Annotated in this window: 97 protein-coding genes, 1 tRNA gene and 2 pseudogenes (2 of these 100 running past the window's edge); 59 read left to right on the top strand and 41 right to left on the bottom strand. The window is 63.6% G+C overall.

The genetic code is table 11. The annotated features are described in order from the left end of the window. On the bottom strand, positions 1–1212 hold the 5' portion of the coding sequence (locus XpruCFBP8353_RS03790) for a penicillin-binding protein 1A (RefSeq protein WP_162300932.1). The gene continues 1218 nt to the left of window position 1, outside the view; only the first 1212 of its 2430 coding nucleotides appear in the window; it begins with the start codon at positions 1210–1212; its stop codon lies off the left edge, out of view. Between the two features lie 214 nt (positions 1213–1426). On the opposite strand from XpruCFBP8353_RS03790, the gene XpruCFBP8353_RS03785 reads away from it, so the two are divergent. The 13 genes from XpruCFBP8353_RS03785 (at position 1427) to tkt (ending at position 18042) form a co-directional block, all read left to right on the top strand. Then, a complete protein-coding gene (locus XpruCFBP8353_RS03785) occupies positions 1427–2485 on the top strand; it encodes a pilus assembly protein PilM (RefSeq protein ID WP_101361970.1) in 1059 nt (352 codons plus the stop codon). Next, positions 2485–3267, top strand: a complete 783-nt coding sequence (locus XpruCFBP8353_RS03780; RefSeq protein ID WP_101361969.1) for a PilN domain-containing protein — start codon at positions 2485–2487, stop codon at positions 3265–3267. Before XpruCFBP8353_RS03785 ends, XpruCFBP8353_RS03780 begins: the two co-directional genes overlap by 1 nt. Next, positions 3264–3929 carry a type IV pilus inner membrane component PilO gene (locus XpruCFBP8353_RS03775; protein ID WP_101361968.1) on the top strand — a complete coding sequence of 222 codons (666 nt, stop codon included), beginning with the start codon at positions 3264–3266 and terminating at the stop codon, positions 3927–3929. Before XpruCFBP8353_RS03780 ends, XpruCFBP8353_RS03775 begins: the two co-directional genes overlap by 4 nt. Further along, positions 3926–4459, top strand: coding sequence for a pilus assembly protein PilP (locus XpruCFBP8353_RS03770; protein ID WP_007974439.1), 534 nt, complete (start codon positions 3926–3928; stop codon positions 4457–4459). The genes XpruCFBP8353_RS03775 and XpruCFBP8353_RS03770 overlap by 4 nt, the downstream gene beginning before the upstream one ends. Before the next feature lie 19 nt (positions 4460–4478). Beyond that, positions 4479–6443 carry a type IV pilus secretin PilQ gene (locus XpruCFBP8353_RS03765; RefSeq protein WP_101361967.1) on the top strand — a complete coding sequence of 655 codons (1965 nt, stop codon included), beginning with the start codon at positions 4479–4481 and terminating at the stop codon, positions 6441–6443. 429 nt (positions 6444–6872) lie between these two features. Beyond that, complete coding sequence (locus XpruCFBP8353_RS03760; RefSeq protein WP_101361966.1) at positions 6873–7892, top strand: AAA family ATPase; 1020 nt, start codon at positions 6873–6875, stop codon at positions 7890–7892. 20 nt (positions 7893–7912) lie between these two features. After that, complete coding sequence (locus XpruCFBP8353_RS03755; protein WP_101361965.1) at positions 7913–8875, top strand: DUF58 domain-containing protein; 963 nt, start codon at positions 7913–7915, stop codon at positions 8873–8875. A gap of 2 nt (positions 8876–8877) precedes the next feature. Continuing rightward, the gene (locus XpruCFBP8353_RS03750) at positions 8878–9339 is read left to right on the top strand and encodes a DUF4381 domain-containing protein (protein WP_101361964.1); all 462 of its coding nucleotides are present in this window, start codon (positions 8878–8880) and stop codon (positions 9337–9339) included. Continuing rightward, on the top strand, positions 9336–10346 hold the full coding sequence (locus tag XpruCFBP8353_RS03745; RefSeq protein WP_101361963.1) for a vWA domain-containing protein: 1011 nt from the start codon (positions 9336–9338) through the stop codon (positions 10344–10346). The genes XpruCFBP8353_RS03750 and XpruCFBP8353_RS03745 overlap by 4 nt, the downstream gene beginning before the upstream one ends. Beyond that, positions 10343–12175 carry a VWA domain-containing protein gene (locus tag XpruCFBP8353_RS03740; protein WP_101361962.1) on the top strand — a complete coding sequence of 611 codons (1833 nt, stop codon included), beginning with the start codon at positions 10343–10345 and terminating at the stop codon, positions 12173–12175. Before XpruCFBP8353_RS03745 ends, XpruCFBP8353_RS03740 begins: the two co-directional genes overlap by 4 nt. Continuing rightward, positions 12172–13920, top strand: coding sequence for a BatD family protein (locus tag XpruCFBP8353_RS03735; RefSeq protein WP_101361961.1), 1749 nt, complete (start codon positions 12172–12174; stop codon positions 13918–13920). The genes XpruCFBP8353_RS03740 and XpruCFBP8353_RS03735 overlap by 4 nt, the downstream gene beginning before the upstream one ends. A 618-nt stretch (positions 13921–14538) precedes the next feature. Continuing rightward, positions 14539–15819 carry a dicarboxylate/amino acid:cation symporter gene (locus XpruCFBP8353_RS03730; RefSeq protein ID WP_207759567.1) on the top strand — a complete coding sequence of 427 codons (1281 nt, stop codon included), beginning with the start codon at positions 14539–14541 and terminating at the stop codon, positions 15817–15819. Positions 15820–16041: 222 nt separating this feature from the next. After that, positions 16042–18042, top strand: a complete 2001-nt coding sequence (gene tkt / locus XpruCFBP8353_RS03725) for a transketolase (protein WP_101361959.1) — start codon at positions 16042–16044, stop codon at positions 18040–18042. Positions 18043–18148: 106 nt separating this feature from the next. Here tkt and XpruCFBP8353_RS03720 read toward each other — a convergent pair whose 3' ends face one another. After that, the gene (locus tag XpruCFBP8353_RS03720) at positions 18149–19141 is read right to left on the bottom strand and encodes an alpha/beta fold hydrolase (protein ID WP_101361958.1); all 993 of its coding nucleotides are present in this window, start codon (positions 19139–19141) and stop codon (positions 18149–18151) included. A gap of 391 nt (positions 19142–19532) precedes the next feature. On the opposite strand from XpruCFBP8353_RS03720, the gene fhuE reads away from it, so the two are divergent. Then, on the top strand, positions 19533–21716 hold the full coding sequence (fhuE, locus tag XpruCFBP8353_RS03715; protein WP_101361957.1) for a ferric-rhodotorulic acid/ferric-coprogen receptor FhuE: 2184 nt from the start codon (positions 19533–19535) through the stop codon (positions 21714–21716). A 337-nt stretch (positions 21717–22053) separates the two neighbouring features. Here the strand turns inward: fhuE and XpruCFBP8353_RS03710 are convergent, their stop codons facing one another. Further along, the gene (locus XpruCFBP8353_RS03710; RefSeq protein WP_162300964.1) at positions 22054–23031 is read right to left on the bottom strand and encodes a LysR family transcriptional regulator; all 978 of its coding nucleotides are present in this window, start codon (positions 23029–23031) and stop codon (positions 22054–22056) included. Positions 23032–23065: 34 nt separating this feature from the next. Between XpruCFBP8353_RS03710 and XpruCFBP8353_RS03705 the strand changes: the two genes are divergently transcribed. Beyond that, on the top strand, positions 23066–23830 hold the full coding sequence (locus tag XpruCFBP8353_RS03705; protein ID WP_101362469.1) for an SDR family NAD(P)-dependent oxidoreductase: 765 nt from the start codon (positions 23066–23068) through the stop codon (positions 23828–23830). A 113-nt stretch (positions 23831–23943) separates the two neighbouring features. Here the strand turns inward: XpruCFBP8353_RS03705 and XpruCFBP8353_RS03700 are convergent, their stop codons facing one another. From XpruCFBP8353_RS03700 to XpruCFBP8353_RS03680, 5 genes are all read right to left on the bottom strand, one after another. Beyond that, positions 23944–24663 carry a M23 family metallopeptidase gene (locus XpruCFBP8353_RS03700; RefSeq protein WP_101361955.1) on the bottom strand — a complete coding sequence of 240 codons (720 nt, stop codon included), beginning with the start codon at positions 24661–24663 and terminating at the stop codon, positions 23944–23946. Between the two features lie 2 nt (positions 24664–24665). Continuing rightward, positions 24666–25595, bottom strand: coding sequence for a L,D-transpeptidase family protein (locus XpruCFBP8353_RS03695; protein WP_207759592.1), 930 nt, complete (start codon positions 25593–25595; stop codon positions 24666–24668). A gap of 372 nt (positions 25596–25967) precedes the next feature. Beyond that, positions 25968–28682, bottom strand: coding sequence for a TonB-dependent receptor (locus XpruCFBP8353_RS03690; protein ID WP_101361953.1), 2715 nt, complete (start codon positions 28680–28682; stop codon positions 25968–25970). 132 nt (positions 28683–28814) lie between these two features. Further along, positions 28815–29990 carry a phosphatidylinositol-specific phospholipase C1-like protein gene (locus tag XpruCFBP8353_RS03685; protein WP_101361952.1) on the bottom strand — a complete coding sequence of 392 codons (1176 nt, stop codon included), beginning with the start codon at positions 29988–29990 and terminating at the stop codon, positions 28815–28817. A gap of 132 nt (positions 29991–30122) precedes the next feature. Next, positions 30123–32081, bottom strand: a complete 1959-nt coding sequence (locus XpruCFBP8353_RS03680) for an acetyl-CoA hydrolase/transferase C-terminal domain-containing protein (RefSeq protein WP_101361951.1) — start codon at positions 32079–32081, stop codon at positions 30123–30125. 175 nt (positions 32082–32256) lie between these two features. On the opposite strand from XpruCFBP8353_RS03680, the gene XpruCFBP8353_RS03675 reads away from it, so the two are divergent. The 10 genes from XpruCFBP8353_RS03675 to XpruCFBP8353_RS03630 all read left to right on the top strand — a co-directional run bounded on the left by XpruCFBP8353_RS03675 (position 32257) and on the right by XpruCFBP8353_RS03630 (position 40993). Further along, positions 32257–32904, top strand: coding sequence for a thermostable hemolysin (locus XpruCFBP8353_RS03675; RefSeq protein ID WP_101362468.1), 648 nt, complete (start codon positions 32257–32259; stop codon positions 32902–32904). Continuing rightward, positions 32901–34400, top strand: coding sequence for an AMP-binding protein (locus XpruCFBP8353_RS03670; protein WP_101361950.1), 1500 nt, complete (start codon positions 32901–32903; stop codon positions 34398–34400). The genes XpruCFBP8353_RS03675 and XpruCFBP8353_RS03670 overlap by 4 nt, the downstream gene beginning before the upstream one ends. Continuing rightward, positions 34397–35071, top strand: coding sequence for a TenA family transcriptional regulator (locus tag XpruCFBP8353_RS03665; protein ID WP_101361949.1), 675 nt, complete (start codon positions 34397–34399; stop codon positions 35069–35071). The genes XpruCFBP8353_RS03670 and XpruCFBP8353_RS03665 overlap by 4 nt, the downstream gene beginning before the upstream one ends. Next, positions 35071–35910 (top strand): SDR family oxidoreductase, encoded by an 840-nt coding sequence (locus XpruCFBP8353_RS03660; RefSeq protein WP_101361948.1) that lies wholly within the window; start codon positions 35071–35073, stop codon positions 35908–35910. The genes XpruCFBP8353_RS03665 and XpruCFBP8353_RS03660 overlap by 1 nt, the downstream gene beginning before the upstream one ends. Beyond that, a complete protein-coding gene (locus XpruCFBP8353_RS03655; RefSeq protein ID WP_101361947.1) occupies positions 35891–36553 on the top strand; it encodes a tetratricopeptide repeat protein in 663 nt (220 codons plus the stop codon). Before XpruCFBP8353_RS03660 ends, XpruCFBP8353_RS03655 begins: the two co-directional genes overlap by 20 nt. Positions 36554–36575: 22 nt before the next feature. Further along, positions 36576–37274, top strand: coding sequence for a response regulator (locus XpruCFBP8353_RS03650; protein ID WP_101361946.1), 699 nt, complete (start codon positions 36576–36578; stop codon positions 37272–37274). A gap of 17 nt (positions 37275–37291) precedes the next feature. Then, a complete protein-coding gene (locus XpruCFBP8353_RS03645; protein WP_101362467.1) occupies positions 37292–38653 on the top strand; it encodes an ATP-binding protein in 1362 nt (453 codons plus the stop codon). A 99-nt stretch (positions 38654–38752) separates the two neighbouring features. Further along, positions 38753–39118: a BlaI/MecI/CopY family transcriptional regulator gene (locus XpruCFBP8353_RS03640; protein WP_101361945.1), complete on the top strand. Its 366-nt coding sequence runs from the start codon at positions 38753–38755 to the stop codon at positions 39116–39118. Continuing rightward, a complete protein-coding gene (locus XpruCFBP8353_RS03635; RefSeq protein WP_101361944.1) occupies positions 39108–40406 on the top strand; it encodes a TonB family protein in 1299 nt (432 codons plus the stop codon). Before XpruCFBP8353_RS03640 ends, XpruCFBP8353_RS03635 begins: the two co-directional genes overlap by 11 nt. After that, on the top strand, positions 40403–40993 hold the full coding sequence (locus XpruCFBP8353_RS03630; protein WP_101362466.1) for a hypothetical protein: 591 nt from the start codon (positions 40403–40405) through the stop codon (positions 40991–40993). The genes XpruCFBP8353_RS03635 and XpruCFBP8353_RS03630 overlap by 4 nt, the downstream gene beginning before the upstream one ends. Before the next feature lie 200 nt (positions 40994–41193). On the opposite strand, the gene modC is transcribed toward XpruCFBP8353_RS03630, so the two are convergent. From modC to XpruCFBP8353_RS03595, 7 genes are all read right to left on the bottom strand, one after another. After that, the gene (modC, locus tag XpruCFBP8353_RS03625) at positions 41194–41808 is read right to left on the bottom strand and encodes a molybdenum ABC transporter ATP-binding protein (protein ID WP_101361943.1); all 615 of its coding nucleotides are present in this window, start codon (positions 41806–41808) and stop codon (positions 41194–41196) included. Beyond that, entirely contained in the window at positions 41808–42494 is a 687-nt protein-coding gene (gene modB, locus XpruCFBP8353_RS03620; RefSeq protein ID WP_207759591.1) for a molybdate ABC transporter permease subunit, read from the bottom strand. The genes modC and modB overlap by 1 nt, the downstream gene beginning before the upstream one ends. A gap of 16 nt (positions 42495–42510) precedes the next feature. Next, the gene (modA, locus tag XpruCFBP8353_RS03615) at positions 42511–43287 is read right to left on the bottom strand and encodes a molybdate ABC transporter substrate-binding protein (protein WP_101361941.1); all 777 of its coding nucleotides are present in this window, start codon (positions 43285–43287) and stop codon (positions 42511–42513) included. Between the two features lie 74 nt (positions 43288–43361). Next, positions 43362–44186, bottom strand: coding sequence for an MBL fold metallo-hydrolase (locus XpruCFBP8353_RS03610; protein ID WP_101362464.1), 825 nt, complete (start codon positions 44184–44186; stop codon positions 43362–43364). Between the two features lie 13 nt (positions 44187–44199). Beyond that, positions 44200–44973: a S1/P1 nuclease gene (locus XpruCFBP8353_RS03605; protein WP_101362465.1), complete on the bottom strand. Its 774-nt coding sequence runs from the start codon at positions 44971–44973 to the stop codon at positions 44200–44202. Between the two features lie 272 nt (positions 44974–45245). Next, on the bottom strand, positions 45246–45860 hold the full coding sequence (locus XpruCFBP8353_RS03600) for an OmpW/AlkL family protein (RefSeq protein ID WP_101361940.1): 615 nt from the start codon (positions 45858–45860) through the stop codon (positions 45246–45248). Between the two features lie 119 nt (positions 45861–45979). Then, positions 45980–46603 (bottom strand): OmpW/AlkL family protein, encoded by a 624-nt coding sequence (locus XpruCFBP8353_RS03595; protein ID WP_101361939.1) that lies wholly within the window; start codon positions 46601–46603, stop codon positions 45980–45982. Here XpruCFBP8353_RS03595 and XpruCFBP8353_RS23675 point away from each other — a divergent pair. Next, complete coding sequence (locus XpruCFBP8353_RS23675; RefSeq protein WP_133126076.1) at positions 46586–46768, top strand: hypothetical protein; 183 nt, start codon at positions 46586–46588, stop codon at positions 46766–46768. The genes XpruCFBP8353_RS03595 and XpruCFBP8353_RS23675 overlap by 18 nt on opposite strands. 644 nt (positions 46769–47412) lie before the next feature. After that, positions 47413–48414, top strand: coding sequence for a type I glyceraldehyde-3-phosphate dehydrogenase (gap, locus tag XpruCFBP8353_RS03590; protein ID WP_101361938.1), 1002 nt, complete (start codon positions 47413–47415; stop codon positions 48412–48414). A 92-nt stretch (positions 48415–48506) separates the two neighbouring features. Here gap and XpruCFBP8353_RS03585 read toward each other — a convergent pair whose 3' ends face one another. Further along, on the bottom strand, positions 48507–48980 hold the full coding sequence (locus XpruCFBP8353_RS03585; protein ID WP_243391037.1) for a hypothetical protein: 474 nt from the start codon (positions 48978–48980) through the stop codon (positions 48507–48509). A 49-nt stretch (positions 48981–49029) separates the two neighbouring features. Next, positions 49030–49515, bottom strand: coding sequence for a hypothetical protein (locus XpruCFBP8353_RS03580; RefSeq protein WP_101362462.1), 486 nt, complete (start codon positions 49513–49515; stop codon positions 49030–49032). A 786-nt stretch (positions 49516–50301) separates the two neighbouring features. Here XpruCFBP8353_RS03580 and XpruCFBP8353_RS03575 point away from each other — a divergent pair. From XpruCFBP8353_RS03575 to XpruCFBP8353_RS03535, 7 genes are all read left to right on the top strand, one after another. After that, positions 50302–50718: a hypothetical protein gene (locus XpruCFBP8353_RS03575; protein ID WP_207759590.1), complete on the top strand. Its 417-nt coding sequence runs from the start codon at positions 50302–50304 to the stop codon at positions 50716–50718. A gap of 178 nt (positions 50719–50896) precedes the next feature. Continuing rightward, positions 50897–53722, top strand: a complete 2826-nt coding sequence (locus XpruCFBP8353_RS03570) for a DUF2339 domain-containing protein (protein ID WP_101361936.1) — start codon at positions 50897–50899, stop codon at positions 53720–53722. Beyond that, a complete protein-coding gene (locus XpruCFBP8353_RS03565) occupies positions 53719–55077 on the top strand; it encodes a DUF3999 domain-containing protein (RefSeq protein ID WP_101361935.1) in 1359 nt (452 codons plus the stop codon). The genes XpruCFBP8353_RS03570 and XpruCFBP8353_RS03565 overlap by 4 nt, the downstream gene beginning before the upstream one ends. Before the next feature lie 333 nt (positions 55078–55410). Continuing rightward, complete coding sequence (locus XpruCFBP8353_RS03555; protein ID WP_101361934.1) at positions 55411–56586, top strand: phosphoglycerate kinase; 1176 nt, start codon at positions 55411–55413, stop codon at positions 56584–56586. Next, positions 56583–57227 (top strand): HAD family hydrolase, encoded by a 645-nt coding sequence (locus tag XpruCFBP8353_RS03550; RefSeq protein WP_101361933.1) that lies wholly within the window; start codon positions 56583–56585, stop codon positions 57225–57227. The genes XpruCFBP8353_RS03555 and XpruCFBP8353_RS03550 overlap by 4 nt, the downstream gene beginning before the upstream one ends. A 257-nt stretch (positions 57228–57484) precedes the next feature. Continuing rightward, positions 57485–58951 carry a pyruvate kinase gene (gene pyk, locus XpruCFBP8353_RS03545; RefSeq protein WP_101361932.1) on the top strand — a complete coding sequence of 489 codons (1467 nt, stop codon included), beginning with the start codon at positions 57485–57487 and terminating at the stop codon, positions 58949–58951. Positions 58952–59519: 568 nt separating this feature from the next. Further along, positions 59520–60524: a class I fructose-bisphosphate aldolase gene (locus XpruCFBP8353_RS03535; protein WP_101361931.1), complete on the top strand. Its 1005-nt coding sequence runs from the start codon at positions 59520–59522 to the stop codon at positions 60522–60524. Positions 60525–60722: 198 nt separating this feature from the next. On the opposite strand, the gene XpruCFBP8353_RS03530 is transcribed toward XpruCFBP8353_RS03535, so the two are convergent. The 4 genes from XpruCFBP8353_RS03530 to cobA all read right to left on the bottom strand — a co-directional run bounded on the left by XpruCFBP8353_RS03530 (position 60723) and on the right by cobA (position 64417). After that, positions 60723–61262, bottom strand: coding sequence for an O-acetyl-ADP-ribose deacetylase (locus tag XpruCFBP8353_RS03530; protein WP_101361930.1), 540 nt, complete (start codon positions 61260–61262; stop codon positions 60723–60725). Positions 61263–61457: 195 nt separating this feature from the next. Continuing rightward, on the bottom strand, positions 61458–61964 hold the full coding sequence (locus XpruCFBP8353_RS03525) for a methyltransferase family protein (protein ID WP_101361929.1): 507 nt from the start codon (positions 61962–61964) through the stop codon (positions 61458–61460). Between the two features lie 283 nt (positions 61965–62247). Beyond that, positions 62248–63207 (bottom strand): cysteine synthase A, encoded by a 960-nt coding sequence (gene cysK / locus XpruCFBP8353_RS03520; protein ID WP_101361928.1) that lies wholly within the window; start codon positions 63205–63207, stop codon positions 62248–62250. Between the two features lie 16 nt (positions 63208–63223). After that, a complete protein-coding gene (gene cobA, locus XpruCFBP8353_RS03515; RefSeq protein ID WP_101361927.1) occupies positions 63224–64417 on the bottom strand; it encodes a uroporphyrinogen-III C-methyltransferase in 1194 nt (397 codons plus the stop codon). A gap of 164 nt (positions 64418–64581) precedes the next feature. Here cobA and XpruCFBP8353_RS03510 point away from each other — a divergent pair, with 164 nt between their 5' ends. Together XpruCFBP8353_RS03510 and XpruCFBP8353_RS03505 are read left to right on the top strand one after the other, a co-directional pair. Then, a complete protein-coding gene (locus XpruCFBP8353_RS03510; protein ID WP_101361926.1) occupies positions 64582–65565 on the top strand; it encodes a LysR family transcriptional regulator in 984 nt (327 codons plus the stop codon). Between the two features lie 10 nt (positions 65566–65575). Continuing rightward, the gene (locus XpruCFBP8353_RS03505) at positions 65576–65857 is read left to right on the top strand and encodes a hypothetical protein (RefSeq protein WP_101361925.1); all 282 of its coding nucleotides are present in this window, start codon (positions 65576–65578) and stop codon (positions 65855–65857) included. A gap of 1057 nt (positions 65858–66914) precedes the next feature. Here XpruCFBP8353_RS03505 and XpruCFBP8353_RS03490 read toward each other — a convergent pair. Continuing rightward, positions 66915–68111, bottom strand: coding sequence for a sensor histidine kinase (locus XpruCFBP8353_RS03490; RefSeq protein WP_101361923.1), 1197 nt, complete (start codon positions 68109–68111; stop codon positions 66915–66917). A gap of 297 nt (positions 68112–68408) precedes the next feature. Here XpruCFBP8353_RS03490 and XpruCFBP8353_RS03485 point away from each other — a divergent pair, with 297 nt between their 5' ends. From XpruCFBP8353_RS03485 to XpruCFBP8353_RS03475, 3 genes are all read left to right on the top strand, one after another. Further along, positions 68409–68846, top strand: a complete 438-nt coding sequence (locus XpruCFBP8353_RS03485) for a DUF2946 family protein (protein WP_101361922.1) — start codon at positions 68409–68411, stop codon at positions 68844–68846. A 195-nt stretch (positions 68847–69041) separates the two neighbouring features. Beyond that, positions 69042–71045, top strand: coding sequence for a TonB-dependent receptor (locus XpruCFBP8353_RS03480; RefSeq protein WP_162300963.1), 2004 nt, complete (start codon positions 69042–69044; stop codon positions 71043–71045). Further along, positions 71045–72655, top strand: a complete 1611-nt coding sequence (locus tag XpruCFBP8353_RS03475) for a PepSY-associated TM helix domain-containing protein (RefSeq protein WP_101361920.1) — start codon at positions 71045–71047, stop codon at positions 72653–72655. Before XpruCFBP8353_RS03480 ends, XpruCFBP8353_RS03475 begins: the two co-directional genes overlap by 1 nt. Before the next feature lie 134 nt (positions 72656–72789). Here XpruCFBP8353_RS03475 and XpruCFBP8353_RS03470 read toward each other — a convergent pair whose 3' ends face one another. The 3 genes from XpruCFBP8353_RS03470 to XpruCFBP8353_RS03460 all read right to left on the bottom strand — a co-directional run bounded on the left by XpruCFBP8353_RS03470 (position 72790) and on the right by XpruCFBP8353_RS03460 (position 77189). Beyond that, positions 72790–73515, bottom strand: coding sequence for a phosphoadenylyl-sulfate reductase (locus XpruCFBP8353_RS03470; protein ID WP_101361919.1), 726 nt, complete (start codon positions 73513–73515; stop codon positions 72790–72792). Beyond that, on the bottom strand, positions 73512–75218 hold the full coding sequence (gene cysI / locus XpruCFBP8353_RS03465) for an assimilatory sulfite reductase (NADPH) hemoprotein subunit (protein WP_101361918.1): 1707 nt from the start codon (positions 75216–75218) through the stop codon (positions 73512–73514). The genes XpruCFBP8353_RS03470 and cysI overlap by 4 nt, the downstream gene beginning before the upstream one ends. A 123-nt stretch (positions 75219–75341) precedes the next feature. Further along, positions 75342–77189, bottom strand: coding sequence for an assimilatory sulfite reductase (NADPH) flavoprotein subunit (locus XpruCFBP8353_RS03460; protein WP_101361917.1), 1848 nt, complete (start codon positions 77187–77189; stop codon positions 75342–75344). Between the two features lie 178 nt (positions 77190–77367). Between XpruCFBP8353_RS03460 and cysD the strand changes: the two genes are divergently transcribed. The 10 genes from cysD (at position 77368) to XpruCFBP8353_RS03415 (ending at position 92051) form a co-directional block, all read left to right on the top strand. Next, the gene (gene cysD / locus XpruCFBP8353_RS03455) at positions 77368–78276 is read left to right on the top strand and encodes a sulfate adenylyltransferase subunit CysD (RefSeq protein ID WP_101361916.1); all 909 of its coding nucleotides are present in this window, start codon (positions 77368–77370) and stop codon (positions 78274–78276) included. After that, positions 78276–80252 (top strand): sulfate adenylyltransferase subunit CysN, encoded by a 1977-nt coding sequence (gene cysN, locus XpruCFBP8353_RS03450; protein ID WP_101361915.1) that lies wholly within the window; start codon positions 78276–78278, stop codon positions 80250–80252. The genes cysD and cysN overlap by 1 nt, the downstream gene beginning before the upstream one ends. A 261-nt stretch (positions 80253–80513) precedes the next feature. After that, entirely contained in the window at positions 80514–81584 is a 1071-nt protein-coding gene (locus tag XpruCFBP8353_RS03445; protein WP_101361914.1) for an efflux RND transporter periplasmic adaptor subunit, read from the top strand. Then, on the top strand, positions 81581–84706 hold the full coding sequence (locus XpruCFBP8353_RS03440; RefSeq protein ID WP_101361913.1) for an efflux RND transporter permease subunit: 3126 nt from the start codon (positions 81581–81583) through the stop codon (positions 84704–84706). Before XpruCFBP8353_RS03445 ends, XpruCFBP8353_RS03440 begins: the two co-directional genes overlap by 4 nt. 590 nt (positions 84707–85296) lie before the next feature. Next, positions 85297–85584 (top strand): hypothetical protein, encoded by a 288-nt coding sequence (locus XpruCFBP8353_RS23320; protein WP_101378131.1) that lies wholly within the window; start codon positions 85297–85299, stop codon positions 85582–85584. Further along, the gene (locus XpruCFBP8353_RS24220; RefSeq protein WP_243391036.1) at positions 85581–85886 is read left to right on the top strand and encodes a hypothetical protein; all 306 of its coding nucleotides are present in this window, start codon (positions 85581–85583) and stop codon (positions 85884–85886) included. Before XpruCFBP8353_RS23320 ends, XpruCFBP8353_RS24220 begins: the two co-directional genes overlap by 4 nt. A 133-nt stretch (positions 85887–86019) precedes the next feature. After that, entirely contained in the window at positions 86020–88695 is a 2676-nt protein-coding gene (locus tag XpruCFBP8353_RS03430) for a M1 family metallopeptidase (protein WP_101361912.1), read from the top strand. Positions 88696–88762: 67 nt separating this feature from the next. Continuing rightward, complete coding sequence (locus XpruCFBP8353_RS03425; RefSeq protein WP_101362460.1) at positions 88763–89305, top strand: GNAT family N-acetyltransferase; 543 nt, start codon at positions 88763–88765, stop codon at positions 89303–89305. 320 nt (positions 89306–89625) lie between these two features. Next, positions 89626–90546: a TrmH family RNA methyltransferase gene (locus tag XpruCFBP8353_RS03420; protein WP_101361911.1), complete on the top strand. Its 921-nt coding sequence runs from the start codon at positions 89626–89628 to the stop codon at positions 90544–90546. Further along, positions 90546–92051, top strand: a complete 1506-nt coding sequence (locus XpruCFBP8353_RS03415) for a carboxylesterase/lipase family protein (RefSeq protein ID WP_101361910.1) — start codon at positions 90546–90548, stop codon at positions 92049–92051. The genes XpruCFBP8353_RS03420 and XpruCFBP8353_RS03415 overlap by 1 nt, the downstream gene beginning before the upstream one ends. A 140-nt stretch (positions 92052–92191) precedes the next feature. On the opposite strand, the pseudogene XpruCFBP8353_RS03410 reads toward XpruCFBP8353_RS03415, so the two are convergent. After that, positions 92192–92605: pseudogene (locus tag XpruCFBP8353_RS03410) on the bottom strand (glycoside hydrolase family 97 C-terminal domain-containing protein); the annotation flags it as partial. Here XpruCFBP8353_RS03410 and XpruCFBP8353_RS03405 point away from each other — a divergent pair. Next, positions 92602–92964, top strand: a pseudogene (locus XpruCFBP8353_RS03405) (TonB-dependent receptor domain-containing protein); the annotation flags it as partial. The pseudogenes XpruCFBP8353_RS03410 and XpruCFBP8353_RS03405 overlap by 4 nt on opposite strands. Before the next feature lie 139 nt (positions 92965–93103). Here XpruCFBP8353_RS03405 and XpruCFBP8353_RS03400 read toward each other — a convergent pair. The 5 genes from XpruCFBP8353_RS03400 to XpruCFBP8353_RS03380 all read right to left on the bottom strand — a co-directional run bounded on the left by XpruCFBP8353_RS03400 (position 93104) and on the right by XpruCFBP8353_RS03380 (position 97957). Next, on the bottom strand, positions 93104–94156 hold the full coding sequence (locus tag XpruCFBP8353_RS03400; RefSeq protein ID WP_101361909.1) for a LacI family DNA-binding transcriptional regulator: 1053 nt from the start codon (positions 94154–94156) through the stop codon (positions 93104–93106). Between the two features lie 352 nt (positions 94157–94508). Next, positions 94509–95927, bottom strand: a complete 1419-nt coding sequence (locus tag XpruCFBP8353_RS03395; RefSeq protein WP_101362459.1) for a M28 family peptidase — start codon at positions 95925–95927, stop codon at positions 94509–94511. Positions 95928–96050: 123 nt separating this feature from the next. Next, the gene (gene mscL / locus XpruCFBP8353_RS03390; RefSeq protein WP_101361908.1) at positions 96051–96482 is read right to left on the bottom strand and encodes a large-conductance mechanosensitive channel protein MscL; all 432 of its coding nucleotides are present in this window, start codon (positions 96480–96482) and stop codon (positions 96051–96053) included. Positions 96483–96542: 60 nt separating this feature from the next. Further along, positions 96543–97256 (bottom strand): fumarylacetoacetate hydrolase family protein, encoded by a 714-nt coding sequence (locus tag XpruCFBP8353_RS03385; protein WP_014090906.1) that lies wholly within the window; start codon positions 97254–97256, stop codon positions 96543–96545. 425 nt (positions 97257–97681) lie between these two features. Beyond that, entirely contained in the window at positions 97682–97957 is a 276-nt protein-coding gene (locus XpruCFBP8353_RS03380) for a hypothetical protein (protein ID WP_101361907.1), read from the bottom strand. 259 nt (positions 97958–98216) lie between these two features. Here XpruCFBP8353_RS03380 and XpruCFBP8353_RS03375 point away from each other — a divergent pair, with 259 nt between their 5' ends. Further along, on the top strand, positions 98217–98558 hold the full coding sequence (locus XpruCFBP8353_RS03375) for a Rieske (2Fe-2S) protein (RefSeq protein WP_101361906.1): 342 nt from the start codon (positions 98217–98219) through the stop codon (positions 98556–98558). A 69-nt stretch (positions 98559–98627) separates the two neighbouring features. Here the strand turns inward: XpruCFBP8353_RS03375 and XpruCFBP8353_RS03370 are convergent, their stop codons facing one another. From XpruCFBP8353_RS03370 to thiS, 4 genes are all read right to left on the bottom strand, one after another. Continuing rightward, the gene (locus XpruCFBP8353_RS03370) at positions 98628–100490 is read right to left on the bottom strand and encodes an SLC13 family permease (RefSeq protein ID WP_101361905.1); all 1863 of its coding nucleotides are present in this window, start codon (positions 100488–100490) and stop codon (positions 98628–98630) included. Positions 100491–100565: 75 nt separating this feature from the next. Then, a complete protein-coding gene (gene trmB / locus XpruCFBP8353_RS03365; protein ID WP_101361904.1) occupies positions 100566–101324 on the bottom strand; it encodes a tRNA (guanosine(46)-N7)-methyltransferase TrmB in 759 nt (252 codons plus the stop codon). A 237-nt stretch (positions 101325–101561) separates the two neighbouring features. Further along, the gene (locus XpruCFBP8353_RS03360; RefSeq protein ID WP_101361903.1) at positions 101562–102356 is read right to left on the bottom strand and encodes a thiazole synthase; all 795 of its coding nucleotides are present in this window, start codon (positions 102354–102356) and stop codon (positions 101562–101564) included. Positions 102357–102405: 49 nt separating this feature from the next. After that, positions 102406–102606, bottom strand: a complete 201-nt coding sequence (gene thiS / locus XpruCFBP8353_RS03355; RefSeq protein ID WP_101361902.1) for a sulfur carrier protein ThiS — start codon at positions 102604–102606, stop codon at positions 102406–102408. Positions 102607–102794: 188 nt separating this feature from the next. On the opposite strand from thiS, the gene XpruCFBP8353_RS03350 reads away from it, so the two are divergent. The 3 genes from XpruCFBP8353_RS03350 (at position 102795) to XpruCFBP8353_RS03340 (ending at position 106390) form a co-directional block, all read left to right on the top strand. Beyond that, the gene (locus XpruCFBP8353_RS03350) at positions 102795–104579 is read left to right on the top strand and encodes an autotransporter outer membrane beta-barrel domain-containing protein (RefSeq protein WP_101361901.1); all 1785 of its coding nucleotides are present in this window, start codon (positions 102795–102797) and stop codon (positions 104577–104579) included. A gap of 116 nt (positions 104580–104695) precedes the next feature. After that, a tRNA-Gly gene (locus tag XpruCFBP8353_RS03345) sits at positions 104696–104769 on the top strand. 67 nt (positions 104770–104836) lie between these two features. Continuing rightward, positions 104837–106390 (top strand): site-specific integrase, encoded by a 1554-nt coding sequence (locus XpruCFBP8353_RS03340; RefSeq protein WP_101361900.1) that lies wholly within the window; start codon positions 104837–104839, stop codon positions 106388–106390. A gap of 333 nt (positions 106391–106723) precedes the next feature. On the opposite strand, the gene XpruCFBP8353_RS23315 is transcribed toward XpruCFBP8353_RS03340, so the two are convergent. The 5 genes from XpruCFBP8353_RS23315 to XpruCFBP8353_RS03320 form a co-directional block, all read right to left on the bottom strand. Next, positions 106724–107569 carry a hypothetical protein gene (locus XpruCFBP8353_RS23315; RefSeq protein ID WP_133125615.1) on the bottom strand — a complete coding sequence of 282 codons (846 nt, stop codon included), beginning with the start codon at positions 107567–107569 and terminating at the stop codon, positions 106724–106726. 10 nt (positions 107570–107579) lie between these two features. Beyond that, on the bottom strand, positions 107580–108425 hold the full coding sequence (locus XpruCFBP8353_RS23310; protein WP_133125614.1) for a hypothetical protein: 846 nt from the start codon (positions 108423–108425) through the stop codon (positions 107580–107582). A 580-nt stretch (positions 108426–109005) separates the two neighbouring features. Beyond that, positions 109006–109386: a hypothetical protein gene (locus XpruCFBP8353_RS03330; RefSeq protein WP_223646403.1), complete on the bottom strand. Its 381-nt coding sequence runs from the start codon at positions 109384–109386 to the stop codon at positions 109006–109008. Continuing rightward, positions 109383–109697 carry a hypothetical protein gene (locus XpruCFBP8353_RS03325; RefSeq protein ID WP_101361897.1) on the bottom strand — a complete coding sequence of 105 codons (315 nt, stop codon included), beginning with the start codon at positions 109695–109697 and terminating at the stop codon, positions 109383–109385. The genes XpruCFBP8353_RS03330 and XpruCFBP8353_RS03325 overlap by 4 nt, the downstream gene beginning before the upstream one ends. A gap of 54 nt (positions 109698–109751) precedes the next feature. Beyond that, positions 109752–110513, bottom strand: a complete 762-nt coding sequence (locus tag XpruCFBP8353_RS03320; protein ID WP_101362458.1) for a hypothetical protein — start codon at positions 110511–110513, stop codon at positions 109752–109754. A gap of 108 nt (positions 110514–110621) precedes the next feature. On the opposite strand from XpruCFBP8353_RS03320, the gene XpruCFBP8353_RS03315 reads away from it, so the two are divergent. The 5 genes from XpruCFBP8353_RS03315 to XpruCFBP8353_RS03295 all read left to right on the top strand — a co-directional run bounded on the left by XpruCFBP8353_RS03315 (position 110622) and on the right by XpruCFBP8353_RS03295 (position 114783). Next, positions 110622–110990, top strand: a complete 369-nt coding sequence (locus tag XpruCFBP8353_RS03315) for a helix-turn-helix domain-containing protein (protein ID WP_165786150.1) — start codon at positions 110622–110624, stop codon at positions 110988–110990. A 108-nt stretch (positions 110991–111098) separates the two neighbouring features. After that, positions 111099–111608 carry a hypothetical protein gene (locus XpruCFBP8353_RS03310; protein WP_101361895.1) on the top strand — a complete coding sequence of 170 codons (510 nt, stop codon included), beginning with the start codon at positions 111099–111101 and terminating at the stop codon, positions 111606–111608. A gap of 2 nt (positions 111609–111610) precedes the next feature. Then, entirely contained in the window at positions 111611–112066 is a 456-nt protein-coding gene (locus XpruCFBP8353_RS03305; protein WP_101361894.1) for a hypothetical protein, read from the top strand. Positions 112067–112249: 183 nt separating this feature from the next. Next, the gene (locus XpruCFBP8353_RS03300) at positions 112250–114028 is read left to right on the top strand and encodes an ATP-dependent nuclease (protein WP_101361893.1); all 1779 of its coding nucleotides are present in this window, start codon (positions 112250–112252) and stop codon (positions 114026–114028) included. After that, entirely contained in the window at positions 114025–114783 is a 759-nt protein-coding gene (locus XpruCFBP8353_RS03295) for a hypothetical protein (protein WP_101361892.1), read from the top strand. The genes XpruCFBP8353_RS03300 and XpruCFBP8353_RS03295 overlap by 4 nt, the downstream gene beginning before the upstream one ends. Positions 114784–114874: 91 nt before the next feature. Here XpruCFBP8353_RS03295 and XpruCFBP8353_RS03290 read toward each other — a convergent pair whose 3' ends face one another. After that, a protein-coding gene (locus tag XpruCFBP8353_RS03290) for a site-specific integrase (protein WP_101361891.1) crosses the window boundary here: on the bottom strand, positions 114875–115343 show its final stretch. 932 nt of this gene lie beyond the right edge of the window; only the last 469 of its 1401 coding nucleotides appear in the window; its start codon lies off the right edge, out of view; the stop codon is at positions 114875–114877.

Below are 115343 nucleotides of genomic sequence, written 5' to 3'. Positions count from 1 at the left end.
GCGGATGCGGGTGAGGTCGCCACGGGTCAGCAGCTTGGCCGGCGTTTTGCCGGCCCAGCTGCTGGCGCTAGCCGGCAGGGTCAGTTCGGTCTTGTCGCTCTGCACGACCGTGACCCCGCCATCGGGATTGATGCGCGCCACGATCACCGCGCGCAGGCCGCCCTGGGTGAACGCACCCGCGAGGTGCTTGGCCAGTGCTGGCGCGTCCGCATCGGCGGCCACATCGAAGTGCTGCTCTACGCCGTGCCAGCCATGGCGATGATCGTAAACGCGCAAGCCATCGGCGATCGCTACATCCGAACCGGTCTGCAGGGTCGAATCGATGGTCGTGGTGACGTGATAGCCCTTGTTGAGTACATCGCCACCGTACTTGGCGATCATTTCCTGACGCACCAGTTCGGCCACGTAAGGGGCGTACACCTCCACCGGCGGCTCGTGCGGCTTGGCATGCATCGGCACCGCCTTGGCGGCATCGGCTTCGGCCTGACTGACAAAGCCCAGGTCGGCCATGCGCTGCAGGACGTAGTAGTCGCGACGTTCCTGCGCACGCTCAGGGTTGCTGATCGGGTTGCCGCTGGATGGGAACTTGGGGATGCCGGCCAGCGAAGCCATCTCGTCCAGGCTCAATTCGCTCATCTTCTTGCCGTAGTAGTACTCGGCGGCGGCACCGACGCCGTAGGCGCGATTGCCGAAGAAGCTCTTGTTCAGATACAGCTCGAAGATCTCGTCCTTGCTCAGCTCACTCTCGATCTTGCGCGCCAGCAGGATCTCGGCAAGCTTGCGGGTGTAGCTGTATTCGGAACTCAGGAAGAACTGCCGCGCCACCTGCTGGGTGATGGTCGACCCACCAGGCACGCGCTTGGCATCGGTGGTGGTCAGCAGCCACACCGCGCGGGCGATGCCCTTGTAGTCCACGCCGCCGTGCTCGTAGAAGCGGGCATCCTCGGTCGCCAGGAAGGCCTGCTTCAGGCGCAGCGGCACGTCCTTCATCTGGATGGGGTAGCGCCGGGTCTCGCCATAGACGGCCATCAGGCGGCCGTCGCTGGAATAGACGTACATCGGCTCCTGCAGCTCGACCTGCTTGAGCGACTGCACGTCCGGCAACTTCGAGGAAATGGCGTAATACAGGCCGCCGGCAGCAATAGCGCCGAGCAGTGCGAGCACAACGAGCGTGGCCAGGACCCAGCCCAGCCAACGGCGAATACGGGGCATGTAAGAGAGATTCCGATTGCAGATTTCTTGGTCACAGAGTATAGATGACGCCGAGTTTGGCTGGGGCCGAACTCTGGGGATCGCAGAAGACAGCACTGGGGTCACGTCGCCGGGTCATTGCCTAGCGCGTGAAGGGCTTGTCAACTGTTAAAATTTGATTATTAATACGAGGGCGCAGACATGCGTCCAAGTGCCCGTCGGCAGGGGAGTTACCGTGGGGCTTTTACCCAAGAGTCAGTCGCCACTGATTGGTGTCGACATTAGTTCTACTGCCGTGAAGCTCTTGCAGCTATCGCGCAGCGGAAACCGTTTTCGCGTGGAACACTACGCGGTGGAACCATTGCCGCCGAACGCGGTGGTCGAAAAGAACATCGTCGAAGTGGAGGCGGTGGGCGAAGCCATTCGCCGCGCCATCAACCGTTCCGGCAGCAAGGCCAAGAACGCGGCAGCTGCTGTGGCCGGGTCGGCGGTGATCACCAAGTTGATCCCGATGCCGGCCGATCTGGACGATAGCGACATGGAGGCCCAGGTCGAACTGGAAGCCACCAATTACATTCCGTACCCGATCGAGGAAGTGAATCTCGATTTCGAGGTGCTGGGCCCGATGCCGAACAGCCCGGACATGGTCCAGGTGCTGCTGGCCGCGTCGCGTTCGGAGAATGTGGAGCTGCGCCAGTCCGCGCTGGAACTCGGCGGTCTGACCGCCAAGGTGATGGATGTGGAGGCCTTTGCGGTCGAAAACGCCTTCGCCCTGGTTGCCAGCGAATTGCCGGTGGCTGCCGACGCAGTCGTGGCGCTGGTGGATATCGGCGCCACCATGACCACGCTGATCGTGCTGCGCTCCGGTCGCAGTCTGTATAGCCGCGAACAGGTCTTCGGCGGCAAGCAGCTCACCGATGAAGTGATGCGCCGTTACGGTCTCACCTACGAAGAAGCCGGCCTTGCCAAGCGCCAGGGCGGTTTGCCGGAAAGCTATGAGGTCGAGGTGCTGGAGCCGTTCAAGGAAGCCACGGTGCAGCAGATCAGCCGCTTGCTGCAGTTCTTCTATGCGGGCAGCGAGTTCAACCGCGTCGACTGCATCGTGCTGGCCGGCGGTTGCGCCGCGCTGGCGCGCCTGCCGGAGATGGTGGAAGAGCAACTGGGCGTGACCACCGTGGTCGCCAACCCGCTTGCCCAGATGACGCTGGGTCCGAAGGTTCAGGCCCATGCGCTGGCGCTGGATGCGCCTGCATTGATGATCGCCACCGGCCTGGCCCTGAGGAGCTTTGACTGATGGCAAGAATCAATCTATTGCCCTGGCGCGCAGAGCGCCGGAAGGCGCGCGAGCGTGAGTTCTATTCGATGCTCGGCTTCGCTGCATTGGGCGGGGTGCTGTTGTCTGCATTGATCTGGTTCTATTACGACGCGCAGATCAGCGGCCAGACCGAGCGCAATGCGTTCCTGACCGCCGAGATCGACAAGGTCAAGGCGCAGAACGAAGAGATCAAGGAACTCGATAAGAAGAAGGACCGCCTGCTTGCCCGCAAGAAGGTGATCGAGGAACTGCAGGCCAACCGCTCGCAGATGGTGCACCTGTTCGATTCGCTGGTGCGCACCATTCCCGATGGCGTGGCGCTGACCAACATCAAGCAGGATGGCGACATCCTCACGCTGGAAGGTCGCTCGCAATCCAACGCGCGCGTCAGTGCGTACATGCGCAACCTGGAAAGCTCGGGCTGGATGACCAATCCGGACCTGTCGATCATCGAGGCCAAGAGCCAGGACAAGGCCGGGCAACCTGCCGCCTCGTCGATGGACACCAAGACGCTGCCGTACGTGTTCACACTCAAGGTCAAGCTGGCCAATCCGAACGAGGCTGACAAGAACGGCATCGCGCCGGGCGCAGTGGATCCGGCCGCGCCGGGCACCGCAGCACCGGGTGCAGCGCCTGCCGGTGCGACGCCTGCTGCTCCGGCAGCGGCGCCCGCGCCCGCAACGCCGCCGGCCGCTGCTCCTGCACCGACGCAGGCAGCACCGGCGCCAGCCAATCGGCCGCAGGAGGGGGCGGCGTCATGAGTAAGAAATCATTCAAGCTCAGCGATCTGGATTTCAACAACATCGGTGGTTGGCCGCAGCAGGCACGTATCGTGTTCTGCGTAGTGGTCGGCTTGTTCATCATGGTGCTGGCCTGGTTCCTGTTGATCAGCAGCAAGCGCGATGAACTCGAAGGCCTGGAAGGCACCGAATCCCAGCTGCGCACCGAGTTCGAGACCCAGCAGGGCCGCGCGGTGAATCTGGAGCCGCTCAAGCAGCAGCTCGCGCAGATGGAGCAGGTGCTGCAGCAGATGCTGCGTCAGCTGCCCAGCAAGACCGAAATGCCGGATCTGATCATCGACATCTCGCAGACCGCGTTGTCCAGCGGCCTGTCCAACGAGCTGTTCCAGCCTGGTCCGGAATCGCCGAAGGAGTTCTACGCCGAAAAGCCGATCGCTCTGCGCATGGTGGGCAGCTACCACCAGTTCGGTGCCTTCGTCAGCGGCGTGGCATCGCTGCCGCGCGTGGTGATCCTGACCATGCACGACATCAACCTCAAGCCCAAGGATCCCAAGGCCGGTATCGGCCCGCGCGGCGCGCTGGAGCTGTCCGGCACGGTCAAGACCTATCGTTATCTGGACGATGAGGAAATGGCCGAGCAGGAGAAGGCTGCGGCTAATGCTGCGAAGAAGGGCGGCCAATGACCATGAAACTGCTCAAGATCCTGTCCTGCGTGGCGCTAATTGCAGTACTGCCGGCGTGCACGCGCGGTGTGACCAGCACACCGGGCGACGCGCCGAATCTGGAAGCCTGGGTTGCCGAGGTGCGCGCGCGTCCTGCGCCGCCACTGGAACCATTGCCGGTGATGCAGCAGTTCGAGACATTCGAATATGCAGCGCAGGCGATGCGCGACCCGTTCAGCGATGCCTGGGTCAGCGCGGAAGGTGGCAACGGCACGCGTCCGGATCCGAACCGGCGCAAGGAACCGTTGGAAGCCTTTCCGCTCGACGCCCTCGACATGGTGGGGACCATTGGCGGCGGGTCGGGCCTGATCGCATTGGTGATGGCACCTGACAAGGTGACCTACCGGGTGCGCCCGGGTGTGTATCTGGGACAGAGCGATGGCCGGGTGACCGGGGTCTATGAAGACCGCATCGAGCTGATTGAACTTGTGCCGGACGGTGCGGGTGGATGGCTTGAACGGCCGGCCGCACTCGCATTGGATGATCAATAAAGTGATAGGGGATAGCACGATGACGTTTTCCAATGCCCAGCGGCTGCGTCCGGTACGACGCCACGCGATCTTCCAGGCCTGCGCGTTGGGATTCGCGCTGGCTCTGGCGAGTGGCAGCGCATTCGCCGCGGTGGCGCTGACTCAGCCCGCGCACGATCCGGCCAAGGTCGCTCCGGCGAGCCTGGCGGTCTCCAAAATCGATTTCAAACGCGGCGAAGACGGCACTGGCCGCCTGATACTGCAGTTCGACGGCCAGGGCGCGAGCCCGGATCTGCGGACGCAGGGCGATAGCGTGCTGGTGGACATCAGCAACGCCAGGCTGCCTGCCGAGCTGCAACGCCCGCTCAATGTCACCGACTTTGCAACGCCGGTGCAGCGCGTGGAAGTGAAGCCGTCGGGTTCCGGTTCGCAGCTGGTGCTGTCGACCAAGGGCGCCTTCGATTCGCTGGCCTACCAGACCGGCAACGAATACGTGGTGGAAATCACCCCGCGCAAGGGCCAGCCGGCGGTTGGCGGTGTGAGCCCGGCAGCAGTCACGCAGGCTGCCGCGCAGATCGCCGCGCGCGGCTACAGCGGCCGCCCGGTGACGTTCAACTTCCAGGACGTGCCGGTGCGCACCGTACTGCAGCTGATCGCCGAAGAGTCCAACCTCAACATCGTCGCCTCCGACACCGTGCAGGGCAATGTCACATTGCGCCTGATGAACGTGCCGTGGGACCAGGCGCTGGACATCGTGTTGCGCGCCAAGGGCCTGGACAAGCGCCGCGACGGTGGCGTGGTGTGGGTCGCCCCGCAGCCGGAACTGGCCAAGTTCGAGCAGGACAAGGAAGACGCCCGCATCGCGATCGAGAACCGTGAGGACTTGATCACCGATTATGTGCAGATCAATTACCACAATGCGGCAGTGATTTTTAAGGCGCTGACCGAGGCGAAGGGGATTGGCGGTGGTGGTGGTGGTGGTGGTGGTCAGGGTGGACAAGGTGGTGCCGGGCAGCAGGACAATGGCTTCCTGTCGCCGCGCGGCCGTTTGGTTGCCGACGAGCGCACGAATACCTTGATGATCAGCGACATTCCGAAGAAGGTCGCGCAGATGCGCGAACTGATCTCACATATCGATCGCCCCGTGGATCAGGTGTTGATTGAGAGCCGGATCGTCATTGCGACCGATACATTTGCGCGTGATTTGGGTGCACGGTTCGGTGTCTCGGGCGCGACCGGGCGCGGAATCCTGAGCGGTTCGCTGGAAAGTAATGTGAATTACCAAAATACATCGGCCCAGCGCGCCAACGAACTGGCGAGTACCGCGACTGCAACCTCGCCTGGAACCAGTAATACCATCCCGCAATTTCTGTTTCCGTCAGGTTTGAATATTGATCTTGGAGCTGGCGGTTTTACAAACAGTGGCGCCGCTGGTCTGGCCTATACCTTGTTGGGCTCGAATTTCAATCTGGATATCGAGCTTTCTGCCATGCAGGAAGAAGGGCGCGGTGAAGTCGTCTCCAACCCTCGCATCGTGACTGCAAATCAACGCGAAGGCGTGATCAAGCAAGGTCGCGAAATTGGCTACGTCACGATTAGTGGTTCTGGCGCAGGTGGTGGCTCACAGGCTAATGTTCAGTTTAAAGAAGTCTTGCTCGAACTGAAAGTTACGCCAACGATCACCAATGATAATCGTGTTTTCCTCAACATGAACGTCAAAAAAGACGAGGTGGCTCGATTTATTACGCTGCCGCAGTACGGTACCGTGCCGGAAATTAATCGCCGCGAAGTCAATACTGCCGTTCTGGTGGCAGATGGTGAGACGGTCGTTATCGGCGGTGTTTACGAGTTCACCGATCGTGAGAGTGTCGCAAAGGTTCCTTTCCTGGGTGACATTCCGTTCTTGGGGAATTTGTTCAAAAAGCGTGGTCGTAGCAAGGAAAAGGCAGAGCTTCTTGTGTTTGTAACGCCCAAGGTGCTTCGTGTGGCTAGCGCAACCCGCTAAGTCTTGCACTGGCTACAGGAAAAAGAGGTCGCGAAAGCGGCCTCTTTTTCGTTGTGGGGCATGAGTGCTGAGGCGCATATGGCACTCTATCTTTAAGGCGTTCCTTCAAAATTTTCTTGACGTGGATCAGTGGCGTGGATGCCTTTAAATCGTGATGCGATCCCAGGAGCGGTGCCTGGTTACTATTCTTAAAATCTACTTGTTGCATCCGAACTCGTTTGTCGCTTTGTAAGATGTGTTGAATGGCGGGCATAACGCCAAGCAATGGAGAAGGATGCCGATATGTTGTCCCGGGCCGCGGCATCAGCCCTCGGGGCGGTAACCTTCTCCGGCTCAGCCTTCGTGACGTACTGCAAATGTTTGGCCTTCACTGAACGTGGTGCCATCGGCAATTGAACCAATCGCGTTCGAATCGGTCACACTGAGCCTATGAACGCACCGCCGCTGCTCCCCCCCGAAGCCGTTGCCGCGCCCGCCGAGGACCGGCTGCATCGTCAATTCACCTTGCTGCGCGAGTCGCTGGCACAGCGCATCGTTGGTCAGTCCGCGCTGGTCGAACGGCTGCTGATCGCCTTGCTGGCCGATGGCCATCTGCTGGTCGAGGGTGCGCCTGGCTTGGCCAAGACCACTGCGATCCGTGCGCTGGCGTCGCGGCTGGAGGCGGACTTTGCGCGGGTGCAGTTCACCCCGGACCTGCTGCCGGCCGATCTGACCGGTACTGAGATCTGGCGCCCGCAAGATAGCCGGTTCGAGTTCATGCCCGGGCCGATCTTCCACCCGATTTTGCTGGCCGACGAAATCAACCGCGCACCGGCCAAGGTGCAGTCCGCGTTGCTGGAAGCGATGGGCGAGCGGCAGGTCACGGTCGGCCGGCATACCTATGCGCTGCCGCAGCTGTTTCTGGTGATGGCGACGCAGAACCCGATCGAGCAGGAGGGCACGTTCCCACTGCCCGAAGCGCAGCTGGATCGCTTCCTGATGCATGTGCGCATCGGTTATCCGCAGGCCGACGCCGAGGCGGAGATCCTGCGGCTGGCACGTGAGGCCGCCCGCGATACGCTGGAAAAGCACGAGACCGTGCCCGACAAGATTCCGTTGGAAGATGTCTTCGCGGCGCGCCGCGTGGTGCTGGATGTGCATCTGGCGCCGCAGTTGGAGCGCTATCTGATCGAAATTGTGCTGGCCTCGCGCGATGCGCAGCGTTACGACCCTGCACTGGCGCGGCGGATCGCGTGGGGTGCCAGCCCGCGTGGTTCGATTGCGCTGGAGCGCTGCGCGCGTGCGCGTGCGTGGCTGGCCGGGCGCGACTACGTCACGCCGGACGATATCCGCGCCATTGCGCCGGACGTGCTGCGGCACCGCGTGCTGCCCAGCTACGAGGCCACAGCCGAAGGCTGGGATGGCGAACGTCTGGTTGCCGCATTGCTCGAAAAGATTCCGCTGCCCTGATCGGGCAGCGTCGCCGAGGTATGCCGCCCTCTCGCCAGACGCCGATGTCTTCGATGCCGTTCTCGTTCCCTGCAACCGCCCCGTCGCCTGTCGCTGGCGATGGGCTACGTCCAACGCTCGCGGAATTGATTGCGCTGCGCGGCACTGCAGTTCATCGCGGTCAACCGGGACGCGGCCGGCATGGGGTGGTGGGGCCGGTGCCTGCCGCCACGCGCGGGCGCGGCATGGAGTATGCCGAGTCGCGTGAGTACGTGGCCGGCGATGACGCGCGGCATATCGATTGGCGCGTCACCGCGCGAACCGGGCGAGCGCACACCAAGATATTTCAGGCCGAGCGCGAGCGCTTGAGCCTGATCGTGGCCGATACCTCGCCCGCACTCTTCTTCGGTACGCGCGTGCGTTACAAGTCGGTGCAGGCCGCACGTGCTGGCGCCGTCGCAGCATGGTTGGCGCAGCGCCAGGGCGACCGGATCGCAGCATTGCGTGGCACCGCCGGCGAGGCGCCGGTGGCGCCGCGTTCGGGGCAGCGAGGCGTATTGCCGGTGCTGGATGCATTGGCGCGTTGGTATGCGCAGCCGCCGTCCGGCGATGCGGGGCTGGATGTCGCGCTGGATCATGCTGCGCGCCTGTTGCGCCCCGGCGCGCGCCTGACCGTGCTGGCCGATGCGCGCAGTGCCGGTGCTATTTCTGCCACGCGTTGGTCGGGGCTGGCCTTGCATCACGAGGTGGTCGTGATCGTGCTGGTCGATCCGCTGGAGCTTGCACCACCGGCACGTGCACTCACCTTCGACGTGGGTGGCGAGCGCATCGCCATCGATCTCTCCACGCAGGCCGGGCGAGCACGCTGGCATGGGGAATTTGTCGCGCCACTGGATCAGTTGAGCGCGCTCTTGCAGGCACGCGGCGTTCGCCTGCATCGACTGTCCACCGACGACGCCAGCGATGCGTGGTTGGGCGGCAGCGCCACCGTACGGAGTCGCTGACGATGTCGCCGCAATCGCTGCCGCTGCGTGATGTCCATCTGCCGCCGTCGCCATCGTGGTGGCCGCTGGCGCCTGGCTGGTGGTTGGTGATCGCGGTCATCGTGCTGGTGCTCGCTGGCGCCTGGGTCTGGTGGTGGCGCCGTCGTCAACGGCAGCGCCGCTGGCTGGCTGCCTTCGATGCGGAATTACAGCGCGCCACCACGCCCGCACAGCGTCTGGCGGCTGTGTCGTTGCTGTTGCGGCGAGCGGCGCGCCGGGTCGATCCGCAGGCCGATCGCTTGCAGGGCGATGCGTGGTTGCAGTTTCTGGATGGTCGCAAGAGCAAGGACCACGTGTTTTCACACGGCCCCGGTCGGGCCGTGCTGGAAGGCGGCTTCCAGCGTGCGCCCGCGGTGAGCGATCTGCCTGCGATAGAAGCGCTGGCGCGGCAGCGCTTTGTGGCGCTGATGCGGGGCCGGCGATGAACTGGTTGCAGTGGTCGCAGTGGCAGGATGCGTTGGCGCACTGTGCATGGCCGTGGGCATGGTGGTTGATGCCATTGCCGTTGCTGATGTGGTTCTGGCCGCAACGTCGCACCGATGCGGCTGCGCTACGTGTGCCGTATGCGGAGCAGTTGCAGGCGGTAGCGCAGGCGAAAAGCGCGTCGTCGTCGTTGCGGATGCCGCGTTGGCTGGCGTGGCTGGGTTGGTTTTTGTTGTGTGCCGCGCTGGCGCGTCCGCAGCAGCTGGGCGAAGTGATTCAGCCACCGCGCGAGGCGCGCCAGATGATGTTGGCGGTGGATCTTTCGGGGAGCATGAGCGAGCCGGACATGGTGCTCGGCGGCAAGGTGGTGGACCGGCTCACTGCCGCCAAGGCCGTGCTGTCGGACTTTCTGGATCGGCGCGACGGCGACCGCGTTGGCTTGCTGGTATTCGGCCAACGCGCGTATGCGCTGACACCATTGACTGCGGATCTGACCTCCGTGCGCGATCAATTGAGCGATAGCGTGGTGGGTTTGGCCGGGCGCGAAACCGCGATTGGCGATGCGATCGCATTGTCGGTCAAGCGCCTGCGCGAACAGAAGCAGGGCCAGCGCGTGGTGGTATTGCTCACCGATGGCGTCAACACCGCCGGCGTGCTGAATCCATTGAAAGCCGCAGAACTGGCCAAGGCCGAAGGCGTGCGCGTACACACCATCGCGTTCGGGGGCAGTGGCGGTTACTCCTTGTTCGGCGTGCCGATTCCGGCCGGCGGCAATGACGATATCGACGAAGACGGGTTGCGCAAGATTGCGCAGCAGACCGGAGGACGTTTCTTCCGTGCCCGCGACACCGAAGAACTCGCCGGCATCTATGCCGAGCTGGATCGGCTGGAACCGGTCAAGGGGCTCGGGCCTTCGGTGCAGCCGCGCGTGGAGCGCTACTCCTGGCCATTGGGCGCGGCCATCGTCATTGCGCTGGTGGCCTATGTGCTGCCGCGGAGGTGGCGATGAACGCGTTGACCGAGCTGGCCGGGTCGCTGCAGGCGTTACATCTCATGCGTCCGATGCTGATGTGGGCGCTACTGGCGATCGCGCCGGCGGCGGCGTTGTGGCACTGGCGTCGCCGCGATGCCGACGTCTGGCGGCAAAGCGTGGATGCGCATTTGCTGTCGAAATTATTGGTCTCCGGCGGTCGGCGCGGATGGTTGGGGTTCGTGCTTGCCGCACTGACGTATGCGCTGGCCGTGGTGGCGATGAGTGGACCGAGTTGGCGCCAGACCGAGCGCCCGGTCTATCAATCCAGCATGCCGCTGGTGGTGGTGCTGGATCTATCGTCCAGTGCCAACGCAACCGACCTGCCGCCATCGCGTCTGCTGCAGGCGCGCGCGAAATTGGCGACGCTGCTGCGTAAACGCGCCGGTGGCGAGGTCGCATTGTTGGTCTATGCGGGCGAGAGCTTCACGGTTGCGCCGCTGACCGAAGACAGCGCCAATGTAGCCTTGTTTCTGGATGCGCTTTCGCCGTCGGTGATGCCGGTGGACGGCAAGCGTGCGGACCGGGGCATCGCTGCGGCCGCTCAGTTGTTGCAGCAAGCTGGCTTCAAACAGGGCGCAATTCTGCTCGTCAGCGATAGTGCCGATCGTTCTGCCGAAAGTGCCGCGCGCACGGCGCGTTCGCGCGGCTTCACCGTCTCTGCGCTCGGCGTTGGCGGCGAGCGCGGCGCAGCGTATCGCATGGCCAGCGGCGAGATTGCGCAGGCCAAGCTCGACGAAGGCAGTCTGCGCGACCTGGCCGGGCAGGGCGGTGGACGGTATGCACGCATCGCACCGGACGATGCGGATCTGCGCGCCTTGGGCGTGCTCGATCCGTCGCAACAGCCGTTGGCCGAGGAAACTGCCGAGTCCGATGGCGGCAAAACCTGGCTCGACGAAGGCTATTGGCTGGTGCTGCCGGTGATGCTGCTGGCCCTGCTGGCGTTCCGTCGTCGTGCGGTGGTGGCAGTGCTGGCGATGGTCTGCGTGCTGCCGCTGGCGCAGTCCGCGCACGCGGCCGATGGCACCTTGTGGCAGCGTGCCGATCAGGTGCAACAACAACGTCTGGATGCCGGCGTGCAGGCGTATCGCAAGGGTGATTTTGCAGCGGCACAGAAGGCCTTCGAAGCGGTGCCAACCGATGAGGGGCTGTACAACCTCGGCAACGCGCTGGCACGGCAGGGCCAGTACGACGCCGCGATCGCAGCCTACGATCGTGCGCTCAAGCAACATCCGAAGCAGCAGGATGCCATCGCCAATCGCGCGGCGGTCGATGCGGCGCGTAAGCGTCAGCAGCAGAACAACACCGATGGCAAAGGCCAGGACGGCAAAGGCCAGTCCAAGGATCAGAAACAATCTGGTCAGGATGGGAAAGGGCAACAGCAGTCGGGCCAGAATCAGCAGGACACGAAATCCGGCCAGGATGGGCAGAACCCGCAGGACGGTAAGAACCAGCCCTCTGATGCGCAGCCGCCGCAGGACGGCAAGTCGCAAGAGGCGCAGTCCAGAAACGGGCAGGGCGAGCAACGCAAGCAGGACACGCCGCCGCAGTCTGCCGATGCCAAGGCGCAGCAGCAGGCCGATGAGGCACAGCGTCGCAAGATGCAGCAGGCCATGGCGCAGGCGGGCGACAAGCAGGCGGATGCAAGCGGCAAGCAGGAGGCCGCAGCCGCCAGCGAGACACCGGAACAACGCGAGCAACGTCAGGCGGTGGACGCCTGGCTGCGGCGGGTGCCGGACGATCCGGGCAGCCTGCTGCGCACCAAATTCAGGCTCGAATACGAACGCAGGCAACGGGACGGACGATGATCGGCAGACACCACTTGCGTCGCGCGGCGATCGGCATGCTGGCCAGCGTTGCACTGTTGGCGTGCGCGCCGGCGGGTGCAGTGACGCGCGCGTGGCTGGATCGCGACAGCGTCAATGTCGGCGACGTGGCGATGTTGAATATCGAAACCGATCAACGCGGCGTCGATCCGGATTACACGCCACTGCGCAGCGATTTCTCGCTGGGTGCCAAGAGCGCGAATCAGCAGATGCAGGTGACCAATGGTTCGGTGACGGTGCGCGCCTTGTTCGGTGTGGTGCTGACCCCGCGCAAGAGTGGGGAACTGATCGTACCGGCGATCCGCGTAGGCCACGAGCGCACCGAGCCGCTGCGCTTGCAGGTGGTTGGGTCGGCGAACGATGCCGCCAGCAGTTCCGGCAGTGCTGCCGGCGCGCCGAGTGCGGCGCAGGGCAATGAAGAGGCCTTCGTCGAAACCCGGGTGGACGACACGCAGCCCTACGTGCAGCAAAGCGTGGGCGTGGTGGTGCGGTTGTACTTCGCCAACCAACTGGCATCGGGCGAGCTGGATCTTGAAGCTCCCGATGGTGCATCGATGCAGCGCGTCGGCGATGACGTCAGCTCGGTCAAGGTGCTCAATGGACGCCAGTACAATGTGGTGGAGCGGCGCTATCTGCTGGTGCCCGAGCGCAGCGGCCGTCTGCTGCTGCCGCCGGCGCGCTTCAACGGGCGTTCGGTGGGCGGGTTTTTCGACGATTACTTCGGGCGCGGCAATGGTGAGCTGAGTGCGCGCAGTGCCAGCATTCCGCTGCAGGTGCGTGCGCAACCGGCCAACGCGCCGCAGCCGTGGCTGCCGTTGCGCAGCCTGCAGTTGCGCTACACGACCACGCCACAGCGGGCGACCGCCGGTGAGGCGGCGCAATTGGTCGTGGAAGCCAGTGCGCGCGGCGCTACTCAGGCGCAGTTTCCCGAATTGCCGACGCCCAGCGTGCCCGACGCGCAGGTCTTCGCCGAGCCGCCGCAGGTTGAAGAACGCTTCGTGGACGGCTCGCCGCAGCTGCGATTGACCCGACGCTATTCGATCGTGCCTAACCGCGCCGGTCCGTTGGTGGTTCCCGGGTTGCAGGTGGCATGGTGGGATGTGGCCGCAGGCGCAGCCAAGACTGCGGCGCTGCCCGATCTGACGCTGGATGTCGCGGCGGGCAGCGGCGCGTTTGCGACACCTGCGCCGTCACCAGCTGTGAACCCGGCGCCCGATCAATCGGCGCCGACGACGGATCGCACGCTCGCCCTGCAACCGCCATCGTCTGCGCGCGCCCCATGGGGCTGGATCGCGGCCGCGATCGGGTTTGCGTTTTTGTGGGTCATCACGCTGGTGTGGGCGTTGATGCGTCGGCGTGGTACTTCGAGCGGTAGATCAAGCGGCAATGACGGTAATGGCAGCGCTGTGCCCGTTGCTGGCAGACGCGCGACCCACGGCGTGGCTGAGTTGCGCCGTGCGCTCGATACCGGCGGCATGGATGATGTGGCGGCGGTGCTCTGCGGCATGGCCGGCGTTGCCGACATCGACGCAGTGTTGGCAGCGTTGGCAGACCCAGCGCAGCGTGCAGCCGTGGCGCGCATGCAACGCGCGCGCTGGGGCGGCGATGGCGATGTGACCGGCGCGCGCACCGCCTTGCGCGAGGCATTCGCCAAGGGGCCGCGTTGGCGGCATGCGAGCGCGGCCGAGCCGGAGGTGCTGGCGCCGTTGTACCCGCCTGCGCCTTGATTGACGGCGGCCTGGAGTGACCGAGACATCGCTGTGCAGCTCTCGCGTGGCTCCAGCCGGTGTGACGCATGGTCTGCAACGAACGGTACTTCGATTTTTTGGGTGCAATCCGCATTCGCATGGCAGCTGTCGGCTACGTTTTCATCGGTCGCTTTGACGCGTTTTTGGGAGGGTGACACTGCCTTGCAGCGCTGATAACGCGTTGATGTTGGATGCGCGTGATCTTCCAATGGTGTGGCGAGAGGAAGGAGCGTTGCGCTGGGGCTTTCTGCAGCGCCCTTGCCCGCTCACCATCGCAGGACTCGCTGCAAGTCCGTCCATGTGCGCTCCTTGGCGGCATCCATGCCGCCAAGTGGCCCGCGGGCGGCGAGGGCACCTCTCACCCGACACACCAGGCTTTCGACTTGAGGCATCTGACGACATAGACGCGCCGCTACGAGATTCCCGTTGTCTCGTGAGGTGCCGAACAGTCAGGTCGATTGCCCGCTCCAACGCCTGCATCACCCACCATCAATAGGAACGCCTAGCCGCAGCAGGTGCCCAGGGGCACCCCGGGTAGGTGGCCCCATCCATGGCGTTTGTTAAGCTCGGTCTTTGTGTCCACCAAGGCCTGACCAGATGACAGCATCCCCAGCCACGCGCCGCCCGGGTCTGCCCCTGCATTGGAAGATGGGCATTGGCTTCGCCGTTGGCCTGTTGTTGGGTCTGGCTGTTTACTACCTGGCCGGCAGCGACGCCGACTGGGTGCGTCTGGTGACCAAGTACGTCACCACGCCGTTTTCGCAGATCTTCCTCAATCTGATCTTCATGCTGATCGTGCCGTTGCTGTTTTCGGCGCTGGTCATGGGCATTTCCGAGATGGGCGACATCCGCGCCCTCGGGCGGGTGGGGTGGCGCACGCTGGGCTATACCGTGGTGCTGTCCGGTGTGGCGGTGCTGCTGGGGCTGGTGCTGGTCAACGTGCTCAAGCCCGGTGCGGGCGTGGACCCGCAACTGGCCAATCAGCTGATCCAGGAAAACGCCGAGCGGACGCGCGAGATCATTTCCAGCTCCGGCACCCAGCCGCAGGGCATGGACATGCTGTTGTCGATCGTGCCCAGCAACGTGATTGCGGCAGCGTCCAGCAATGGCGCGATCTTGTCGCTGATGTTTTTTGCGGTGATGTTCGGTGTGGGCATGGTGCTGACCGCCGATGAAAAAGTCGCCACGCTGCGGCGCGGCATCGAGGGCATCTTCGAAATTTCGATGACCTTGATCGGGCTGGTGATCCGCCTGGCGCCGTATGCGGTGGCCTGCTTCATGTTCAACCTGGCGGCGTTGTTCGGCTTCGATCTGCTGGTCCGCCTGGGCGCTTACGTGGGCGTGGTGGTGCTGGCGCTGGGCCTGCACATGGTGGTGAGTTACGGGCTGGCGGTGAAATTCGCCGGGCGCTCGCCGCTGGGCTTTTTCCGCCAGACCCAGGAAGCGACGGTGATGGCGTTCTCGACCGCCTCCAGCAACGCCACCCTGCCCACCGCCCTGCGCGTGGCCGACGAGATGGGTCTGCCGCCGCGGGTGTCGCGTTTCGTGCTGACCGTCGGTGCCACTGCCAACCAGAACGGCACGGCGCTCTTCGAAGGCGTGACGGTGATCTTCCTGGCGCAGTTCTTCAATGTGGATCTGAGCCTGGGCCAGCAATTCATGGTGATGCTGGTCTGCATCCTGGGCGGGATTGGTACCGCCGGCGTGCCGTCCGGCTCGCTGCCGGTGGTGGCGCTGATCTGCGCGATGGTCGGGGTCAACCCGGTCGGCATCGGCATGATCCTGGGCGTCAATCACTTCCTGGACATGTGCCGTACGGCGCTGAACGTGACCGGGGATCTGGCGCTGACGACCTTGGTGGCCAAGGGCGAGGAATAGGGAATCGGGAATCGTTAAAGAAAGCAGGCTGTTGCGGGCGTTTAGTGTGAGGGTCAGCCTTGCCGCACCGGTGCGGTGGCTGGCGCGCGGGTAATCGCATCGACCCAGCGGCAACACTGCATCCGATTCTCCATTCCCGACCCGCGATGCACGTAACGCGCTGTGTGGGAGAATAAGCGTCTCCGCTTCCTGCGGTGTTCCCCTCCGCTTCCATAGACGCCCATGACCCAGCCCACCCGCCGCCAGCTGGCCAACGCCATCCGTTTTCTCGCCGCAGATGCGGTCGAAGCCGCCAAGTCCGGCCATCCCGGCATGCCCATGGGCATGGCCGATATCGCCGAAGTGCTGTGGAACGATTATTTCCGGCACAACCCGAACAACCCGCAGTGGTTCAACCGCGACCGGTTCGTGCTGTCCAACGGCCACGGCTCGATGCTGCAGTACGCGCTGCTGCACCTGTCCGGCTACGACCTGCCGATCGAGCAGCTCAAGCAGTTCCGTCAGTTGCACAGCAAGACCGCCGGCCACCCCGAGCGCAGCGAAACTCCGGGCGTGGAGACCACCACCGGCCCGCTGGGGCAGGGCTTTGCCAACGCCGTGGGCTTCGCACTGGCCGAAAAGTTGCTGGCGCAGCGGTACAACCGGCCTGAGCTGGAAATCGTCGATCACCGCACCTGGGTGTTCATGGGCGACGGCTGCCTGATGGAAGGCATTTCGCACGAAGCCGCCTCGCTGGCCGGGACCTGGGGCCTGGGCAAGCTGGTGGCGTTCTGGGACAACAACCAGATCTCCATCGACGGCAACACCGCCGGCTGGTTCAGCGACGACACCCCGGCGCGTTTCGAAGCCTATGGCTGGCACGTGATCCGCGATGTGGACGGGCATGATGCCGACAAGATCAAGGCGGCGATTGAAGCGGCGCTGGAAAACAGCGACAAGCCGACCCTGATCTGCTGCCGCACCAAGATCGGCTTCGGTGCACCGACCAAGGCCGGCAAGGAATCCTCGCACGGCGCGCCGCTGGGCAAGGAAGAACTCGAGGGCGCCCGCAAGGCGCTGGAGTGGCCGTACGGCCCGTTCGAAATTCCCGAAGAAATCTACGCCGGCTGGCGCGCAGGTGGCACCGGCACGCTGCGTCAGGCCGAGTGGGAGCAGCTGTTCGACAAGTATGGCAAGCAGTACGCAGCCGAAGCTGCCGAACTGGCCCGTCGCTCGCACGCCGAGCTGCCGGCCGACTTCATCGCCCAGGCCGATGCCTACATCGCCAAGGCGCAGGAAGACGGCCAGACCATCGCCTCGCGCAAGGCCTCGCAGCTGGCGATCGAAGCGTTCGCGCCGCTGCTGCCCGAGTTGATCGGCGGTTCGGCCGATCTGGCGCATTCCAACCTGACCTTGTGGAAGGCCAGCAAGTCGGTGGCCACCGACGACCCGGATGCCAACTACGTCTACTACGGCGTGCGCGAGTTCGGCATGACCGCCATCGCCAATGGCCTGGCGCTGCATGGCGGCTTCATTCCCTTCGATGCCACCTTCCTGGTGTTCAGCGACTACGCGCGCAACGGCGTGCGCATGAGCGCGTTGAATCCGGCCCATGCCATCCACGTGTACACCCACGACTCGATCGGCCTGGGCGAGGACGGCCCGACCCATCAGCCGGTGGAGCACCTGGCCTCGCTGCGCTACATCCCCAACAACGATGTGTGGCGCCCCGGCGACGCGGTGGAATCGGCGGTGAGCTGGAAGGCCGCCATCACCCGCAAGGACGGCCCAAGCTGCCTGGTGTTCAGCCGCCAGAACCTGCAGCACCAGCCGCGCAGCGCCGAGCAGCTCAAGCTGATCGAGCGCGGTGGCTACGTGCTGGCCGAGGCCGAAGGCGGCACGCCGGACGTGATCCTGATCGCCACCGGTTCGGAAGTGGGTCTGGCGGTGGAAGCCAAGAAGACGCTGGATGCGGCCGGTGTGAAGACACGCGTGGTGTCGATGCCGTCCACCGACGTGTTCGATCGCCAGGACGCGGCCTATCGCGAATCGGTGCTGCCGAACGCGGTGCGCAAGCGCGTGGCGGTGGAAGCGGGCGTGACCGGCTTCTGGCGCAAGTACGTCGGCCTGGATGGCGATGTGGTCGGTATGGATACCTTCGGTGCGTCGGCCCCGGCCGATCAGCTGTACGCGTACTTCAAGATCACTGCCGAGCATGTAGTGGCGGCAGCCAAGGCGCTGTAAGACCTGGCGTATTGCGTTAAAGAAAAAGCCGGCGAAAGCCGGCTTTTTTGTTGAATCTCGTGAGCGATGCGCGGTGCGTCATCGTTCAACGGAAGCGTGGCGTGCTTCAGTGCGCGTCGTTGGCGAGCGCCGAGGCGCGGATCCCGGTCAGCACCTTCAACTGCGCGTCCATCATCGGCGGGTTGGGATCGTGACCGGTCCGTGGCAGCAGTAGGAACTCTTTAGTCGGGGCGGACAGACCATCGAAATAAGCTTTGCTGATCTGGGCTGGTGTGACCAGATCCTGTTCGCCCTGGATCAGGTAGACCGGCATGGCGAACTGCGGCCCGAGTTTGCGCAGGTCGATCTGCGGGCCCATGCCATCGCCTGCCAGTCCGACGAACTGCAGGAAGGAATAGTCTTCTCCGCCCTCATAGGCTGCACGGTAGTCGGGCGTGTCGTATTCCGCTGCGAAGGTGAACCAGTCTTCCGGTGCCGGGTCGGTACTCAAGGCTTCGTACTTGCGCGTCAGGCGCCTCAGGACTCCGAAGTTGCGCGGGTTGGTCCATGGCGGCGGGCCGATCGTCTCCAGCTTGCCGATCGCGTCCGCATCGCTGGCTGCGCGGGCCAGGCTCAGCGTCTTGGCGTAACTGGCCGCCATATCGTCCTGATAATCGACCAGTTGTGCGGTGCCGACATAGGCGTGGAACAGGTTGGGATTTGCCTTGGCGATGTTGACGGACAGTGCCGAGCCCCACGATCCACCCATCAGGATGAGCTTGGATTTGCCCAGCCGTTGCGTGGCATAGCGCGCGACCGCGCTACCGTCCTGGGTCAGCCGCTGCATCGTCAGCGTCTCGCCGTCGGCAGGTTTGCTTGCCGCGTAGGTCTTGCCAGAGCCGCGTTGATCCCACTGCACGATGGTGAAGTCGCGCGTCCAGCTGCCGAACAGGCGATGCGCGAACGGCGTGTTGGGGTTGCCCGGCCCGCCATGGACGATCAGCACCACCGGATTGCGGCAGTCCTGACCTTCGATCGTGACCCATTGCTGGATGCCTCCGATCTGGACAAGACCTGCCTCGTGCAGGGCGTTGCCGGGGACCCGGCAAGCGTCACTCAACGGCGGTTTTTCTGACTCCGCAGCGCTCACTGCTGGCGTGCACAACAGCAGTAGAGCGACAGCTATTCAGCATTTCTTCATGTGATCCCCGTCGCATTGCGTTCCGTCATTACGTCAGCCACCTGTTCAGCAGCTCGCGCTTCGAGTGTCGCGGCTATGCGCGTTCGGCTGCAATGGCTGCGGTCAGACCGGGAGTTGCGCAATGCCCCTTTCAGCCAGGTAGCGCTCGCTTGTGTCAAGCAAGTGCTAAAAACATGTCAATCCAGCTATTTAAAATGTGAATCATTCCCATTAAAATGGTGCGCTGCCGCGATCTCGTGGCACGTCCTTCCCATGTTTACCGCCGCCTCCGCGTGGCGGCTTGCCCTCGACTGTCTGCGCCGGAGCTGTGATGAATCGTCCTACCGTAATGCGTCTTCTTCCCATTGGGCTGCGCCCGCGCGCGCTGTCGCATGCGGTGTTCGCCGCGCTGTGCACCTTGTCGGCAGGCCAGGCCATGGCCGAAACCCCGGCCGGCGAAGCCGACGTCACCACCCTGGACCGGCTGAACGTGCAGGGCGAGCAGGTCAAGGGCTATACGGTGGAAAAGACCACGGCCGGTACGCGCATGAACCTGTCGCTGCGCGAGATCCCGCAGTCGGTCAGCGTGGTCACGCGCGAGCGCATGGACGACCAGAACCTGCAGAGCATCACCGATGTGCTCAACAACGTCTCCGGCATCTCGGTGGCGCAGAGCGACAGCGAGCGACTGGAGTTCTACGCGCGCGGTTTCTACATCGACAACTACCAGTTCGATGGCATCCCGGCGTACATGGAGCAGGCCTGGAGCTATGGCGACTCGGCGCTGGACGTGGCGCTGTACGACCGCGTGGAAGTGGTACGCGGCGCCACCGGCCTGTTGACCGGCTCGGGCAACCCGTCGGCCTCGATCAACCTGGTGCGCAAGCATGCGGTGAGCCGCGACTTCACCGGCACCGTGTCGGTGGGCGGTGGCGACTTCAACAAGACCCGCAGCGTGGCCGATGTCACCGTGCCGCTGAGCCCTGAAGGCACCGTGCGTGCGCGCGTGGTCGGTGTGTATCAGGACGGCGAATCGGACATGGAGCGCTACAACCTGCGCAAGAAGATCGGCTCGGCGATCATCGATGCCGACCTCACCGATAGCACCTTGTTGAGCGTGGGTTACGAGTACCAGAAGAAGGAATCGGACGACGTCACCTGGGGCGGCTTCCCGCTGTTCTACAGCGATGGCACCCGCACCAACTACGACCGTTCGTTCAATCCGGCCGCCGACTGGACGTTCTGGGACACGCGCCTGCAGCGTACCTTCGCCAGTCTGCAACAGAGCTTCGACAACGGTTGGACCCTCAAGGCCAACGTCAGCCATGAGAAGACCGAAGCGTCAAATCACCTGTTCTATCCGTACTACACGATCTTCGGCTTCGACCGCACCACCGGCGCTGGCGTGGTGCCGTATTCGGGCAACTACCAGACCGAGCGCAAGGCCGATGGCGCCGATGTCTACGCCGAAGGCCCGTTCCAGCTGTTCGGCCGCGAGCATCAGCTGGTGGCCGGCGCCAGCTACAACCGCCGCGAGTACGTCAACAACGGGACCTTCGATTTCCCGGCGCCGTTGGACAGCTACCTCGGCTGGAACGGCGCCTACCCGGAGCCCAACTGGAGCCCGCGCACGGTGCAGAGCGACGGCACCATCAAGCAGAAGGCCGCCTACGTGGCCGCACGCTTCTCGCTGGCCGATCCGCTGACGCTGCTGGTAGGCGCGCGCTATACCGATTGGCAGATCGATGGCCGCAACGTCGATGCGGCGCAGGGGCTTGTGCCGTTCTCCGATAGCCAGACCGAAGTCACGCCGTATGCCGGTCTGGTCTATGACATCAACGATGTGTGGTCGACCTACGTCAGCTACACCGAAATCTTCAATCCGCAGACCTTGCGCGATGCCAATGGCGGCTACCTCGACCCGCTGAGCGGCAAGGGCTACGAAGCCGGCGTCAAGGCAGCGTGGTTCGACGACCAGCTCAATGCCTCGCTGGCGCTGTTCCGCATCGAGCAGGACAACCTGGGCGTGGCCACCGGCGGCTTCGTGCCGGGCAGCAGCGAGTCTGCATTCGAGGCCGCCAACGGCGTGGTCAGCGAAGGCTTCGATTTCGAGCTTTCCGGTCGTGTGATCGCTGGCTGGAATGCGACGTTCGGTGCCTCGCACTACACCGCCCGCGATGACAGCGGCACGTCGATCAATACGCATCTGCCGCGCACCACCATCAAGCTATTCAACAGCTACACCCCGCAGGGGGCATGGAGCGACTTGACCGTGGGTGGCGGTGTCAACTGGCAGAACCGTTCGTACTACGTGGACCCGGTATACGGCACGTTCCAGCAGAGTGCCTACGCCTTGGTCAGTGCTTTCGCCCGCTACCGTCTGTCGCCGCAGTTCTCGGTGCAGCTCAATGTCGACAACCTGCTCGACAAGCGCTACTACGCGCAGTTCAACGGTGGCTATGGCGCATGGGGCGCCTCGCGCAACGGCATGCTGACTTTTAACTACACGTTCTGATTGAGAACGACATCGGGCGTTGTGACGCCTGAAGTGATTGGTACATGGCACAGGCATCTTGCGAAAGATGTCTGTGCTTTTTTGTGTGTGCCTGGCACAGAGCGGTTTGCAGATATCGCGTACCAGCCTTGTCAGTGACGCTCATCGCGCGATCACTGCAGCTCAAGGATATGCAGGTGTGTTGCTTTGAGACAGCGTGCTGTGTTGTCGAAACAACGGCTGTGCGACGCTCCTGCTCTGAACGACGCTGCGCGTGCGCTAGGAGAACCGCAATACTGGCGTTCGCTGTGCATGACTCCCGTGGCCGCGCAGCAGGCTGTGCTGATGCGCGTGTGGCTTATTGCGATAGTGGCTGCAGATGCAGTGCCATCACCTCTGCAACCCAATCCATGAAGGCGCGTACGCGCTGCGGCAGATGGCGGCGTTGCGCATAGAGCAACGTGACCGGCATCGGCTCGGGTGCCAGCTCGGCCAGCACTTCGATCAGGGCGCCGCTGTCCAGATGCGGGCGCAACGGGCTGGCCGGCGCCTGGATGATGCCCAGTCCGGCCAACGCGGCCGCCAGGTACGCATCGCCATTGTTCACCGTCACCGGGCCGCGCATCGGCAACACCTGATAGCTCTGGCCGTCGCGATATTCGAAGCCGGGCGAGCGTTGCCCGAGCGTCGGCACGTAATGCACCAGATCGTGCTGCGCCAGATCGTCCAGGCGCGTCGGCATGCCGCGGCGGGCAAGATAATCGGCGCTGGCGCAACTGACGATGCCAAACGCGCCCAGCGGGCGTGCGACCAGGCTGGTGTCTTCCAGCGTGCCCACGCGCAGCACGCAGTCGAATCCCTCGCGTACCACATCCACGCGGCGGTCGGTGCCGCTGATCTCCACTTCCAGCTGTGGGTGTCGTGCCAGAAACGCGGGCAAGGCGGGGATCACGAAGTTGCGCGCGATGCCGGCGGACATGTCCACGCGCAGGCGACCGCGCAGCTGCCCATGCTCGCGCTGAAACATCGCGTGCAACTCGTCCATGTCGTCGAGCAGGTCGCGACTGCGCTGATAGAACGCCGCGCCGTCGCCGGTGAGTTGAACGCGCCGCGTGGTGCGATGCAGGAGCTGGGTGCCGAGCGACGCCTCGAGCCGCTGCACGGCGGTGGAGACGCTGGCCTTGGGCAAGCCGAGCGTCTCGGCGGCGCGGGTGAAACTGCCCAGTTCGGCAACGCGCAGGAAGGCGCGCAACGATTCCGTGGTGTCCATCGATTGGTCGATTATCTTGAACGGTGCAATCAGCGTGAGCCGATTTATGCAGGGCGGCAAGCGCAATAGGCTGGGCCACACCCACTTATGGAGCGTGCCGATGTCGACCACCACCACACCCATCACCTTGATCACCGGCGGTAGTCGTGGCCTGGGCCGCAACGCCGCGCTTGCGCTCGCTGCCGAAGGCAACGATCTCGTGCTGACCTACCGCAGCCAGGCCGGCGAAGCCGCCGCCGTGGTGGCCGAGATCCAGGCGCTGGGCCGTCGCGCGCATGCGTTGCTGCTGGATGTCGCGCAGGCCGATACTTTCCCCGCATTCGTCGCACAGCTGAAGGACGTGTTGGCCGATTGGGGGCGCTCGCAGTTCGATGCGCTGGTCAACAACGCCGGTACCGGATTGCATGCGGCCATTGCCGACACCACGCCCGCGCAGTTCGATGCGCTGGTCGATATCCATCTCAAGGGGCCGTACTTTTTGACCCAGGCGTTGCTGCCGCTGATCGCCGATGGCGGCCGCATCCTCAACGTGTCCAGTGGCCTTGCACGTTTTGCGCTGCCGGGTTCGTCGGCCTACGCGATGATGAAGGGCGGGGTGGAAGTGTTCACCCGCTATCTTGCAAAAGAGTTGGGCGCACGCGGCATTCGTGCCAATACGCTGGCGCCGGGTGCCATCGAAACCGACTTCAATGGCGGCAGCGTCCGCGACAACGCGCAGGTCAACGCGATGGTGTCCTCGGTCACCGCATTGGGCCGCCCCGGGCTGCCGGACGATATCGGACCGGTCGTGGCGGCGCTGCTGGCGCCGGGCACCGGTTGGATCAATGCGCAGCGTATCGAGGTATCGGGTGGGATGCTGATCTGATCTGTCAGGCAGTACGGCGATGCGGCTGGACGGCATCGCCGTCTGCAGGTCACCGCTCGATCGTGGGCACGATGACAGTGCGTTGCTACGCTTGCCGCAGGTTGCGGCGTCGCCTACTGCAGGGGCTGATCGCCATGCAGGATGGGGTAGGGGTTCAACGCCTCGCCCTTCCACCACTGCTTTTCCGGGCCCAGGCGATGGATCTCGAAGTGCAGATGCGGTGCGGCCGGATCGGCATTGCCGGTGCTGCCGACGTAGCCGATGACCTGGCCACGTTTGATGGATTGTTTTTCGGCCAGGCCATCGGCGTAGCGTTGCAGATGCGCGTAGTAATAGCAGTACGTGCCGCCGGGCTCGAACTGATACACGGTCAGGCCGCCGCGGTCGCTGGTGAAGAGCTTTTCCACCGTACCGTCGGCAACTGCCACAACCGGTGTGCCGGTGGGGGCAAGAATGTCGATGGCATCGTGTACGCGGCCTTCGCTGCGCGCATCGGTGAAGGTGTCCTGCAACTGGTTGGCACCGATACCCTGCACCGGAATCAGCAGGGCGCTGCCTGGTACCGCGCCATCAGCCGTTGGCGCTGGTGTCGACGCCACCGGCGTGTTGGTTGGCGCCGCGTCGGTTGCTGGCGCTGCGGCAACCGGTGGTGTCGCCGCAGGTGCCGGAGCAGGCGCTGCCATGCGTGCGGCACCTGCTGCATTGCTGTCTGCCGCCATTGCTGAAGTACTGGACGGCTGCTCAACTTTTGCTTCCGGCGCCGTGCGTTCCAGCCACCAATAGCCGCCTGCACCGATCGCCACCCCTGCAACCAGAATCATCAGCAGTTTCATGCTTACTCCTGCATCACCACCGGGACCGACGGGCCGACCACGCTGGCCAAGTTGACCACGTCCCAATTGGTCAGACGCACGCAACCATGGGATTCGGTCTTGCCGACATGGCCGGGCTCCGGCGTACCGTGCAGGCCGTAATGCGGTTTGGACAGGTCGATCCACACGCGGCCAACCGGGTTGTTCGGGCCAGACGGCAACGTCGCCTTTTGATCGCCCTTTTTCGCGTCCCAGAACAGTTTGGGGTTGTACTTGAACACCGGGTCGCGCGAGATGCCCAGGATCTTCCAGCGGCCGATCGGCAACGGATCGTGCTTGCTGCCCGACGACACCGGGAACTGCGCATAGACCTTGCCGTCGGCATCGAACAGGCGCAACGTCGAGTCGGATTTGTCCACGACCAACTTGGCAGGCTTGGCCAGCGGGGCGACGCCGTCGATGTTGGGAACCTGGATCGCGTTGCCGGCCTTGCTCAGATCCACGCCGGGGTTGAGTTGGCGCAGCAGCGCAGGGTCGACATGGAAGCGCTCGCCCAGCGATTCATCCACCGAGACGTAGCCGAGCGAAGGCAGCTTGGCCTGTTCGGCCGGGCCCTTGGGAATCGCCTGGAACGGGCCGGCAACGTCGGCACCGGTGAGCGTGTACTGCACCAGCGCCGGTGTGTTGTCGGCCTGCAATGCCTGCCAGGTGGCGTCGTCCAGTTCGCCCGTCACCTTGATATTGTGTGCGGCCTGGAATCCGGAGACCGCGCGCTTCTGATTCGAGCCACGTTCGCCATCGATCTGGCCCGGGGAAAAATGCGCGCGGTCCAGCAGCACCTGCGCATGCAGATCCGAGCGTGCGCCGGTGGCGACGGCCTTTGCGGCGGGCGTTGCGGTCGACGCAGATGCGGCAGCAGGCGCAGGTTGCTGTGCCTGTGCCAGCGCAGACAACGAAGCGCTCAATGACAGGGCGAGCAAACAGACGCGAGCGTAAGAGCGAGGGGGCATGTGCAGATCCGCAAAGAGGCAAGCACGCACAGTGCCGCAGCGGCCTGCGTTTGCTGCGTGAAATGGCTGCACCCGGACTGACTGAGGTGCGATGGCGCTGCGGTCCTTGGTCGATGAGGGCGATGCGGTTCCGGGCTACGCGGCCGTCTGCACGACACCGCCGCGTTGCACGGGGTGTCGTGCAGGTTCGCTTGTGAGACCTCGCACCATGGATCGGAGGCCGATCGCCTGCGTCATGCGCAGACAATCGACCGATGACCTGTGCGCCCACGTGCGCGAGCACCCACCTGACCGCCTACTGCACTGGCCTGGTGGTCAGTAGGTATAGCCCACTGTCAGCAGGTACACCCGCCCGGTCTGCACGTAAGCGCCATCGGCGCCGGGATCGTAGGCCATGTAGCGATCGGACTTGCCCTGGGTTTCGTAGAACGTGGCGGCGTTGAGCAGGTTCTTGGCCGATACGCCCACGTCGACGTGGTGCGGCAGGTGATAGGTGGCGCTGAAATCCAGCGACTTGACCGGCTGCAGATAGTAATTGAGCCGGTCGGTGGTCAGCCCCAGCAATTGCAGGCCGGTGTAGTTGTAGCTCAGGTCGGCGCGCAGGTGCGTATCGTCGTAGAACAGATCCAGGTTGTAGATACGCTCCGGCGCACGCGGCAACCAGGTTTTTTCCGGTTGGTCGGCCCGTTTGCTGTCCGCTTCGCTGCGTTGCAAGGTGAGGTTGGCGGTGACGCCAAGGTTGCTCCAGATGCCCGGCAAGTCCTGCAGGCGCTTGCTGCCGGCCAGCTCCAGCCCGTACAGCGTGGCGGTGCCCCCGTTTTGCGGCATGGTCACCGGCACGCCGTTTTCGAAGGTGGTGCCGGTCGGCACCAGGCCGCCGAGTGTGTTGTCGTTACTGGTCGCCGATTGCGAGGTGTAGATGAAGCCGGTAATGCGCTTGTAGTAGGTCGAGGCGCTGAGCACGCCGCCGTTGTGGTCGTAGAACTCGGCCGACAGATCGGCGTTGTCGGCCTTGCTCGGCTGCAGATCGGGATTGGGTTTGGAAATGCCCACCACGCGCTGGGTGTCGTCGATGGAGTACACCGTCTCGCCGGAAATCAGGCCAAAGGCCGGACGGCTGAAACTGCGGCGCAGCGAGGCGCGGTAGACGGAGAGATCGTCGGGCCGATAGTTGATGCTGATACCGGGCAGGACTTGCCCATAGGTGCTGCCGGTGCCGACGAAACCGCCGCTGGTGCCGTCGCCGCTGGATTGCCAGGAATCGGCCGAATAGCGGGTCAACTCGTAGCGCACGCCGGGCAGGATGCTGACCTGGCCGATGTGCAGTGCGGCCATCGCGTAGCCCGAATAGATCGCTTCGGTGCTGGAGGTGGTGTTGGCGTTGTAGTCATTGGCGGTGTAGACGCCCGCGCCGTTGGGGTCGTCGACGTATTTGTAGGGCAGGGCTTGCGCGCGCATCCAGTTGCGGTCCAGCAGCTTGAACGGACCTGCGTAGTGCCCATCGAAGGCGTTGTAGGTGAGGCGGCCGGGGATGGCGCTCAGCGGGGGGCCGCCAGCGGTGGGGAACGCGTAATTGGGGCCACCAAAATATGGCCCGTTGGTCACGAAGTTGCCGTCCTTGTGGAAAAACGGGTGGTCGTACGCACCGCGGTCGGAGTGATCGGCAGACAGGCCGACCTTGACGCTGTCCAGCACATCGCCATCGACCTGGTAGGTGATATCGGTGTGCGCGTTGACGCGGTTGTCGTGACTGCCGGCATCGTGGCCTTGCACTTTCCACAGCAGCGACGAATCCAGGTTGTAGAAGAAGTCCTTCAACGCCGCCGAGCTGGGGCCGATGCTGGGGTAGGTCGGGTCGCTGAGGTCGAAGGCGAAGCTGCCTGGGGTATAGCCATACAGACTGGCCGAGACATAATCCGGCCGGCTGCGCGTGCCACGCCCGACCGAAGCTCCGTAGTTCAAGCGCAGACGGTCCAGCGTGGTCTGGCCGCCAAGCTGCAAAGTCGCCAGTTTCTCGTCGATGTCGTGGGTATTGAAGTAGCCGCCGCGCACCGCCGTGGGTTGGTTGCGATAGGTTTCCAGGCGTGCGCTGGATTGATCCTGTTGCCCGGTGACGCCGTAGCTGCCGTAGATGGCGCGTGCATAGAGCGCACTGTTGTCGCCTTGCCAATCGAGCGAGAGGTTGCCGCCATAGCGTTCGATCTGGCTGGTGTACAGGCTGTATTTGTAGCGCGTGCTGATCAGCGGGCCGACAGCGCGTAGATCGGTTGCATTGGCCAGTGCGGGGTCGGCCGGCACGTATTTGCTGTTGGGCGCCGGTGCCTGCGCCATGTTGTCGTTCTTGCCGTAGTAGGCCGATGCGTACAGGCCAAAGGCATGGTCGCTGCCGAATTTCCAGGCGATCTCCTGCTGGAACGTGCCGCCGGTGTCCTTGCCGCCCAGATGCGAGGCCAGCGCGTTGAGCTGGCCTTGCGCGGTGCTCTTGGCATAAAACTCCTGGTCGAAATCGAACGCGTTGGGCGTGCGCATATCGATCGCACCGCCGATGGCGTCACCGGGCATGTCGGGTGTGGGCGACTTGGACACCTGCACCGATTGGATGCCGAACGGCGCCAGCATGTTCAAGGAGATCGCGCGCGTCGACGAGTCGGTTTCCGGCATGCCGAACCCGTTGAGCGTGTATGCGTTATAGCTGGCGTCCATGCCGCGAATGCTGACGTAAGCGTTCTCGCCGGTGGTGGCCTGGCCAAGATGCATGTCGCTGTAGGACGACAGCCCCGGCATATGCGCCACCACATCGGCAATGCCGCCGGAGGGGATGGCATCGATTTGCTGCTTGCTCATCACGCTGTTGACGCTATTGGACAGACGCTGTTCGCTGAGCGAGCCCGGCGCCGCGGCCTGCGTGGCTTGCACGTTGACCGAGTCCAGCGTGGTGGTGGTCATCTCGGCGGCGCACGCAAACGAGGGTGCGGAAAGCACCACTGCAATGGCGCAGCTCAAACGGTGGAAGGGGCGGTGAAACTGCATGCTGGGGGGCTCGCGTGATGGGAAAGGGAGGCCCGAACCCGGTCAACGGGCACGGGCATAGACTGCCGACGCCTTCCATTGCGATGGGTCTGTTGCGTGGGGTGGCTTGCGCTAGCGCGCGTGGTGCTGCGCTCAGTGATGCAGGTCCACGCCGTCGCAACGCACGCCCGGACGTTGCGGATTGCAACGTGCCACGGCATCGCCATCGAAGCGCACCACGTAGCCGTTGTCGGCCGGCTCGTTGGGCGGGAAGTCGGTGCTGAGCAATTGCGCGCCGCTGGCCAGCATGGCGTCGCGCCGGGACGTGTCGTTGTGCTGTGCTTCTTTCAAGTCGGCATCGGTACGCGTACGCACCAGATAGCCGGCCTTGACCAGCTTCTTGATTTCATCGGCAGGTCCGTCGTTGCGTTCGATGAAGGCGGCATCGTCTTCGCCAGGCGCTGCATTGGTAAAGCACACGCGGCCGCGCAGCGATGGGTGGCCGGGCAGGTAGCTGGCGCCGGCAACACGTTGGTCGAGCAGGAACACCACCTTGCCGCGCGCCTGGGCCAACGACGGCCAGCCATGCGCGAGCACGCCAGCATTGAGCGTGCGCGCGCTGCCACGCACTTGATCGGGGCTGATGTATTCACCGGGTTGGAATACCGAACGTAATTCGGCATCCAGCGCGTCCATCGCCTTCGCATCGAACGGTTCGGGTTGCACGGTGGGAAACGCCAACTGGATTGGCGACTGCTTGGTTTCGAGCAGGATGAAGATCGGCACATGGTCCGGGTGCTGCTTCGACCAGGTGCGGATTTCCTGCAGGCAGGCAATCAACGGTTGGCAGTTGCTGTGCTGGTCCAGATCCTGCACATGCATGACCTTGAAGCCGGGCCTGTCCATCACCCCAATGGGCGCGCTCGCCGGTGCGGCCGGCAGGCCGGCCTTGGCGATCTGCGCAACGATGGCCGGGTGCGCGTAACGCCCGCCCTGTGCATCGGCGAAGACGTCCAGTTCGAGTTGGCGGACGCCATCGTCGAGTTGCTGCGTCAATGCGGGATGGCGGTAATCCAGCGCGGCAAACAGTGCTGGGTCGAGTTGCTTCAGCAACGCCGCTTCGCTGGGCGCAAAGCCCGCGTGGTAGCTGTTGTGGCTACCGATGTACTGCAGATCGGTGAGGCGCGGCGCAGCCTGCGCAACAAGACTGCTCAGCAATAGCACGGTAAAAATGGCGGGGCGCGGGGTATTTCTTCGCTTTGCACGCATCAACTTCGTTCTGCGATTGATACCTGACGTAACAGCAGTAAACGCGTGAAAAAGAGGCATGCAGCACAGCCAGAAAGCGATGAGGTCGCCATCATCGCGGCTCAGTTTGACGCATATCTTTCCGCTGTGTGTCCGTGATGCGTCAGGCCTTGCCGCTGTGTGTTGGTGTCGTTTGCAAATCGCGACACTTTGTTATGGAACGGCGGTCTGCCGCAGCGCATGGGTCAGGAGCCGCGCCTGCAGGCGGTCGCCCAGGCTGCTTGGCGCATCGAGTGCCATGCGTTGCAGGCAGGCCACATCGGTGGCGTTGGATGCCTCGCGTGCGAGCAGTGCGCGAGACACGGTGGCGATTTTTCCGCCAGTGCTGGAGGTTGCGCGTTTGAGCCAGCCCAATGCGGGCAGCAGACGCTGCTCTATCTCGGTGAAGTCACTGCCGAGCGGGTAATCGGGCAGGCTGCCGTCACGCCGAAATGGCGCCAGCGCCTGTTCGAGTGCCTGTGGTGTGTTGCGTTGCGCACGTACCGGCACTACCGGCGCTGTGCGTAGCTTGCGCGATTGTTTGGCCTGGGCAAGCAGGTCGTGCTGGAAGCGGACATCGCAGATGGCGGCCATTTCCAGCACGCAGTCCTGATCGGTCTTGTGGCGCAGGTCGGCGATACCGTATTCGGTGATGTACAGATCGCGCAGGTGGCGCGCAATAGTGGTGTGGCCGTAGTTCCAGCGCACGTTGCTGGCCGTGTTTGCGCCCGCCTCGCGGGTGGCGCGCAGCATCAAGGTGCTACGTGCCTGCGGCAACGCATGTGCCATCGCCACGAAGTTGTATTGCCCGCCAACGCCGGACACGATGCGGCCATCCTCCAGTCCATCGGACACCGCTGCCCCCAACGCTGTCGCCATCATGCAGGAGTTGAAGAAGCGTGCATCCTTGCGCTTCAACCGACCCAACGCTTCGTTGCCATCGTAGAGCTGATTGATCTCGCTGATGCGACGCATGCCGATCGCCGCGCGTGTCGGCGCATCCAGATCGCGCAGCCATTGATAAAGCGCAGGCGAGCCGAGATAGAACGCGCCATGCAGAAACTCGCCCTCGTCCGCCAGGCGTGCGTAATCGGTTGCGTCGGCGCTGCCATCGGCGATGCGCTGCATCAGCGGCAGATCGTCGTGCACCTTGCGCCGGATCACGCCGCTATCCACCAGTTGCTTGAAGCCTTCGTTGAGCATTTCGCTGCAACCGTACAAGCCGATGGCGAACGGCTCCAGGCCGCCGCTGGCCTGCACGGCCGGGTGGCGTTCCAGTGCCGGATCCAGTGCATGCAGCACGCGGCGATAGGTCGCGTTGTCGGTATGTCGCAGCACCAACGCATGGCTCAGCGCGTCGGCGAGCGTGCCGATGCCGATCTGCAAGGTGCCGCCATCGCGCACCAGCGTGCTGGCATACAGGCCAATGGCGTAGTCGATACTATTCACCGGCTGTCGCGGCAAACCGAACAGGTGTGGTGAGGGGCCCGGTAGATCGATGATGAGATCGAAGAACGCGGCATCCACTGCTGCGGTCCCACCCAGCCACGGCAGTTGAGGGTCCACTTCCGCCACCAGCATCGGCCGCGGCAAGCCGAGCGCCTGCACCGCATCCAGCGTGTCGTGGGTGATGTCGTTGTTGCACGATAACGACAGCCGCGTGCCGCCGGGTTCGCGCGCCACTTTTTGCACGATCAGATTGGGTGCGCGTTGCGCTACCGCTGCGGCGGCGTGCGTGTAGTTCAGACTCGTGTAGTCGGCCTGGGCCTGGGTGGAATGCAATAGCCCGCCGGACTGCATGTAGAACTCTTCCACTTGCACATGCGCGGGCAGGGCGTCGTGCAGCATGGCGTCGACATACGCAAGGCGCGGAAAATCGTCACCGAAATGGCGGGCGATGAACGGTGCGGCAAAGCGTGCTTCGAGTCCGGCACCCGGCTTGGGCGGGTTGAGCGATAACGCCGTGTAAAGGGCCAGTGGCCGCGACGGCGTGTCCTTGAGTTGCGCATATAGCGCGTTCAGCAGCCGGTGCGGCTTGCCGATGCCCAGCGGTGCGCCGACGCGCAGCGGGCCGTCGATACGTTGCAGGATGTGCGAAACCGCGGTGCTCAACTCAGTGACATGTGTGCTCATGCGCGAGAGCGTAGCCGAAAGCGTTGTCGTGCATGCACCGACAGCTGTCGGGCCAGGCCTGACACCGCGCAACGAATTACTACTGCAGAAATTACAACTCGGTAACACACGGCTCATGGTCACTTAATCGAACCAGCCCAGCATGCGCTGCATGATCATCACCGCGCCTTCCCGGTTGTACTCCCGCCCTGCATTTGCCAGTGCCAGCCTGATCGAGGTTGGGCACGCACAGCGCCAGGAGGCCGAACGCTTTATCGCTGCGGTCTATCTGCGGCGCTACGGCGCGCAGTTGCGCAGCTTTCTGCCGCAGCTGCTGGTTTACCGCGATGCGGATGGCGCACTGATGGCGGCAGTGGGGATGCGGCTCGGCAGCGCTGGTAGCTTGTTCGTGGAGCAGTATCTCGACGAACCTGCCGAGTCGGCGTTGGCTGCCCGCATGGCTGCGCCGGTGGCGCGCTCCGGGCTTGCCGAGGTGGGTAACTTTGCGGCGATCAGTTCCGGCAGTGCACGCGCACTGATTCCGCAAATGACCCACGCGCTGCACAACGCCGGCGTGCGCTGGGTGTTGTTCGCTGCGACTCGTGGCCTGCGCAATACCTTCGATCGGCTACAGCTAGGGACGGTGGTGCTGGCGCCTGCCGTGCAGTCACGCCTTCGCGACGATGACACCGACTGGGGCAGCTATTACGCCACCCAACCGCAGGTGGTATGCGGCGACGTCGCCGCCGGGCATGCATTTTTGCTGGAGCGGCAGGCGCTGCGTACCCAGGCCGCACGCCCGGGCATCGAAACGTTGCCGTACCTGATGGGAGTGGGTGCATGAGCGCACGATTTGCCCAATTGCTCGCTGAGCCACACGGGCCTGCACCGCGGGTGCTGAGCGCTACCAGTAGCCTGGGCGCGCAGACCTTGGCCGACGCGGTCGCGCGGTTGGCAGCGCGCCTGCAGACCGCCAGCCTGACGCGAGTGGCCAGTCGGCTGGACAACGGTCCGGACTGGTTGATCCTGGACCTGGCGCTACGTCTGATCGACGCCGTGCACGTGCCATTACCGACGTTCTTCTCCGATGCACAGGCACTGCATGCGCTGACCTCCAGTGGCGCGCAATGTGTGGTGACCGGTGCCGCCGCCGCCGCGCCGCCGGGGACCAGCGGTTTGCTCCCAGCGCTGCAGCAGGATGCGCTGCGCTTTTGGCGGGTGGCTGCGGTCGTCGAGCAGCCTGCACTGCCGGATGCCACTGCCTGCATCACCTACACCTCCGGCACCACCGGTCGCCCCAAGGGCGTGTGCCTGTCGGCTGACAGCTTGCTCACGGTGGCGGCGTCGCTGGTGGATGCCTCGGCTGCTATCGCACCGCGTCGGCATCTTTGCCTGATGCCGTTGTCCACCTTGCTGGAGAACGTGGCCGGGCTTTACGCGACCTTGTTGTCCGGTGCGCAGGTGGCATTGCCGTCGCTGGCGCAGATCGGTTACACCGGCGCCAGCGGTCTGGATGTGCCTACGCTGCTGCGCTGCCTGCACCAGTATCAACCCGAGAGCGTCATCCTGGTGCCGCAGTTGCTGCTCGCCCTGGTCAGCGCTGCCGAACAAGGCGTGGCCCTGCCGGCATCGTTGCGCTATATCGCCGTCGGTGGCGGGCACATCGGCCCGAGTTTGCTCGCGCGTGCAGCGGCGTTGGGGCTGCCGGTGTTCGAAGGCTACGGTCTGACCGAATGCGGCTCGGTGGTCTGTCTCAACCGGCCGGGCGCAGCGCGTGCCGGCAGTGTCGGCCAGCCCTTGGCGCACGCGCAGGTGCAGATCGTCGATGGCGAAATTCAAGTCGATGGCATGCAGGCACTTGGGTATCTGGGTGAGGACGCGCCACCACCAGGGCCGGTGCGTACCGGCGATCTGGGGCATGTGGATCAAGACGGTTTCGTGCATATCACCGGGCGTCGCAAACATGTCTTCATCACCGCGTTCGGCCGCAACGTCTCGCCCGAATGGGTAGAAAGCGAGTTGCTGCAGCATCCGTTGCTTGCGCAGGCGGTGGTGTGGGGCGAGGCACAGGCCGACAACGTCGCGGTGCTATGGCCGCGCCGGCCCGACAGCGATGACGCCGCGCTCGCCAAGGCGCTCGCCGAGGTCAATGCCGGCTTACCCGACTACGCACGCGTGGCGCGCTTCGTCCGGGCCGATGCACCTTTCAGTGCACGCGAAGGCCTGCTCACGGCCAACGGGCGCCCCCGCCGCGACGCGATCCTCGCGCGCTATCAATCTGCCGTCGATCGCAGTTACCGGTCGCCGCCTACCGTCGTCTCTCAAGGAATTTTTCCATGACGTTTTATGCATCCCTGCTGGCACAGACCCAGGCCGAACGCGAGCGCATGACCCAGGTGCCGATCATCCAGGCGGCACTGGCCGGCAACATCGCCCGCGCCGACTACGTTGCATTTCTCGGCCAGGCCTATCACCACGTGCGGCATACCGTGCCGTTGCTGATGGCCTGCGGTGCACGCCTGCCGGCGCGGCTGGAATGGCTGCGCGAGGCCATCGGTGAATACATCGAGGAGGAGATGGGGCACCAGGAGTGGATCCTGGACGATCTGGTGGCGTGCGGGCAGGCGCGCGAAGCGACCGTGCTCGCCGGCCCGTCGCTGGCCACCGAGTTGTTGGTCAGCTACGCCTACGACACCATCCAGCGCGGCAACCCCGTCGGCTTCTTCGGCATGGTGCTGGTGCTGGAAGGCACCAGCGTGGCGTTGGCCACGCGTGCGGCCAACAGCATTGCGCAGTCGCTGGAATTGCCACGCAATGCCTTCAGCTATCTGTTGTCGCATGGCGATCTGGATATCGAGCATGCCGGGTTCTTCGAGAAGCTGATGAACCGGCTCGATGACCCACTCGACCAGCAGGCGGTGGTGCATGCGGCCAAGCGTTTCTATGTGCTGTACGGCGATCTGTTTCGCACCCTGCGCAGTGCAGGCGCGCGTCTGGCGGAGGCGGCGTAATGGATCTCCACGGCAAGTGCATCATCCTGACCGGCGCCACAGGTGGCATCGGCAGCGCACTCTGTGCCGGCCTGGTCGAGGCAGGTGCAACCGTCGTTGCAGTGGGACGGACAGAGGAGACCTTACGGCGGCTGGCTGCCGCGCATTCGGCTGGGCGCGTGGTGCCGGTGGTGGCGGATCTGGCCAGCGAATCAGGCCGTGCCGTGTTGCTGGCACGTACGCATGAGATGCGCCCGGCACCGTCGGTGCTGGTGCTTGCGCATGCACAAAGCCACTTCGGATTGCTGCAGGACCAAGACCCGGCGGATCTGGCCGCATTGGTGCATCTGAATCTCACCGTGCCGATGCTGCTGGTGCAGGCGCTGTTGCCGGCCTTCGCACGCCAGCCGGATGCAGCGATGGTGGCGGTCGGCTCCACCTTCGGCAGTATCGGTTTTGCCGGTTTTGCCGGCTACAGTGCCAGCAAGTTCGGTCTGCGTGGTCTGTTCGAAGCGCTGGCGCGCGAGCATGCCGGTGGCAGCGTGCGTTTTCAGTATCTATCGCCGCGTGCCACGGCCACTGCGTTCAATCCTGCGGCGGTGGATGCGCTCAATGCGGAGCTGGGGACAGCGGTGGATCGTGCCGAGGACGTGGCCGCGGCGCTCTTGCAATCCATCGTGCGCGGCGATGCACGGCGTCAGTTGGGGTGGCCGGAAAAGCTGTTTGCCCGGCTCAACGGGCTACTGCCCGAACTGGTGGACCGCGCCTTGCGCAAACAGCTTCACCTCATCCGTCGCCATGCGCGGCCCAGCGGCACCGCCGCCACACAGGAGTTTTCGCATGAACCGCAGTTGCCGTAAGTCGCGCATCTTCAGTGCGCTGGGATTGTGCATGATCGCCGGTACCGGGTGGGCGGCCGGTCTGTCGCCGCAGGTGGCGCAACTGCAGGACCGCTGGGCGGTGATCACCTATCAACTGCCAAAACCGCAGCGGGGTGTCGCATTGGAAGCACTCGCACAGCAGTCCGATCAGGTATGCCATGCCTTGCCAGACGATGCAGATGCGTTGATCTGGGACGGCATCGTGCGCTCGAGTCTGGCTGGAGAAAAAGGCGGCCTGGGGGCGTTGGCGCAGGTCAAACGTGCGCGCAGCGATTTCGAAGAAGCGATCAAGCGCGCTCCGCGCGCGCTCGATGGCGCGGCCTACACCAGCCTGGGGGCGTTGTATTACCAGGTGCCAGGTTGGCCGATCGGCTTTGGCGACGATGCCAAGGCGCGCACGTTGCTCTATCAGGGCTTGGCGATCGACCCTGACGGACTGGACAGCAATTACTTCGTCGGTGACTTCCTGCGCGACCAGAAGGACTGGGCTGGGGCAGCAAAAGCGTTCGAAAAGGCCGCTGCCGCAGCACAACGTCAGGGCCGGCAAGTTGCCGACGCCGGCCGACGCAAGGACATTGCCGCCAAGCTGGCAGATGTGCGGGCGCAGCTTGCCAAGCAGTGAGCAGACTTACAGACTGGCTCGCATGCGCATTCTGCTGGTTGAAGACGATCTCTCACTGGGCGAGGGCATCCGCACCGCATTGCGGCGCGCCGCCTATGCAGTGGACTGGGTGCATGACGGCGTCAGTGCGTTGATGGCGCTACAGGAGGAGACCATGGATCTGGTCATCCTGGATTTGGGATTGCCGCGCATGGATGGCATCGAGGTCATTCGCACCGCACGTGCGCGTGCAGTGGACACGCCGATTCTGGTACTCAGCGCACGTGAGCGTGCAGCCGACCGCGCGCTTGGCCTGGATGTCGGTGCAGACGATTATCTGGGCAAGCCCTTCGACACCACCGAACTGTTGGCGCGCACGCGGGCCTTGTTGCGCCGCTCCGCCGGGCGCGCGCAGCCGGCACTGCAGGCCGGTGCGCTACGGTTGGATCCGGCCGGCATGTCGGTGCGCTGGCATGGCCGCGATCTGGATCTGACCCGTCGTGAGTTCGCACTGTTGTGGCTGCTGATGGAGCAACGTGGCCGGCCGATCGGTCGCGAACGCATCCAGCAACATCTCTATGGGTGGGACGAAGATGTCGCCAGCAATGCGGTGGACGTGCATGTGCACCAGTTGCGTCGCAAGCTGTCGGCAGCCGTGATCCGCACCGTTCGCGGCATTGGTTACGCGCTGGACGAACAGGCCGCACAGGCCGCTGCGGCCCCGCCACAGGCACCGCAATGAACTCGATTCGGCGTGTGTTGTTGCTGGCCTTGCTGGGCCTGTTGTCGTTGCTGATGCTGGCCGCTGCCGGTTTCAGCTATCGGGCGGGACTGCAGGAGGCCGGCGAGATGTTCGATGCACGCCTCGTGCAATCGGCACGCGTGCTGCTTTCGTTGGTGGATCAACCCCTGGACGATCTGCGAGCAGGCGAGCCGATCGTGATCCGCGGATGGCATGGGCAAGCGCAAGGCGTGGGCGAAGCATTGGCGTTCAACGACGGCCATGCCTACGAGACCAAACTGGCATTCCAGGTGCGCAACGCCGCCGGTGCGCTGCTCTTGCGTTCTGACAGCGCACCGGCGCAACCACTGGCACCGCTGCGTGCCGGCTATGCAGACGTACAACGTGCCGATGGCCAGTGGCGCACATTCACCCTGCGCTCGCCGGGCGGGCGCTGGTTCCAATCGGCCGAACGCGCCGATATTCGTGAGGAGCTTGCCGAAGACATCGCGCTGGGAACCTTGGTGCCGTTGCTGATTGCCCTGCCCTTGATGGGGTTGTTGATCTGGGCCGTGGTGAACTGGGCAATGCGCTCGCTGGTGCGTGTCTCCGACGAGATCGGCGAGCGCGACCCCAAGCGCTTGCAGCCGCTGCAGCCGCAGCATATGCCACGCGAGGTGCACGGCCTGGTGCGCGCGGTCAACGGATTGATGGACCGTGTGCAGGATGGCCTGGAACGGGAACGTCGCTTCATCGCCGATGCCGCGCATGAGCTGCGGACACCGATCGCGGCACTCAAAGTGCATGCGGCCAACCTGCGCCTTGCTGCCAATGCAGAGGAACGCGATGAGTCGCAGCAGCAACTCGATGCCAACGTGCTCCGCATCGAACGCATGATCGCCCAGCTGCTGGCCCTGAGCAGGGTCGAAGCGGTGGCTGCGCTGCCACAGCGCAGCGTGAGCCTGGACACTCTGGTACGCAGCGAGTCCGAAGATGTGCTGGCGCTGGCGACGCAGCGCCAGCAGGCAGTGGAGCTGGCACTGCAGCCGGTGATGGTCATCGCCGATGAAACCGCGTTGTCGTTGCTGCTGCGCAACCTGCTGGAGAACGCCGTGCGCTACACACCGGCGGGTGGCCGCATCCGGGTCAGCACGCACCACGTGCCGCTGCCGACCCTGATGGTGGAAGATTCCGGTCCCGGCATCCCGGAAGCGGCGCGCGCACGTGTGTTCCATCGTTTCCATCGCGAACTGGGCACCGGTGTGGAGGGCAGTGGGCTGGGTTTATCGATCGTGCACGACATCGCCGTGGCACACGCCGCGCGCGTGCAGCTGGATGCGTCGCCCACGTTGGGTGGCTTGCGCGTCAGCGTGCAATTTGCCGGCAACCCGATCAGCTGACAGACGATCCGTCGGCGAGGGCGGCATCATACCGACGAACGGCGCTTGACATCGGATCCGTTTACGCGCGTAATCGATAAAAATTACGGGTGTAATCGCATGTCGATCAGTGAAGCCGAAGCAGTGGTGATGCAGGTGCTCTGGGATGGCGCACCGCGCACGGCAGAAGAGGTGATCGCCGCGTTGGCGCACACCGGCTGGGCCGAGCCAACCATCAAGACCTTGCTCAACCGGCTGCTCACCAAAGGCGCCGTTGCCGCAGAAAAACACGGCCGCAAATATCACTACGCGCCGCTGCTGGCGCGCGCGCAATGGGTACAGCAGCAGAGCGAAGGACTACTGCAGCGGTTGTTCGGCGGGCGGGTTGCGCCACTGGTGGCGCACTTCAGCGAACGCGGGAAACTCAGCGCATCGGACATTGCCGAATTGAAGCGCCTGCTCAAGGAGTTGGACGATGCACCTTGACCTGCCATTGCTGTTGCGTGTCACGCTGTATAGCAGTGTCGCGCTACTCATTTGTCTGGTGCTGCGTCGCGCGCTGCGTGCCTGGCTGGGCGCAATATCTGCGTATGCGCTCTGGGCCGCTGTGCCGCTCGCAGTGTTGGCAGCTTGCATGCCGCGGCCGCCGATAGCGACAGCATTGCCGAAGATGCCGGCATTGGTCGCGATGCCGCTCACCTTGCAGGGGAATGAACACGTATGGGCCGGACAGCTGCTCGCTATCTGGTTAAGCGGTGCAGTTTCGATCGCCGTGGCGCTTTGGTGGCGCCAACGGAAATTCGTGCGCAGCCTGGGCGTATTGCATGTGCTCGACGGCGGGGTATGGGCGGCAACGCACGATGTGGGATTGCCGGTGTCGCTGGGTATCTGGCGCCCGCGCATCGTGCTGCCGATGGACTTCGACACGCGCTACACCGCCGCCGAGCGCAGCTTGATCCTGGCGCACGAGCGCCTGCATCTGCACCGTGGCGATCTGTATGCCAATCTGCTGGCCGCACTGTTGCTGTGCATCGGCTGGTGTAATCCGTTGATGCATCTGGCATGGCGCGCGTTCCGGCTGGATCAGGAACTGGCGTGCGACGCGGACGTCCTGACGCGCTACCCGGGCAAGCGCCGTAGCTACGCCACCGCAATGCTCAAGACCCAGTGCGGGGCAGCCTGGATGCCGACCACCTGCCATTGGAACGCGCCGCATGCACTCACCCAACGCGTGGCTGCCTTGTTGGGGCCTGCGGTGGACGTGCCGCGCGCGCGGTGGAACCTGCGTCTGGTGGTTGTATTGGCGGTGATGGTCAGCGGCGCCTGTTGGGCTTTCCAGCCTGCGCAGCTGCAGGGCAGGCACGTCCCTGGCAATGCGCTGGACTTCCACACCATGCAGCCGCCCAAGTATCCGCCTGACGCGGTCGCTGCTGGCCTGGCGGGATTTGTCGAACTGCAGATCGCGGTGAGCCCAACTGGAATGCCCGAGCACATCGCGATCGTGCGCAGCACCCCTGCTGGCGTGTTCGATCAGAGCGTGCTCGACACAGCACGCCACTGTCGCTTCACACCTGCGCTGGAGAATGGCAAGGCGATCGCGTCCGAGGTGCGCGTGCCGGTAAGGTTTGAATTGGATCCACCGGACGTGGCACCGGCACCTGCAGATATGGATGCCGATACCGACGCGGCTGGAATGCAACGGACTGCCGCACAGTCCGAGCGCGTTGCCAGCTGTGTCTCTGCGGGATGCGCGCCACGGGGCACGTCGCGATGAGCGGCCGTCTGGTCTGCAGCGTCGCACTGGCGCTTGCTGTGAGCAGCTGTGCCACCCATCAGGTCGTGGAGCAGGAGCGTAGCCAACGCGAGGATTCGGTGGATCAACGCATGCTGCCCTCGCAGCCGGATGGCGCTGGCACGGCGGGCATCGCATCCTACACGCTGGCGCCGACGCAGCGCTTTCGCATGCCGCGTGCGCTGCACAGCGAAGCGCCGGTACTGCCCGCCGATTCGCCGCGGCAGACCTTGGCGCCAACCACCGTCTGCGCGCACCTCATCCTGAGCGCGGAGGGCACGGTGCAGCGCGTCGAGCCGATGTCCGACCGCGACGAATGCGCCGCGGGACTACTGCCGGACAACGCCGATCTGATGCAAGCGGTGCGCACCACCGCGCAGCGATGGCAGTTCGTCCCAGCCGCGCTGTGTACCTATGCACCAGGTGTTGCGCAACCGGCCGCGCCGGACGACTGCACCGACGCTGCGCGGATCGAGCCGGTACCGGTGACGCTGTCGTTCGCGTTTACCTTCGAGGTGCGGCAAGGCAAGGTGAGTGTGCGGACCGGGAAGATCGCACGATCGCTGTAGCAGCCGTTGCGCGGCGTGCCGTGAAGGTGTGTTTGAAGGTGGCGACTTGACGCCAGCCAGCTCACGCTCAGCGCGTGCCACTGCAAAGGCGGGCAGTTAACTGAGTGACTGACGAGACGGACACCAGGCGTCACCGCTTGCATCGATGCCCGGATGACAACGCAGTCACCGCAAACGCCATACCAACGCCTACATCACCTTCAATCCAGCACATGCACGCTGTCGGCAATGCGCTGTACTTCATCGGGGTTGTGGCTGACGTAGAGCATCGGCAGGCGAATCTCGTCGCGTACGCGCTGCAGGTACGGGATCAATTCTTCGCGGCGCGCCTGATCCAGCGCCGACAGCGGTTCGTCGAACAGCAGGATCGCCGGTTGCGCCAGCAGGGCGCGGCCAATCGCCACGCGCTGCGCCTCGCCACCAGATAGGTTGCGCGGCCTGCGTTGCAACAGCGGCGCGATACCGAGCAAGGCCACCACATCGTCGAAGCCGAATGGTGCAGTGCCGCGCGCATGCCGGCCGTAGCGCAGGTTGCGGCGTACATCCAGATGCGGGAACAGCCGCGCATCCTGGAACACGTAACCGATCCGACGTTTGTGCGTGGGAAGGTCGATGCCCTGCCCGGCGTCGTACAGGCAGCGCCCATCGATACGAATATGCCCGGCATGCGGGTGCACCAAGCCGGCGATTGCATTGAGCACCGTGGTCTTGCCCGCGCCGGACGGACCCACCAGTGCGACCACGCGCGCGTCGTCGTGGATGCGGATGTGGCGGTCGAATGTGCCGCGTTGTAGGTGCAGATCGATATCCAGCATCAATCCTCCTCGTGCGGATGCGGCCGGCGTACCAGCCATTCGGACAGCAGCAGCGCTGCCAGCGAAATCGCCAGCGCCACGCCGGCCAGGCGCCAGATGCCCGATTCCATACCCGGTACCTGCATCAGCCCGTAAATGGCCGACGACAAGGTCTGCGTTTCGCCAGGGATGTTCGACACGAAGGTGATCGTTGCGCCGAACTCACCCAATGCCTTGGCGAACGCGAGCACCACGCCTGCGACCAGACCCGGCCAGGCCAGCGGCAAGGTGATGCTGAAAAATACCCGCCACGGCCCTGCGCCCAGCGTGGCGGCGGCAGCCTCCAGGCGCCGATCAGTGGCTTCGATGGACAGACGAATCGCGCGCACCATCAGCGGGAATCCCATCACCGCGCACGCGAGCGCCGCGCCGGTCCAACGGAACGCGAACTGGATGCCGAAGTGCTCCAGCAACCAGCTGCCCACCGCCCCCTGCGTGCCCAGCACCACCAATAGCGCATAGCCGGTGACCACCGGCGGCATCACCAATGGCAGGTGCAGTAGCGCATCCAGCAAGGCCTTGCCCGGAAAGCGCCGCCGCGCCAGCAGCCAGCCGCAGGCAATGCCCGGCGGCAGGCTGGCAAGCGCCGCGACGATCGCGACCTTGAGACTCAGGCCGATCGCGGTCAGCTCTTCCGTGGTGAACATCGACAAGCGGTGTGCCTCAATCCTTCAACGAAAAACCACGGCGCGCAAAGATCGCCTTGGCCGGCGTGCTTCCCAGCCAGGTCACGAATGCGGCAGTGGCGGGGTTGCGGCTGTTCTTCAATGCCGCAACCGGATACACGATGGCGTCATGGCTGTCGTCGGGGAAGGTGGCGACCACGCGCACCTTGGCATCGGCGCGTGCGTCCGAGCCATACACGATGCCCAGCGGTGCTTCGCCGCGCGATACCAGCATCAGCGCTGCGCGCACGCTTTCCGATTCGGCAAGGCGGTTGCTGACGCTGTCCCATTGGCCGAGCTTGCGCAACGCAGCTGCGGCGTATTTGCCGGCCGGCACGCTGGCGGTCTGGCCAACGGCCAGGCGCCCGTTCTCGCCAAGTGCTTTGGCAATGGCACCAGGCGTGCGCAGGTTCACGTGGAGTGTGCTGTTCGCCGGTGCGACCAATACCAGCGTGTTGCCGAGCAGGTTGTGTCGCTGCGCGGGCAGCACCAGGCCACGCTGCTGCAGATAGTCCATCCACTCCAGGTCGGCCGAAAAAAACACGTCCGCCGGTGCACCTTGTTCGATCTGGCGTGCCAGCGCAGAACTCGCCGCATACGACACCCGCACCGGCGTGCCAGTTGCCTTCTCGTATGCGACCGCGGCTTCGTCCATCGATTCTTTCAAGCTGGCGGCCGCAAACACCGTGACCGGTGCGGTCTGCGCACTCGCCAGCATGGGGAGTGACAGCATCAGCACGCACACCGCGCGCTGCCAGAAACCGATCATGCGCATGGGAAGCTCCTCATCAGGTAGCCCTGATCATAGCGGCTACGCGATGCGCACCGCGTGGCGAGGCTGTGCCCCCGCTACAGAACCACTCCGCTGCAGCGGCCGGCCTGAAGATTGGTCTGCAACGCCGGACCGATCAACTTGGGCTCGGGCAAGCTGGCGTCGCGCGCCTGCCGCTGCGCCACGAAGGTCTCGACATCCACGCCGTCGCGCACGTGGATATTGCTGCGCCGCTGTTCGCCAATGCTGGTCTGATGCGCCACCGCCCGCCCGCCCGGGCCGTAGTCGTGGCAAACGAAAACGCGGGTGCTGTCCGGCAGCGCGTACAGGCGCTGGATCGACGCAAACAACTTGCGCGCATCGCCGCCGGGGAAATCGCAACGCGCCGTGCCCGCATCGGGCATGAACAACGAATCGCCAGGAAACAGCGCATCGCCGATCAGATACGCAATGCTGTCGCTGGTGTGGCCGGGCACTGCGATGACGCGTGCTTGGATATCTCCAAGCATGAAGCGCTCGTCATCGGCAAACAGATGATCGAACTGCGAACCATCGGCACGAAAGTCCTCCGGCAACGCGTACTGGGGTGCGAGGGTCTGCTGCACCTGGCGAATGCCTTCGCCGATGCCAACACGCGCCTGCGGCCAGTGCTGTTTCAGCCACTGCGCAGCAGACAGGTGATCGGCATGCGCATGGGTTTCCAACAGCCACTGCAGCTGCCATCCGTGCTGCGCGATGGCCGCGAGGATGGCTTGCGCCGCGTGGGTGCCGATGATGCCGGTATCGGCCGCGTAGTCCAGGGCTGGGTCGATCACTGCCGCCGCACCGGTGGCCGCATCGGCGACCACGTAGGTGAAGGTGTTGCTGTCGGCATGAAAGAACGCAAGCACCTGGGGCTGCATCGGCGTCTCCACGTCAGGGGCTGGCCAGCGCTGCGTTGATGATGGCAGCGAGCCGGTCACCGGCGATGCGCAACTGCGTTTCTGCGATCGGGCGGTAGGTGGCGATATACGTAGGGGGCAACACGTGTGCGCTCGGGTACACACCCGGCGTGATGGCGATCTTGCACGAGGCCTGGGCCCATGCCGCAGCCGGCGGTGGCAGTACTGGAGATACCGCGGCAGCCGCTGGTAGGGCAAGCAGACGTTGCAGGTAGGCATCGTCGCTCAGATGGCTGTCGTTGAGCATGCCGCTGTCCCACAGGGAATGCAGGTTGCTGCCCTTGCCATCGATCTGCAGTTGGAAGTCGTTGCCGCCCTTGTCGTGCGCGTAGCCGGCGTGCATCGGCTGATGGATGTCGCCGACAAAATGCACCACGAACTTCAAGGCTTGGCGGCGCACGTCCAGTGGCTGTTTGCGATCTGCGAGCAGGGCGGTTTGCTGGTCGAGCGCGGCAATCACGCAGTTGCCGTCCGGGCAGTCGCGCGGCGGCGAATACGTGCAGTCGTGTTCGCCCAGATTGACGTAGTGCCACGGCCCGGAGCGCTTGCCCAGGTCGGGGTCGTGCTCGCGCAACTCATCGGCCCAGGAGGCCACACCGTGCAGCGTGGGGTCTGGCTCGCCGGCCAGCAATTGCGCCACCTGCGCACGTGCCTGCGGGCTCAGTTCGGTTTCGGCGATGCGCGCCACCAGACGGTGGCCTTGCGGACCCCAGGCCAACGCGGTGGTGGGGTGGATCGCGGCGGCCAGTGCCGTCGCAATAACGAATGCTGGGGGGAATAAATTTTTCATTCCGCGATTGTACGCATCGGTCCGGGACGGTTTGATGGCCGTTTCGGACCTGCGACAGCCACGCCTCAGCATGGCGCCGGCACTGCGTAGACAGGCGAACAATCCCTGGCGCACAGTCCGTTGGGCGGGCGTGGACGCCGAGCTCAGGACCGCAATGTACGAGCGGTATGTACCGCACCGAGCGCCGGCCGCGTCGTCTGGCGGTTGCGCAGTCGTTTTGTTAGCCGCTCTTAGTAATACACCAGGTACGACACGCCATAGGTCAGTGGGTCGATCCGCGCCTTGCCCAGCCGCGCACCGTTGAAGTCGACGTTGCTGCGCGAATCGGTCCAGCGTGCATCCACGCGCAGGCCGCTGCGCTCGTTGAAGATGAAGTCCACGCCAACATGCGCGGTGGCGCCGACCGAATCGCTGAAGCGCAGATCGCCGTTGCCAAATGTCGGCTCGGTGTCTTCGCCCAGGAACGTGGTGTAGTTGATGCCCACGCCCACGAACGGCGAAACCGTGCCATAGCCGTTGATGTGGTACTGCAACAGCACGCTCGGCGGTACCGACCAATAGCTGCCCACCTTGCCGCCGCCCTGCAGTTCGAACTCGTGCTTGCCCGCCACTGCCGCATGCACTTCGAGTCCCAGGTTGTTGCGCAGGAAGTATTCGTAGGTGAACGACAACGTCGGCGCGCCCTTGATGTCGGCCTGCGCGCCGCCGAAGGTGCCGCTGTTGGACTTGGGCGAGACATAGCCGGCGCCGTAACCGGTCGTCCAATGGCCGGCCGACTGGGCGAAGGCGGGTGCGGCCGAGGCGGCCAGTGCGATGGCGAGGGCGGTGCGAGTCAGCGTGTTCATGGAATCCCCGGTAAGTCGAACAGACGGTCGACGTGACCGACCTGTCCGCAACTCCGGCGGTGGATGCACGTCCCTGGGCAGCAAGTGTGCCAGAGATGCGCCGCCCACGCCGCAGGGGATCAGAACCGGTGCACGTAGGCCACGCCGTAGACCAGCGGGTCGATGTTGACTGTGCCAATGCGGTTGCCATCCAGGCGCGCTTCGCTCTCGATATCGATCCAGCGCAGGTTGACGCGGAGTGCGCCGCGCTCGCCGAGCGTGTAGTCCATGCCGGCATGCAATGCCACGCCCCAGCAATCGCCCAACTCTAAATCGCTGCCGGCCAGCGCGCGGCGGGTGTCGGTGCTGAAGAACCGCGTGTAGTTGATGCCGACGCCAACGAATGGCGAGAGCTTGCCCTGGCCGTTGAAGTGATACTGCAACGAGATCATCGGCGGCAGTTGCTTGGTGCTGCCAACCCGGCCCAGGCCGCGGATCGCGATGTCGTGCTCGAACGGCAGCGCCGCCAGCACTTCGACGCCCAGGTCGTGGGCGATGAAATATTCCGCCGTGAACGTGGGTTTGATGTCCTTGCCCACTTCCGCCTTGAGCGTGCCACCGGCCAGGCGGCCGTTGTCGGACTTGGGAGCGACCTGATGGGCGCCGACGGCAACGGTCCAGTCGCCTTTGGATTGCGCCAGTGCGGGGAGGCTGATGAACGCGGCGGCGAGGCCGGCGAGCAGAAGATGAGCGCGCAGACGCATAGGATTTCTCGTTGGGTGCAATGGATGCAGGAAGTCTTGCGGCGCGGCGTCGCCGCTGCCTTGATCCTGATCAATTCGGCCGCGCGCTCCGGCGGCCGGTCGTGCGGTGACTTGCTGCAAGCCACGCCGACGGCAGCGTGCGCGGCGAGCGGCTGGCTGCAGTGACGCATTGCATCTGCAGCATCGCGTGATGCACAGGCATCAGTGGCGGCGGGGAGGAGAACGAACGTGCGCGTTGGCGTCGATAGCGAAGCGATTGTCTGCGCGAGCTGCACTCACCTGGTCCCACGCAACTGCCGTGTGCCTATCCACTTTGTGTACCGCCAAGCCGTGATGGCTGACGATCAGCCACGTGCGCGCGCGTCATGCCAAGCAGAGGCCCCAGGTGACGGTGGGGGTCTCAACGGGCAGGGGCAGTATCGATATCCACGCGGTGCGGAAATCCCACTGTGCGGGGTGCATGAATACGCTTTTCAGTGCATCAGCCTGTATCTAAGTAATTGAAATTGATGAACTATCGTGGTCTTGCGTTGGCGATGCATGCAGCTGGCCCGAGGCCATCGACCATCGATCGGCAACCGATGCCATGACGGGAGCCATGGTCGGTTCTGCTTGCTCACTCCGATCGACTGGGCGCAACTGCGGGGGCGGTTCCTCACGACGCGTGGCGCTTGGAGCGCCTGTCCCCGCCACTGGCTAACCAATCCCCAATCCACCGCCCGCAACACACGGCTGCGGACAAGTGACGCTGCTAGAATGACAGCCCCTTTCCATCCGCCGCGCTGTCGCGGCTGCAGGAGCTAGTGAACATGGCAATCAAGGTTGGCATCAACGGATTCGGTCGCATCGGCCGCAACGTGCTGCGCTCTGCGGTGCAGAACTTCGCCAATGACATCGAGATCGTGGCCATCAATGACCTGCTCGAGCCCGACTACCTGGCCTACATGCTGCAGTACGACTCGGTGCATGGCCGCTTCAAGGCCGACGTTTCGGTCGACGGCAACACGCTGATCGTCAATGGCAAGAAGATCCGCCTGACCCAGGAACGCGACCCGGCCAACCTCAAGTGGGATGCCGTCGGCGCCGAGGTGGTGATCGAGTCCACCGGCCTGTTCCTGACCAAGGACACCGCGCAGAAGCACATCGACGCCGGCGCCAAGAAGGTGATCCTGTCGGCCCCGTCCAAGGACGACACGCCGATGTTCGTCTACGGTGTCAACGACAAGACCTACAACGGCGAGGCGATCGTCTCCAACGCCTCGTGCACCACCAACTGCCTGGCACCGCTGGCCAAGGTCATCAACGACAAGTGGGGCATCAAGCGCGGCCTGATGACCACCGTGCACGCGGCCACTGCGACGCAGAAGACCGTGGACGGCCCGTCCAACAAGGATTGGCGCGGCGGCCGCGGCATCCTGGAAAACATCATTCCGTCCTCCACCGGCGCGGCCAAGGCCGTGGGCGTGGTGATCCCCGAGCTCAACAAGAAGCTCACCGGCATGAGCTTCCGCGTACCGACCTCGGACGTGTCAGTGGTCGACTTGACGGTTGAACTGGAAAAGCCGGCGACCTACGCCGAGATCTGCGCCGAAGTGAAGGCACAGAGCGAAGGCGCCTTGAAGGGCGTGCTGGGTTACACCGAAGACAAGGTCGTGGCTACCGACTTCCGCGGCGAAACCTGCACCTCGGTGTTCGACGCCGACGCCGGCATCGCGCTGGACTCGACCTTCGTCAAGCTGGTGTCCTGGTACGACAACGAGTGGGGCTATTCCAACAAGTGCCTGGAAATGGTGCGCGTTGTCGCCAAGTAAGCCGTCACGCCGGCGACAAAAAAAAAGCGCCTACGGGCGCTTTTTTTGTGCCTGCCGGGTGGCATCGGCGCGGCGGAGCACCGATGCTGAGATCACTCGGCTTGGATGCGCATGTCCTCGCCGCTGCCGGTGACCTTGACCCGGCTGCCGACCGCGAGCCCGGCCACTTCGGCGCTGGGCTTGGACACCACCACCTGCGACTTGTTGTCGAAGCGGATCTTCACCATGTAGTGCGCGGCCGGGCCATTGCCGGCGATCTTGGCGCCCGCGCTGCGGCCCGCAGCCTCGCCGGCTCCGGCCACCAGCGCCGTGGTGCCGATGCCGGCGGAGTCGGCCTTGCTGCTCTTGATGCCGAAGACGCTGCCGGCAATGCCGCCGAGCGTGCCGCCCACGTCGGTCATCTTCCTGGTGCGTTCGGGCACGTCATCGCCCTTGTTCTCGATCGGCTCCAGCGCCACGATCGCACCGTGGCGTGGACCGGCGGCCAGCGCCGGGGCGCTCAGTGCCAGCAGCGTCAATGCGATCGCCGAGCAGGCGACACGGGCGAGCGGTTTCTTTGCGGTCATCTGTGTTGCCCCTGTAGGTATCAATCTAAAAGCCGGCCGGGCGCGGCGTCTACTTCTTCTTCTTTGGGCTGCCCCAGCCGCGGAAGTACGGCTTGCACTTGCTGCCGGCGAAGTCGTAGCGGGTGATGATGCCTTCGGCATTGGCGACGAAGGTGACCTCGCAATGGTACTCGGCTGGCACGAACACGGTCTGGCTGCGCTGGTTTTGCTCGAAGATCGGCGTGGGCGCGACGCCGTTGCCGCCGGGGGCCATGCCGATCACCCCGCCCTGCTCGGTCCAGTAGTCGGTTCGGTAATGCTCCTTGACACCGAAGTTGTAGGTGTAGGCGGTTTCGTGGGTTTCGGTGTTTTCCGAGGTGTACAGGCCGCTGTCCACCGGCCACTGCATCATCAGCTCGCTGGCATCGTGACCGATCCAACTGCGTGCGACCTCTTCTGGACTACTGAACATTCCCGCTGAAGCAACGGGAACGAAGCCGAGTACGGATGCGGCACACATTGCAGTCAAAAAAGGGGCGTGTTGCCGTACAGGCATTGCGGTGACCTCCTTGTACCAAAACACAGCTGCCAAATGCGAGATGCGCCCGTGGAAAAACTGCATCACGCTTACGCCTTCTACCATGCCGGAACGGTGCCCGCAAGCATCCGATTAGGTGCCGCCGTCTCGGTCGGGCTTGGATGTCCCTTGCGACACATCTGCCGACACGCTTGTCGGCGCCTGACGTCCCTACTCAGGTTTTGCATGCAATGCATAGACAGAACCGCTTTAAGTATTTAAGAAAGATAGTTGTGTGGGTCAATCTTTGGAGGACGTGCGCCTGGGTATCTGTTTTGCTGCTGACTTGTGCGCTGTCGATGTGAGCGATAGCCAATACGCAAATGACGCGTAACGGTGGGTCAATTGGTTGGCAGAAAGCGCCGAAACAACTGGAAAGGCCTTTATCCTGTTCTCCTTCTTTGGCTTACGGTACCTTCGCGAGCTTGTTCAAGCTGGTGTCCTGGTACGACAACGAGTGGGGCTACTCCAACAAGTGCCTGGAGATGTTGCGGGTTGTTGCCAAGTAAGTGTTGGGCTCAGTGATAAAGGAGGCCCCGGCATGCCGGGGCTTTTTTGTTATCAATTTGCTGTTTCTTGCACTGCGACGCCTTCCTTGGCTGCTCAGAAGTGGACTTTGATGGACTCACGTGCGCTAATTTGCGGGCACGGCGGCCGTTCCCGTGTCGTGTACGAAGGATCGGGGAACTCCATGGATCGAGAGATAAAGTGATGAATAAGTTTCTGGCAGGCGCTTTGGCGCTGGGTGTTGTTGTTGCGTTTTCCATGCCGTCCAACAGTTGGGCTGCAAAAAAGCAGACCGGAACGCCGGCCTGGATGAATGCCGATGGTGAGGTGATCAAGTCGTCCGATGTCGAGGCGGGCTACGGCGAGACGGTCAAGGGGATCAATGATTACGAAGGCGAGATCACCGGCAAGCCGGCGCCTGGCAGCAAGTTCACCCAGCTCAAGATCGGTATGCCGATGAAGCAGGTGACTGATCTGATCGGTCAACCGAACGATCAGGGTTCTTACGTGACCGGCAAGGCATTTATCCCATTCTTCTTTGGTGGCGATCGCTATCGTTATGAGATGGCCTATAAAGGCCAGGGTCGCCTGGTGTTTGCTGGCAAGTCGATGGATACCGGCGGCAACCTGATCTGGATCATCCATAACAAGAACGACAGCGGCTACCGCGAATAACTAGTCAAAACGCCCGGTTCTCCGGGCGTTTTCATCTCTGGGGCGCACGGAATCACGCGTGCGGCTGCTGCTTGTCGACTCTTCAACCAACCGTCTGATCGAGAGGTCGGCTGCCCAGTCGTGGCCTGAAGCTGTATGGTTCGCGCATTCGGCTGGACGCCGGCTCGGGGTTGGTGCGTTGGAAACGATAATCGTGTTGGCGGCCCTGGTACTGATTGCCGTGCCTGTGGGTGTAGTGGTGGCGCTGGTGTGGATTGCCGGGTTGCGGCGGCGGGTGGCCTCGCTGGAGCAACGGCTTGCGCAGTGGCAGACCGGCACTGCGGAGCGCGCGGATGCGCCAGCGTACGCGCAGGGCAGGACGTGGGAGCGGCCCGAGGTGGTGTCCGATCTCGACGCCGGGCTAGGTTCCCGTGCGGACGGCAATGTGCCAGTGTCCGGCACGTCTGGCGCAGCTCAACGTGGCGAAAGCTGGCAGGTGGCTGCTGCTGCGGAGCAGAACGCGGTCGATGTGTCCGTGGTGCCGCCACCGTTGCCTGCGCAGACCCCTGCAGCTGCGATGGCGCGCGATGGAACCGCGATGTCGGAAGTTCCCGGCCAGCACTCTCAGCCGGCGCAACCGCAACCTACACAGCCGCAGCCACCGCAACGACCTCAGATTCCGTCCGAGCCCGGCGTCATCGTGCGTGCAGCCAGCGCATTGAAGCGTTGGTTTACCGAAGGCAATGTACCGGTCAAGGTCGGCATGCTGGTCCTGTTGGCAGGGGTGGCATCGCTGCTGAAGTACGCCAGCGACCAGGGCTGGATGCGGATGCCGATCGAGCTGCGCTTGGCCGGCATCAGCGTTCTCGCATTGGTCGGTCTGGTGTTTGGTTGGAAGCAACGCGAGCAGCGGCCGGGTTTTGCGTTGGCATTGCAGGGCGGCGCCATTGGCGGCTTGCTGTTGACGGTGTTCGCGGCCTTCAAGTTGTACGCGTTGCTGGATGCTGGACCTGCGCTGGGCATCAGCGTGGTGCTGATCGCGGGCATGTGCGTGTTGGCCGTGTTGCAGGATTCGCGCACGCTGGCGGTGCTGGGCGTGCTGGCCGGCTTCCTTGCGCCGATCTGGTTGTCCACCGGCAGCGGCAATCATGTCGGGCTGTTTACCTATTACGCGGTACTCAACGCCGGCATCGTGGCGATTGCGTGGCTGCGTCCGTGGCGCGTGCTGAACCTGCTGGGGTTTGCGTTCACTTTCGGCATCGGTATTGCGTGGGGCGCGCTGCAATACACCCCGGCAAAATTCGCCACCACCGAGCCGTTCCTGTTGCTGTTCTTCGCCATGTACGTGGCGATCCCGGTAGTGCATGCGCGCCGCGGCGACGGCAGTGCAGGCAAGGTCATCGATGGCAGCCTGTTGTTCGGGACACCGCTGGTGGCCTTCGCGTTGCAGGCACGCTTGCTTGAGGGCGATCGGCTGCCGCTCGCGTTGTGCGCGGTGGCGGTGGCCGCGGTGTATGCAGGCCTGGCAAGCTGGTTGTTGCGCCGGGCTTCCACGCGCTTGCTGGGCCAGGCGCACGCGATGCTGGCGGTCGGCTTCGCCACCCTGGCGATTCCGCTGGCATTGTCGGCACGTGCCACTGCGAGCGTGTTCGCGCTGGAAGGCGTCGGCCTGTTGTGGCTGGGCTTACGCCAGCAACGGCGGATCCCGCAGATCAGCGGCGTGGCGCTGCAGTTGCTCGCGGCGGTAGGTGTCGCCTTCGGTGTGGATGCCTGGCGCTACGACGCGGTAGCGGTAGCCAACGCGACCTGCATGAGCACGTTGCTGATCGCGCTTGCTGGCTGGGCGAGCGCCTGGTTCCTGCGCGATGCAGGGCATCCACGGCGTGCGCTGGTGGCGTATCTGTGGGGGCTGGGCTGGTGGACGTTCTGCGGTGTGCACGAGATCCTGCGCTTTGCCGATCTGCGCAGCGAACCAGATCTGCTGCTGGGCTTTGTCGCACTCAGCCTGTGGCTGGCGGCAGAAGTGCATCGCCGTCGTCCCGCAACGGCGTTGGTGTGGACGGTGATGTCGGGTCTGGTGCTGGCAGCGCCATTGGCACTGTGGCAGGGCCAAGCGCATACCCAGCCGTTCGCGCATTGGGGCGCGCTGGCGTGGGGTGTGTTTGCGGTGGCGGGCGCACGTGCGCTGTGGTGCCTGCGTACGCAGCAAGGCGCTGGCGCGATGGCGGCGCAGTTCATCTGGTGGCTGCTATGGCCATTGGTGGTCGCGTTGGGTGCAGCCTGGTTGGCCGATGCGTTCTTGCTGGCGAATGGCTGGCGTTGTGCCTTGCTGGCGGCGCCTTGGCTGGCCGTGGCGACCCTGGGATTATTGCGTTGGCCCTGGCTGGCATGGCCGCAGGGCGCCAGCTTCGATCCTGCGCGCAACGCGTTGCTGAGTTGCGTGTTCGCGGTGCTGGGCATCGGCTGGCTATTGGTGTTGCTGGACCCGGTGAGCGCGGCGCCGTTGCCGTGGTTGCCGCTGCTGAATCCGGCCGAGCTGGTGCAATTGGCGGTGCTGGCCTTGCTCGCGCGCTGGGCCTGGTTGGTACCGGCGCCGGCATTGCTGCAGCGTTGGCGCGTGACCGCGCTTGGGGTGCTCGGCTGGGCATTGATCACCGGCAGCACCTTGCACAGCGTGCATCACTGGGGCGGCGTGCCGTGGGATTCTGCGTTGATCGGTGCCACCTTGTCGCAGACCAGCCTCACCATCGTGTGGAGCGTGCTGGGCGTGCTGGGCTGGGTGATCGGCTCGCGTCGCGGGCAGCGTGGGTTGTGGCTGGGCGGCGCGTTGCTCATGGGTCTGGTGCTGGCGAAGCTGGTGTTGGTCGACCGCCAGCATCTGGGCAACTTGCTCGGCATCGGCTCGTTCATGGCCTATGGTCTGTTGTGCACCGTAGTGGGCTACCTGGCGCCGGCACCGCCGCGCCCGCTGGCGACAGAAGCGACTGCTGTCGAAGACGACGGCGTCGAAAAGGAGCAGGCATGAAATCGATGCGATGGGCGCTACTGGTGATGGTGCCGATGCTGGCGCATGCCGCTGATGTGCGGCAGGACTACCGCCAGCAGTGGCCGCTGCAGGTAACTGGCTCGGATGCCGGCATCTATCAGTTGACCTTGAACGCGGCGGTGTATCGCGCCGCGCACGACGCGGCGCTGCGCGATGTCACGGTGATCGATGCGCGTGGCGAAGAGCTGCCCGCCGCCTGGTTGCCGGCGGATGCAGCACCGGCGGCTGCGGCGCGCCGGCAGCGCCTCCCCCTCTTTGCGCTGCCGGCCGGTGCGGCGCCGGCCAATGGCGATCTGCAACTGATCGCCGAGCGCGATGCCAGCGGTGCGGTACGTCGTCTCGAAGGCCGCGTTGCGACCGGGGCTGCCGCCGCGGCAGGCAACGGTGGGAGCTGGTTGATCGATGCCAGCGCATTGCGCGATCGCCCGCGTGCCCTGCTGCTGGATTGGGACGGCGACATGCCGGTGCAGGCTCAGTTGCGCGTGGAAGGCAGCGACGATCTGCGCGACTGGCGCGTGCTTGCTTCAGACGCCACGGTGATGGCGCTGGACAATCAGACGCAGCGATTGCAGCAGCGCCGGATCGCACTCGATGAGGGCGCGCGTTATCTGCGCCTGGTGCCGGTGTCGGGCCAGTTGCCCGCGTTGCGCGTGGTCGAGGCGGAGCTGGAGGGCATCACCGCGCCCGCACCGCTGCAGTGGCTTGAATTGCCAGGCACCGCGAAAGATGCAGCGGTGGTGTATGCCTTGCCGGGACGCTTTCCGATCACTCAGCTCGATGTCGGTGGCAGTCAGGCCGAGGCCGTCGAGTGGATCGTGGCAAGTCGTGATGCCGATGATGCGCCATGGGTACAGCGTGCCGGCCCCTGGTTGGCGTATCGGCTGGTCAAGGGCGCGGCCGCCGCGTCGTCGCCGCAACTGCTGTCTGCCCCGGTGCGCGATCGCCAATGGCGGCTGGTCGCTGCGCAAGGGCGCAGTACCGCGGTGCCGAGCTTGCGCGTGGGGTATCAGCCCGAGCGGCTGATGTTTCTCGCCCAGGGCCAGCCGCCGTATGCGCTGGTCGCTGGCAGTGCGCGTGCGCACCGCGGCGACGCACCGCTGGCCTCGATGCTGCAGGCACTGCGGCGCGAACGCGGGGCGCAGTGGCAACCGGCGCAGGCCAATGTCGCTGGGCAGGCACAGCCGCTGGCGGGCGAGGCCGCGCTGCAACCGGCCGCCACGCCGCGCGACTGGAAACGTTGGTTGCTGTGGGGCCTGTTGGTCGGTGGTGCCTTGCTGGTCGGTGGTTTTGCGGTGAGTCTGCTGCGCAGTGCATCGGCCAATCGCAACGGCTAAGCGCACCCGCGTCGCGCGGCGGTTTGCCGCTGCGGCGCGAAGGTCCGACAATAGATGTCCCTCGTGACCCAGGCAGCCGTAGTGCCCGTCGTGTTCGACCAAGCGTCCCCCGCGTTGCCAACCGGATTGGCGGCGTCACGCGTGGTGAGCCATCCGCGAACTACGCCACCCGCGTCACCGCGCAACGACATCACAATGGCTGACCACCGCCAGCTGCCATCGCAACCATTGGCCGTTACGGCACAGCGCTCAGACGCTTGCCACGGCACGCATGCTGCGTCTTCTGCATGACCAATTCCCCATCCCCCTCCCTAGACCGAACGAGCTGAGCCCATGTCCATTGTCCGCATGACCGACCTCGATCTCTCCGGCAAGCGCGTGTTGATCCGCCAGGATCTCAACGTGCCGATCGACAACGGCCAGATCACCTCCGAGCAGCGCATCACCGCCTCGGTGCCCACCATCAAGCTGGCACTGGAGAAGGGCGCGGCCGTCATGGTCACCTCGCACCTGGGCCGCCCCAAGGAAGGGAGTTGGACCGAAGAAGATTCGCTGGCGCCGGTGGCCACGCGTCTGGCTGCGTTGCTGGGCGTGGACGTGCCGCTGGTCCGCGACTGGGTCGACGGCGTGGAGGTCGCACCGGGCCAGGTGGTGTTGCTGGAAAATTGCCGCATGAATGTCGGTGAAGGCAAGGACGACGAGACGCTGGCGCGCAAATACGCCGCGTTGTGCGATGTGTTCGTGATGGATGCCTTCGGCACCGCGCACCGCGCGCAGGCCTCCACGCATGGCGTGATCCGTTTCGCGCCAGTCGCAGCGGGTGGCCCGCTGTTGATGGCCGAACTCGACGCACTGGCCAAGGCGCTGGACAACCCGGCCAAGCCACTGCTGGCGATCGTGGCCGGCAGCAAGGTCTCCACCAAGCTGGAGTTGCTGTCCAACCTGGTCAACAAGGTCGACCAGCTGATCGTCGGCGGCGGCATCGCCAATACCTTCATCGCTGCAGCCGGACACCACGTGGGCAAGTCGTTGAACGAGCCGGACTTGATCCCGACCGCCAACCAGATCGTGGCCGACGCCAAGGCGCGTGGCGCAGAGATTCCGCTGCCCACCGATGTGGTCGTTGCCAAGCAGTTCCTGCCCGATGCCGAGGCCAGCGTGAAGTCGTTGGATGCGGTCGATGCCGATGACCTGATCCTGGATATCGGCCCGCAAACCGCGCAGCGCTACGCAGCGCTGATCGCAAGCGCCGGCACCGTGGTGTGGAACGGGCCGGTCGGCGTGTTCGAATTCGAGTCCTTCAGCCACGGCACCGAAACGCTGGCACGTGCGATCGCCAGCTCCAAGGCGTTCTCGATTGCCGGTGGTGGCGACACCTTGGCCGCAGTGGACAAGTACGGTATCGCCAAGGACGTCACCTACATTTCCACTGGCGGCGGTGCGTTCCTGGAGTTTCTGGAAGGCAAGACCTTGCCGGCAGTGGCCGCACTCGAGGTCCGCGGTCAGTGAGTGCAGCCACGCTGTTTTTCGATCTGGACGGCACGCTGGTGGATTCGGAACCGGGCATCGTTGCCAGCATCGTGCATGCCTTCGACGAACTCGGGCAGCCGCGGCCCTCTGCGCAGACCTTGCGCGCCTGGATCGGCCCGCCCTTGCGCGACAGCTTCACCGAGTGTTTTCCGAACGATCCAGAGGTGGTGCAGCGTGCGCTTGGGCTCTACCGCGCACGTTACGACGCGGTGGGCTGGACCGAACTCAGTGTGTTCGACGGCATTGGTGAGGTTGTCACCGGCTTGCAGCGCGCCGGTCATCGTCTGGCGGTGGTCACGTCCAAGAATGAACGTTATGCGCGGCGCATCGTCGAGCATCTGCCCTTCGGCGCGTGCTTCGAGGACGTGATCGGTGCCAGCGAAGACGGCGAACGTCGCTTCAAGCCGGACCTCATTGCCGAAGCGCTGCGCCGTCTGCAGATCGAGAAAACTGGCTGCGTGATGATCGGCGACCGGCGCATGGATATCGATGGCGCCAATCACCACGGTCTCCATAGCATCGGCGTGTTGTGGGGCTTCGGCGAGGAGCTCGAATTGCGTGCCGCCGGTGCCGGTGCGCTGGCACGCACGCCGGCTGAACTGGCGGCGTTGCTTCAGTGATGAACAGTGTGCGCCGGCCGTTGCGTTCGCTTGGTCGACGCGCTGCAACCGCGGTTCGCATCGCGCAGAACACTCTTCACCGCTGCCGGGTTAGGGTGGCGACCGCCTGCGTTGCTCATGGCAGCGCAGGCGTAGGCGTACGTACTGTCCCGCACTGTCTGTAAGACATGCCGGAAACGGAGGAGGGCTATGCCGCAATGCCATCCTCGGTGCGTGACGTGTGTGTTAAGTTTCGCGGCTTTTACAGGGAGGCCATCATGAAAGAACGTCAACGCCGCACCAAAATCCTCGCCACCCTCGGACCGGCAACGGATGCGCCCGGTGTGCTGGATACGCTGTTCAAGGCGGGCGTCAACGTGGTGCGCCTCAACTTCAGCCATGGCGACCCGTCCGGGCAGGCCAAGCGCGCTGCCGAAGTGCGTGCCGCCGCCGCGCGCGTCGGTGCCGAAGTCGGCATCCTGGCCGACTTGCCGGGCCCGAAGATCCGTATCGAGCGTTTTGCCGAAGGCAAGATCAAGCTGACCATGGGCGATCGCTTCGACCTGGTGGCCGATGCCAATGCGCCGGCCGGCGACCAGCACCAGGTCGGCGTGAGCTACCTGGGCCTGCCGCAGGACGTGACTGCTGGCGACGTGCTGCTGCTGGACGATGGCTTGGTGCAGCTGCAGGTCACCGACGTGCAGGGCGCGCGTATCGTCACTACCGTCCTCAACGATGGCGTGTTGTCCGACCGCAAGGGCCTCAACAAGCAGGGCGGCGGCTTGTCGCTGGGCGCGCTGACCGAGCGCGACAAGGAGCTGATCGGCATCGTTGCCAAGATCGGCGTGGACTTCATTGCGGTGTCGTTCTGTCGCAACGCGCAGGACATGCACGACGCGCGTCAGATCGCCCAGCAGCACGGCTGCGATGCGCAGCTGGTGTCCAAGATCGAGCGCACCGAAGCGATCGAAAACCTGGTCGAGATCGTCGAAGCCTCCGATGTGGTGATGGTGGCGCGTGGCGATCTGGGCGTTGAAATCGGCGACGCCGAATTGCCTGGCCTGCAGAAGAAGATCATTCGCGAATCGCTGGCGCAGAACAAGGTGGTGATCACCGCCACCCAGATGCTGCAGTCGATGGTCGAAAGCCCAATCCCGACCCGCGCCGAAGTGCTGGACGTGGCCAACGCGGTCATCGACGGTACCGATGCGGTGATGCTCTCGGCCGAAACCGCTGCCGGTGCCTATCCGGTGCGTGCGGTGGAAGCGATGGCGCGCATCTGCCTGGGTGCCGAGCACCAGTTCGAATTCGATACCGACTTCGAAGCGGCGCAACGCAATCTGCAGCGCGCCGACCAGGCCATCGCGATGGCGACCATGTTCCTGTCCGAGCACATCGGTCTGGGCGGCGTGGTGGCCTTGACCGAATCCGGCGGCACGCCGCGCTTCCTGTCGCGCTTCCGCTCCAACATGCCGATCTACGCCTTCACCCGTCACGATGGCGCGCGTCGCCAGATGGCGATGATGCGCGGCGTGTTCCCGATCAATTTCGACAGCCGCGGCCTGACCCCGCGCGAAGCCGCACGTGCGGCGATCCGTCTATTGGTAGAGAACGAGCGCATGGGCCCGGGCGACCGCGTGGTCTTCACCAGCGGCGAGCACATGGAAACGCACGGCGCCACCAACACGCTGCGTCTGCTGGAAGTGGGCGAAGACGGCCGCGCCACCGGTCTGGGCGAGCTGTAACGCCTGGTGACGGCATCCGGCACATGACCTGAGTCGGAGGAAAGACGTATCACGCAACGGCGGCCCCAGGGTCGCCGTTGTGCTGTGTGGCGATGGCGGGCGCGGGGCAAGCGCTCAGCGGTGGCCAATTGTTGGTCTATGGCTGGATTCAGCAACTGCCTAGACCGCTCAACATCGTAATCGCACTGCCGTAACGGCGCGGGTATGGCGTGCTAAGTGTCGCGCAAGCTGACGCCTGTCTACGATGTACCGCACGCCGCATGCGCGCAGCTCTATGCAGAAGGCGAAGCGGCTAAGGCGATCAACATCCACTAATTCCACCAACTCACAGATGGCTTCAGTGTCAACCGCGCCGCCGTACATTATTTCAGCCATGTATCACAACACCGCATGCAACAAGCCACGCGCCATGCTCAGCTCTGCCGACTCCCGACTCCCGCGATGCGAGCACCACCCCACATCCTGTCATGCACGTCACGTGTAATCGGTTGCAGGCATTCCGTGAAGGAATGTGTACGACTTTCGTCGCTATACTTTCGTTCTCCCCCGCAGCTGCCACAGGAACTACATGAGCATCGAACAGCTTGCCGAAACCGCCCAGGCCATGGTCGCCCCGGGCAAGGGCATCATCGCCATCGACGAATCGACCAGCACGATCGCCAAGCGTTTTGCCAGCGTCGGCATCGAGAACATCGAAGAAAATCGCCGCGCCTACCGCGAACTGCTTCTGACCACGCCCAAGCTGAGCGACTACATCTCCGGCGCCATCCTGTTCGACGAGACCATCCGTCAGAAGACCAAGGACGGCGTGCCGTTCGCCGAGTACATGACCGCCCACGGCATCATCCCGGGCATCAAGGTCGACAAGGGCGCGCAGCCGCTGGCCGGCATGCCGGGCGAACTGGTCACCGAAGGCCTGGACGGCCTGCGTGCGCGTCTGGAGGAGTACTACACGCTGGGTGCGCGTTTCGCCAAATGGCGTGCGGTCATCAACATCGGCGAAGACATTCCGTCCGGCACCTGCATCGAGGCCAACTCGCATGCGCTGGCGCGTTACGCCGCGCTGTGCCAGGAGCAGGGCCTGGTGCCGATGGTCGAGCCGGAAGTGATCATGGACGGCAGCCACGACATCGAAACCTGCTACGAAGTCACCGAAGCCACGCTGCGTTCGCTGTTCGGTGCACTGTATGAGCAGAACGTCGTGCTCGAAGGCACCATCCTGAAGGCTTCGATGGTCATCTCCGGCAAGAGCTGCGAAGAGCAGGCCAGCATCGAAGAGGTGGCCGAGTCCACCGTGATGTGCCTGAAGTCGACCGTGCCGGCGATCCTGCCGGGCATCGTGTTCCTGTCCGGTGGCCAGACCGACGAGCAGTCCACCGCGCACCTCAACGAAATGCACCAGCTCGGCAATCTGCCGTGGCCGCTGAGCTTCTCCTACGGCCGCGCCATGCAGCAGGCCGCACTGAAGCTGTGGGCCAAGGACATGACCGGCAACTTCGCCAAGGCCCAGCAGATCATTTACGAGCGTGCCAAGGAAAATGGCCTGGCTGCCCTGGGTAAGTGGAAGGGTTGATCGATTGACGACGGCTGCAAGGCCCTCGCATCGATAAAACGAAAACGCCGGCACAGGTGCCGGCGTTTTTGTGTGTGGCATCCAAACGTTCATCAGGATGCACATGCCAATGCAAAGGGCGCCTTGCGGCGCACTTTGCTTCAATCAGCTGCTTCGATCCACTTGGTCGATGCGACATTCCACCGACGTCAGCCAAGGTCAGGCCGCTGCAGTTTCCTGCGTCGCCAATGCTTGCTGATAGGCCTTGTAGGTCGCCTCGTTGTAGGCCACCAGCACGATGTGCTTGGGCACTTTGTGCGAGCGCTGCCAGTCGCGTGTTTCGGTCACTGCGATACGGGCTGCCTGATGCAGCGGGTAGCCGTAAATGCCGCAGCTGATCGCCGGGAACGCGATCGAGTGCAGCATCATCTGCTCGGCCAGCTTCAGCGATTGCCAGTAGCAGTTGGCCAGCTGTTCCGGTTCGTTGTGCTTGCCGTCGCGCCACACCGGACCGACGGTATGAAACACATGCCGTGCCTTCAGATTAAAACCGTCGGTGATGCGGATTTCGCCGGTGGGGCAACGCACGCCCGGACGCACTTGCGGCAATGCTTCGCAGGCTTCCAGCAAACGTGGGCCAGCAGCACGGTGGATGGCACCATCGACGCCGCCTCCGCCCAGGAGTGATTCGTTGGCGGCGTTGACGATGACGTCAACGTCGAGTTCGGTAATGTCGCCTTGCCAGACTTCGATTCTCATAGTGAGATAATTATGCGAATTGCATGATGGGCGCGTGATGGGGAGCACGCTGCGGAATCCACACGCTATCGGCCATTCATCTCATCCGCTGCGACTGTCGCGCGCGCTGGAATTTGCGCCGTTCAACGCCATCCAACAGCGCTCCTGAGCGATTGGCTGCATCCATTGCCGCGCACAGGTTGTGCGTGTCACGCGTTACAACCAGCGGCGGACGCGCGCGCAATAGTCGCTGTAGTGACGGCCGAATTCGGCGCGCAAACGCGCCTCTTCAAACGGGATGACATAGAGCTGCAGTGCGAGCCATGGCAGCGGCACCAGCGCGACTGCCCAGAGCAGCCCAAGCTGCAGGCATAGGCCGATGTAACTCAGCACCAACGCCAGGTACATCGGGTTGCGGGTGAAGCGATAGGGGCCCTCCAGCACCAGACGCGAGGGATGGCCACTCGGCATGATGGTGGTACGCCGACGTGCAAACAGGATGAAGCAGCTCACCGCGAGTGTCAGGCCGAGACAAGCGATGCCGCCGCCAGCCAGTTCGATCCATGCAAGCGGCGTGGGAGCGGGAATCGGCAGCGCCAGCGCGTCCTGCAACCACGCGCCCAGACCCAGTGCCAGCGCAAAGTGGACCGGGGAGGTCATCTTCACCAGCCACGGCGCCCGCGAGGCGCGGGTGTCGCTGTGTCCATACGGCCGGTTGCTCACACATCTCTCCCTACATGGCGGCCGGTATCTTAACGTTTCCTTGACGTGGACGGGAGTACAGGCGTTCTGGAAGCTGAAAAAACGGCGGGCGGTGCTGCGCACAGCGCAGGTCTTCAGAGGCTTGCGCTTCGCTGACGCTGCAAGCTCGTTCGCCGTAGCGACCACGAGCGAAGCTACCGAGCTGCACGCCTTGCGCGTTGCTCTTCGGCGCAAGCGCCCGTGCTGCCTGGTCCGAAAAAAGCCGCGCATTGCGCGGCTTCGTATCGTCATCCACTGCGCCCGGTCAGGGCAGCCCGGCCAACCAGTCGTCGTCGGAGCCTTCGTTGATGTCGGCAAACAGGGGCGTGGAGAAGTAGCGTTCGCCAGTGTCGGGCAACATGGCCAGGATCACGGCGCCAGGCGCCGCGCCTTCTGCCACGCGCAGCGCGGTGGCGACGGTGGCGCCGCCGGAAATGCCAGTGAAGATGCCCTCTTCGGCAGCCAGACGGCGCGCGACGGTGATGGCGTCGGTGTCTTCCACGCTCAGCACTTCATGGGCGACATCGCGGTTGAGCACCTCGGGCACGAAGTCGGGGGTCCAGCCCTGGATCTTGTGCGGCTTCCAGTCCTGGCCTTGCAGCAAGGCGGCGCCAGCCGGCTCTGAGGCGGTGATGCGCACTTCCGGGCGGGCAACGCGCAGTACTTCGCCCACGCCGGTCAGCGTGCCGCCGGTGCCCCAGCCGGTGACGAAGTGGTCCAGCCGGTGGCCTGCGAAATCGCGCAGGATCTCGGCGGCGGTGGTGTTGCGGTGGTAGGCCGGGTTGGCCGGATTGGCGAACTGGCTGGCCAGGAACCAGCCGTGCTGTTCGGCCAGTTCCTTGGCTTTGCGCACCATGCCGCTGCCGCGCTCGGCAGCCGGGGTCAGGATGACCTTGGCGCCATAGGCACGCATCAACTTGCGGCGTTCGATGGAGAAGGTTTCCACCATGGTGGCGACGAACTTGTAGCCGCGCGCTGCGGCCACCATGGCCAATGCCACGCCGGTGTTGCCGGAGGTGGCTTCGACAATGGTGTCGCCGGGCTTGAGCAGGCCGCGCTGTTCGGCGTCGAGGATGATCGCCAGCGCCAGCCGGTCCTTGACCGAGCCGCCGGGATTGAACGATTCCACCTTGACGTACAAGGTCACGTTGTCCGGGGCGAGGCGTTGGAGTTTGACCACCGGGGTACGGCCGATGGTGTCGAGGATGTTGTCGTACAGGGCCATGGGGTCTCCGTCGGGATCAGGCTGCGTGGGCGAGTGTGGGCGTGTTGGGCATTGCGAGAGGTGAGTGCGGCAATGGCGGTGCGCTGCCGAACCAATGCAGCGTCTGCGCCAGCGCTGCGACCTCGCCCAGGATCAGCAATGCCGGTGCGGCCGCGGCATGCTGCCGGGCGGTGGCGGCCAGGCTGGCGAGCGTGCCGGTGATCACACGTTGCTGCGGGCGCGAGCCGTTTTCGACCAGCGCAAACGGGGTGGACGCAGCGCGCCCGGCCTGCAGCAGCCGTTGCTGGATGGCGTCCAGGCCGGCCACGCCCATGTAGAAGGCCAGCGTCTGGCGCTCCTGACCGAGCGCGTGCCAGTCCAACGTGTCCAGCGAGTCCTTGCAGTGCGCAGTGATCAGCCGCAGCGATTGCGCGTGGTCGCGGTGGGTGAGCGGGATGCCGGCATAGGCGGCGCAGGCGATGGCGGCGGTGATGCCGGGAATCACCTGGAAGCCGATGCCGTGCTCGCGCAGGAACTCCAGCTCTTCGCCGCCGCGGCCGAAGACGAACGAATCGCCGCCCTTCAGCCGCACGACGCGGCGGCCAGCGCGGGCGTGTTCCAGCATCAGCGCATGGATCTGCTCCTGCCGGGTGCTGTGGCCTTGCGCTGACTTGCCCACCTCGATCAGACGCGCGCCGTGCCGTGCCAGGCGCAAGATCTGCGGGCTGACCAGGCGGTCGTACAGCACCACCTCGGCCTGACGCAGTGCACGCAGCGCGTGCCGGGTGAGTAGGCCGGGATCGCCAGGCCCGGCGCCGACCAGGCTGACGCTGCCAGGGGCCAGCGTGCCGATTGCGCTGCGCGTTGCGGGGGTGCGCGCAGGAACCGCTGCGGAAGCGGCGGGCGCCGCGTCGTGGGTCAGCAATCGGTGTGCGTTCGCCGCATGGCGCAGGGCGTCGTTGAGCGTTGCCGATTCGCTGGCAGCGATGGCGAGCCATACCGGTTGTTCGGGCAGCGCCAGCCATGCCGGGTCGAACCGCCCTTCCAGCCAGCGCAGTTGCCCGGCTTGCGCCCAGCGCCGCAACTGCCCGGTGAGGTCGGGCGCGCCAACCAGCGGCAGCGCACCGGCCTGCAGCAGCTGGGCGGTGGCGCGTTCGGCATCGACACCACCGCCGACCACCAGAACGGCACGGCCACGCAGGTCGGCAAGCAGCGGGAACGCAGAAGTCACGGATCGGCAGCATCAAGGAGGCAGGGCCAGACCGTAGCGCCGGCTTATAGCCGTCGGAAATGACTTGATACATCCTAAAAATAGCGTTCGGTTATAAGCTGGCCCGCAGAACTCCTCTAAAGTCGAAGTCCTTGTAGCGCCTCGCGCTTTTTTGGATATAAGCCATGACGCTGACCCAACTTCGCTATCTGGTGGCCATCGCCGATGCCGAGCTGAACATCACGCTGGCCGCCGCGCGTGTGCACGCGACCCAGCCCGGCCTGTCCAAGCAGCTCAAGCAGCTGGAGGACGAACTGGGCTTTCTGTTGTTCGTGCGCAAGGGGCGCAGCCTGGATGCGGTAACGCCGGCCGGTGTGGAAGTGATCGAGCGCGCGCGCGCGGTGTTGTCGGAGGCCAACAATATCCGCACCTATGCGGCCAACCAGCGCCGCGAAAGCCAGGGTCAGCTGACCCTGACCACCACCCACACCCAGGCGCGCTTCGTGCTGCCGCCGGCAGTGGCGCAGATCAAGAACGCCTACCCGCAGGTCAGCGTGCATTTGCAGCAGGCTGCCGAAAGCGCGGCGCTGGATCTGCTCAGCCAGGGCGATGCGGATATTGCCGTGGTCAGCACCGCCGGTGGCGAGCCGAGTGCCGGCATTGCAGTGCCGCTGTACCGCTGGCGGCGGCTGGTGGTGGTGCCGCGTGGGCATGCGCTGGATCACCCGCGCACGGCGCCGGATATGCAAGCGCTGTCAGAGCACCCGCTGATCAGCTACGAATCCTCCACGCGACCAGGCTCCTCGCTGCAGCGTGCATTTGCGCAGGTGGGGCTGGAGCCGAGCATCGCATTGACCGCGCTGGACGCAGACCTGATCAAAACGTATGTGCGCGCCGGGCTCGGCGTGGGCTTGGTGGCGGAGATGGCGGTCAATGCCTTCGACGAAGATCTACGCGCCTGGCCAGCGCCTGCGCCGATTGCCGAGTGCATCGCCTGGGCGGTGCTGCCGCGCGACCGCGTGCTGCGCGATTACGCCCTGGATTTGGTGCATGTACTCGCGCCGCAAATCGACAAGCGCGACCTGCGCCGCGTCCTGGACGGCAATCAGGCGCCGAACTGGCCATTGCCCCCGACCTGGGAATCGCTGACCCAGACCATCACCAGCTGAGTGGCCTGCGATGACTGAACCGCTGCGTCCCGCACTGAGCAGACTGTGGTCGTCCGAGCCGGACGGCGGCATGTCGCTACAACTCTCGGCCAGTATCGAGGGCCGCGAGCACGAGGTGCTGACGGTGCTGGCCGACCCACGCGACGAAGCGTTATGGGTGGCGTTGCAGGTGGGCGACACGCGCGTGCAGATTCCGCTGGAGATACTGCGCAAGGCGCTGGAAGTTGCCGCCGAGGATGTGCACTCGGCGGAGTGGTTTGCACGCCAGGATGCAGATACGTCCGAGCTGTGAAGTTGCGATGCGAGCGGCCACATGCCGCAGCCGGCCGTCGTCAGTGGGTGCGGATGGCGGATGGCGCTGGAGTGGACGCGTGGTCTCTGCGGATCGCGCGCACTGGCCGCGTGCTCCGGCGGTCGCGCACTCGGTGAGTTCGCTGTTCTGAAGCGGTTGAGGCACGTTGGACGTGCTGATGGTGGTGATGCGATGTGACGCGGCTTGCCCGGAAACCAGCGTGTTGGTGGTTGCAGAAGACCAGGGTGTTGAACTTGCGCGTTGTGCTTCTGCGGCCGCGTTCGCATGGCGACTGTAGCGGCGTTTTAGGGTGGTTCCGGTCGTGTTCGCTCTTCACGCTTGCTGCGCTGCAGCGCAATGACGCCGAAAAAAATCCCGCGGAATCAATGCGATGCGCTCGTGCTGGGCAGGCGCGTCGCGCATGCTGTCGGTGATTTCCCCTACTCGTGTCAGGGCTACGCAGTTGGCGTCGGCGTCGCGCATCAAGTTGCGCGTTGCCTTGTCGAAAACCCTTATAGCAGCCATGACGCGACACTCTCGAACGTCTAGGGGTGGACGGCGCAGAGCCTGCGATGCAGTTGATCGCATTGCCGGTGTGTTTCGCGGTGTCGTCGAAGGGTTGCTAGCGCTGCCGCATCACTGTTGCACGAGGCTGTGCACAGAGCGGCTGGCGCACCCGGGTCCCTGGGGAGAGACCTGGCGTGCTTGGTGGCGGATCCGGGTCGGGAGCCCGGATCCGCTTTTTTTTGAGTTTGCTCCGCTCGGCGACACCTCTTGTGGGAGATGGGAGAGGGTAAAGACGTGCCGTGTGCAATGCAGGCGGTGCGCGCGCAGAGCGATCGCGGGAGTCCTCTACATCTGCGGCGAGCTTGCCGGGTCGCCGCGGTCGCCGCCTGCACGCGACCTCGCGTCGTATGCGGTGTGCGCTGCCGCAACGTCCGCTTGGCGGGATCGCACTGGCAGCCTCGTTTGGGTCCGGCTGCAGACCGACGCCCTAAATGTTGCGACCCCAGGTTATAGCCGCAGATCGCCGAGACAATCTGTGAGCCACAGACTTTCAAGCCAAGGGAATACGCACCGAAAAACAGGTGCCTCCTTGCGGGCGTGGGCGCACGTCCACTTCGCATCCCAGCGTCTCGGCAGTGCGATGCACGATCCATAGCCCGATGCCCAGGCCGTCGCTGTGCGGGTCGGCCTGGCGGAACGCCTGGAACACCTGCTCGGGTTGCTCCAGATTCAGGCCGATGCCGCTGTCGATGATTTCCACCACCGCAAACCCCGGGCGACGGCGGGTGCCGACCAGCACGCGACCGCGTTCGGTGTACTTGATGGCATTGCCGACCAGGTTGCCGATCAAGGTGGTCAGCAAGGTGGTGTGGCTGCGCACGCGTAGCGAGGTGGGCACATGGCGCAGCGCCAGGCACTTGTCGATGGCTGGCTGCCGCCACACGCCCAGCACCGAATGCAGCACGTCTTCCAGCTGCAGCGATTGCAGGTCCGGCATGGCAGCCTTGCTCGAGGCCGCCAGCGTGGCCAATTCGTCCAGGCTACGGCCGACCAGGCTGATCGCATCGCGCGCGGTCACCAGGGTGGGGATGGAATCGACGTTGGCATGTCGGCGCATCTTGTCGATGGCGTAGGCGGCAGTCCGCAGCGGAGTCTTTAAGTCATGCCCGGCGATGGCCATCAGACGGCTGCGATACCGATCGGATTCTTCGGCGACCGCCAATGCCCGGCGCAATTCCAGTTGCGCCATGGTTTGGCGTGCCAGTGCGCGCAGGGCTTCCACCTGTTCATCGGTGAGCTGACGCGGTTCCCGGTCGAGGACGCAGACCGTTCCCAGCGGCAGGCCGTCAGGCGTCTTCAATAAGGCGCCCGCATAGAAGTACAGCGGCGCTTCGCCGGTGACCAGCGGGTTGCGTGAGAAGCGGAGGTCTTCGCGCGTGTCGGGGACCACCAGCACGTCACTGTCGAGCAGCGCGTGCGCGCACATCGATTTGAACAGCGGAGTCTCGCGCTCGCCCATCCCGCGTTCGCTCTTGAACCACTGGCGGTCGGCATCGACCAGGCTGATCAGCGCGATCGGCGTCTGGCAGATGATCGAGGCGAGCCGGGTAATGTCTTCAAACGCCGCTTCGCGCGGGGTGTCGAGAATGGCGTAGCTGCGCAGCGCCTGGAGACGCAGCGCTTCGCTGGGAGGCTTGGGTGCGCAAGGAAGCGGTTCGGCCGCGAGATCGGACAGGACGGTACTCATGCGCGCAGAGAAAGGGTGGTAGGCCCTAAGCATAGGGCATGCCAAGGCCCCGCATGTGTCTACGGTCACGAAGATGGGGAAAATGCGGCTGCTGGCCTGGAGACTGCGCGCAGGCGAGGGCGGCGTGATGGGGTCGGCTCGGCTGCGGCGGGATCCACCTCGGATGCGGGCGCGCTGGCTGCCCGCGCATGCTCGGGCGAGGTCGTCGGATGCAACGGACCTGGCCGGGTGCGACATCCGGTCGCGCATTGGCCACGGCCATCGCACTGGGTCAATTGGCGGCTTACACTGCGCGGCATGCTGCGTTCGTTCCGTCGCCATCGGTTATTGCCTCTGCTTGCCTGTGTGGCGGTGTTGCTGATGCTGGTAGCTCCGCTGATCAGCCGCTGGAGCCAGACGCAGTCGACCGAGCCGATGTGCATGAGCGCCCCGGCCCTGTCGGCAGAGAGCTCGCTGCATGCCGATCATCGACCCCAGCCGCCAGGCATTGCTGCGCCTGCGCACCCCGGCGCCGCACTGGCGATGCAGCACTCAGGCAGCCACGACGCAGCGACACATGGCGAGGCCTGCGACTACTGCGTTTTGGCCGCACGGTTGCTGCCATTGCTCATTGTGGCATTGCTGTGCCTGCTGCAGCTGTGGCCAACGCCGGCTCCAGCGCACACCCAGGCAAGCGTACGCTCGGTCTTTCGATGGGCCGCGCTCGGCGCACGTGGACCACCGCTGCCTGCGTAAGGTTGCCCCTGCGCGGGCGTTCATGCAGTTGTGCCTGGTACGCGCCTGAGGTGTCGGCGTCGCTGTGGGGACTCGCGGACGACTCGCTTCTCATTCGAGTGATGCCGATGCACGCCACGGTGGTGGTGGCGCACGGCTGTACGGCCGTGCTGCCACGGCGAAGGGTTGGTCATGCGTCTACGGTTGTTGAAGACGATGTGGTATGCGCCGTCGTTGGCGCTGGCGTGGGGGCCTGCATGCAATGTGCAGGCACAGGACGCGGCACTGACGCTGGGCAAGGTGCAGGTGAGCGAACACGCGCAGCGCAGTCCGAGTACGGCGCGCGTGCTGAGTTCGGTGGATGTGATCGGCGGCGAGCTGCTGCACGATCAACATGTGGACTACAGCTGGGAACTGCTGATGCACGCGCCCGGGGTGCAGGTCACCCAGTTCCGCATGGGCACCGATGCAGGGCGGTTTTCGTTCCGGGGCTTCAATGGCGAGGGGCGCATCAATGCGGTGAAACTGCTGATCGACGGCATTCCCAGCAACGACAATGCGGGTGCCATGCCGTACCTGGATGCGGTGTTTCCGCAGGACATCAGCGCGATCGAGATCGTGCGCGGCACCAACGACGCGCGCTATGGCTTGAACGCCATTGCCGGCAGTGTCGACGTGCTGACCCGTACCGGCGGCAACGATGGCCGTTTGAGCGTGACGGCCGGCAGCTTCGATGCGCGCGAGGTGCAACTCAGCAAAGGGTTCGAGCAGGGCGCGTGGAGCCAGAACTATGTGCTGGCCTGGCGCGACTCGGACGGCTATCGCGATCATGCCGATGCGCGTAAACGCAGCGTGGCGGGTAAATGGTTTTACACCGACCCGGACGGTGCATTCCGCGCCGGGCTCACCACGCGGTATTACGACAACCATGCATTGGAAGCTGGCTATCTGGACGCGGCCACCGCGCGTGCGGCGCCGCGTCGCTCGCCGGACTATGCGCAGAACGACCGAAGCGAGCGTCGTCTGCGTCAGACTGCGTTGCATGCGGACGGTGAGCTCGGTGAGCAGGCGCAATGGAGCGCCAAGGCCTACCAGAACGACTACCGCAATCAGCGCTGGGTGCGGTTTTCTGCGGCCGGCCTGCAACAGGAACGTGATACCGACGAAACCCATCGCGGGCTGCTGCTGCGGAGCAACTGGCAGCCGGACTGGGGTGCACTGAATGCCAATCTCGAAGCCGGGGTGGATGCGCAATGGCAGGAAAATCAGTCGCAGCGGTATCGCACCGTGGCCCGCGTTCGCGGTGCGCAGTTGCGCGATTGGGATTACGACCTGCGCACACGTGGCGCGTATGTGCAGGCGGTGCTGACGCCGTTTGCGCGCTTGCAGCTGGTGCCGGGGTATCGCATCGATCGCGTCGATGGGCAGTTGCACGATGTGCTGGCCGGCATCGTTGCGCCAACCTATGACTACGGCACCATCAAGCAACCCAAGTTCAGTGCGAGCTACCGCGTGGGCGAGCAGAGCAGCGTGTATGCGAACTGGGGGCGGACCTTCCAGATCGGCAGCGGCGATGGTGCCTACCGTCGCCAACTGGGCAATCTGGGGCCATCGATCAATGACGGCTGGGAGACCGGCTTCAAGTTCGCACCGTCGACCCTGGTGGATGGGCGCCTGGCGTATTGGGAGCAACGCGCATCCGGTGAGGTGGCGACCATTTTTGGCGTGAATGGCGTGGTGGGTATTGGCGATGTGGCCAATGTCGGCCGCACGCTACGGCGCGGCTGGGATGCGCAGCTCAACCTGCAGCCGGCTGAGCATTGGCGTGCATGGGTGTCGTATTCGCGGCAGAAGGCCACGATCGCTACGCCCGATCCGAGCGCACCGGCCACGCGCGGCAAGGAGATCGAAAACGTGCCGCACTGGCTGGCGACCGCCGGGCTGGAGTGGCAGGCCAGTTCGGCTGTGCAGTTGAGTGCGTGGAGCAACGCGCAAGGCAATTACTACCTGGATCGCACCAACACGCTGGGCTGCACCGGTGGCTATGCCTTGCTCAATCTGGGCGCGCGCTGGAACGTGGATGCGCGCAACGCACTCAGCCTGCAACTGCGCAATGTCACCGATCGCGCGTATGTGTACGCCTGGTACGACAGCGGCACCTCCGGCTACTCGCCTGGTGACGGACGTGCGTTGTCGCTGTCGTGGGATTGGAGTTTCTGATGCAGGCAATGACTGACCACAGTGGCGTAGACCAGGCACGCCAAGGGAGTCGTTGGCGCTTCTATCGCGCGGTGTGGCGCTGGCATTTCTATGCCGGATTGCTGGTGCTGCCTTTCATCATCTGGTTGGCGGTGACCGGGGCTGCGTTTTTGTATCAGGACGCAATCGATCGCAGCGTGCACCATGCGTTGAAGGTGGTGCCGGTAGGCGATACGCGCTTGCCTGCGCAGCAGTTGGTTGCCGCTGCACGAGAGCGCTACGGCGGCAGCTTGTTTGTCTACACCACGTCCAAACGTGCCGATGCCAGTGCCGAGGTGGGATTGGTGGATGCACACGGCGTGCGGCAGGTGGTCTATGTCGATCCATACCGTGCACGTGTGTTGGGCGCCTTGCCGGAGCACGGCACGCTGAGTTGGACGATCCGCCGGCTGCACAGCCTTGCGTTGGTCGGGCCATATGCGCGTGGCCTGATCGAAATGGCGGGCGGATGGGCGATCGTGCTGGTGCTCACCGGTATGTATCTGTGGTGGCCGCGCGGGCGACGTGGCGGTGTGGTCAGTGTGCGTGGCAAGCCGACGCAGCGGCTGTTCTGGCGCGACCTGCATGCGGTGACCGGTGCCGGGGTTGGCGCGATCCTGCTCTTCCTGGCGCTGACCGGCATGCCGTGGTCATGGCTCTGGGGGGCACAGGTCAATCGCTGGGCCAATGGGCATGATTTTGGCTATCCCGCCGGGCTGCGCGTGCAGCAGCCGATGTCGCAACAGCGCTTGGCCGACAGTGGTGAGCCGGCGTGGTCGTTGCGGCAAGCGCGCTTGCCGGAGTCTGTGGTGCCTACACGAGGGGCTGGCGGGTTGGATGAGCGGTTGCATGGCAAGCACGCCAGTGGACTGCAGGGAGGCAACGAGCACTCCGAGCACACAGCGCTCACCGGACACGCAGCGCATGCAGAACCCGCAGCGAACTTAGCTCAGTTTGGGCACTCAGAGCACGTAGCCCGTTCAGAGCAGTCAGCCCAATACGCGTACTCGGCAGAGAGCGCGCATGCTGCCCATGGCGATGCTGGCGGCTTCGCTGGGCCGGGGCGTGGAGCGATCGGCCTGGATGCGGCGATTGCGCGCTTCGATGCACGTGGCATCCTGCCTGGATATAGCGTGGCACCACCGCGTGGGACGACTGGGGTCTATACCGCGTCGGTGTATCCGGCCGATCTGCAGCGGCAGCGCGTGATCCATTTGGATCAATACAGCGGTGCGGTGCTGCTGGACATGCGCTACCGCGACTATGGGCCGCTGGCCAAGCTGCTGGAGTGGGGCATCAACGTGCACCTGGGGCAGCAGTACGGCACTGCCAACCAGTTGATCCTGTTGTTCGCCTGCGTCGCGATCGTGCTGTTGTGCGTCAGTGCGGCGGTGATGTGGTGGAAGCGCCGCCCCAGCGCAGGGCTGGGCGTGCCGCCGTTGCCGGCCGATCCACGCACGCTACGTGGCTTGATGGTGCTGCTGGCGCTGTGCGGGCTGGTCTTCCCGCTGGTCGGTCTGTCGTTAGTGCTGATGTGGGGAGTCGATCGTTACTGGATGCAGCATGCGCAAGCGGATGCCACAGCAGGGTGATGGGCGCACGCCTGTGCTGAGGCGCTGATAGCAGCACGTTGCCATCGTTATTGGATGCCGCATGCCCAAGCAAACGCCGCACATGCTGGTGACTGCGCACGCAGTACAGCGCACATCGCAATGGGCTGCTGTAGCTAGATATCCTCGTGGATACCGCACTCGCGCTTCAGGCCGAAGAAGCGCGTGTCTTCTTCACGCATGCCGGGTTCCCAGCGCCGCGTGGTATGGAAATCACCGATGGAAACATAGCCTTGTTCCCAAAGCGGGTGATACGGCAGATCGTGTGCTTGCAGGTACTGCCACACGTCGCGATCGTTCCAGTCGGCGATGGGGCTGATTTTGTAGCGCTCGCCGCGCTTTTGCACGATGGGCGTCTGCGCGCGGCCGCTGGATTGGCTGCGACGCAGGCCGGTGAACCAGGTGCCTACGTTGAGTTCGTCCAGTGCGCGGCGCATCGGTTCGACCTTGCGCAGGTTGTTGTACTGATCGATGCCGACCATGCCTTGTTCCCACAGGCGGCCGTGGCGCGCTTCCATCCAGGCGCGGCTGACCAGCGGGCGATACACCTTGAGGTTGAGCTTGAGTCGCTCGGTCAAGGCATCGGCAAAGCGATAGGTTTCCGGAAACAGGTAGCCGGTGTCGACCAGGATCACCGGAATGTCCGGGCGCTGCTGGCTGAGCAGATGCAGCGTGACAGCCGATTGCGCGCCGAAGCTGGACGACAGCGCCGCGTCCTGCGGGCCGTGCTGCAGCGCCCAGGCCACGCGTTGGTCGGCACGCAGGCCTTCCAGCTGCGCATTGAGCGCGTCCAGATCGTCCAACGCGGAAGAGGTGATCGATGCAGCAGGTAGCGCGGTCATGCGAGCAATTCCAGGTCGAGGCGACGGTGTGTAGGGTAGGGCGGCAATGCGATCAAGCCAGCGCGGTGCAGGAAATCGCCGAAGCCTTCATCATTGACGTGGTCGCGTTCGGCGGCATAGCGCGCCAGCAGCGGTTCCAGTGCGGCCAGGATTTCTGGCTCGGTGATGTTTTCGCGGTATAGCGTGTTGAGCCGCTGGCCGCGGCGGTCGCCACCCAGCATCAGGTTGTAGCGCCCTGGCGCCTTGCCCACCAGCGCGATCTCGGCCAGATACGGGCGCGAGCAGCCATTCGGGCAGCCGGATAGACGCAGCACGATTGGCGTTTCGGCCAGGCCGTGCTGCTGCAGCATCGGCTGCAACGCGGCGGTGAAATCGGGCAGGTAGCGCTCGGCCTCGGCCATCGCCAGGCCGCAGGTGGGTAATGCCACGCAGGCCATCGCGCCGCGCGCCAGGGCGGTGGCGGCCTGGTTGCCGGCATCCAAGCCGTATTGCGCAACCAGCGCGTCAACGCGTGCGCGCTCGCTGGCCAACACGCCGGCGATCACCAGGTTCTGGTTGGGCGTCATGCGGAACTCGCCGACGTTCAACTGCGCGATCGCACGCAGTCCACTCAGATGCGCTGCCGTTTCGGTATCGGCAATGCGGCCGGCCGGCAGCGACAGAGTCAGGTGCCATAACCCGTCTTCGCCTTCGACCCAGCCATAGCGGTCGCCGTTGTGTTCGAATGCAAATGGCTGCGCCGGCTGCAGTGCGAAGCCTGCACGGCGTGCGATCTCGGCCACGATGGTGTCCAGACCATGATCGTCGATGGTGTACTTGAAACGCGCGCGCTTGCGCACTGCACGGTTGCCGAAGTCGCGCTGGGTGGTGACCACGGCAGTAGCGATATCGAGCAACTGATCGCGGGTGACAAAACCGATGACGTTGGCCACGCGCGGCCAGGTTTCCGCATCGCCATGGCTGGCGCCCATGCCGCCGCCAATGCTGACGTTGTAGCCCAGCAACTCGCCGTCACGCAGGATCGCGATAAATCCCAGGTCGTTGGCGAACACGTCCACATCGTTGAGCGGCGGCGCCGCGAAACCGATCTTGAACTTGCGCGGCAGATAACGGTCGCCGTAGATCGGCTCTTCTTCGTTGCCGGAGCCGGACACGCGCTCTTCGTCCAGCCAGATTTCGTAGTATGCCCGTGTATTGGGCAACAGATGCTCGGAGACGCGCGCGGCATCGGCATATAGCGTGGCGTGCGCCTGCGACAATAGCGGATTCGCGGCGACCTGCACGTTGCGATTGACATCGCCGCAAGCCGCCAGCGTATCGATCAAGGTGGCATTGATGGCCTGCATGGTGGCCTTCAACTCGCGCTTGATCACACCGTGAAACTGAAACGCCTGACGCGTGGTGATGCGCAGCGAATGATTGGCATAACGGGTGGCGATGCCATCCAGTGCCAGCCACTGTGTGGGCGTAATCACACCACCCGGCGTGCGCGTGCGGATCATGAACTGATACGCCGGTTCGAGCTTCTGCCGACGCCGCTCATCGCGAATATCGCGATCGTCCTGCTGGTAGCTACCGTGGTACTTGATCAGCGTCTGATCGTCCTCACGCAATGCACCGGTCACCGCATCGGCCAGGCTCTGTTCCAGCGACCCTCGCAGGCGGCGGCTTTCGGATTTGATGTCTTCGACGGAGTGGCTCATGACGGAATTCGGTATTCGTGATGGGAGATTGGCAACAACAAAGCGCGGGCATTACCCACACAACACGAAGAGCGCGGACACCCGCTCCTGCAAATCCCAAATTCCGACTCCCCAATCCCTGACTTAATAGACATCCCGCGCATAACGCCCCTCCACCTGCAGTTGCGTGAGGTACGCGCTGGCTGCCTCCGCATCCAGGACGCCGTGGCTGGCAACAATGTCGAGCAGGGCGGCGTGCACATCCTTGCCCATGCCGGTGGCGCCGCACACATACACATGCGCGCCGCCTTGCAGCCAGGCATAGACTTCGGCGCCGCGTGCGCGTAGGCGGTGTTGCACGTAGAGCTTTTCGGCCTGATCGCGCGAGAACGCGACTTCCAGCGCATGCAACTCGCCGCGTTGCAGGGCCAGCTGCCACTCGGCCTGGTACAGGAAATCGGTATTGAAATGCTGGGCGCCGAAGAACAGCCAGTTGCGGCCGGTGGCGCCGGTTTCCGCGCGCTCCTGCACGAAGCCGCGGAACGGTGCCACGCCGGTGCCCGGGCCGATCATCAGGATGTCGCGATCGGAATCGGCCGGCACGCGAAAGCGCTCGTTCGGTTCGATATAGACCGGGGCGGTGTCGCCTTCGGCAAGCGCTGCCAGAAAACCGCTGGCCGACCCCAGATGCGCATGCCCGTGCGCCTGATAGGTGACTTCGTCCACGGTCAGATGCACTTCATCGCCGACGCGCTTGCGGCTGGAGGCAATGGAGTACAGCCGCGGGGCGAGCGGGCGCAGCGCCGCAAGCAGGCCGGCGTGGTCCCAATCCGCCGGCCAGCGGCGCAGCACGTCGATCACTTGATGATCGGCGAGCAGCGACGCCAGGCCGGCAGTCTGGGTGGGGGCGAGCAGCGCTTGCAGTTCCTGTGCGCCTGCGCGCTCGGCGTGGGCGGTGAGAAACGGCCGCGACAGCTTGGTCAGTTCGCGCTGGGTGGCGAGCCATGCAGTCAACGCCAGCGTCTCCTCGCCGACGGTGACGGCAGCATCGCCGTCCAGCTGCAATGTCTGCAGCACCGCATCCACCAACGCGGGCGGATTGCGATGGCGGATGCCCAGCGCGTCGCCCGGCTCGTAGCTCAGGCCGCTGCCTTCCAGCGAAAATTCCAGATGCCGCACGCGCTTGTCGGGCACGGCATAGACACGAAAGCCCGGCCCCTTGAAATCGCGACCGCTGATGATCTGAGTGGATAGCAACTCCGCAGCGAACGGCTGCTGATGCGACCACACCGGCGTGGCTGGGCTGCTGCGCAGCGGTGTGACTGTGGCCGAGTGCAGGCCGCTCTTGAGCTGCTCGCGGGCATGCGTGAGCGCTTGCGCGCGCCACGGCGCGGCGATGCTGTCGATGTCCAGATCGGCCTCGCCACGCGGCTGCACGCGGCTGCCGCCGAGTTCGGCCAGACGCTCGTCGATACGCCGCGCGATGCCGCAGAAATCGGCGTAACTGGAATCGCCCAGGCCCAGCACTGCGTACTTGAGCTCGGGCAGCTTGGGCGCGCGACGGCTGGTCAGGAATTCGACCAGGCCGATGGCATCGTCCGGCGGGTCGCCTTCGCCCTGGGTGCTGATCACCACATACAACAGCCGCTCGCTGGCCAGCTCACGGGTGGGGTAGGCGTCGGCGCGCAGCAGGCGCACGCTCAGGCCGGCGGCCTCGGCCTCGGCGGCCAAGTGCTCGGCCTCGCGGCGGGCATTGCCGGTCTGGCTGCCATAGACCACGGTCAGGCGCTGGGCTTCCTGGGCGATTGCGTGTGCTTGTCCGCCGGGCAACACTGCCAACGAGCGCGGCGGCTGGCCCTGTGCCAACCCGGCGGCGTAGCCGGACAGCCACCATAGCGCTGCGGTGTCCAGGCCGTCGACCAACCGGTCCAGCAGCGCCTTGCGCTCGTCGGGCAAGGGGCTGGGCGGTAGCGCGGAACTGGCGGCGGTCATTCGAATCCGGGGCTTTGATGAGAGAGACGATGTTAGGGAAGCGTTGCGGCCACCAGAAAGGAGCAGCCGTTATCGCGTTATGCCGGCCGCTTATTTCGTGCAGTCATCAGGGCGGCACACACTGCAGCGCCTTGCCCTACCATCGGCTGGTCTGCCCGCCGATGCACCCGACATCTCGATGACCCTACCGCCGTTGTCCCATCTCGACCGGCTCGAAGCCGAAAGCATCCACATCCTGCGCGAGGTCGCCGCCGAGTTCCGGGCCCCGGTGATGCTGTATTCGGTCGGCAAGGACAGCTCGGTGCTGCTCCATCTGCTGCTCAAGGCCTTTGCGCCGTCACCGCCGCCGATCCCGCTGCTGCATGTGGACACGCGCTGGAAGTTCCGCGAGATGATCGCCTTCCGCGACCGTCGCGCGGCCGAGACCGGGGTGGATCTTCGCGTGCACATCAATCCCGATGGCATCGCGCAGGACATCGGCCCGATCAGCCACGGCGCCGCGGTGCATACCGACATCATGAAGACCCAGGGCCTGAAGCAGGCGCTGGAACACGGTGCCTTCGATGCAGCAATCGGCGGGGCACGGCGCGACGAAGAGAAATCACGCGCCAAGGAGCGGGTGTTTTCGTTCCGCAATGCGCGCCATCGCTGGGACCCGAAGAACCAGCGCCCGGAACTATGGAACCTCTACAACGCGCGCACCAAGCCCGGCGAGAGCGTGCGCGTGTTTCCGTTGTCCAACTGGACCGAGCTGGATATCTGGCTGTACATCTACCGCGAAAAGATCCCGGTGGTGCCGCTGTATTTCGCCGCAGCGCGGCCGGTGGTGGAGCGCGATGGCGCCTGGATCATGGTCGACGACGAGCGGCTGCCGCTGCAGCCCGGCGAAATCCCGCAGCTGCGCTCGGTGCGCTTCCGCACGTTGGGCTGTTACCCGCTGACCGGCGCGATCGACTCCACCGCCGACACCCTGGAAGCGGTGATCGCCGAAATGCTGGTCAGCACCAGCTCCGAGCGGCAGGGCCGCATGATCGATCATGCGCCGGGCGCATCGATGGAACAGAAAAAGCTTGAGGGGTATTTTTGATGGGCAGCGATTCGGGAATCGGGAATGGGGAATCGGAACAGCACGTCACCGCGAACACGAAGAGGGAGGAGGCCGCCGTTGCGATTCCCGATTCCCCGCTCCCGATTCCCAGCACCATCGACGCCTACCTCCGGCAACACGAAGCCAAGCCGCTGCTGCGCTTCATCACCTGCGGCAGCGTGGACGATGGCAAGAGCACGCTGATCGGGCGGTTGTTGTACGACAGCAAGCGCTTGTTCGACGATCAGCTGGCGGCGCTGGAAAGCGATAGCCGCCGGCATGGCACGCAGGGCGAGGGCATCGATTACGCGTTGCTGATGGATGGGCTGGCGGCCGAACGCGAGCAGGGCATCACCATCGATGTGGCGTACCGCTATTTCGATACCGACCAACGCAAGTTCATCGTGGCCGATTGCCCGGGCCACGAGCAATACACCCGCAACATGGCCACCGGCGCGTCCACTGCCGATGTGGCGGTGGTGCTGGTGGATGCGCGCAAGGGCTTGCTCGCGCAGACGCGCCGGCACAGCTATATCGTGTCCCTGCTGGGCATCGGCCACGTGGTGCTGGCGGTCAACAAGATGGATCTGGTGGGCTACGACGCGCAGGTATTCACCGCGATTGCAGAAGCCTACAAAACACTTGCCGCGCAGCTAGGCATCACCGATCTGCAATGCATTCCGTTATCGGCATTGGAGGGCGAAAATCTGTCCGCCGCGTCGACGCGGATGCCGTGGTACAGCGGCCCGCATCTTCTGCAGCACCTGAACACCGTGCAGCTCGAACCGCCGGAGGCCGGGAGCGGCCTGCGTCTGTCGGTGCAGTGGGTCAACCGTCCCAACGCGCAGTTCCGTGGCTATGCAGGCACGATTGCCGCCGGGCAGGTGCGTGTGGGCGATGCGGTAGTGGTGGTGCCATCCGGGCGCCGCACGCAGGTAGCAAGCGTGCTCGATGCCAATGGCGAGGTGGACAGCGCACGCGCTGGACAGGCGGTGACGCTGACCTTGCGCGATGAGATCGATATCAGCCGTGGCGACATCATTGCCGCCATCGACGACCCGCCCGAAGTGGCCGACCAGTTCGCTGCGCATCTGCTGTGGATGGACGATGCCGCGCTGCTGCCCGGGCGCCCATACTGGCTCAAGATCGGCACCCGCACGGTCACCGTCAGTATCAGCGAGATCAAGCACAAGGTCGATGTGAACACGCAGGAGCGGCTGGCCGCCAAACGGCTGGAGCTCAACGAAGTGGGCTACTGCAATCTGGCGCTGGACGAGCCCATCGCGTTCTCGCCGTATGCGCGCAACCGCGTGCTCGGCGGTTTCATCCTGATCGACCGACAGAGCAATGCCACGGTGGCCGCCGGCACGCTGGAATTCGCTTTGCGCCGCGCCGGCAACGTGCACTGGCAGCATCTGGATGTGGATCGCAGCGCACGTGCCCGCATCAAGGGCCAGACGCCGCGCGTGTTGTGGTTTACCGGTCTGTCGGGTGCAGGCAAGTCCACTGTCGCCAATCTGGTCGACAAACGGCTGCACGCCCTGGGCTATCACACCTTCATTCTGGACGGCGACAACGTGCGCCACGGCCTCAACCGCGATCTGGGCTTCACCGACGAAGACCGCGTTGAAAACATCCGCCGCGTGGCGGAAGTGGCCCGCTTGATGGCCGATGCCGGCCTGATCGTGCTGGTGAGCTTCATCTCGCCGTTCCGTGCTGAGCGGCAACTGGCGCGCGAGCGTTTCGACCAGGGCGAGTTCGTCGAAGTGTTTGTGGACGTGCCGCTGGCGGTTGCCGAGGCGCGCGACGTCAAGGGGCTGTACCGCAAGGCGCGTGCCGGGCAGATTCCCAATTTCACCGGGATCGACTCGCCGTACGAGGCGCCCGAAACACCGGAGATCCATCTTCACGCCGATGGTGAGAATGTAGAGGCGCTGGCGCGCCATGTGCTGGAGTATCTGGGGCTGGAACGCTAAGAGCGGCTAACACGACAGGGCAGGCGGTCGTCAGGCGCGCGTGGTCAGTGTGCAGAACGGCGAAGTATGAACCCATACATGCAGCCGCAGCGCACCGGCTGCGCCCGAGTGGCGCAGGTGCGGCAAGGTCATGGTCGTGCTGGCCAGCGCATCATGCCAAGGACAGCAAGGGTCTTTGGTCATGGTGCAAAGCGCGTCCTTTCTGTCAATTCATGGCGGCTAGGTCGGTAAACTTTCGACGTACCCCGCCAGGATGTTCTGATGCCTGTTCTGCCCAGCGCGCGCGTCTGCGCCGCGCTCTTGTTGGCCGCCGTCCTGGCCGGTTGTAGCCGTCAGGCCAGCACGCCAGCCGCTGCCAAACCCATTCCGGTCTCTGTGCAGGCCGTGGCCACCCAACCCTGGAATTCGACGGTGCAGTCGATCGCCACGGTGCGTGCGCGCGAATCGGTGGCGCTCACCGCCGCGGTCAGCGATGTGGTGGAGCAGGTGTATTTCGACAGCGGCGACGAGGTCAAGGCCGGGCAATTACTGTTGCGTCTGCGCGGCAATTCGCAGCAGGCGGCATTGACGGCCGCACAGGCCACCTTTGAAGAAACCGACCAGCTGTATCGCCGCCAGTTGAGTCTGGTTGGCCAGCAACTGGTGGCCAAATCCACCGTGGATACGCAGCGCGCCTTGCGCGATGCCGCGCAGGCGCGCGTGCAGCAGATGCGCGCGGAAATCACCGACCGCGAGGTGCGCGCGCCGTTTTCCGGCGTGCTGGGCATCCGCCAGATCAGCCCGGGGTCGTTGATCACCTCCAGCACCGTGATCGCCACGCTGGACGATGTGGCGCGCATGTACGTGGATTTCCAGGTGCCGGAATCGCAGTTCGGCCTGGTGCAACTCGGTAATGCCGTGAGCGGTAGCGCGGCGGCATATCCGGGCGCGCAGTTCGAGGGTGAAGTGGCGACCATCGATTCGCGGATCGACGAGACCACGCGCTCGGTGACGGTGCGCGCGGATTTCCCCAACGACGATCGCCGGCTGCGTCCGGGCATGCTGCTGGATGTGCGGCTGTTCCAGCCGGCGCGGCAGGCGGTGGTGATCCCGGAAATTGCGGTGGTGCAGGTGGGTCGCGAATCGTATGTCTTCCGGGTCAAGCCCGACAGCACCGTCGAGCGCGCCGATGTGCGCCTGGGCGAGCGGCGCGATGGCAAGGTGGAAATTCTTGACGGCGTCAAAGCCGGCGAGCGTATCGTGGTGGATGGCACGGGCAAGCTGCGTGTGGGTTTGAAGATCGTGGATCAGGCCCCGCCCGCGTCGGCTCGCCCGCAGGCGGCAGCACGATGAAACTCTCCGACCTGTCGATCACCCGCCCGGTGATGGCGGTGGTGATGAGTTTGTTGCTGATCGTGCTGGGGGTGATGTCGTTCACCCGGCTGACGCTGCGCGAGTTACCGGCCATCGACCCACCCATCGTCTCGGTGGATGTGGAATACACCGGCGCCTCGGCAGCGGTGGTGGAAAGCCGCATCACCCAGGTGCTGGAAGACGCATTGGCCGGCATCGAGGGTATCTCCACCATTGAAGCGCGCAGCCGCAATGGTTCCTCCGACATCAGTATCGAGTTCGTGCAGTCGCGCGATATGGAAGCAGCCGCCAACGACGTGCGTGACGCGGTCAGCCGCGTGTCCGACCGCATGCCCGACCAGGCACGCCCGCCGGAGATTTCCAAGGTCGAAGCCGATGCCGACCCCATCCTGTGGCTCAACATGAGCTCCAGCACGATGGACACGCTGCAGTTGAGCGACTACGCCGAGCGCTACGTGGTGGATCGTTTTTCCAGCCTGGACGGCGTGGCGCAGGTGCGCATCGGCGGACGCCAGCGCTATGCGATGCGCATCTGGCTGGACCGTGATCAACTGGCTGCACGCGAACTCACGGTCGCCGATGTGGAAGCGGCGCTGCAGAACGAAAACGTGGAGCTGCCCGCCGGCAGCATCGAATCGGCGCAGCGCGATTTCACCCTGCGCGTGGAGCGCAGTTATCTCAAGCCCGAAGACTTCGCCAAGCTGCCGTTGAACAAGGGCGAGGGCGGTTATGTGGTGCGGCTGGGCGATGTGGCCAGGGTCGAGCTGAGCTCGGCCGAGCGGCGCGCGTATTTCCAGAGTAACGGCGTGCCCAATGTGGGCCTGGGCATCGTGCGTAACTCCACCGCCAACGCGCTGGACGTGGCGCGCGAAGCACGCGCGCAAGCCGCAGAAGTGCAGAAGTCGCTGCCGCAGGGCACCAATATCTTCGTCGCCTTCGACACCACCACTTTCATCGATGCAGCGGTGGAGCGCGTGTATCACACGCTGGTGGAAGCGGTGGTGCTGGTACTGGTGGTGATCTGGGTGTTTCTGGGCAGCGCACGCGCCGCATTGATCCCCGCAGTGACGGTGCCGGTGTGCCTGATCGCCTCTTTCATCGCGCTGTACGCGTTCGATTTCTCGATCAACCTGCTCACCTTGCTGGCATTGGTGCTATGTATCGGTTTGGTGGTGGACGACGCCATCGTGGTGGTGGAAAACATCCAGCGCCGCATCGATCTGGGCGAGCCGCCGCTGGTGGCCGCCAAGCGTGGTACCGGGCAGGTGGCGTTTGCGGTGATTGCGACGACTGCGGTGCTGGTTGCGGTGTTTCTGCCGGTTGGTTTTCTGGAAGGCAATACCGGGCGGCTGTTCCGCGAGTTGGCGGTGGCACTGGCCGCAGCGGTGGCAATCTCGGCCTTCGTGGCGCTGACGCTGACGCCGATGATGTCGTCCAAGCTGCTGCGCTCGCACGGGCAGGCCAGACCCAACCGCTTTCACCAATGGTTCGATAGGCGCATGCAGGCGGTGTCCGGGGCATACGGGCGCTCGCTGGAGCGGCATGTGCACCGCACCTGGATCTTTGCGCTGTTGATGCTGTTGGCGCTGGGTGCCAGCGCCTGGCTGATGGGCCGCATTCCTTCCGAACTGGCGCCGGCCGAAGACCGCGGCAATTTCCAGATCATGATCGATGGCCCGGAAGGTGCCGGCTTCGATTACACCGTGGGGCAGATGCATCAGGTGGAAGACATCCTGCGCCCCTACGTGGGCCCGGACAAACCCATCGTGCGTGCCAACCCGCGCGTGCCCGGTGGCTTTGGCAGCAGCGAGGAAATGCATACCGGTCGCGTCAGCGTGTTCTTGCAGGACTGGCAAAAACGCAGCCGCCCCACCACCGAAGTGGCCGATGAGGTGCAGCAGAAACTCAACGTGCTCAGCGGCGTGCGCGCACGCACGCAGGTGAGCGGCGGGCTGGTGCGTAGCCGTGGGCAACCGTTCCAGCTGGTGCTGGGCGGGCCGGATTATGCGGAAATCGCGCAGTGGCGCGATCGCATCCTCCAGCGCATGGAAGCCAACCCCGGCCTGGTCGGGCCCGACTCGGATTACAAGGAAACCCGGCCGCAGATGCGCGTCAATATCGACCGCTTGCGCGCGGCCGATCTCGGCGTGCCGGTCACCGCCATTGGCGGCGCGCTGGAAGCATTGATGGGCTCGCGCCGCGTCACCACCTTCGTCGACAACGGCGAGGAATACGACGTGATGCTGCAGGCCGGGCGCGAAGGCCGCATGTCGCCGGAAGACCTCACCGCCATTCGCGTGCGTTCCAACCGTGGCGAACTGATCCCGCTCTCGAATCTGGTGACCTTGAGCGAAGTGGCCGAAGCCGGCACCTTGAACCGCTTCAATCGCCTGCGCGCAATTACGATCACGGCCGGCCTGGCGCCGGGCTATCCGCTTGGCGACGCCATCGCCTGGGCGCAGCAGGCGGCGCAGGAAGAACTCCCCGAATATGCGCAGGTGGACTGGAAGGGCGAATCGCGCGAGTACCAGCAATCCGGCAGTGCGGTGTTGCTGACCTTCGGCATGGCGCTGCTGGTGGTGTATCTGGTGCTGGCCGCACAGTTCGAAAGCTTCGCGCACCCGTTGGTGATCATGCTCACGGTGCCGTTGGCGGTGTTGGGCGCGCTGGTGGGGTTGTGGCTGACCGGCGGTACGCTCAACCTGTTCAGTCAGATCGGCATCGTGATGCTGGTGGGTCTGGCAGCCAAGAACGGAATCCTGATCGTGGAATTCGCCAACCAGTTACGCGACGAAGGCCGCAGCGTGCATGCGGCCATCGTGGAATCGGCCTCGGTGCGGTTGCGCCCGATCCTGATGACCTCGATTGCGACGGTGGTCGGTGCGATTCCGCTGGTGGTGGCCGGCGGGCCTGGCTCGGCCAGCCGCGCCACGATCGGCGTGGTGGTGATCTTCGGCGTGTCGCTGTCGACGTTGTTGTCGCTGTACGTGGTGCCGGCGTTCTACAGCCTGATCGCCCCGTACACCAAGTCACCCGAAGCGGTGGCACGCCAGCTGGAAACCCTGGAGGCGCAGACGCCTTCGGTGGGTGGGCATGCGTGAGCGGTGTCGGGGCTTGTAGTGCCCTCGTCTACTCCGCTCAGGGCCCGTCATAGGTTAGAGAGCGCCCGACCCAAGATGTATGCACTTTTTTCCAGCCGATTGGGCCCTAAACACAGCGGATCGCGTCGCTTTGGATCGCTGCGACAGGGTTGCTAAGAATAAAAATAACTCAGGTGTAGAAGGCCCGCTGATCCAAAGTCAAAATAACCTGCAGAGCTCGAGTCATGGTGTAGCTCTCCTGCGTAGCTGCTCCATGCCCTACTGCGTGACGTGAGCTAGCCTCTTCTGGCTGCCCCCATGGGGTCGAAGTTTGCGAAGGTATCGGTGTTTGCCAGACGCTGTGCATAAGCCGTCGCGATCCTGCCTCCGGCATAAGTCCTTGATCGCTATGCCCGCTTCGGCGTCGTGCAGGCAGCTCATGATCTGCTCTTCGGTAAAACGCTTCTTTGTGTCTAATCTTCTCGGGGTAGAGAATTGGACTCCCAACTGGGGTGCTACGCAAAATCGGGGGGCGTCGGTACGGTAATCCCCCCGCCAAGTAGTAGGTGTCAGAAGTGGAATTTTCTCGTGATATGACCTGAGGATGTTCCATGAAAAAATCTAGCTTTACCGACAGCAGGGTCATCGCCCTGCTCAGGCAGGCCGAGGTAGATACACCCGAGCTAGAGTTGTGCCGCGAGCACAGCATCGGCGACCCTCCGAACCTGTCCTGCACAATCAGCGTTACGAGTGCTCCAAGGAACTGGCGCGCCTCTGATGGCATAAAGCAAACACCTTTCCGTTTGCGGCTTCAATTCCAGTTGAGCCAGAGCCGGAATCAGCAACCGCAGCCTGCTCAGAAGCTACCTGAGCCTCAGAAGCCTGAACCGGCAATGTGACCTGGCGTCAGGGCCAGGGCATTCGCGTCGCGCTGGTCGGCGATACCCGAAGTTGGTCGCCAACCGAGGTGGGCCTGCCGGCCGATGTACCGCCAGGGACAAGCGTGGATTTCGCCTTCACTCTACGCGCGCTGCTGGCTGCCGGTGCCTACAACCTGCACTGGAGGATGCGCGATGCTGCAGGTGATTTCGGCAGTGATTCCAGCAACCAGGTGGTGCAGGTAGCAACATTCTCACCGATGCCGCGCGCTTTGCACATAAAAAGCGGGATGCGATCTGAATGGTTCGGCTTCAAATCTTGAGATCCTGCGCTTCTGTCGCTGCCGGTTTTTCGCTGATATATTTTTCACCCGACAGACCACGCAATGACTAAGGTCACATGACAGCCATGCCCGGCTGTGATCGACTTCGGCGGTTACCCCGACCGGAATGCCAATGCGTCGTCTTGCCTGCCTGCTTGTTCCTTCCCTGCTAGCGTTGTGCTGCGGCAATGCGCTGGCGCAGTCGTCCGGTGAGCCGGTTCCCAATGGGCGTCTGCCGACCTGGGCGGTGCCGCAGCGCTACAGCCTCGCGCTCAAGATCGACCCGGAGCAAACCCAATTCAGTGGCCGCACCACCATCCGCGTACAGCTCAAGCAGGCGTCCGACCATCTTTGGTTGCATGGCAAGGAATTGCAGGTCAGCAAGGTCACGGTCAAGCCCGGCAAGGGCAAGGCGCTGACTGCACGCTACGTGCAAGCCGATGCGCAAACCGGCGTGGCGCGGCTGGATTTCGGCCGCACGCTCACGCCGCAGACGCTCACCGTGGAGATCACCTATAGCGCGCCGCTCAACCAGCAGCTGCAGGGCCTGTACCAGGTGAAATACCAGGGCAAGGCGTATGCGATGACGCAGATGGAGCCGATCAGTGCGCGTTACGCGTTCCCGGGCTTCGACGAGCCGGCGTTCAAGACGCCGTTCGACATCAGCCTGACCGTGCCCAGCGACGACCAAGCGCTGGCCAATACGATCGCGACTTCGACCAAGCCGGCCGGCAAGGGCTGGAAGACAGTGACCTTCGCCCCGACGGTGCCGTTGCCGACCTACCTGGTGGCTTACGCCGCCGGACCGTGGGATGTGGTGGATGTGGCGCCGATGCCGGCGACACCGCAGCGCCCCAACGCCACGCCGTTGCGCGGCATTGCCGCCAAGGGTCAGGGCCCGCGCATCACGCCAGCACTGGATCAGACCCCGGCCATCATCGCCGCGCTGGAGGACTACTACGCCTTCGGCTACCCGTTCGACAAGCTCGATCTGGTCGCCGCACCGGACTTCAGCGCCGGCGCGATGGAAAATCCTGGGTTTGTGACCTTCCGCGATTGGCTGCTGTTGCTGGATAAAGATTCGCCGGCCGAGAACCTGCAGCGTTCTTTCAACACCAACGCGCACGAATTGGCGCACCAGTGGACCGGTGACACCGTCACCATGGCGTGGTGGGACGATCTGTGGCTCAACGAAGCGTTCGCGACCTGGATGCAGCAGAAGATCACCATGCAGCTGCATCCGGAATACAACGCCAATCTGGACCGTATCGCCGGCGCGCAGCATGCGATGGAGAACGACAGCCTGGTGAGCGCGCGCAAGATTCGCCAGCCGATCACCGGCAATGGCGATATCGAAACCGCGTTCGACGGCATCACCTACCAGAAGGGCGCAGCGGTGTTGGCGATGTTCGAAGCCTTCGTCGGCGAAGACGTGTTCCGCCAGGGCATGCGTACCTATATCGCCAAGCACACGTTCGGCAACGCTACCGCAGACGATCTGGTCGATGCGATCGCCGACGCCGCAGGCAAGGGCGACGATTTCAAGGCAGCATTCCGCAGCTTTCTCAACCAGCCAGGCGTGCCGTATCTGCAGACCGAGGTTGACCGCGAAAGCGGCAAGACGGTGGTCAAACTGCAGCAGCAGCGCTATCTGCCGCTGGGATCCACCGGCTCCACCGCACAGCAATGGGGCATGCCGGTGTGCGTGAAGTATGGCAAGGGCAAGAACCAGGTCGGTACTGCCTGCCAGTTGCTCGAGGACGGCAGCGGCAGCATCGTGCTGGAAGGCGCTGGCAAGAACACGTGGGTGTTCCCGAACGCGCGTGGCGCTGGCTATTACCGCTTCTCGCTGCCCAAAAAGCAGTTTGCGGCGCTGGGCAAACAGGTCGGCCAATTGGACGATAACGAACAGCTCGCCTACGCCGATGCGATCAATGCGGCGTACCGTCACGGCGATGCCGACAACGCGGCCGTGCTTGCGGCGATCACGCAGCTGGCACCGTCGAAATCGGCCGATGTGTCCACCGCGCTGGTGGATCGTTTCGTGTGGATCTGGCGCTACCAGTCCACCACCGAGGCGCAGCGCGGCCCATTGCGCAAGGCTGCCGAACAGGCGTATCTGCCGCGTTTGCGTGCGCTGGGGTACACACGGCGTGACACCGAGTCGATCGACGACACTGCGCTGCGGACATCGCTGGCAGGGTTGTTCGCATTGCGTCTGCACAACGCAGAGGTACGCAAGGCACTGCTCGCGCAAGGCGATGCAGTGCTAGCTGGCGGCAATGGCGCGCTGAATTTCTCCGCCGCGAACCCGGACCTGCTGGGCACCGCGCTGGCAGTGACCGTGCAGGAACGCGGCGCACCGGCAGTGCAGACGTTGATCGATGCACTACGCACGCATGCCGACCCGGCTCAGCGCAACGCGATGATCGCTGCACTGGGCACGGTGCAGGATCCGGCACTGCTGAAGCAGGTGCGTGATTTCGCGTTGACCGATGCGATCAAGGTAGGCGAGATGAAGAGCCTGCTGACGCGCGGGCATAGCGACGAGAGCTCGCACGATTCGATGTGGGCCTGGTTCACCGCCAACTTCGACCGCATCGTGCAACGCAGCGGCTCGTTCGACGGTGGCGGCTTGCCGTCGCTGGGTGCGTCCGGGGGCTGCAGTGTGGAAGAAGCCGACCGCCTGGATGCGTTCTTCAAGCCGCGCCTGGCCAAGCTCAGCGGCGCCGACCGCGGCTTGGCCCAGACCGGCGAAACCATCCGCCTGTGCGCTGCGCTGAAGCAGGCACAAACCGCCAAGCGCTGAGTTGCAGCGCGCGGCCGGCGTGCGCAGTATCGGCGCTGTCGATACTGCGCATGCCAGGATCCACGCAATGGACGAATCGCTGATGCTGCACGGAGAAGGCTTCGTGCTGCGCCGCTGGCGCCAGGACGACCTGGATGCCTTGTTGCGGCATGCCAACGACCCGCTGGTGCCGCGCGGATTGAGCGAGCGATTCCCTCATCCGTACACGCGTGCCGACGGCGAGGCCTTCCTGGCCGGGCGCGTGGTTGATCTGCAGCATCCGGTGCTGGCTATCGAGATCGCGGGCCAGGCCTGCGGCACGATTGCAGTGCGCCCAGGGCAGGGCCAGCGACGCTTTTCTGCCGAATTGGGCTATTGGATCGGTCGCGCGTACTGGAGCCACGGCTGGATGACACGCATCGTGCGCACGTATGTCGCCTGGGCGATGCAGACGCTACCGCTGTTTCGTGTGCAGGCCACCGTGCTCGATACCAATCCTGCATCGGCCAAAGTGTTGCTGCGTAATGGCTTTGTCGAAGAAGGTCTTAGCCGCTGCGCGCTCATGAAGCCGGATGGGCTGCACGATCTGCGTGTGTTTGCACGCGTGAACCCGCCTGCTGCTGCGGCTTGAATGCCCGTTTGCGTGTCTTACGCTCCGTCAGTGCACGCGCATGCTTGCAATCTGTAAGGGGGGTGAAGTCGCCACAGCAGGCGCGCTGATCCTGCTCGCGTTCCGTCGTCTCAACGTCGTTGCCCGCAGGCCGGCAAGACGTTCAGCCTGCCTCGGCCCGGCAGCCGTATACGGCCCATCGCGCCAGTGGCTTACCATCGTCGGCACTGCGCCTGCGGCAGCGGCCCTGCCGGTGCTGCAGCATGACCAAGCCTTAGTGGCGGAAAGGCCGGACAGCAGCCTCTCCGCACTGCAAGCGACACGAACGACTGGATACGACGATGACACAGCATGATGGACGCGGCGGACGGCCGCCACGCGACGGCGGCTCCGGCGCCTCGCACAACCCGTGGGGCCGCGCTGCGCCGCGTACGCCTGCGCCACGTAGCTCCGCGCCCCGCGCGCCGGCGCAGCACACCCCCGCCACTGCGCCACCGCCTGCCGCTGCGGCGAGCAGCAATGCGCGCGAGGTGCGGCTGTACGGCATCAACGCCGTGCAGGCCGTGTTCAAGGCGCGCCCGGAGGCGCTGCGCAAGCTCTATCTGAGCGAGGCGCGCATTCCACAGTTCAAGGCGCTACTGGCCTGGTGCGTGACCCAACGCATCGGCTATCGCGTGGTGGAAGAGGCCGATCTGAGCAAGCTCGCCGCCAGTGCGCACCATGAAGGCGTGGTGGCCGACGTGCTGCGCGTCACCCCGCAACCGCTGCAGGAGTGGCTGGCCGCATTGCCGCAGGGCCCGGTGCTGGCGCTATGGCTGGATGGGGTGGGCAACCCACATAACTTCGGTGCGATGTTGCGCTCGTCGGCGCACTTCGGTGTTTCCGGTCTGTTGCTGCCGGCCGGCTCCACGCTGGGCCTGTCCGGCGCGGCGGCACGCGTGGCCGAAGGTGGCGCCGAAGCGGTACCACTGGTGCAACTGCCCGAGACCGCAACGGCGATGGCGCACTTGCGTCAGGCCGGTTTCGCGATTGCGGCCACGCTGGTCGACGGCGGCCAGGATGTCTTCGCCGCAGCATTGCCGCAGCGCCTGGTGTACGTGATGGGTGCGGAGAGCGAAGGCATGGACCGCGCATTCGCGCGCGACTGCGATCTGCAGTTGTCGATCCGCGGCAGCGGCAAGGTGGAAAGTCTCAACGTCGCCTCGGCGACTGCGGTCTTCCAGGCCGCCTGGCACGCACGCGTCCTCACCGGAGAACACTGATGTTGCGTCTTTCTGCGTTGCTGCTTGCGAGCAGTTGTCTGTTCAGCGCTAGCGCGGTTGCCGTAACGCCTGCCGCACCTCCCGAGGTGCGCACCGATCATGGCGCGGTGCGCGGCCAGTGGCAGGATGACGGCAGTGCGGTCTTCCGCGCGATCCCGTTTGCCGCGCCGCCGTTGGGCGCGCTGCGCTGGCGCCCGCCGCAGCCGATGTCGCCATGGACGCAAGTGCGCGATGCCACCCAGGCCGCCACGCCGTGCGTGCAGCCGGCGCTGGGCTGGAACAACGCCATGGCCAAGCGCGGTACCGAGGATTGCCTGTACGTCGAAGTGCAGACGCCCAAGCTGCATCCGGCCAAGCCGCTGCCGGTGTTCGTGTGGATCCACGGTGGTGCGAATGTGGCAGGCAGTGCCGATGGGCATCTGCCCACCAACTTGGTGGCGCAGGACATGCTGGTGGTGACGCTGCAATATCGGCTGGGCGCGTTGGGCTTCCTGTCGTTGCCAGAGCTGAGTGATGGCGACAACGACGCCGCCGGCAATGTCGCCTTGCTCGATCAAATCGCTGCCCTGCAGTGGGTGCACGACAACATCGCGCAGTTCGGTGGCGACCCCGCGCGGGTGACCATCGCAGGGCAATCGGCTGGGGGCCAGGACGTGGGGCTGCTGATGCTTAGTCCGCGCGCACGCGGCCTGTTTTCGGCAGCCATCGAACAGAGCGGTACCGCCGGGTTTGGGTTGCCGGCACGCAGCCTGGAAGACAATCGTGCACTGGGTGTGAGCATCGCCAAGCGTGCAGGCATCGACGATCCGGCCACGCGCTTGGCGCAGCTGCGCGCGTTGCCGGCCGAGCAACTGCTCAAGGCCGCGCAGGGCGTTGACGTGCCGGCGCTGGACGACGACGGCTACATCTGGCTGCAGGCGGTGGTCGATGGACGCGTGCTGCCCCGCGCACCGGCCGAGATGCTGGCTGCCGGCGCCCAGGCCAAGGTGCCGCTGTTGATCGGCTATGTGGTGCAGGAACTGCGCTACGGCGGTGAGGCAGGGGCAGAGAAGCGCGTGCGCCGCGACTATCCCGACCACGCCGATGCCATCCTGCAAACGCATCGCGCCGCCATCGCCCAGCGCGCCGCGCGGCAAGGCAATGCGTCCATGCAGTTGTCCACCGATCTCACCTTCCGTTGCCCGGCGGTGACGGTGGCGCAACGTCAGGCTGCGTTGGGTGTGCCGGTGTGGCACTACGTGTTCGATACCGCCGTGCCCGGTGGGCAGGTGACGCACAGCGCCGAGTTGCCGTTCCTGTTCAAGAACCTGCCGATCGGCCAGCCGCCGGTGTCACTGCAGCGCTATTGGGCGGCGTTCGTACAGCATGGCAATCCGAATGCCAAGGGATTGCCTGCCTGGCCGGCGTTCGCACCGACGCATGCAGGGTTGCAGTTCGATGCGCGTGGCGTGCAACCCATCAAGGACGCGCGTCCGGCGGTGTGTGCGGCAGTGGACTTGCCATAACGTAATCGATGCTGCAAGACGTGCGCACCGCTGCGGTGCGCACGTTTGACGCCGAATCGAATCGCATGCACGGCCGCGCGTCCGGCAAAGCGATTGCGCAAGTTGCGTCTGGCCACGTCAGCGCGGCGCCTCGGCGCTGACTTCTTTTGCAGTCTGATGGCCGCGCCGCCATTCGCCGCCAAGTTCAGCTGCAGGGTGTCGTTGCGGGTGACTGTGCGGGTGTCGATGCGCACCTTCGTTGGTGTCTGGCCATCGGCGTAGATGGTGGCCGTCCAGTGACCACTGCCTAGAAACGACAACGGTACCTCCATCGTGCGTACCTGCTCGTTGGTCATCACACCCACAGACCAGTCCTTGCCGCTACGCCGCGCCAGCGCGATGTGTTCACCGATGGCGCCATCCAACGCATGCGTCTCGTCCCAGCTTGCAGGCACGTCGCGCAGGAACTGCGCGGCAGGCACGTTTTCGTATTGCTCGGGACTGTCGGCAACCACCGCGAACGGACTCTCGTAGACGACGTACATCGCCAGCTGCTGCGCGCGCGTGGTCATCAGACGCGCAGACGCTGCGCTTTGCCTATAACAAGGCGGTTGCGCGTCAGGATCTGCCCGATCTGGGCCGTGGTCTGGTGAGCTTCTATGCGGTCAACGGCACGCCGCCGCGCAACCCGTCGCTGCCATCGGATGCGGTGTTGTTCCTCAACGGCCGTTCGGGCAATCCGGATCCGGACCCGTATCGCGCTACCAACTACAACGCCTCGTGGGAATGGTATTTCGCCGATGCCTCTTTGATCAGCGTGGGTGCGTTCCTGATCGACGTGAAGTCGTTCCCGACGACCGTCACCAACATCGAGCCGTTGCCCGATGTTGACGGCGTCGTGCGCGCGGGCGGCCCGGTCGAGCGCTTGTTGGATGCCCTGCGCAGTCAGGGTTTGGCCGCTGATCCCAAGCAACGTAAGGCGATGGTTCCGTTGACGGGGCTGCTGGGCGTTGCTCAGGTCGATGTCGTGCGCCACTAGCGAATCGGTTGTGTTGCGACTTCGCAGTGTGGCGCTATGCCGTCGGCGGCCCGGCCGTTGAGCCACGCTTCACCAGCGTGTACTTCATCACCTGATGCACGCCAGGTGCGGTGCCGCCCTTACGGCGTTGACGGATCGCATCGGCCAGCAGCGAGACGGCGGCGCGGCCCATCGCGGTGACGGGTTGATGCACGGTGGTGAGTTCGGGCCAGATGGTGGTGGCCACCGGCGTATCGTCGAAGCCGGCGATGGAGACATCTTCGGGCACGCGCAAGCCCACTCCATGTGCGACCGCGACCGCTGCGGCCGCCATGTCGTCGTTGCTGCAGAAGATCGCAGTTGCTGGTTGTGGCTGCGCCAACAGGCTGCGTGCGGCGAGCAGTCCGGAGCGATAGGTGAACAAACCCTCGGCGATCAAGTCATCTGTTACCGGCAAGCCGGCAGCCTGCAAGCTGTCGAGATAGCCGTTGGCGCGCAGTGCGCTCGGGGTGTGTTTGGGGTCTCCCTTGATCAACGCGATGCGACGATGCCCGAGTTCGATCAGGTGGTCGACGATGGCGCGCGCAGCCTGGTAGTCGTCGATCCGCACCGAGCTGATTTGCACCATCGGTGCGCCGCTAGCCACCGCCACCACGGGGATGCCACGCGCATCGAGTTCGGCGATGGTCTGGCGCGAATCGCATAACGGCGGCGGCAGGATCACGCCATCGACGCCGGCAGCGAGCAGGCGCTCGGTGGCGGCACGCTGGCTGCGGATGGCCCCGCACTTTTCCACCATGACCTGACTGCCGGTGAGGCTGCTCTGCTCAAGCAAGCCGAGCATGAATTGATTGAGATACGCCGCGCTTGGGTTGCTGTACAACACGCCGATACGCAGCAAACTACTGGTACGTAACGAGCGGCCGGCGAGATTGGGCCGGTAGCCCAATGCCTGCACCGACGCCTCCACGCGCGCGCGCATTGCTTCGCCCACATGCGGGTGGCGGTTGATCACGCGCGAAGCGGTCATCGGCGAGACGCCGGCGTGTTTGGCGACGTCCAGCAACGTCGCCGCATTGTTCGCACTGCGTTGCCGCTTGGCCACCATTGTGTGTGCTCATCCTGGGGTAGAAGCGAATGCGCGCGACAGATTCGAGGTTTGAGGCGAGGACCAACAGCAACCGATCGATCACGTCACGCAGTGCCAGCAACGGCGATGCGTGACCACTGCGCACAACGTGGACGCGCCGCTGCCGAGTGCCTGATTCGTGCTCACCTGGCGTGACGCGTGGCGAGTGGCAGTGGCTTGAAAGCAACTGCCACCTGCCAGACGAACAGGTCAATCTAGGTAATCAGCAGGCCAGGTCTACTGCGATTCTTGCATGCACCCGGCGCTTGAAGATCGGTAAGGCACTGCCTGCATCCAGCACCCGACGCACGCGACACGTCTTTATTGCCGCTTACTCGCTCGGCGGTTGCACGCTCTTGGCGCGGCTGCCGAAATCACCATCGGCTTCTGCGGCGAGATACGCGAACACGGTGTAGGCGGCCACGTTCTGCGCGAGCGCCTTCGGGTCGATCTTGTCCAGGGTGTCGTCGGCGGTGTGGTGCAGGTCGAAGTAGTCGGTGCCATCCTGCGCCAGCCACCCCCAGGCGCCACCCTTGGCGGAAATCGGTCCGACATCCGGACCGGGGCCGCCCTTGCTGGGTTCATACGCGATACCCAGCGGTGCAAGCACCTCGGCAATCTGCTTGGTTGCTGCACGCGAGTCGTCCGGTGCGGCCGCGCCCGTGTTGAACGCGTAGATGCGCCCGGCGCCGAAGTCGCTTTCCGCACCAATCTGATGCAGTGCCATGTCTTTGGCATCCTTGCCGTGCGCGGCGGCATACGCCTTGCCGCCGTACAGGCCTTGCTCCTCGTTGGCGAAGGCCACCACGCGGATGCTGCGCTTGGGCGCCTGCTTGAGCTGGCCGATCAGATGCCCGGCGGCCATCGTGATGGCCACGCCAGCGCCATCGTCGATCGCACCGGTGCCCAGATCCCATGAGTCCAGATGCCCACCGATCACCACCACTTCCTTGGGCTTGCTGCGCCCGGTGATCTCGCCAATCACGTTGTACGAGGTCGCGGTGCCGTCCCAGCCGCAATCCAGCGCCAGACGCACGCGCGTGCTGCCCAGGGCGGTGAGTCGTGCCAGTTGGTTGGCATCGGGTACTGACAGCGCTGCAGCGGGCACCGGCGTCAGTCCCTCGTCGAACCGGGTGATCCCGGTATGCGGCACGCGGTGCGAGTCGGTGCCGGCCGAGCGCATGACAAATCCAATTGCGCCCTTGCGTATCGCTTCCGACGGCCCCTTGCTGCGCACCGCGCCGCCATTGCCGTAATCCTTGCCGTCGCGCGCCTTGACCATCTGGTAATCGACGAACGCGATCTTGCCGGCCAGCGCGCCAGCCGGCGTAGCCTGCAGCGCAGCCAGATTCTCGAAACGCACAACCTCGCCTTCGACGGTGCCGCCCGGGCTGCCGCCCAGTGCGGTGATGGTCAGTGGCTGCGCATGCGCACCGAGCACGGCAGCACGTTCGCTGCGACGCTCCCATTTCGGAAAGGTCACCGGCTCGGTCCACACCTTGTCGAATCCCAGCGAAGTGAATTTCGCCTTGGCCCAGGCCACCGCACGTGGATCTGCTTCGCCACCGGCAATGCGCGGGCCCACTTCGGTGGTCAACGATTGGACCACCGCAAAGCCGGTGTCATCGGCCAGCGCTTGCTCGCGCAACTGCGCCGCGGTGCGCAATGCGCTGTCGGAAATGCTGGTCTGTGCAGCGAGCGCGGACGAGCAGGCGAGTAGGGCAGAGATGGCAACAGCGAGACGACGCATGCAGGGCGGCTCCAACGACAAGGGGACCCCGAGCTTATCAGCGCAAAGTCCCCCGTCTGCGTGCGAAAGGTCATCCTTCGGCGCGAAGTTGCGCGACAGGATGCTCCAGTTGGTTGTGTCCGCTTACAGCGCGGCCGGCGGCTTGAGCGTGTCGTTCTTGAGCGCGTCGCGAATCTCGCGCAGCAACAGCACTTCTTCGCTCGGGCCCTTCGGCGCGTCCGGCTTGCGATTGGTGACGCGGTTGATCAACTTGACCACCAGAAAGATCGCGAAGGCGACGATGACGAACTGCACGACCGTGTTGATGAAATCGCCATAGCCGATGGCAACCGCCGGAATTTCCTTGCCCGTGGCATCGACGCCGGCCGGCTTGAGCACCCACGCCAGACGCGAGAAATCCACATTGCCGATGGCCCAGCCGATCGGCGGCATGATGATTTTCTCCACCAGCGCAGTGACGATCTTGCCGAACGCCGCACCGATGACGACACCGACGGCCAGGTCGATGACATTGCCGCGCATCGCGAATTGTTTGAACTCGCTGACCATTCCCATAGTGCACTCCAACTGCGGTCGCGGACCAACTGCCGCGGCCCGATCGTAGCCGGGCTGATGTCAGCCCGCGATGATGCCGTGACGCTCGGCGACGTTTTCCAGGCGTGCGCTGAACTGGTCGCCCGGCAGCAATGGACCGACGCCGGCCGGCGTTCCCATGAAAATCAGATCGCCTGCGCGCAGTGCATAGAGCTTGGACAGCTCGTGCAGGATCTCCGGCACGTTCCAGATCATCTGATCCAGCAACGACTGTTGACGCACCTGCCCATTGACTTCCAGCGACAGATTCAAGGCCTCCAGCGCGCCGACTTCGCCGGCATGCACAAGCTCGCTGATCGGTGCGGAGTGATCAAAGCCTTTGGCGATATCCCACGGCAGACCCTTGGCCTTGGCAGCGGCCTGCAGATCACGACGGGTCAGATCCAGCCCCACGCCGTAACCGTAGATCAGGCGCTCGGCCTGTTCCACCGGCAACTCGCCGGCCGGCGCATCGCTGCCCAGCGCCACCACCAGCTCCACTTCGTGGTGCAGTTCCTTGGTGCCGGGGGGGTAGGGAATCCGGTCGCCATGGCCAACCACGATCGCATCGGCCGGCTTCATGAAAAAGGTCGGCTGACCGCGTTCGGCCTTGGAGGCTGGTGCGGTGGCGCCCATCTCGCGCGCATGGTCGGCAAAGTTGCGCCCTACGCAGTAGATGCGGTGCACCGGAAAACTGCCACCGCCCACCACGGGAATGCGCGGAACATCGGCGGCGGGAATCACATCATGGGTCATGCGCGCATCCTCAAGAACACAGGCGCATGAGTCTAGCGGTTTGCTTGTGTACGACGGAACCGTCACGCATGCGTCCAGTGCATGACACGGCTGCGATGGCAGAGTTTGCGAAGCGGCCGGCAGCCACAGTGGCGCTTCCGTGGTGGCGCGTACAGCGAGACGCTGCTGGCGTTCGATCACGCCCGATGCGGTGACGATGAGAAGTGTTGAACCGTGTCGTGCACTGCTGATCGATGGAGCAAGCGCTTGCGCGCCCTGCCATCAGCGCACCGCATCGCCCGGCAACGGGGGAATGCGAACGCGCAGCACGCCGCTGCACGTCAGACGTGGCTCGCTGGAAGGAATTTTTTTCGACACGGGCATGCGCCATCCGGACACCCGCTGCGCAGACCAGATGGCGGCGCAGCGATGCCGTCAGCGAGGTGTCAGTGCGACAACGGCAACGCGGGCTTGCGTACCACGTGGTACTCGGCGTCGACCACGCGCGTCTGTTGCGAGGTCCGGCGGTTCGATTTGCTCAACAACTTCCAGGCGATGCCGCCCAGGATCATTGCCGCGCCAACGAACACGCTGAAGAAGATCAGCACCGCAAGGATGACCAGACCAGCCAAGCCGGCGGCAACGCGCACCAACGGGTGACGCGGCTTGCGCGGCGCAAACAGGTGGTGGAGGTTGCCGAATTGGAAGATGCGAGCGGGCATGGCGGTGGGCTGCCGGGCAGGAAACGAGCGCGCAGTATCGTTGCGGTTTCGTGTCATTGAGTGAAAAGTTCGTTAATTGGTGCTGCAATTTGCCAAAACGATCACATGTGGAATGGATGGAAGGCGCCCGTGCGGCAAGTGTGGCCGGTTGTCTGGGCTGCTGTTGTTGCCTATCAGCTTGCAGCTGCCGGCCTAGGCTCGCCAGTGCTGCCCAGGCGCGCATGCCACAATCCAGGGCCGTCGTTGCCCGGTTCACTGCATGTCCTCGCCATCGCCCACCATGCTTGCCGCGTTGACGCAGATTCCCGATGCAGGGTTTTTGGAAGTCGAAGCGCTATTGGATAGCGGCGCCGAATCGCTGGTGCTGTATCGCCAGGGCACGCAGGTGCGTGCCTGGTTGAACATCTGCCCGCATGCTGGCCGTCGGTTGGACTGGGCGCCGGGGCAGTTCCTCAAGACCAAGGAAGGGCAATTGGTCTGCGCCGCGCACGGCGCGGCATTCGAATTGAACGGTGGCGAATGCGTCAGCGGCCCGTGCCGCGGTCAATCGCTGTTTGCGGTGCCGGTACGGGTTGAGGACGAACAGGTGCTCATGGGGTAACGCCTGAGCGGAGCCAGGAGAACTACTGCTCGCTCTGCGTGTTGCGCCGCTCTAGAGCGCAATGCTGCGTCAGCGCGCCGCCCACCAGAACATCAGGTTGATCATCGACACCATCACCACGATGTAGATCAGCGACAACGGCGCGCCCACGCGCCACAGTTCGCGCGGTTGGTAGTTGGCCGGGCCGGCCACCATCGAGATCACCGGGTTGGACGCGGTCATCAGATTGTTGGACGCCGACAACGCCACGATCAGTGCGAACGCGGTCGGGTTGCCGTTGGCCGCAAGCGCCAGATTGACCGCAATGGGCACCATCACGATGGTCGCACCCACATGGCTGATGACCAGCGAGAACGCCGTCGTCAGCAGCGCCAGGCTGATTTCCAGCGCCCACACCGGAATGCCTTCGGGCAGGCGATCGATGGTGTGGCCGGCCACCCAGGCTGCGGTGCCGCTGCTGTCCATCGCCCAGCCCAGCGGGATCAGCCCGGCCATCATGAAGATGGTTTTCCAGTTGATCGATGCGTAGGCCTCGTCCATGCGCAACACGCCGCTGACCAGCATGCAGGCCACACCGGTCATCAGCGTCAGTGCCACCGGCAGGCGCGAGGTCAGCGCGATCAGGATGGTGAAAGCGAAGATCGCCATCGCGATCTTGAACTTGTGCGGGCGCTGCTCGCCTTTGGGAAAGTCGGTCACCGGCACGAAATCGCGGCTTTCTGCGGCCTGCGCCAGGTCCTGCCAGATGCTGTGGAAGACCAGCATGTCGCCGGCGCGCAACGGCACGCTGCGCACGTCCTCGCGGATCACCTGCTTGTCGCGGTTGATCGCCAGCAGGCTGATGCCGGCCTGCTTGCGCAGGCGCAATTCGCCGGCGCTCTTGCCGATCAACCGCGAGTTCGGCGGAATCAATGCTTCGGAAATACCGGCCAGGCTGGGGTTGAACAAGTCGCCCAGATTGCGCAGCCGCGAGGACATGCGCAGGAACTGGTTTTGCGCAAAATCGGCCACCTCCTGGCGCGGCCCCATCGCACCGAGCACGCTGCCGACCCAGATGCGCATATCGGCCGGCGGCGCCAGGCGGGTGTCGTTGCCGGTCTTGAGCGCAAGCAGCAGCGGCGCATCGTGCAAGGCTTCGGCTTCGCCCAGGGTCATGCCGACCAGCGGGCTCTCGGCGGTCACGGTGAGCTCGAACACATCGCCATCGATGCCGTAGGTCTTGGCGAAATAGCTTTCCGTACGCGACGGCGTGACGCCTTCGTTGATCAGGCTTTCCTCTTCGATCAGCTTGCGATCGCCGTAGAAGCGGAAGTACAGCAGTGCGGCGATCAGCAAGGCCACGCCGATCGGCAATGGCGCGAACATCGTCAACGGCTCGATGCTGGCCATGCCCGAGGGCAGGTTGTTGTTGGCCGACACCAGCAGGTCGTTGAGCAGGATCAGCGGCGAATTGCCCACCATGGTGAGCGCGCCGCCCATCACGATGGCCGCGGCGATGGGCAACAACATGCGCTGCAGGGTGAGCCCGGTGCGCGCCGCCAGCCGTGAGGCCACCGGCAGGTACAACGCCATCACCGACGGGTTCTGCATGAACGACGAATTCAAGCCGGAGATGGCCAGCGTCATCATCATCAGGCGCTGCTCGCTGCCGTGCGAACGCCGCAGCAGCCAGGTGGCCAGCCGGTTCAGCGCGCCGGTGCGCTCCAGCCCCGCGCCCAGGATGGTGGTGGCGATGATGCTCATCACCGCGTTACCGGAAAAGCCGCCGAACAATTCTTCTGGCGCCACCAGCCCGGTGACGCCCAACACCACCAGCACGATCAAGGCCACCACATCGGCGCGGATGCGCTCGAACAGGAACATCGCCATCGTGAAACCGACCAGCCCGAGGACGAGCTTCATATCGTTGGTCAGCGTCAGCGCGGTGTCCATGAGTGGCCGGGATTCGTGATTCGGGAGTGGGGATTGGTCAGTCGACTGCGGCGTCGAGTATGCGGGCAATCGCTGTTACGAATCCCCAATTCCCACTCCCGCATCCCGGTCATACACCAGATCCCACACGCCGTGGCCGAGTTTCTGGCCGCGCGTTTCGAAGTGGGTCTGTGGGCGCCAGGCGGGGCGTTCGACGTGGCCGCGCGAGCCGGCGCGGTTGATCAGGCCGGGTGTGGCATCGAGCACGTCCCACATCTGTTCGGCGTAATCGGCCCAGTCGGTAGCGGCATGCAGGCGGCCGCCGTCGCGCAGCTTGCGCACCAGCAACTGCGCAAACGCCGGCTGGATCAGGCGGCGCTTGTTATGCCGCTTCTTGTGCCAGGGATCCGGGAAATAGATGCGCACTTCGTCCAGCGCACCGTCGGCGATCTCGTGTTCGAGCACTTCCACCGCATCGTGGTGGTACAGGCGCACGTGCGTGCTGCCGTCCTCATCCAGCGCGTTGAGCAGACGGCCCACACCGGGCGCATGCACCTCGATGCCGATGTAATCACGGCTTGGATCTTGCTGCGCGGCAAAGCGCAACGCTGCGCCATTGCCGAAGCCGATCTCCAGCACCTTGTGCGCATCGCGTCCGAAGGTGGCAGCCAGATCGCGCGGCGTACCGAGGTAATCCAGCCCGAAACGCGGCCACAGCTCATCGAATGCGCGTTGCTGCGCCGGCGTGAAACGGCCCTGGCGCAGCACGAAGCTGCGCACCTGCCGGCGGCCCTCTTCGATGGTGAAGGGCTTAGGCGGCATCTTGGCGCCGTCACTGGTGAAAGGATCAGTCATGAAAGTCCGTCACATCGGATAACAAACATCCCCTCTCACGCCAGGGTGAGAAGGCGCAGCTTGCGCGCCATGGGCGCGCGTGCCTTAGGAGCCCCCGAGACGCGGGCCGGGCCGGGGCGAGGAGCGGGGCTTGGGGTGATAGGACGGTCGCCACGCGAGGTTGCAGACCACGTAACGCACAACCCACTGGCCCACGGATGGAAGACAACGGATCAGCGGCGGCCTGCGCACATCCACTCATCCAATCACACCATCCACCGGGCTGGATGCCGAGGCATAGCGCTTGCGCGGAATCCGCCCGGCCAGAAACGCCTCGCGCCCGGCCTCGATCGCCTTGCGCATCGCGCTGGCCATCAGGATCGGATCGCGCGCACCGGCAATGGCGGTGTTCATCAGCACGCCATCGCAGCCCAGCTCCATCGCGATCGCCGCGTCCGATGCCGTGCCCACGCCAGCGTCGACAATGATCGGCACTTTGGCGTTTTCGATGATTTCCAGCAGGTTGTACTTGTTCTGGATGCCCAACCCCGAGCCGATCGGCGCGGCCAGCGGCATTACCGCCACGCAGCCGATCTCTTCCAGGCGCTTGGCCAGAATCGGATCGTCGGAGGTGTAGACCATCACCTCAAATCCATCGGCGACCAGTTGTTCGGCGGCCTTGAGCGTCTGCACCACATCCGGGTACAGCGTCCTCTCGTCGCCGAGCACTTCCAGCTTGGTGAGGTTGTGGCCGTCCAGCAGTTCGCGCGCCAACCGACAGGTGCGTACCGCCTCTTCAGCGGTGTAGCACCCAGCAGTATTGGGCAGCAGCGTATAGCGATCCGGCGGCAGCACATCGAGCAGGCTGGGCGCGTTGGGGTCCTGGCCGATGTTCACCCGGCGAATGGCAACGGTCACGATTTCGGCCGCGGCAGCTTCGGTGGCCAGGCGGGTTTCGTGCAGATCCTTGAACTTGCCGGTGCCAGTGAGCAGGCGCGAACGGTAGCGTTTGCCGGCGATAACCAGCGCATCAGAGGGGGCGGGATTCGTCATGCGGCAATTATCACCGATCGGGCGCGGATGCGCCGGCCTGGGCGGCGCATCAACCGCCGCCCAGTGCCTGCACGATTTCCACGACGTCGCCCTCGCGCAACAGGTGTTCTGCATGCCGTCCGCGCGGCACGATTTCGCCATTGACCTCTACCGCGACGCGGCGCTGTGCTAAGCCCTCCTGCTCCAGCAGGGCGGCCAGCAGCAAGTTGTCGGGAAGCGAGCGCGGGGTGCCGTTGAGTTGAATGTTCATGGCATCATTGTTGCATCGCGTGCCGCTCCGGCGCGCGTTTTTGCGTTATGCGGCAGTGCAGCGTGAGCGCGGGCGGCGAGGGTGAAACCATGTGCCATTCGCCAGCGTACGTATGCACGCAGGTCCGGTCCCATCCACTTCAAGCAGGCATTCCGATGGCTTCAACACTTCGCCCGATCCGTTCCCTGATGGCCATGGCCATCGCTATCGCGGCCACCCCGGCCATGGCCGAATCGGCCTTCGACCAGACCGTGTTCTTCGGTGACAGCCTCACCGACAGCGGCTACTACAACCCGCTACTGCCGGCCGCCTCGCGCGCAGTCACCGGCAAGTTCACCACCAACCCGGGTTGGGTGTGGGCCGAATACGTCGGCGACCATTTCGGTACCAATGCCGCGCCCAACGGCAATGGCCAGACCGGCGACAACTACGCTGCCGGCGGCGCGCGCATCCAGGCCAGCTCGGTCAGCGCGCTCGGCGCTGCGCCGTCGGTGACCAGCCAGATAAACACCTACCTCACCGCCAACGGCGGCCGTGCCAACCCCAATGCGCTGTACACCGTGTGGGGCGGCGCCAATGACCTGCTCGCCGCGTCCCTCGCTCCGGCACAGGCGCAGTCCATCATCGGTAGCGCGGTGACCGCCCAGGTCGGTGCCGTGGCCACCTTGCAGAACGCCGGCGCGCGTTACGTCATGGTGCCGACCATTCCGGACGTCGGCCTCACCCCGCGCTTCCGCGCTGGCGGCACTGTGGGAATGGCGCAGGGCACCGCCGCGGCCACCGCCTACAACACCGCCTTGTTCAACGGCCTGCAGTCGGCCGGCCTGCGCGTGATTCCGGTCGACACCTTCCACATGCTGCAGGAAATCGTCGCCAACCCAGGCACCTACGGTTTCAGCAATGTCACCAGCACCGCCTGCAACCCGGCCGTGCCGCTGCCGGCCTGTAACCCGACCAGCCTGGTCGCCGCCAATGCGCAGAACACCTATGTCTTCGCTGACGGTATCCACCCGACCACGGCCGTGCACCAGATCCTGGGCGAGTACGCCATCTCGCTGCTGGAAGCGCCGCGTCTGCAGCAGGTGCTGACCCATTCCGCACAGGCCGTGGGCCGCGCGCGCGCCGACCAGGTGGCCTGGCATCTGGACGGCAAGCCGGACGCCGATGGCATGCGTTGGTGGGGGAGCGTGCGTGGCGACATGCAGCGTTACGACCACGCCGACCTGTATGACGGCATGGCGCCGGCCGGCCTGTTCGGTGTGGATTGGACTGCTGGCGACATGGTGTTCGGTGGCTTTGCCGGTTTCGGTCGCATGGACGCCGACTTCGGCAACCGCAACGGCAGCTTCAAGCAGGACGACACGACGCTGGGCGGCTTCTTCGGTTGGTACACCGGCCCGGTGTGGGTCAACGCGCAGGTCAGCTACAGCTGGTTGAGCTACGACGTCGACCGCGAAGTGCAGCTTGGGCCAGCCACCCGCGTGCATAGCGGCTCGCCGGACGGCAGCAACCTCACTGCCGCGCTCAACGCCGGTTATTCGCTGGGCGAAGGCAATGTCAAGTACGGCCCGGTGGCCGGCCTGACCTGGCAGAAGATCAAGCTCGACGGCTACACCGAGAGCAACGACACCTCCACCGCGCTGGGCTATGCCAACCAGGACGTCGACTCGCTGGTCGGCCGCGTTGGCTTCCAGGTGCGTCTGGACGGCGCCATGGTCAAGCCATACCTGCAGGCGACCTACGACCACGAGTTCAAGGAAGGCGGCGAAGCCAGCGCCTGGTTGCAGTCGATGCCGGAAGTGGGCATGTACACCGTTCCGGGCCAGAACTTCGATCGCAACTACGCCACCGTGGTGTTGGGTGCGCGTACCGGCCTGTGGGGCTTGCAGAGCAACGTCGGCCTGAGCACCACCACGGCCCAGCGCAGCGCACGTGATGCCACCTTGTTCGTGAACTTCAGCGGCAACTTCTGACGCGCGCGGTAAGCCACAGCTAGCAAGCAAGACACGAGGGCCGGGCAACCGGCCCTCGTCCTCTCTGCGCACATTGCGCCAGACACCCGCACCCGCATAAACTCTGCAGGCGCCATGCGGGCGTAGCTCAATGGTAGAGCTGTAGCTTCCCAAGCTACTGACGTGGGTTCGATTCCCATCGCCCGCTCCAGAGCTTCCGCCAAGTCTCTAAGTGATTGACTGGTTTGGATATTTTGGCCGATTGATGATTCCGAGCGATGCCCCTTGAGGTATCAATCGAGGTATCAATCTTGCCCAAGCCTCTGATGATTGCGCGCTCGGCTGGCCTGTATGCGCGCTTCTTTGTTCCCACCGATCTTCGAGCCACGATTGGCTCGCGATACCTTGTCCGATCGCTGGGGCTTTACCGTGGCGACCAGGCGCGGTTGGTGGCGGCCATGATGGGGATGGCCCTATGCTCAGCATTCGATGCCATGCGGAAAGGGATTGCCGTGGACGTGGACGAGCTGCTGAAGAAGATTCGGGATGGAGAGATCTACGAGTTGACACTGCACGATGTGAAGCTGCCCAACGGCACTCGCATCGCCCAAGCCCAGCTGGACACGCCCGCGGATGCGGCGTTGTTTAGCGACCTGATGGCCAGAGCTGGAGCAGACGGATCCTCGAGCATCGTCGCCCCAAAGATGCCCAAACGTCCGAAGATTAACTGGGACGCGGATGAGCCCAGCACAGACAAGTCTGCGGGCGGGTTGATGCTGTCGAAGGCGATGGTCGATCATTTGAGGGACTTGGCCGGGGCCCGTCTGCATCAGAAGACCGTGTTGGAAAGCCGCCACACCCTGCGCCTGTTTGCCGGGATCATCGGCAAGGACGTGCCCGTGGCCTCGCTGACCCAGGATCACGTGCGGGCCTTCTTCGAAGGCGTGCGTTACTGGCCATCCAATGCGACCAAGCGGCCGGCCTATCGGGACTTGTCGGTGCCCGAGGTCATCAAGCTGGCGAAGAAGAACCAGGAGGCAGAGCCGGCGGCGTGGACGATGGCCAAGCACCGACAACGGTTGAGCGTCTTCCTTGTTTCCCTGGTCGAGGGCAAGCACCTGTCGGTGAATCCGCTGGCAGGCATCCGGGCGATCGCCACCCCTGATTCGGAAGACACGGGCTCGCCTTTCACGGACGCCGAGTTGAAGGCCATCTTTGACCCGGTGGAGTTCCCGAAGTGGGCGTCGAAGTATCCGCATCGGTGGTTCGGACCGATCTTGGGACTTTACTCGGGCGCGCGCGTCAACGAGATCGCGCAGCTCCGGCTGGAGGACATCGACACCATCGACGGCGTGCCCGGCTTCTTCGTCCGCAAGATCGGGAAGAAGCAGAGCATCAAGAACAAGCACAGCCGGCGGTTCATCCCGCTGGCTCAGCCGGTGATCGATTGCGGCTTTCTGGATTACGTGAAAGAGGCGAGGCAAGCTGGGGTCGAGCGGTTATTCCCGGACCTGCCCAACTCGACAGGGCTGGGCTACGGACGGCAGCTGAGCCGCCAGTTCTCCGTCTACATCAAACGGCAAGGGGTCTCGGAGAAGGGGCAGGGGTTCCATGGGTTCCGGCACACCATTGCTTCAAAGCTGGACGAGGCCGGGGTGTCGGCTTCAGCGATTGGAGCACTCACGGGACATGGGACTGGGCAGACCGTATTGGAGAAGTTTTACATCGACCGCCGGAGCCTGCCGGACCGGGTGGCTACGCTTGCTAGGTTCAGTCCGCTACTGTCCCTTCCTATTTACAGTTCTGGAAATTTTGCGGAAAACTTGAAATAGTTAGTTATGGAGTCTAGCCAGCAGCCGTTTAGCTGGTCGCGTATGAACTTTACCTGACAACGTTATGACTAGAGTGGGAGCGAAGCCAATTTAGCTAGCCCATAGCTGGCGAGGCGTGGCCGATGCTCGGGAGACACGCTGCGAGTTCATTCATTGGCGACGAAGTTGGATACCCTCGGCGAGGCAGCGGGCACATCGCCTGGGGAATAATGCGGCACGTTATGCAGCATTGTCCAGTTTGTCGAAGCCTATACCGACTGCGGATTGCACGGAGTTCTTTTCTAATAATTTTTCTTAAACGATTGTGGTGAATTATTCAGCGCTTGACGGGGCTTAGAGTTTTAATGTCCTGTGGTAAATCACCTCTTTGTTTCGCTCATCTCGGTGAATTCCAATATAGAAAACTGCGGCATGAAAACTGTTTTCAATTCTAAACGCTTGAAAGTAATACCGAGTTGCCGCAGCGGGGGTGGTAGCATCACCTTCTTTGAGATGATCCTCTTTTTCGTCCTGGTGAATTTTCTTATCCTCCTTGAGGACGGTCAGGTTATACTTAATTCCGCCGCCGGTTGCTGCATATTTAACTCCTCGGCTTTTAAAGTAGTTGGCAAGTGTCCCTTCTGATTTGTTATGTCTAACAAGATCTCTTAAGGCAAATGTCGCCTTTATGGCAAAGTCAAAGCGATGTTTTGGTATTTCGTCGCAAGTTTCAAACGCATTATCGAAGAGCTTCAGGTTTTTTGCTGAGCGAGCTATGGCTTTTATTTTTTCAGATAAAAGTGATTCTTGTGGAAAAAAAAGTTCGCATAGTTTTTGATATAAAGCATCTAAGAAATCTCCATGTTCAGCGAAGGCTGTATATTTTGGCCAGCTTACTTCATTCATGCTGTCACTTTTTTGCCCTTGGATGTCCTTGATTTCAATCAGTTCCTTTCGGAGCTCAAAAGGAAGTGGGGCATAGGGGAGGGCAAAAATCCTTACTTGGCTATAGTCGTCGTGTGAGTTCTGATAAGCGTGGACCGCAGCAGCAGCATGGCTTGGATCAGGAACTATAATATATTCTCCACTCTTGGTTCTCTCGGCTATAACCAATGTTGCATCTAGGTCATAAAGGCCGGCTTGTGTGATGAAGCGTGTTCTCAGCTCTCGAGGAAGTCCAATTATGCATGCAGTGCTCATTTTGCGCTCCTTAAGTGCGAGTGCGGATGAGGCTCGTTGCTACCAATATTGGAAGAACTATTTTCTCGAGATCTGCGTCGGAAGTTATCTCTAAGAGCTTGAATATGTGCTCTCGAACGTGTGAAATTTTTTCCGCTTGAGAATCAGTAGTCCATTGCTTTTGTTGGACCAAAAGATGTGCTGCATCAATTCCGTTAGCAGCCGACCATTGCGATATCTCCTGATAAACCCTTTCTATTCTGAAAGACTTCCATTGAGGAGCATTTTCTCCTAACGCTTGTGTAAAAGTTAGATTCAATGCGCTGGAGTATTCGGCGTTGTTTAGCATTTCATCAAGAATTAATCGATGATCTTCAGCGATTCTTGTGTCTCGCAAGAATTCGAGCATCCATTTTTTCAAAATGTCTTTGCTTAACGGAAGTATTTCGAGAAATTTTGAGGGGTCAGGTGCTAAAAAATTTTCTCCATCAGTTTTGAAGTGCACAACATCAAACGAATCTTTGTTGAGAAATCTTTTTCTGGAGGCATCCTGATTTAAGAAGGCCTGCCAAACATCGCTTCTAATAACAACTGATTTTCTTTGCTGAATCGGTGTTGAGGGTTCAACTACAGCTTTTGGATTAAGGCTGACGATTATATCGCCCCCTTCCGCAGTTGAAATTGAAGCCAACCCTCCCTGTGAGCGCTCTAGGAAATCTTTAAACTTTTTGTATCCCATCGCCTTTTCGTCAAAGCGTCCAAGGCCCGCCAGAGCATATTCCGCTATCAGACGTTGTTTCAGTCTTGCAGCTTTTTCTGGCCCTGATTGGAGCAGCCGCCTCAGGATCTTGCCCGCTTGGATTTCTGTAGTATTCATTTGGCTATTCCTTTATACCCGCCCATACTAAAAAACCACTACGCAGGGTAGTGGTTTTTAGTTTTAAATGGTACTTTTTTGAGATTCCCTAACTTGCGGACGTCGTATGAAAAAGAGAACCTCAACCTTTTCCATCACTTTGGCCCCCGGCAAGCGTCCTAGAAGTAGTCAGATTCATTGATCTGCTGATTCTTTGGACTAATTTCCATTTAGCCGAACATTGTAGCTGGTCTGAATGAGTCTGTCAACCCATCATCTTCATCATCTACGTTCCTGTTGACGCTCATGGTTACGGTAGATGGCACGCCTTGTCAACTAGTATGTGAATGTGTCGTCTGCTGCTCGTCAAGTATAGCTTGACTTGACGCCTTGACCTTTCCCCGGTCTCTTCGCTACGTGCCTGGAACGTGCCATGCCGCCTTTCCTGGAGCCTCAACTCGTTTCCGCTACAGGAGTGGCTGGCGCATAGGGACTAGCCAGATATTTCCCTCTGAGATGCACAGTATGTGTCTAACACCCACAGAATTCGACGCGCCTTGTCGACCACCGTGCGTTTTAGGTGCTTTGGCGCGAGTGATCTTCAGCTGGTCAGCTGCAACCACAACACCAATAGCACCATTGGTAGTCCGCTGAGCACTGACACGACCCAGAAAGCTCCCATCACGGCCAGCGGCGTCATGACCCACCACTGGGCAGCCGTAAATCCCTGGTCGCGCCGCCGAGCTGCGCCGGCCTCCTGCGGATACAGCCGCTCCGCTTTCCGCAGGCCCCGGCGAGCCATCAGCGGCCCGACGATGAAGCCGAACGGGCCCAGGAAGAGCAGGCTCAGCGAGAACCACCAGAAGAACCGGTTGTGCGGGGTGGTCACCTTTTTAGGGGCAGCGCGCCTTGCGCCATCCCCATAGAGGCCAATCAGGGTGCCAGCGGAAGTCCCAACCATCGGATTCGATTCGGTCTTCATTTGGCGTAGGCCCTCCAGATGCCATCGCTCTTGGCATAGCGCAAGTTCTTGCTCACGGGGATCGGCACCTGCCGGCCCTCAATGCTCAGCACTGCCTGGCCGCGTGTTTCGCAGCGGTAGCCATCGGCGCCTTCCGCTTCCGCGCAGGCGGTCAGTTCGAAGTTTTGGACGTCGGTCACCTGGCCGGCGCCGCTGTCTTTCAGCAGTCGGATAAAAGCTTCCTTGGCATTGTCAGATGAGGGCTTGCCGCCGCAGGCGGTCAGGCCCAAGGCCATGGTCAACGCGACCAGGCCAATCCATGCGTTTTTCATGTCGTTCCTTTTTTGAGGGATGGTGACGCGGAAGGCGGGCCAAGCCGGGACCTACTACTTGTCGCGGTTCCCGTCGGGCCTGAAGGCAGCAATCCAGAGCCTGGTGTCTTTGAAGGGCGTCAGCATCCCCGACGGTCCGGGATGCAGATCTGCGGTCTGGATGAATCCCGAGACCCACGCCACGCGCAGGGCGACATCGACGGCGCGGTCAGCCACGCCGGGCCGGCTCACATTGACGACAAACGGCTGGGCCGGAGGGTTGGGGCCGTTGGAGCGCTGGGCGCCCGTGTTGGGCTTGCTGGGCAGCACACGGATGCCGCTGAGCGAGTCCCGGCCTTTCCACAGGGCAGCGCTGTTGAGCTCCGCTGTATCGCCCAGGTCGTCAGTTTCAGTCACCGCGGCATCGAAGCAGGTGCGGAAGGTCTCGACGCTCGATGCCGTCGGGCTGGTCCAGATGCGGGCCTCTGCGGTCCAGCAGGGCAAGGAAGCGCCCCACTCGGTGAAGGTCAATGCAACTCGGGGCCAGTCCAACTTCCCGAGCTGGGCCTGCTGATGGTTGTCGCCTTTGAACAGGTTGGGCAGCTTCCCGGTGCCATTGATTGGCGTGTAAATCGAGCCAGTTCCCTGGCTGCCGGCTTTGCTGCCCGAGTTTGGCTTGATGCCGACCATCTGCTTGCCGGTGTCGGCCAACCCCTTTCCGAGTTGACGGAAGAAGCCGGACTTCTGCGCCGGCACATCTTGGGCGTGGGCGGTAAACGGCGAGACGAGTGTCAACGCCAGGAGCGCCGCGAACGCTCCTTGTCCTGTGTGATTCATCGCAAACCCCTGCAATACCGCCCGTTTGGCGTATTTGCAAATATGGCAAATGCAGCGCAGGATTGGAAGCGGCAGACTTGGGGGTCAATTCATCCTTCGTTGGTCTTCATGCCTGCTCCGCTGCCTCCCGCATACACCTTTGGCCGTCGCCTTCGTGAGGCCAGGATTGCGCGGGGCATGAACCAAGCCGCCTTGGGGGCTGTTCTCGGGCTGGAGGAACAGAACTCGGCAGCTCCCAGGATTTCGCGCTACGAGCGAGGGGACCGCATGCCTGACAACGAAAGCATGGCAAAGCTAGCGGAGGCGTTGGAGCTGCCCGTGGCATATTTCCATGCAGCCAGTGACATCATGGCGGAGGCCATCTTGGTGCTTTCCCAGTTGCCTCCAGCGAAGCAAGAGGAGCTGCTGCGCCACATGCGTGAGTTTGCCGGTGCCTCGGAGAAGGCATCTTTTGCCGTGAGCAAAGCCAAGAAGTAATCTCTGCTCTGCGCTATCCGAATGAGCAAGAATCACCATGGAGTGGTCACACAAGGGCTACACGAAAAGAATCAGAATTTGGTGCAGAAACTGCTCATGGAGTGAAGCATGACCGCCCAAGAAGGTAGCGGTCGCTTCCACCATGTTTTCGTCACCCTCAAGGGTGCCGACAAGAAGCATGCCCTTTTTGTTGACTTGTCGCCAAGCGAACTGAAGAAGCGCTTTGTGAGGCCCTACAAGCAGGGCAAACCGGTGCTGCTTATCGACCACACCGTGGTTCAAACCCGCGATATCACTTGGACCTCGATACGTGTGACGCCGCAGGCTGCTGAGCCCACGCTTGAAAGGCTGCAAGAAGATAGCCGCCGCCACACTGATGAGCTCAACAACATGGGCGGCTCCCTAATGTTTCTGGGTCACTTCTTCTGGAGTAACGACGACTTGCTGGAAGAGGGTTCGGACGTTACCGGGAGCTACATTCATGGACCCCCGGGTGAGGCGAGTAGTTTCAGCAGGCTGGTCTCATGGCTGGCCGACAATGTTGGCAAGGCATTGATTGGCCTTTTGTTCGCGATTGCACTGGCATTTTTACTTGCTTGGTTTGGACTAAAGAAATAGTGATGGAGAGGCTACGCCAGCAGCTAATTGAAGCCTCTTTGGCTTGGGAGTCCACCTTTGGGAATGCTCCGGCCATCACCTCTGTATTGTCGGAATACGACGCTGCCGTGCTGTTGGGATGTTCCCTGGCTGATTACTCTGCTTGCATGCGCGGTGCGACTGCCGTCCAGCGGGGCCATGACTTCGTTTATCAGGGTCTGCGCTACCAAGTGAAGGGAAACCGACCCAGTGGTAAGCGAGGCAGCACAGTGACCCGGGTTCCCAAGCCGTCGAACTACGAGTGGGAGCGGCTGATTTGGGTGCTATACAACCCGCAATATGAAATGCAGGAGGCTTGGCTCTGGGAGGTAGAAGACTATCGGCAGCGCTTCGATGCCATTTCGAGGCTTGGGCCTGGGCACATGCGACTGGGACACTCGCTTATCGATGACAGGCCATTGCAAGCCGGCCGCCTGTAACTAAGCAAAAAGCGGCGGGATTGACTGGGCACGGAAAGCGCGTGTTCTACCTATGCAAGCAGCACAGCAACGGAAAAAACGCGGCTACGTGATAGTTGAGCTTGGTGGCGAACACAACAATTGCCTTTAGGATCAAATGAAGGCAGCTTTCAGCAATTCACCGCTGAACTAGGGGGCAAAGGAATGGCTGTTTACATCTCAGAGTTGGATATCCGGAATTTTCGCTCTTGTGATGCTACTTCCTTGCAGCTAACCAACTTCACTCCACTGGTCGGCCTGAACAATTGCGGAAAGAGCAACTGCCTCACGGCGTTGCAGTGGTTAGTCCGAAAGGCCAAGTTGGGCGTTGAAGACTTCCACGACCCAGCTCAACCCGTCCAGGTTACGGGGGTGCTGGTCGGCATCACGGATGCTGATCTAGATGTTCTGGAAAGCAAGCACCGTAAGAAGATCGAGCCACATATACACGACGGCATCCTGAAAATTCGGCGAGTCCAGGAAGTGCCTGGTGGTGAGGTGACTTTGACTATTATGGACCCAGCCAACAAGCAGTGGGACCCTAATCCAACTGGAATCGATAACGCCATCACTGCTCTGTTTCCGGATCCCATCCGCATTGGGGCGATGGAGAACGCGGAGGAGGACGCGAGCAAGGCCAAGACGACTACGACCATCGGAAAGCTGCTTGCATCGATGCTGTCTGCTATTCAAGAGCAGCACGAGCAAACCTTGACTCCTTATTTGGCAGCAATTTTGGGCATGATTTCAGCTGAGGGGGGCGACCGCTTTGACGAGTTGGGGCGTATCGATGCGTCCATCAACGGCAAGATCTCGGACCTGTTCCCTGGGATCAGCATCAAACTCGACTTCCCTGTTCCGGCTTTCAATGACCTGATTAAAGCGGGGACCGTCAAGGTCTACGAAGGTAACGGGCAGGGACGTTCATTCGGCTCTTATGGGCATGGAGCGCAGCGAGCGATTCAGATGGCTATGGTCCGGCATTTGGCTGACTTAAAGAGAGGAGCGGCAGCCGCCGGTGGCGCCACCTTGCTTCTAGTGGATGAGCCAGAGCTATTCATGCACCCTTTCGCCGTGGAACAGGTGCGTGAAGCACTTCGAGCTTTGTCGGAGCTGGGGTATCAGGTTGTGTTCTCGACGCACTCCGCGCAGATGATCCTTGCCAAGGATGCGAAGAACGCGTTGTTGATGACCAAGAAACATCCTCACGGGACAAGAGCAAGGCCGCGTCTGCTATCCGTCATAGAACAGTTGGTGGAGAATCCCACCCACCAGATGCTCCAAATCTTTAGTCTGACCAACTCTTCTCAGGTGTTGTTCGCTGACAAGGTGATCCTGGCGGAAGGAAAAACAGAGCTCCGGCTGCTCCCATGTCTCTTCCAGGCCATTGCCGGTAAGACGTTGGGCCAGTCGTCGCTGGCGATTGTGCCAATGAGCGGTGTAGCCGATACCAAAAAATCGATAGAGGTCCTTGCGGCTCTGGGTCTTCCCGCGTGCGCCATCGTGGATCTTGATTATGCCTTCCGGAACGCGCAGGTGCATGGTTTCCTCGCGGAAGACGATCCTGACATCGCTATTTGCAGGGAAATCCTTGCGAGACTTGCTCAGAATGATGTCATCACTCTGGACGCAAGCGGCCTACCTAAGAAAGACGCGCGTGGTCCGGCATCCAGGGCATTTGAGGTTCTAGCTGGAGAGGCGGATGCTAGTGCTCACATCGCCTCGCTGGTGACGAAACTTCGCAATCAATCCATCTGGCTCTGGAGTCGTGGCGCTATAGAGCCTCACGTTGGCCTCGGGCAAAAAACCGAACACGCTTGGCTTACTTGTCAGATTGATATTGAGACCAAGGGTGTGGACGCTACTTGTGAGGATGCAGCAGGAGTTCGTGAGATGGTGAATTGGTTGTCTCAGCTTCCGGTTGAAGTCGAGGAAGAAGCATGACCTCCAAGATGCGTTCTGCTTTCATGCTAGATGATCCAGTTAGGCATTCGCTGCTCGCAGGACATCGCTTCTACGTCCAACAGGCGAAGGAGAGGCTGCTTTCAACATTCGGCAACATTTCGGCGGAGGCAGATGCTGCGGCGGATGCTTATTGGGAATCCTCCGGGCGTAATTTCGACCCAGACATTCACGACGAGGCTGAGCAGGCTGAGGATGCCCAGAATCATGGAATCATGTTCTATGAGTTGCTCTCGGAAATGCACGAGCGGACTCGCCTAAGCGTTGTGGCGGGTATGTTTCATCACTGGGACAAAGCTTGGCGACGGTTCTTGGTGGATCAGCTTCGGCTACCTGGGTTTGTTATAGGTATCCATACGAGAAGGGCAATGTGGACGATGGATAGCACCCAGCTAGAAAGATTTTTGGAGGCACTTGGACTGAATATTGCGACTTTCCCAGGATATGCTCGCCTAGATGCAATGCGACTGGTCGTCAATGTGTTCAAGCACGGCGAGGGGAGGTCGATGGATGATCTCCGGTTGGCCTACCCAGAGTTTGTTCCAGTGGTCAATGGATGGGTTCGAGCATTCCCTGATGACACCAGCATGAAGGTGACGGACACGCATTTGGACGAATTCGCAAACGCCATTGAGTCCTTTTGGAAAAGTGTCCCAAAAGAGTTGGTTTTCGATGCCACTGCGTCACTAAAGTTGCCTAAGGAGCTAGCAGCCGCGCGCGCAAAAGATTTGGCCTAAGCCAGCTCTAGCTTCAGCCCTCCGGATCAACAGGCCAGACATCCGGTCGCGCACCAGCGAGAACTTCTCGCTGGCCAGCGTTTTCGATGCGTTACGGGTAGAACTTGCTTGAATCTGCCAAGGACTTGGCAAACTGCCCCCGCTGGTAGCGCGGCAGCTCCACGTTGGGCTGATACAGCTCTAAAGCGGCAAGCTGCTTGCTGCGCGTCACCTGCGGTTTCTTGTGCAGGTAGTGCTGGCGCAAGACCTGGACCCGATCCCGTGGGTCGGTGCTGTGGCCGGTGACCAAGGCAATCTCCTTCTCCGGCACGTCGTTGACGTCGAGCTCAGTGGCCAGCGTATGGCGGAAGGCGTGGAACCCGATGCCCTTGGGGAAGCCCAGGCTCTTCAGATAGCGCCCAAAGTCCACCACGAACTGCTGACTGTAGCGAGCGTTGGTTTCCCCCGTCGTGCGGTTCACGCCCGCAGAGAGCAGCGGGAACAGCCGAGGATGGCCCGTTTCCTTCATGTCCTCCATGAACTCGAGGAATCCGGCCTCCAGGAGCGGCTTCGCGATGGGG

This window comes from Xanthomonas prunicola (assembly GCF_002846205.1).
GTDB lineage: Bacteria > Pseudomonadota > Gammaproteobacteria > Xanthomonadales > Xanthomonadaceae > Xanthomonas > Xanthomonas prunicola.
Note: the sequence above shows the minus strand (reverse complement) of the source record. Positions and strands in the feature narration are given on the sequence as shown.

Coding starts and splice junctions, on each gene's coding strand:
- XpruCFBP8353_RS03780 (WP_101361969.1), top strand. CDS start 2,485: ATGGCAAGAATCAATCTATTGCCCTGGCGCGCAGAGCGCCGGAAGGCG.
- XpruCFBP8353_RS03775 (WP_101361968.1), top strand. CDS start 3,264: ATGAGTAAGAAATCATTCAAGCTCAGCGATCTGGATTTCAACAACATC.
- XpruCFBP8353_RS03770 (WP_007974439.1), top strand. CDS start 3,926: ATGACCATGAAACTGCTCAAGATCCTGTCCTGCGTGGCGCTAATTGCA.
- XpruCFBP8353_RS03765 (WP_101361967.1), top strand. CDS start 4,479: ATGACGTTTTCCAATGCCCAGCGGCTGCGTCCGGTACGACGCCACGCG.
- XpruCFBP8353_RS03760 (WP_101361966.1), top strand. CDS start 6,873: ATGAACGCACCGCCGCTGCTCCCCCCCGAAGCCGTTGCCGCGCCCGCC.
- XpruCFBP8353_RS03755 (WP_101361965.1), top strand. CDS start 7,913: ATGCCGCCCTCTCGCCAGACGCCGATGTCTTCGATGCCGTTCTCGTTC.
- XpruCFBP8353_RS03750 (WP_101361964.1), top strand. CDS start 8,878: ATGTCGCCGCAATCGCTGCCGCTGCGTGATGTCCATCTGCCGCCGTCG.
- XpruCFBP8353_RS03745 (WP_101361963.1), top strand. CDS start 9,336: ATGAACTGGTTGCAGTGGTCGCAGTGGCAGGATGCGTTGGCGCACTGT.
- XpruCFBP8353_RS03740 (WP_101361962.1), top strand. CDS start 10,343: ATGAACGCGTTGACCGAGCTGGCCGGGTCGCTGCAGGCGTTACATCTC.
- XpruCFBP8353_RS03735 (WP_101361961.1), top strand. CDS start 12,172: ATGATCGGCAGACACCACTTGCGTCGCGCGGCGATCGGCATGCTGGCC.
- XpruCFBP8353_RS03730 (WP_207759567.1), top strand. CDS start 14,539: ATGACAGCATCCCCAGCCACGCGCCGCCCGGGTCTGCCCCTGCATTGG.
- tkt (WP_101361959.1), top strand. CDS start 16,042: ATGACCCAGCCCACCCGCCGCCAGCTGGCCAACGCCATCCGTTTTCTC.
- fhuE (WP_101361957.1), top strand. CDS start 19,533: ATGAATCGTCCTACCGTAATGCGTCTTCTTCCCATTGGGCTGCGCCCG.
- XpruCFBP8353_RS03705 (WP_101362469.1), top strand. CDS start 23,066: ATGTCGACCACCACCACACCCATCACCTTGATCACCGGCGGTAGTCGT.
- XpruCFBP8353_RS03700 (WP_101361955.1), bottom strand. CDS start 24,663: ATGAAACTGCTGATGATTCTGGTTGCAGGGGTGGCGATCGGTGCAGGC.
- XpruCFBP8353_RS03690 (WP_101361953.1), bottom strand. CDS start 28,682: ATGCAGTTTCACCGCCCCTTCCACCGTTTGAGCTGCGCCATTGCAGTG.
- XpruCFBP8353_RS03685 (WP_101361952.1), bottom strand. CDS start 29,990: ATGCCTCTTTTTCACGCGTTTACTGCTGTTACGTCAGGTATCAATCGC.
- XpruCFBP8353_RS03680 (WP_101361951.1), bottom strand. CDS start 32,081: ATGAGCACACATGTCACTGAGTTGAGCACCGCGGTTTCGCACATCCTG.
- XpruCFBP8353_RS03670 (WP_101361950.1), top strand. CDS start 32,901: ATGAGCGCACGATTTGCCCAATTGCTCGCTGAGCCACACGGGCCTGCA.
- XpruCFBP8353_RS03665 (WP_101361949.1), top strand. CDS start 34,397: ATGACGTTTTATGCATCCCTGCTGGCACAGACCCAGGCCGAACGCGAG.
- XpruCFBP8353_RS03660 (WP_101361948.1), top strand. CDS start 35,071: ATGGATCTCCACGGCAAGTGCATCATCCTGACCGGCGCCACAGGTGGC.
- XpruCFBP8353_RS03655 (WP_101361947.1), top strand. CDS start 35,891: ATGAACCGCAGTTGCCGTAAGTCGCGCATCTTCAGTGCGCTGGGATTG.
- XpruCFBP8353_RS03650 (WP_101361946.1), top strand. CDS start 36,576: ATGCGCATTCTGCTGGTTGAAGACGATCTCTCACTGGGCGAGGGCATC.
- XpruCFBP8353_RS03640 (WP_101361945.1), top strand. CDS start 38,753: ATGTCGATCAGTGAAGCCGAAGCAGTGGTGATGCAGGTGCTCTGGGAT.
- XpruCFBP8353_RS03635 (WP_101361944.1), top strand. CDS start 39,108: ATGCACCTTGACCTGCCATTGCTGTTGCGTGTCACGCTGTATAGCAGT.
- XpruCFBP8353_RS03630 (WP_101362466.1), top strand. CDS start 40,403: ATGAGCGGCCGTCTGGTCTGCAGCGTCGCACTGGCGCTTGCTGTGAGC.
- modC (WP_101361943.1), bottom strand. CDS start 41,808: ATGCTGGATATCGATCTGCACCTACAACGCGGCACATTCGACCGCCAC.
- modB (WP_207759591.1), bottom strand. CDS start 42,494: ATGTTCACCACGGAAGAGCTGACCGCGATCGGCCTGAGTCTCAAGGTC.
- modA (WP_101361941.1), bottom strand. CDS start 43,287: ATGCGCATGATCGGTTTCTGGCAGCGCGCGGTGTGCGTGCTGATGCTG.
- XpruCFBP8353_RS03610 (WP_101362464.1), bottom strand. CDS start 44,186: ATGCAGCCCCAGGTGCTTGCGTTCTTTCATGCCGACAGCAACACCTTC.
- XpruCFBP8353_RS03600 (WP_101361940.1), bottom strand. CDS start 45,860: ATGAACACGCTGACTCGCACCGCCCTCGCCATCGCACTGGCCGCCTCG.
- XpruCFBP8353_RS23675 (WP_133126076.1), top strand. CDS start 46,586: ATGAGCGCGCAGACGCATAGGATTTCTCGTTGGGTGCAATGGATGCAG.
- XpruCFBP8353_RS03595 (WP_101361939.1), bottom strand. CDS start 46,603: ATGCGTCTGCGCGCTCATCTTCTGCTCGCCGGCCTCGCCGCCGCGTTC.
- gap (WP_101361938.1), top strand. CDS start 47,413: ATGGCAATCAAGGTTGGCATCAACGGATTCGGTCGCATCGGCCGCAAC.
- XpruCFBP8353_RS03585 (WP_243391037.1), bottom strand. CDS start 48,980: ATGACCGCAAAGAAACCGCTCGCCCGTGTCGCCTGCTCGGCGATCGCA.
- XpruCFBP8353_RS03580 (WP_101362462.1), bottom strand. CDS start 49,515: ATGCCTGTACGGCAACACGCCCCTTTTTTGACTGCAATGTGTGCCGCA.
- XpruCFBP8353_RS03575 (WP_207759590.1), top strand. CDS start 50,302: ATGCCGTCCAACAGTTGGGCTGCAAAAAAGCAGACCGGAACGCCGGCC.
- XpruCFBP8353_RS03565 (WP_101361935.1), top strand. CDS start 53,719: ATGAAATCGATGCGATGGGCGCTACTGGTGATGGTGCCGATGCTGGCG.
- XpruCFBP8353_RS03555 (WP_101361934.1), top strand. CDS start 55,411: ATGTCCATTGTCCGCATGACCGACCTCGATCTCTCCGGCAAGCGCGTG.
- pyk (WP_101361932.1), top strand. CDS start 57,485: ATGAAAGAACGTCAACGCCGCACCAAAATCCTCGCCACCCTCGGACCG.
- XpruCFBP8353_RS03535 (WP_101361931.1), top strand. CDS start 59,520: ATGAGCATCGAACAGCTTGCCGAAACCGCCCAGGCCATGGTCGCCCCG.
- XpruCFBP8353_RS03530 (WP_101361930.1), bottom strand. CDS start 61,262: ATGAGAATCGAAGTCTGGCAAGGCGACATTACCGAACTCGACGTTGAC.
- cysK (WP_101361928.1), bottom strand. CDS start 63,207: ATGGCCCTGTACGACAACATCCTCGACACCATCGGCCGTACCCCGGTG.
- XpruCFBP8353_RS03510 (WP_101361926.1), top strand. CDS start 64,582: ATGACGCTGACCCAACTTCGCTATCTGGTGGCCATCGCCGATGCCGAG.
- XpruCFBP8353_RS03505 (WP_101361925.1), top strand. CDS start 65,576: ATGACTGAACCGCTGCGTCCCGCACTGAGCAGACTGTGGTCGTCCGAG.
- XpruCFBP8353_RS03490 (WP_101361923.1), bottom strand. CDS start 68,111: ATGAGTACCGTCCTGTCCGATCTCGCGGCCGAACCGCTTCCTTGCGCA.
- XpruCFBP8353_RS03485 (WP_101361922.1), top strand. CDS start 68,409: ATGCTGCGTTCGTTCCGTCGCCATCGGTTATTGCCTCTGCTTGCCTGT.
- XpruCFBP8353_RS03480 (WP_162300963.1), top strand. CDS start 69,042: ATGTGGTATGCGCCGTCGTTGGCGCTGGCGTGGGGGCCTGCATGCAAT.
- XpruCFBP8353_RS03475 (WP_101361920.1), top strand. CDS start 71,045: ATGCAGGCAATGACTGACCACAGTGGCGTAGACCAGGCACGCCAAGGG.
- XpruCFBP8353_RS03470 (WP_101361919.1), bottom strand. CDS start 73,515: ATGACCGCGCTACCTGCTGCATCGATCACCTCTTCCGCGTTGGACGAT.
- cysI (WP_101361918.1), bottom strand. CDS start 75,218: ATGAGCCACTCCGTCGAAGACATCAAATCCGAAAGCCGCCGCCTGCGA.
- XpruCFBP8353_RS03460 (WP_101361917.1), bottom strand. CDS start 77,189: ATGACCGCCGCCAGTTCCGCGCTACCGCCCAGCCCCTTGCCCGACGAG.
- cysD (WP_101361916.1), top strand. CDS start 77,368: ATGACCCTACCGCCGTTGTCCCATCTCGACCGGCTCGAAGCCGAAAGC.
- cysN (WP_101361915.1), top strand. CDS start 78,276: ATGGGCAGCGATTCGGGAATCGGGAATGGGGAATCGGAACAGCACGTC.
- XpruCFBP8353_RS03445 (WP_101361914.1), top strand. CDS start 80,514: ATGCCTGTTCTGCCCAGCGCGCGCGTCTGCGCCGCGCTCTTGTTGGCC.
- XpruCFBP8353_RS03440 (WP_101361913.1), top strand. CDS start 81,581: ATGAAACTCTCCGACCTGTCGATCACCCGCCCGGTGATGGCGGTGGTG.
- XpruCFBP8353_RS23320 (WP_101378131.1), top strand. CDS start 85,297: ATGAAAAAATCTAGCTTTACCGACAGCAGGGTCATCGCCCTGCTCAGG.
- XpruCFBP8353_RS03430 (WP_101361912.1), top strand. CDS start 86,020: ATGCGTCGTCTTGCCTGCCTGCTTGTTCCTTCCCTGCTAGCGTTGTGC.
- XpruCFBP8353_RS03425 (WP_101362460.1), top strand. CDS start 88,763: ATGGACGAATCGCTGATGCTGCACGGAGAAGGCTTCGTGCTGCGCCGC.
- XpruCFBP8353_RS03420 (WP_101361911.1), top strand. CDS start 89,626: ATGACACAGCATGATGGACGCGGCGGACGGCCGCCACGCGACGGCGGC.
- XpruCFBP8353_RS03415 (WP_101361910.1), top strand. CDS start 90,546: ATGTTGCGTCTTTCTGCGTTGCTGCTTGCGAGCAGTTGTCTGTTCAGC.
- XpruCFBP8353_RS03400 (WP_101361909.1), bottom strand. CDS start 94,156: ATGGTGGCCAAGCGGCAACGCAGTGCGAACAATGCGGCGACGTTGCTG.
- XpruCFBP8353_RS03395 (WP_101362459.1), bottom strand. CDS start 95,927: ATGCGTCGTCTCGCTGTTGCCATCTCTGCCCTACTCGCCTGCTCGTCC.
- mscL (WP_101361908.1), bottom strand. CDS start 96,482: ATGGGAATGGTCAGCGAGTTCAAACAATTCGCGATGCGCGGCAATGTC.
- XpruCFBP8353_RS03385 (WP_014090906.1), bottom strand. CDS start 97,256: ATGACCCATGATGTGATTCCCGCCGCCGATGTTCCGCGCATTCCCGTG.
- XpruCFBP8353_RS03380 (WP_101361907.1), bottom strand. CDS start 97,957: ATGCCCGCTCGCATCTTCCAATTCGGCAACCTCCACCACCTGTTTGCG.
- XpruCFBP8353_RS03375 (WP_101361906.1), top strand. CDS start 98,217: ATGTCCTCGCCATCGCCCACCATGCTTGCCGCGTTGACGCAGATTCCC.
- XpruCFBP8353_RS03370 (WP_101361905.1), bottom strand. CDS start 100,490: ATGGACACCGCGCTGACGCTGACCAACGATATGAAGCTCGTCCTCGGG.
- trmB (WP_101361904.1), bottom strand. CDS start 101,324: ATGACTGATCCTTTCACCAGTGACGGCGCCAAGATGCCGCCTAAGCCC.
- XpruCFBP8353_RS03360 (WP_101361903.1), bottom strand. CDS start 102,356: ATGACGAATCCCGCCCCCTCTGATGCGCTGGTTATCGCCGGCAAACGC.
- thiS (WP_101361902.1), bottom strand. CDS start 102,606: ATGAACATTCAACTCAACGGCACCCCGCGCTCGCTTCCCGACAACTTG.
- XpruCFBP8353_RS03350 (WP_101361901.1), top strand. CDS start 102,795: ATGGCCATGGCCATCGCTATCGCGGCCACCCCGGCCATGGCCGAATCG.
- XpruCFBP8353_RS03340 (WP_101361900.1), top strand. CDS start 104,837: ATGCCCCTTGAGGTATCAATCGAGGTATCAATCTTGCCCAAGCCTCTG.
- XpruCFBP8353_RS23315 (WP_133125615.1), bottom strand. CDS start 107,569: ATGAGCACTGCATGCATAATTGGACTTCCTCGAGAGCTGAGAACACGC.
- XpruCFBP8353_RS23310 (WP_133125614.1), bottom strand. CDS start 108,425: ATGAATACTACAGAAATCCAAGCGGGCAAGATCCTGAGGCGGCTGCTC.
- XpruCFBP8353_RS03330 (WP_223646403.1), bottom strand. CDS start 109,386: ATGAAGACCGAATCGAATCCGATGGTTGGGACTTCCGCTGGCACCCTG.
- XpruCFBP8353_RS03325 (WP_101361897.1), bottom strand. CDS start 109,697: ATGAAAAACGCATGGATTGGCCTGGTCGCGTTGACCATGGCCTTGGGC.
- XpruCFBP8353_RS03320 (WP_101362458.1), bottom strand. CDS start 110,513: ATGAATCACACAGGACAAGGAGCGTTCGCGGCGCTCCTGGCGTTGACA.
- XpruCFBP8353_RS03315 (WP_165786150.1), top strand. CDS start 110,622: ATGCCTGCTCCGCTGCCTCCCGCATACACCTTTGGCCGTCGCCTTCGT.
- XpruCFBP8353_RS03310 (WP_101361895.1), top strand. CDS start 111,099: ATGACCGCCCAAGAAGGTAGCGGTCGCTTCCACCATGTTTTCGTCACC.
- XpruCFBP8353_RS03305 (WP_101361894.1), top strand. CDS start 111,611: ATGGAGAGGCTACGCCAGCAGCTAATTGAAGCCTCTTTGGCTTGGGAG.
- XpruCFBP8353_RS03300 (WP_101361893.1), top strand. CDS start 112,250: ATGGCTGTTTACATCTCAGAGTTGGATATCCGGAATTTTCGCTCTTGT.
- XpruCFBP8353_RS03295 (WP_101361892.1), top strand. CDS start 114,025: ATGACCTCCAAGATGCGTTCTGCTTTCATGCTAGATGATCCAGTTAGG.